A 113,420-nucleotide genomic window follows, 5' to 3' on the forward strand; every position below is an offset into this window, starting at 1 on the left:
GGTACCAGCCCTTGCCGGCAGATGCGATCAGTGCCGTGGCGCTGACATTGCGCTGGCGGGTCGGCACGCCGGCAGACGTGCCCAGAAACAACAAATCCACGGTGGTTCTCCCTGGCGGTTCGGATTTGACTATGCAGACTGCCAGACGCGGTAACCGCGTGCAGTGCTCGGTGTGCTTTCGACACTCAGCGACGCGATTCGGATCCATCGATATTGTGCGGCAACTCATCGGACACCCGTGCTGTCGGCGCCCGGCCTTGGCACTCTTCTCGCTGGTAATGGTCACAGCGAAACGCAATGAGCTTAGCGGAGGTTAGCTTGCCTAAAAAATCCAGACCGATCGTCGACCGCGCCGACGCAGCGGTCCTTTCGCAGGAACGCAAAGATGTGTTCTTCGCGGCGGTGCAGGTCAGCCGCATGGCCATGATCGTTACCGACCCTGCGCAGCCCGACGATCCCATCATTTTCGCCAATAACGCGTTTCTTGAACTCAGCGGCTACGAGCTGGAAGAAGTGCTCGGGCGCAACTGCCGATTTCTGCAAGGCGAGCAGACTGATCGCGCCGTGTTGCAACAGGTCAAGCAAGCGCTGAAACATCACCACGAAACCTGCGTGGAGGTACTCAACTATCGCAAGGACGGCTCGTCGTTCTGGAACGAGCTGTTTATCGCACCGCTATTCAACGATCGCGGGCAACTGGTGTATTTCTTCGCCTCGCAAATGGACGTCAGCCGCCGCCGTGACGCCGAGGACGGTTTGCGTTACAGCGAAAACATGGAAGCACTGGGGCAGTTGACCGGTGGCATTGCCCACGATTTCAACAATCTGTTGCAAGTGATGATCGGCTACATCGAACTGATCCAGCACACCGCCAAGCGGCCGAGCATCGATCCGCAGCGTATCGTGGTAGGCGCCGGCCACGCCCGTGCAGCGGCGGAAAAAGCCCGTCTGCTGACCCAACATTTGCTGGCCTTTTCCCGGCGGCAACGGCTCGAAGGCCGGGTAATCAATCTCAATTCCATGCTTGAGCGGTCAACGTTGCCGTCGCTGGAATCTGCTGCTCTGGAGCCGCAGTTCGACCTCGCCGAGGACCTGTGGAATTGCCGGCTCGACCCGGCGCAGGCCGAGATGGCGCTGAACCATCTGCTGTCCAATGCGCGCGACGCGCTGAGTCAGCAGCGCCAGCCGATGATCACTGTGCAGACCCGCAATGTCATGGTGCCGGACGCAACGGATCCGCACCAGGCCGGATTGGCCGAGGGACGTTACGTGTGCATCGCAATCGCCGACAACGGTGTGGGCATTGCTGCCGACGATCTTGATAAGGTCATGGAACCGTTCTACACCACCAAAGAGGAGGGCAGCGGCGCCGGCCTCGGGCTGTCGATGGTCTATGGCTTCGTCAAGCAGTCCGGCGGCGTGGTCAAAATCGAATCGACGCCGGAACTCGGCACCACGGTGCGCCTGTTCTTTGCGGCCGACGACAGTCTGCCGACGGCGTTGGAATCGTCGCCCGATGCCGAAAAGCTCAAAGGCACCGAGCGCATTCTGATCGTCGAGGACCGTCCGGAGGTTGCTGAGCTGGCCCGTCTGGTCCTGTCCGAACACGGTTACCGCACCGACATCGCTGCAGATGCGCGCGAGGCGTTGGCAGTACTGCAGGGCGGTGATTATGACTTGGCGTTTACCGATCTGGTCATGCCCGGCGAGATGAACGGGCTGGCCTTGGCACGGGAAATCAGCCAGCGCTATCCGGCCATGAAAATTTTGCTCACAACCGGCTATTGCGCGGACGAGTCGACGCCCAATGAGCTGGCGGACAATGAATTCGAATTGATCGCCAAGCCTTACGCGCCCTTGGATCTGTTGCGCAAGCTGCGCTCGATGCTTGGCTGAAAAAACGAACTGACAGCGCGCGTTCGGCGTCCATCCTAAAGACCGCATTGAGCAACCAGTGAGGGGATCGATCCCCGAGGAGATGTTGGCCATGAGCGATTATCCGATGGACGAAACCGATTCCGATCACCGCAACCGCCAGTTCGGCCAGGCGCTGGGGCTGGATGCTGACGAAGTGGAGCTTTGGGTCAGCGCGATTGAGGAAGACGGCAGCGGCATGGGCTACGTCGTGCACTTTTCCAGCGAGACGCCGGTGGATGTGCTGGCCAAGGTGCAAGGGCTGGGCGAAGACCTGATGATCAATATCGGGCCGATTGACTGAGCGTCAGGGAGGGCGATCCATGCAGGACCAACCAGTCGTGGTGATTTGCGGCGCCAGTGCCGGCGTCGGGCGTGCGGTGGCTCACCGGTTTGCCGCCGGCGGCTACCGCATCGGCTTGCTGGCGCGGGATCCGGCGGGACTGGCCGCTACGCAGGAAGAGCTGCAATCGTATGGCGTCCAGGTGGAAACGGTCAGCGTTGATGTCGCCGATGCGCTGGCTGTGCAGGAGGCCGCGCAGCAACTGGAAGCCAACCTCGGGCCGCTGGCAGTGTGGGTCAACGCAGCGATGGTTACGGTGCTTTCGCCGATAGAACAGTTGTCCGCCGCCGAGATCGAGCGCGTCACTCAAGTGACCTATCTGGGCACCGTTCACGGTACCTTGGCAGCATTGTCGTTGATGCGTCCACGCAACAAAGGATTGATCATCCAGGTCGGCTCGGCGCTGGCCTATCGCGCCATTCCATTGCAGGCCGCCTATTGCGGGGCAAAGTTCGCTGTACGCGGTTTTACTGATTCATTGCGCTGTGAGTTACTGCATGAGCGTAGCCGTATCCGCGTATGCATGGTGCAATTGCCGGCGATCAATACGCCGCAGTTCGACTGGGCGCGTAACAAACTGCCCAAGCGCCCGCAACCGGTGCCACCGATCCACGACCCCGACGTGGCAGCGCGGGCGATTTTCAGTGTGGTCAGGCATCCACCTCGCGAGCTGTGGCTCGGAGGATCGACGATCAAAGCGATTATTGGCCAATCGGTCATGCCGGGTTTGCTCGACCGTCTGATGGCGCGCGCCGCCTGGTCCGGCCAGCAAACTGACGAGCCTGAGGACAACGAGCACCCCGACAACCTGTTCGAGGCGCAGCCGGGATTGCATCAGACCCGTGGCCGCTTCGTCGGCCGATCAAAGGACGCGGCGCTGGCCTTGACCTCGACACAAGTGCTGGCAGTGTCTGCGCTGATCGCCGGCCTCGTGGGCGTGGTGCTTCTACAGCTCTGAGGGTCGCCAGCGAAACCAGCGATAGCCGAAGCCGGCCAGGGCCAGATTGCCTCGGTCCGGCGCGGCATATTTCCGGTCTGCGAGGATCGGTTCATAGTCTTGCAAAACGATATCGAGCGTGTCGTCGAGACTCACCGGTTTATCGCTGAGATTGCACAACATCACTGTGCACGACTGCGCCCGGTGCACGATGGCGAATACTGCAGGATGACCGCTCTCGAGTATTTGCCATTGGCCTTCACCGACTTCAGCAAGGTTCGCGCGCGCTCGCAGGATGCGTCGGCAACGACTCAGCAACGAGCGGTCATCCGCTTGCTGCGCGGCGACGTTCAGCTGCGCAAAAGCAAACGGCCCATGGTTGACCACCGGTGCGGCCAGCCTGGCTGACGCGGCGGTTGAAAACCCGGCGTTGCGCTCGGCTGACCACTGCATCGGTGTACGCACCGAGAGTCTTTCCGGACGACGCAAATCATCGCCCATGCCGATTTCTTCGCCGTAACGCAGAATCGGCGTACCGGGCAGCGACGCCAGCAGTGCCTGGGCCAGGGCCTGATGACCGACATCCCCGCGCAGCATCGGCGCCAGGCGACGTCGGATCCCGCGTCCATATACGCGCATGTGCGGATCCGGCGCGAACACTTCCATGACTTCCTTGCGCTCGCGCTCGGTCAAACGTTCCAGATCCAGCTCATCATGGTTGCGCAGCCACACGGCGTAACTGGCGCCATCGGGCGGTGTCGGGCGCCGGTGCAGCGCACGGATCAGCGGCTCGGCCTGACCGCGAGCCAAGGCCAGGAACAGGTGATTATTGACCCAGAAATCCAGTGCCAGGGTCAGGCGATTGCCGTCACCGAAGTAATGAACGAAGCGCTCCGGCTCGACATCGACTTCGCCCATCAGCACGCACTCGGGATTGATCCGCCGCGCCAGCGTCGACAAGCGCTCCAGCAGCCAGACTCCTTGTTCCTCGTAGCCGCCACCGGCCTGTTCCACCGCGTGGGACGCTGCGTCCAGGCGAAAACCGGCCACACCCAGGTCAAGCCAATAACCCATGATCTGCTCGATTTCCTCGACCACCGCCGGATTGGCCAGATTCAGGTCAGGTTCATGGCGATAGAACAAATGGCGGTAAAACTGCCCGGCCTGTTCGTCCCACTGCCAGATGCTGTCCTCCACCGACGGGAAAATAGGCTGGTTGCCATCGTCCACTGGCTGATCCGACCAGATGTAGTAATCACGATAGCGACTATGACGATCACGCCGTGCTTGAACAAACCACGGGTGCTGATTGCTGGTGTGTTGCAATACCAGTTCCAGCACTACGCGTATGCCGCGCTTGCCCGCCTCCCTGAGCAACAGGCGCCAATCGTCTTCGGTGCCGAAGCGCGGCTCGAGCTGTCGATGGTCGCTGATGTCATACCCGGCATCGCGAAATGCCGAAGCGAAAATCGGTAACAGCCACAGTGTGCCGACACCCAGTGCCTGCAGGTAGTCGAGTCGGTCGATGACTCCGCGCAAGTCACCGCAGCCGTCGCCGTTGCTGTCGAGGAACAGCGATGGATCAATCTGATAGATCAGGGTTTTGCGATACCAGTCGGCGCTCATGATCAGCCCTCGGCCGGGCGCAGGATCAGCGCTTGTTCCGCTGCCAGCGTTCCGTTGAAAGGCTGGTTTGCGGGAACGGTGTCACTGGCGACGTCGACCTGCCAATGGCCGGTCATTGGAAAGCTGTGTTCGCGCTGGTCGAAATTGATGCAGACAATCCGTTCGTCTCCCGCGCAGTGACGCCGATACGCCAGCACTTGCGGGTGTGACGGCAATCCCTGCCAGTCGCCAAGACGCAACGCTTCACTCTTGCGGCGGCAATCGAGCAATTGGCGATACAACGTGAGCGTTGATTCGGCTGAGGCTTGTTGCACCTGCACCGCCAGTTCAGCAGCGTCGGGCGGAAAGGGCAGCCACGGCGCAGACCCGCTCCAGCCGTGTGGCGGATCGGCAGCCCAGGGAATCGGCCCGCGACTGCCATCGCGGCCACCGGGGTCCACGCGGGTCTGCGCATCGACCACGGTATCTTCCAGAGCCAGCTCATCACCTTGAAAAATGAACGGCGTGCCGCGCAGAGTCAGCAGCATCACAGCGGCCGCCCGCGCCCTGCGCAGAGAACCACCGTAACGACTGCGGATGCGTCGGTTGTCGTGGTTGGATAAAGCCCAGGTCGGCCACGCTGACTGAGCGCCGAGGAGGCTTTCCACGTCGCGAATGCACAGGCGAAATACCACCGGATCCCAGGGCGCATCCAGTGGCGGAAAATTGAAGGACATATGCAGTTCATCGCAGGCGCCGTAGTAGGCGGCTACCTGAGCGGTGGAACGGATGTTCACCTCGCCGATCAGTACGCGGTCGCCAGGGTAGCCATCGACCAGACGGCGCAACCCACGCAGCACTTCATGGCTGTAGGGCTGGTCATTGATCTGCACCATGGTTTCGCCGGCCAGGCAGCGCGGATCATCGGCGAATGTCGGATCCTTGCCGACGCAATGCACCACATCGATCCGGAAGCCATCGACGCCGCGATCGAGCCAGAACCGCAGCACCTCGTGCATGGCCTGCACGACTTCGGGGTTATGCCAGTTCAGGTCCGGCTGTTGCGGCAAGAAGAAGTGCAAATAGTATTGCTGGCTGCCCTCGTCCCAGCTCCAGGCACTGCCGCCATCGATGGAGGCGCGCCAGTTATTCGGTTGATCTCGCCAGATGTACCAGTCGCGCTTGCGACTGTCGCGGCTGGCTCGGGATTCGATGAACCAAGGGTGCTGATCGGAAGTGTGATTGGGCACGAAATCCATGAGCACCTTGATGCCACGGTTGTGCGCTTGTGAGATCAGATTGTCGAGATCGGCGAGATGGCCGAACAGCGGATCGATGTCGGTGTAATCGCAAATGTCATAGCCGGCATCGACCATCGGCGAGCGGTACACCGGCGACAGCCACAGCGCATCGATGCCCAGAGCCTTGAGGTAATCGAGCCGAGCGATGAGGCCGGGCAGATCACCAATGCCGTCACCATTGGTGTCGGCGAAGGAGCGCGGGTAGACCTGATAGATGACTGCGTGTTTCCACCAGGGCGATGTCGACATGGTTTCTCCTTGTACCGTGCTTGCGGAATCGATCTAGGGCTTGGGCGGCGTCAGTGCGCCGGCGGAGGGCTTGAGTTTTTCCTGCAGATCCCGAGCGGTTCTGGCCTGTTTTTCAATGCCCGGCAAGGCGGACTGGGCGAAAGCCTTGAGCTGCGGACTTTGCGATGACATCGCTTCTTTCTTGAACAGCATCAGTTTTTGCTCGAGGGTTTCGGCCTGGCTGTCGATGTAGATGCGGTCGAAGGCGTCGTCCCTTGATTCAAGGCGTAGCTGCTTGGCTTTGGATGCCATCGAAGGTTCGGTGGGAACTGCCATATGCTGGCTTTGCCCCAGTTGTCGGATTTGCTTATCGAAACGCTCATGCTCGGCGATCATTTGCCGGGCAAACGCTTTGACCTCGGGCAGGGTGGCCTTTTCCAGTGCTATGCGCGAACTGTTGTGCTGGAACAGGCTTTGCTGTGCCGCCTCTTCGATGAAGGCATCAATAGTGTCCGCATGGCTGGGCTGGACGATTACAGCCAGCAGTGCAAGGCAGATCGCGGCGAGTGATTTCATGGCGCGTAAACTCCGCAGCATCAATGGAGGGTGGCGGCCCGGGCCCGACTCATGGTTGCTGATAGTGGCCGGGGATATTGTCGCCTTCGTCGGGCTTGGTGCGTTTCTGCACCTGGACGTCGCTCAGTGAAGCAGCCTTCAATTCGGGGAAAGCGGTCTTGACCAGGGTTTCAGCGAGACCGGGGTCGAGAGTGTCGCCATCGTGGATCAGCGTGCGGCTTTGCGGCTGGTTGTCGACGATGAAACTGATGAGGTAGCGGTGCTCATGGGACATGGCTGGAATCCTTGAGTGCATGGCAGCAAACATTGCAGTACATGCACCTTTGATGAACACCGCTGACGAGCATTCAAATAAACGCTTTGAACGGCGACAGACGGTGCCGCTTCGCCGATGAAAAGGGTCTCGCTCAAATTTCCTTGATTGGCGTCTCGCCCTGTACGGCTTTGATCAGGTTGATCACGTGCAGGCAATCGGCCTTGTTCACATACGACTCGCCGCTGGCCACCGTCTCGTGGTTGCGCGCGCGCAGACGCCAGCGCCATTGCCCTTTGCCAGTGCTCGGGGTGCCGCGGGTTTGTCGTAGATTTCGAAATACATGGGTTCGCTCCCTGCGATTGATAGGCGCGCCAACCTCTGTGGCGCATCGACGCAAGCCTAGCGCAGCGGTTTTTTTTGGCTATCGCGGATTTGTTTCCAATCGTTCGCGGATGTTTCTGCGAAAGCCGCCGCATAAACGTTTATGGACGGCATCCCCAAGGCCTTTCTACACTGCCGCTATTCCGGGAGCAGGGGCAATGGATGAATCGCAATGAACTACGCAAGGCCGACATCAACCTGATGGTGGTGTTCGAGACCCTGATGCTCGAACGCAACGTGACCCGCGCGGCGGAGAAGCTGTTCCTCGGCCAGCCGACCATCAGCTCGGCGCTCAACCGTTTGCGCACGATGCTTAACGACCCGCTGTTCATCCGCGTCGGCCATCGCATGGAACCGACGGCCCGCGCCGAAGATATCTACCGCCATCTGAAACCGGCACTGGATTCACTGTCGGCGGCTTTGAGCCTGACCCGCGATTTCGACCCCGCCACCAGCACCATGACCTTTCGCATCGGCCTTTCCGATGACGTCGAATTCGGCCTGCTGCCGCCGCTGTTGCGCGCGCTGCGCCAAGAGGCACCGAACGTTGTGTTCGTCGTACAGCATGTCGATTACTGGCGCATTCCCGACCTTCTTGCGGCTGGCGACATCACCGTCGGCATCAGCCAGACCCGTGGCCTGCCCGCCAACGCCAAACGCAAACTGCTGCGCCATATTCAGCCGAGCATCCTGCGCGCCGATGCCTCTGATACACCGCTGACCCTCGACGAATATTGCGCTCGCCCGCATGTGCTGGTGTCGCACACGGCCAATGTCAGTGGCTATGCTGATGAGTGGCTGGCGGAGTTGGGGCGCACGCGGCAGGTGGTGTTGTCGGTGCCCCAGTACAGCGCACTGCCGGCGTTACTGGCCGGCACTGATCTGATTGCCAGTCTGCCGGATTACACCGCCGCGGCGATGGCGGCGTCCGGGTCGCTGTTCAAGGAGCCGTTCCCATTCAAAACGCCGACGCTGGACCTGTCGATGGTCTGGCTCAGCCACGTCGACAGCGACCCGGCCGAACGCTGGCTGCGCTCGCGGCTGGAAGCGTTCATGAGTGAACGACCAACTGAGCACCACGATCCCTTGTAGGCGCTGCCGAAGGCTCGGGCCCGATCGGACGATCTTTTGATCTTGATTGTGAAAAACACAAAATCAAAAGCGCAGCCTCGTTTCACTCGACAGCTCCTGCAGGTAATGCATTGAGCCGACTGTGGTATACGTACGCCCCCGCATCCGCCGACTGGAGATCCGCAATGCCACACCTGCACGTGGAATACACCGCCAACCTGACGCAGTTGAATGCTGACATCGCCCTGATCCGGCTCAACAACACGCTGGTCGGTTCCGGACAGTTTGGTGCCGAGTTCGATATCAAGAGCCGCGCGATCAAGGTGGAGAACTTCAAGGTCGGCACGGCCCTCGGCGAGCGCGCCTTCGTCCATGTGAAACTGGCATTGCTCAGCGGGCGCTCGGCGGAGATCAAAAAGCAGCTCTCGCAAAGCCTGCTGGCGGTGTTGCAGGAACTGTGTGAATGGCCGGCCGGGCTCCAAGTTCAACTGTGCGTCGAACTGCTCGACATCGATCGCGAGTCCTACAGCAAGGCCGCGATCGGCATCTGAGGCTCAGACGCTTTCCAGCTCGCTGCACACCTGAATCACCTGCTCGCGCAGCCAGAGGTTGGCGCTGTCCTGATCGGCGTTCTGGCTCCACTGCATGTCGAGAGTGAAACCCGGCAAGCCATTCGGCGCCTCGCAGTGATTGAACACTGCATCGTTGGTCAGCAAACGCTGGATACGCCGGGGCAGGGTGAGGATGAAATCGGTGCCGGTAATCATTTTCAACGCGGCGCTGTAGCTGTTCGAGCGCGCGACGATCTGGCGTTTCTGCGCCTGCCGCGCCAGCCAGCCGTCGACCATGTTGGTGCTCGAAGTCCACGGCGTCGGGAATACATGCCGACGCTCGGTGAATGCTTGCAGGCTCAAGCGCGGTTCCAGTGGCGTTGCACGCTTGTCGAAGACGCAGACCAAGTCATCTTCGAGCAGCATCCGGGATTTCAGATCCGCATGCTGGCGATGAAAGTGCGGGCCGAAACTGATCACCAGATCGAGGCTGCCGTCGCGCAGCTCATCGGCCGGTACGTCGGTTTCGAACTTGTGCATGTTGACCATCACCGGCAAGTCGTCGAAATCGAAGCGCTTCAACAGACGCGGCAGGATCAATTGCTCGAAATATTCCGGCGCGCAGATGTTGAAGGTCACCGCTTGCCGGCTCGGGTCGAAGGCCGGGGCCCCGGCGTGGCAGAGGTTGATGCTTTCGAGGATCTTCTGCACATGGCCATACATGCTGCAGGCCTTGTAGGTCGGGCGCATGCCGGTGCGGGTATTGATGAACAACTCGTCTTCGAAACTGGTGCGCAGTTTCTTCAGGCAATAACTGACGGTGGACTGACTGACAAACAGCGTTTCCGAGACATCGGTGACGCTGCTCTGCTCGTACACGGCGACAAATACCATCAAATCCTGCATGTCGAGCTTGCGAAGCAAATTACTGTTCAGCATGAGTTCCGTCTCGCTGTGCCCTTGCGCAGAATTCGCGCAAACGTGTGCGTATGATCCTAACGGAACGATGGTGCCAGTAGAAACCCTTGTAGGGCATTTCACGGATACATGTGGGACAGAAACTTTTAGCAACACGACGTTGCCAATCCCGTGCGGGAAAGATGGCCAGAGGCCTCTAGTCCGGGCCAGGCAAGTGGCGCGCGTAGTGGCGTGGGTCGAAGCGCATCGCCATCAGCAGCATGATCACCATCACCGCCGTCAGCGCCCACCACGCGCCTTCGAAATTGCCCAGCCGATCGCGGATCAGCCCTGCCAACAGCGGCGAAAGTCCGGCGATCAGATAGCCGATCCCCTGCACGAACGCGGTCAGGCCTCCGGCGCGCTGCGGCTCGTCGCAGTGATCCAGCGCGACGATCAGGCTCATTGGAAACAGGCCGCCAATCCCCAGCCCCAACAAACACGGCCACAGCAGTACCAGATGCGCCGGGGCGAGTATCATCCCGCAGAAACCGCCGATGATCAGCATCAGCAAAAACGCCAGTATCCCGCGTCGATCATGGCTGCGATTGGCGATCGCCGGCACTGCCAAGCCGGAAATGACCTCCATCGCCGTAAGAAAACCCAACAGCAACCCGGCGGTTTGTTCGCTCCAGCCTTTTTCCACGTAGTACGGGGCGAGCCAGGCGAGGACGCAGGTGTAGGACGCCGTACCGAGGCCAAAGAAAATCGCCAGCAACCAGGCGCGGCGGCGCGTGATGAAAGACTCCCGCTGGGTCACCCTTGATACGGTTTGCGCCGGCTGCAAGCACCAGACCAGCAACGCGATCAATGCCAGCGCGGCCCAGATGGCCAGCCCCACACGCCAACTGCCGGCCTGCGCCAGCACCAGTGGCGCGAACGAGGCGGCAATCGCGGCGCCGCCCATGATCGACGTGACGTAGACGCCCATGCATAACGCCACGTTGTCAGGGAAGCGCGACTTGATCAGCACCGGCATCAACGCCTGGATCAACGCGATGCCAATACCGACCACTATTGCGCTGACGATCAGTTCAAAGGCCGAATCGATAAACAGCCGCGACAGCGTCGCCAGCCCGATGATCAGTAATGACAGCAAAATAGTGCGCTGTTCGCCCAGGCGCTCGCTGATGCTCAGGCCGAAGAACATCGCCAGTCCCATGGCCATGACCGGCAGCATCGTTAACAGAGAGGCAAGAGTAAAGCTCAACGGGATATCGCCACGGATGGCCGAAAGCAGCGGCCCGATGGCTGCCATTGAGGGGCGCAGGTTGAGTGCGACGAGGACGATTGCCAGCATCAGCCAGACAGCAGGGCGGGTTTGATTCATCAGCGGATCTTCGATTGCAGAGGCTGGTGATTAAGCGTGGCGACGCGCGCATCGGCAAATCAGAAAATCCCGGGCCAGACCTAAAAACTCGATAACACCGCACTCCTGCAAGGAAATTGTGAACGGCGAGAAACTGAATAAAACCTGAACCATTCTCAAATACGCGCAAACTTTCATCTCGGTACTCGAAAGCAACTAATCATTAGCATCTTTTTCACGAAAAATTGATCCATGCCTGCCTAAAGTTTGTCATGCCTCGGTGAATGAATTTTTCACAATTGACGAGGCTCTTCTTTCAGGAACTGTCACTCATCATGTTGAAGTTAAAAGCCGTGCGCCCGGAATGGGTGACGTTGTTCGCCAGCGCCTTTTTGTTGCTCGGTTTCAATCTGGTGCTTTGGCAACATCTGTTCGAGATCACCGCCGCCGATGGCAAGGGCATCGCCATGCGCGTGGCGTTCGGCGTGATGATCTTTGCCGCGTTCAATATCGTGCTGACGTTATTCGCTTTCCGGCCACTGCTTAAACCACTGTTGACCCTGTTGTTTTTAGTCAGCGCCGGCGTGGCTTATTTCATGAGCCAATATGGCGTGATGATCGATGCCGGCATGTTGCGTAACTTTGCCGAAACCAATGCGACGGAAGTGCGTGATCTGCTCTCGTTGAAGTTATTCGCTTATATTCTCTTGCTGGGTGTTTTGCCGTGTTTGTTGTTGTGGAAAGTACCGGTCAATTATCGGCGCTGGCATCGTGAATTGTTCAGCAAAGTTATCGTCAGTGTCGCCTCTGCGGCAGTGATCGGTGTTGTCGCATTGGCCAACTACCAAGGCTTGTCGTCGCTGTTTCGCAATCATCACGAAATTCGCCTGATGCTGGTGCCGAGCAATTACATCGGCGCATCCATTGGTTACCTGCAGGAGCAAGTGGTTTCGGCGCAGCAGCCGTTTATCAAGATTGGCGAAGATGCCCAGCGCAATCCCGACTTGCAGTTCCAGCCACGCAAATCGCTGACGGTGCTGGTGGTGGGGGAAAGTGCGCGGGCGCAGAACTTCGGCATTCTCGGTTACGACCGAGACACCACGCCGCAGCTGAACAAGGAGGCCGGGCTGATCGCCTTTACCGATGTGCATTCCTGCGGCACGGAAACTGCGGTTTCGGTGCCATGCATGTTCTCCAACATGGGCCGCAAGGATTACAACGCCAGCAAAGCCAAGAACGAAGAAGGTTTGCTCGATGTGCTCAAGCGGGCCGGCATTGATGTGATCTGGCGCGATAACCAGTCCGGCTGCAAGGGCACTTGCGACCGCGTCACGGTGCAGGATGTCAGCAAGTTGCAGGATCCGGCGCTCTGCGCCAACAGCGAATGCCGTGATGAAATACTTCTGCAGGGCCTGCAAGGTTTCATCGATCATCTGGACAAGGACACCGTGCTGGTTCTGCACCAGATGGGCAGTCACGGCCCGGATTACTTCAAGCGTTATCCCAAGGAGTACGAACACTTCACTCCGGTCTGTGAAAGTAACGCACTGAACAATTGCAGCCGCGAAAGTATCGTCAACGGTTACGACAACACACTGGTGTACACCGACCATGTGCTGGCGAGCCTGATCGATGTGTTGCGCATTAATCAGGACAAAGTCGACACCGCCATGCTTTATCTGTCCGATCACGGCGAATCGCTGGGCGAGTACAACCTGTTTCTGCACGGCACGCCGTACATGTTGGCGCCTGAGCAACAAAAGCATGTAGCGATGCTGGCGTGGTTCTCCGACAGTTATCAGAAGGCTTACTCGGTCGACACACACTGTTTGCAAATGAGCCGGGACAAACCACTGAGTCAGGACAACCTGTTCCACTCGATGCTCGGTCTGCTGGAGGTGCGCAGCAGCGTTTATCAACCTGCCTTGGACATGTTTGCCGGCTGTCGTGGTGCGGTGATCGACGGCGTGTTGGCCAAGGAGTGAAGCGTTTGCGGCCCGTCGCGTCGATGCGACAGGCCTTTCTGTTTCTGCTGTCAGACTATTCTTGCTGACAGGCAAGACATTTCCTTACAGCTCTTGCCCTGCAAAGGCGCGTAAATCGTCGGTGGCGATATATACTGCGCGCCATTCTTCAAGGGAGAGCCGTGTGGCTATCGATATTCACTGGATTCGCGACAACGAAAGCCTCGCGCAGTTTTGCGCCGAGTGGCAGCAGCTGCCGTTCGTTGCCCTCGACACCGAATTCATGCGGGTCGACACCTTCTACCCGATTGCCGGCCTGTTACAGATCGGCGACGGCAAGCGCGCCTACCTGATCGATCCGCTGACCATCAACGCCTGGCAACCGCTGGCCGCGCTGCTGGAGAACCCGGCGGTGCTGAAAGTCCTGCACGCCTGCAGCGAAGACCTCGAAGTGCTGCTGCGCCTGACCGGCAGCCTGCCGGCGCCATTGTTTGACACGCAACTGGCCGCCGCTTATCTGAATCTCGGTTTCTCGATGGGCTACTCGCGTCTGGTGCAGGAGGTGCTCGGCATCGACCTGCCCAAGGGCGAAACCCGCTCCGACTGGTTGCAGCGTCCGCTGTCCGAAACCCAGATCAGCTATGCCGCCGAAGATGCCGTGCATCTGGCCGAGGTGTTCGTCGAGTTACGCCCCAAGCTGTCCGACGACAAGTTCGCCTGGGTGCTGGAAGATGGCGCCGAACTCGTCGCCAACCTGCGCCGCGAGACCGATCCGTACGAGGTCTATCGCGAGGCGAAACTGGCGTGGAAGCTGTCCCGCGCGCAACTCGCTGTGCTGCGTGAACTGTGCGCCTGGCGCGAAAAAGAAGCCCGTGCCCGCGACTTGCCGCGCAACCGCATTGTTCGTGAACACTCGCTGTGGCCCTTGGCCCGCACGCAGCCGGATAACCTCGCGGCGCTAGGCAAGATCGAAGACATGCACCCGCGTACCGTACGTCAGGACGGGCAGTTTCTGCTTGATCTGATCAAGCGCTCTGGCAGTGTGAGCCCTGATCAATGGCCGCCGGCAGTGCCGGAGCCGTTGCCGATCGAAGCCGCTGCGCTGATCAAACAACTGCGCGCACTGGGCCAGGCTGAGGCCGAACGCCTGGGTATTGCGCCGGAACTGATGCTGCGCAAGAAAACCCTCGAAGCCCTGGTCAAAAGCGGCTTTCCCGAGGGGCCTTACCAATTGCCCGATTCGTTGCGTGGCTGGCGCCGCGAATTGCTCGGCCAGAAGCTGCTCGACAGCCTGGCCACCGCCGGAGAACAGCCTTGAAACGTATTTGCTCCATCTACCAAAGCTCCAAGCGCAGCGGCATGTATCTTTACGTGCTCAAGAGCGATGCGCTCGAGCGCGTGCCGGATGCGCTGATGACGGCTTTCGGCAAAGCGAAGCATTCGTTCGATCTGGTGCTGTCGCCCGAGCGCAAACTGGCCAGCGAAGATATTACCGTGGTCCTGGAAAACCTCGACAAGCAGGGCTATCACCTGCAGATGCCACCGGCCGAGGACGAATACATCGAGCACCTGCCCGAAGAGTTGCTGCGACGCAACGACCCGGTCTGACCCGCGAGGCCCTGTCCTGGGCCTCGGTTAACCCTGGAACTGTTTTTACCGCGATGGCCGGCCCCAACCCGGCGGCCGTCTGCACGGTTTGCGAAAGGTTTGAAGATGCGCGTTCTGATTGCCGAACACGACCACGCGATATACGCCCGCCTGCTGCGTCAGGCACTGCCCGAGCTTGAAGTCCTGACCAGCGGCGACTCCGCCGAACTGGCGCGTCAGGCCGCCGATTGCCCGGTGTGGCTGGGCCAGCCGGATCTGCTGGCGACCCTGCTGCGCCAAGGGCATCAACCGCAATGGCTGCAATCGACCTGGGCCGGCATCACGCCGCTGCTCGCCGACGGCCTGCGCCGCGATTATCGCCTGACCCGCGCCGTGGGGATTTTCGGTCAGGTCATGGCCGAATACGTGCTGACCTACATCCTTGGCCACGAACGCGAAGTGCTCGCGCGGCTGGTCAGTCAGGTCGAGCGCAAGTGGGACAACCGCAGCGGCCAGAGTCTGGTCGGGCGCAAGGTGCTGATCGTCGGCACCGGTGACATTGGCCAAAGTGTCGCGCAATTTCTGCTGCCGTTCGGCGTCGAGCTGCACGGCATCGCCAGCACCGCGCGGGAACAGGCGCCATTCGTCGAAGTCGGCGCGCTGGCCGATCTGCCACGGTTGGTGGGCGAGGTGGACTACGTGGTCAATCTGCTACCGAACACCGAACACACCCACGATATCTACGACGCGGCGCTGTTCAAGCAATTCAAACCGACCGGGTTGTTCATCAACGCTGGACGCGGTGTCGCGGTGGTTGATGCCGATCTGGTTGAGGCTTTGAAAGAAGGGCATCTGGCCGGCGCGGTGATCGACGTCTGCCGCCAGGAACCACTGCCGCAACGCCACCCCTTCTGGACCGCGTGGGGCTTGCTGCTCACCGGACACAGCTCGGCACCGACATCGCCGGCGTTGATGGTGGATTTGTTTGTGCAGAACCTGAAAGCGTATGAGGCGGGTGAAGCGTTGCGTGGCGAGGTGGATTTCACCCGCGGTTACTGACTCTCCACCGACTTCACTGTGGGAGCGAGCCCGCTCGCGAAGAGGGCGTGTCAGTCGACAACAGCGTGTCTGACACAGCGCTTTCGCGAGCAGGCTCGCTCCCACATTGGTTTCAAAGTGCAGCCACCAGTTTGCTCAGCGGGCGGCGCTGGCGCTGACAAGCGGATTTACCGGCAGTCGCCAGCGCTTGGCCCTTGCGTCCGCTGGCACTAGACTGGCGGCCTTTTCACCACCTTGATGTTGATGCTTGAGCCATGGCCGCCATAGTCGAACCGTTCTGGAAACGCAAAACCCTCGATCAACTCGATCACGAGGAATGGGAATCGCTGTGTGACGGCTGCGGTCTGTGCTGCCTGCAAAAGCTTGAGGACGAAGAAGACAACAGCGTCTATTACACGCGCATCGCCTGCAAACTGCTGGATCTGAAAACCTGCCAGTGCAGCGATTATCCGAACCGGATCAAGTTTGTCCCGGACTGCATTCAGCTAACGCCGGGTCAGGCGGAAGAATTCAAATGGCTGCCGCCGACCTGTGGTTATCGTCTGGTCAGCGAGGGCAAGGATCTGCCGTTATGGCATCACCTGGTGTGTGGCGACCGCGATGCGGTGCACCATGAGCGGATTTCCCAATCCGGGCGCATGCTCGCTGAAGGCAGCGTGCCGGAGGATGACTGGGAAGATCATCTGATCTTTCGCGCGGGCTGAAATTTTCTCGCTTCAGGTATATCGCAATCGCTGGCAAGCCAGCTCCCACAGTTTTTTCTGTGGGAGCTGGCTTGCCAGCGAAGAGGCCATCAGCGGCGCTGAAAATCCCGGATCAGACGCCGGCCTTCGGCGAGGTCAGCGAATCGTTGCCGGTCACAGTGGCTGTTTCAGTAGCCACTTCGGCATTGGTCTTCAGCTTGCTCAGTTCTTCCCCGGCGCGTTCGATTTTCGCCCGCACGTTGCTCATGTCCTGACGGCCTTTTTCCAGCAGGCTTTTCGCCGAGCAGTGCCCGGTAATGCCACGGGCCACGGCCATGCCGCCGAGCGCCACTTGAATCAGGCCGAACACGCCGCCCCGGCGCAGGCCCTTGCCGACCATCAACACGCCGCCGGTCAACGAGCCGACGCGCTCCCATCCATGCACATTTTTGTGCGCAGGCGACTGGAACGGGGTGGATTCGATGCGTTCTACGCGTTTGAGCTCGCTCATGATCTATCTCCAGGCAGGGTGCGATTGATAGATAAGCTGACTGCCACGGCGGTCAGCTTGTTCCATCGAATGTGCGACGGTTCAGCGGAATTTCGGCCCGGAGCGGGTATTCAGCCCTTTGGCCATGCGGTCGTAGAGCACGACATTGACGGTGGCGGCGAGGTTCATGCAGCCGGTGGTCGGGATGTACACGACGTCTTCGCACCAGTCGCGAATCTCTTTATCCAGCGAGCCGTCTTCCGGGCCGAAGATGTACAGCGCGCGGTCGGGGTGGGTGTATTCCGGCAGCGGCCGGGCGCCTTCGACCAGCTCCACCGCCACGGGCACGCAGTTGAGCGGGAGAATTTTTTTCAGGTCGTCGATGCCGATCAGCGGGATGTCGTAGTGCACGCGCTTGGTGTCGGTGACGAAATCGGCGGCGCGTTCATAACGCTTGCCGGTGTAGAACACCGACGCCACGCCGTAACACCCTGCGGCGCGCATCACCGAGCCGACGTTCTCCGGTGATTTGGGGTTATACAAACCAATGCAGCTGTACCGTTTGTCTGCCACGAGCGGGGTGCCTTCGGGAAAAAGAGCGGGATTATACGGGGATTGGGCGGTTGTGGTCAGATCATGGATTGGCGGTGCCCGAACGGCCGCCTTCGCGAGCAAGCTCGCTCCCACAGTGGTTTTGTGCATGACACCGATCCAGTGTGGGAGCGAGCTTGCTCGGGAAGGGGCCAGTCAGGCCAATGAAGAACTTTAATCTTCTTTTTTCATGAGACCGGCCAGAGCGGCAAACGGGTTATGCGTGGCCTTGGCGATTTTCGGTGTGCTCAGCGAGCCGTCGCCGAAATACTGCTGATCGGTGTAACGCGAGTGTTCGTTGTCATGGCAGTACAGGCACAACAGCTCCCAGTTCGACCCGTCCTGCGGGTTGTTGTCGTGGTTGTGGTCGCGGTGGTGCACGGTCAGTTCGCTCAGGCGCTTGCCGGAAAACTCACGAGCGCAGCGGCCGCAGACGTGCGGGTACTTCTTCAGGGCCTTGTCGCGGTAGCCCATTTCCTTGTCGCGCTGGTTGTCGGCGAGGATGCGGTCCAGCTTCGACGTGTTGGTGGGGGTGGACGAACTCATGGGTTCACCTTTGCAGAAAGACTGATGACGGTTATGCGCAGAGTTTAGCTCAGCCCTTGAGCTTCTCGGCAATCCAGATCGTGTGGCGGGTGCCCTTGTTGCCGTGGGCGAAGACCTGGACTTCTTCGGCCTTGAAACCGGCCTTCTTCAATTTCTCGGAAAACTGCCGATCGGCGCTGGCCGACCACACGGCGAGCACGCCTTTGGGACGCAGCGCCTTGGCGCAGGCATTCAGGCCAGCGGCGGAATACAGCCAGCTGTTGGCCTTCTGAGTCAGGCCTTCAGGGCCGTTGTCGACGTCGAGCATGATTGCGTCGAAACCGTTCGGCTCGCTTTGCAGCACGTTGGCCACGTCTTCCTGGCGGATCACTGTGCGCGGGTCGAGCAATGGCCGGCCGGATTTCTCCCCGAGCGGGCCGCGATTCCACTCGACCACGCCGGGCACCAGTTCGGCAACCACCACTTCGGCGGATTTACCCAGATGCTTGAGTGCCGAGGCGAGGGTGAAGCCCATGCCCAGGCCCCCGATCAACACCCGCGAATGCGGCCGGCCGGCGACCTTGCGGCAGGGAATCTCGGCCAGTGCATCTTCGGAACCGTGCATGCGCGTATTCATCAACTGCCCGCCATCGCCGCCCTGAATCTTGATGACGAAGTCCTCGCCATACTCGAACAGGCACAGGGCACCGCCGTTTTCAGGGATCGGGGTGGTGTCGAGCAGAACGAAACGTTTCATGGAAATCTCTACAAGGGGGAAGGCAAGCAGGCGCGTTGGGAGTAGCCTGAGCACAGACTAAGGCCAAACGGAGCCCTTGATGAAGCGCACCATTCTAACGGTCATTACCCTGGCCGCGCTCGCGATTACTGCAGTGCAGGCCCAGCAGAGCGTTCCGGTCAGCCCGATGCCGCAACCCGGCACGCCCGGTACTGCAACGCCGACGCCGTACCCGCAGATCACTCCGATCACTCTGCCCAAGTCGGGCGCCGGCAGCGGCAGCCCGCCGCTGGTACCGATCGAAATGCCCAGCCCGCCGAGCAAGGATCAACCGGTGCCGGGCATCGAGCCGAACGGCAACAAGGTCAAATCTCCCGGCGGTTAAACCTGTTGCGCAGCGAGTTGGCCGTCGGCCATGCGCAGGCGTTTGGACAGCGAGACAGCGAGGGCGCGGATGATCTTCGCGGCGATTTTCGGCGCGTCGTTGAGCATTTTTTCCAGCGAGTCCTTGCCCAGATTGAGCAACTGACAATTGCTCGCCGCGATACACGTGGCCGAACGGCGCTCGCCATCGAGCACGGCCATTTCACCGAAGGCGCGGCCGCTGCGCAGGGTGGCCATGGTGATCACGTGGCCGTCGGCGCCGGTTTTCTGCACGGCGACCTGGCCGGTGTGGATGATGCACATGAAACTGCCGGCATCGCCCTCGCGAAAAATCGCCTCGCCCTCAGCCACGGTGCTGATGCTGAAGTAACCGGAAGCGGCCGCAAAGTCGGCCAGCTGCAATTGATCGAACAGGCCACAGTCCATCAGCCAGTCGCGGATTTCGTTGTTCAGAAAGGTCGGTTCGGACATGTCGATGCGGTCTTTTTGTTTTCACATTTCAAGGCGATACACGGATCCCGTAGGAATGGGCTTTTGTGGCGAGGGGATTTATCCCCGCTCGGCTGCGCAGCAGTCGCAAGTCCTGCCAACTCGGTGCTTCAGAAATACTGAGTTTGCAGGTTTTGGGGCCGCTTCGCAGCCCAACGGGGATAAATCCCCTCGCCACAAGGGTCTGCTGTTAAGACCCAAGCCACCCACAGAGTTCCTCAGGCAATCTGCAAAACCTTGAACACAAATGCATATTCGAGCGCTACGTCACGTAATCCCTGATAGCGCCCGCTCATGCCGCCATGCCCGGCGCCCAGTTCGGTCTTGAGCAGCAGCAAGTTGTCGTCGGTCTTGGTCGCGCGTAATTTCGCTACCCACTTGGCTGCTTCCCAATACTGCACGCGGCTGTCGTTGTAGCCGGCGATCACCAGCAGCGGCGGATAAGCCTGCGCCGCGACATTTTCGTACGGCGCGTAAGCCTTGATCCGATCATAGACGTCCGGTTCTTCCGGATTGCCCCATTCGTCGTATTCAGTGACGGTCAACGGCAGCTCAGGGTCGAGCATGGTGTTGAGCACGTCGACGAACGGCACTTCGGCAATCGCCACGCCGAACAGATCCGGGCGTTGATTGAGCACCGCGCCGATCAGCAAACCACCGGCGCTGCCGCCGCTGATCGCCAGTTTCTCCGCCGTGGTGATGCCGTTGAGGATCAGAAACTCGGCGCAGGCGATAAAGTCGCTGAAGGTGTTGTGTTTGTGTTCCTGCCTGCCGGCGCGATACCAGGCTTCGCCCAGTTCACCGCCACCGCGAACGTGAGCGATGGCAAAGGCCATGCCGCGCTCGAGCAGGCTCAGGCGCGCGTGGGAGAACCACGGATCGAGACTCGACCCGTAGGCGCCGTAACCGTACAGATACAGCGGCACCGGTTTGCCGACCATCTCGCGCTTCATCACCAGACTGATCGGCACCTGCGTGCCATCCGGGGCGGTGGCCCACAGGCGCTGACTGACATAGGCGTCGGCATCGAACGGGCCGAGCACCGGGGTTTGCTTGAGCACCGTTTGCTCGCCGCTGGCGAGAATCAACTGGCGCACCTGGGCCGGACGATTCAACGCTTCGTAACGCAGACGAATGCGATCGCTCTCGAATTCCAGGCTGTTTTGCACATGGAGGCTATAGGCCGCATCGGGCAACTGCACGCGATACGGCGCCAAGCTCTGCGGGTGGACCTCAATGATCGGCAGGCCACCTTCGCGCAGGCTCAAGGTCATTGCCTCTGCGTTGAGGCTGACGCCGTCGAGCATCACTTCGTCGTTGTGCGGGATCAGGCTCTGCCACTCGGCTTCGCTCGGCGGTACGCCGGTGTCCGCAGCCTGATACAGGGCGAAATTGATGCCGTCGCGGTTGGTGCGAATAAACCAGGTCCAGACGCCATCAAGCAGGCCGTGGTCGACGTCGTATTCGTGATCCTCCACCCGTGGCGCCAGGCAGTTGAACGGCAGGTGCGGTTGGTTGGCGTCCAGCGCCCACACTTCGCTGGTGGTCTTGCTGCCCAGTGACAGCAGCAATTGCTGTTCGGAGCTGGCGCGGTAGCAATGCAGGAAGAACCGCCCGTCCGGCTCGTGGAAGACTTCTTCAGCGGCAGTGCCATCGAGGCGATAGCGGAACAGTTTATGCGGGCGATGGGTGTCGTCGAGCACGCCGAAGAATAGGGTCAGGCTGTCGTTGGCCCAGGTCATGCTGCCGTCGCAGTCCTCGAATTCCAGTTCGCTGACCTTGTCGTTGGACAGCTCTTTGACGAACAGCGTGTAGACCTCGTCGCCCGAGGTATCGACGCTGTAGGCCAGGCGCTGGTGATCAGGACTGATGCTGAAAGCACCGAGCGAGAAGAAGCCGCCATTGGCCAGCGCATTCGGGTCGAGCAACAGTTGCTCGCGGCTTTCATCGAGGGTCAGGCTGTCGTCCGCCGGGCGCGGGCAGCGGTAGTGCCGGGCATATTCGTCACCGGCGGTGGTGCGCGTGTAATACAGATACGGGCCCCAAGGCGAGGGCAGGGACAGGTCGGTTTCGAGGATCCGGCCCTTGATCTCGTTGAACAGGCTTTCGCGCAGCTCGGTCTGATCGGCGGTTTGCGCTTCCTGATAAGCGTTTTCAGCCTTGAGGTAGTCGAGCACCGCGTCGGTGTCGCGCTCCTGCAGCCAGGCATACGGGTCGGCGCCGGGCGCCCGCTGGGCAATTGGGGCAGTCATGACATTGGCGGATTCGGGCATGGAAGGCTCTCGGACAATATTCGGATAAAGGTTTCGCGTATTTTGAAACCGCCGCAGAGCCCTGTGGGAGCGAGCTTGCTCGCGAAGGCGTCCTGGCAGATGACTTTTGCTGCAATGACACACCGCATTCGCGAGCAAGCTCGCTCCCACAGGGATAACAGTGGTCGTCTGGTATTGGGACAAGCCGCATGGGCGAAAAGTCGTTACTATAAGCGCCAATTTGCCTGCCTTGCCATGGACACCATGACCGAGAACGACTATCTGATCGCCTGGGGCCTTTACGCCTTTGCCGCCGTGGGCTGCCTGCTGGTATGGATGCGCCTGACCACCTGGATGTGGCGCTGGCTGCGCGAGCCGCTGCGTGTGCTGATGGCGGTGTTGCTGTTCAGCCCGACCATCGTCGATCCGGTGAAAGCCAAAGTTGCACCGGCCATCGCCATCACCGCCCTGGACATGCTGTTCAAGGTCGGCAACAACGCCTGGCGCGCGGTTTCCGATCTTTTCATGTACGGCATGATCGCCTTCGGGGTGTATCTGGTTTTCGTCTTGATCCGCCTGCCAATCGAGCGCGCCTCGACAGCGCGGCGTGAACGCGCCGAGGCCGCCAAGGCCGCCGCCCGTGCCGAAGAGCGCGACGATGATCAACCGTTCGGCGGCGCCGGTGATGACCGCTACGGTCGCCCGCCAGTGCCGAACAATCCGCAGCGCATGCGGGTCGAGCCGCGTCTGTAACCCGAGAGTCCGCACATGTGTGAATTACTGGGCATGAGTGCCAACGTGCCGACTGACATCGTGTTCAGCTTCACCGGCCTGATGCAGCGCGGCGGCCGCACCGGACCGCACCGCGACGGCTGGGGCATTGCCTTCTACGAAGGGCGCGGCTTGCGTCTGTTTCAGGATCCGGCGGCGAGCAGCGAGTCGGAAGTGGCCAACCTGGTGCAGCGCTATCCCATCAAGAGCGAAGTGGTCATCGGCCACATCCGCCAGGCCAACGTCGGCAAGGTCTGCCTGTCCAACACCCACCCGTTCGTCCGCGAACTGTGGGGGCGCAATTGGTGTTTCGCGCACAACGGCCAGCTCGCTGACTTCACCCCGATCAAGAGTTTCTACCGCCCGGTCGGCGATACCGACAGCGAAGCGGCATTCTGCGACCTGCTCAACCGGGTACGCGCAGCCTTCCCAGAGCCGGTCGATATCGAAGTGCTGCTGCCGGATCTGGTCGAGGCTTGCGCTGAATATCGCAGTAAGGGCGTGTTCAATTGCCTGCTCAGCGACGGCGACTGGCTGTTCTGTTACTGCTCGACCAAACTCGCCCAGATCACCCGCCGCGCACCATTCGGCCCGGCGCGGCTCAAGGATGTCGATGTGATTGTCGACTTCCAGGCCGAAACCACGCCCAACGACGTGGTCACCGTAATCGCTACCGAGCCTTTGACCGAAAATGAAACCTGGACCCGCTACGAACCGGGCCAATGGAGCCTGTGGCGACGCGGCGAATGCGTCAGCCAGGGCAAGACCGAATAAGGATTTGCACCCATGTTGCTCAGTTATCTACGGCTGGTGTTGTTTGCGGCGGGCCTGTTGATCGGTGTCCAGGTGCCGGGATTCATCAACGATTACGCCCAGCGTGTCGAAGCGCATCTGATCGAAGCGCAGACCAGTCTACGTGGCTTTCAGGGCACGGCCGATCAGTTTTTCAAAGGCGACATGCAGGCGCTGGTCGCGCATTACCGTGCCAGCGAAGACCCGATTTTCCGCAGCGATGCCGACAGCCTGAACACCTTGCTTACCCGCCAGGTCGCGCTGGATAAACAATTCCAGGCGATGCAAGGGCCGTGGTACGTGCGTTTCCTGCAAGTGGTGCTGGCGGCTGATCCGGATATTCGCAAGGAAACCTGGAACGGCTACAGCTACCAGATTCTGCTGACGCCCGAGGCGATGATCTGGGGCATGAGCGGCGCGTTGCTGCTGTCGTTCGGCATCGAATGCCTGTTCCGCCTGATCGACTGGGTAGTGCTCGGCGGCCGGCGTCTACGTCAGAGCCGGCCGATCGAAGATCGCGACGTGCGCGGTTTGTAAAACCTGCTCAATCCCCTCTGGCAACAGAGGCTTTATGGCATGGGGGATTCTGTGGCGAGTGGGCTCTGTGGTGAATGGGCTCTGTGGTGAATGAGTTCTGTGGTGAGTGGGTTCTGTGGTGAGTGGGTTCTGTGGCGAGGGGATTTATCCCCGTTGGGCTGCGCAGCAGCCCCAAAACCTGCAAATGCGGTACCTCTGAAAGACCGCGTTGGCCGCAATCACGACTACTGCGCAGCCGAGCGGGGATAAATCCCCTCGCCACTAATCATCCAGTGAGGGTGATGCAGTCCTTGCCGACCTTGTGCGCATATCCTGCCAGGACCTGCTGACACAACGTCACAATCTCCTCGACCCACTCAACCCCGACCCGCCACGACACCACCACCGGCAGATTCGCTGGTCGCTGCTCGATGTCGAGCAAGATCAATTCGCCGCGCGCCAGCTCTTCGGCCACCAGCACCGGCGGCAGCGCGCCGATACCAAAGCCGTCACGCAATAACCGGGTGATCGCCGACACCGAATTTACACAATTCAAGCGGGGCGCCAGCACGCCGTTGGCCTGCATCAGCGCGACGATATCCTGATGCGGCCATGAGTTTTTCGAGTAGGTGATGATCCGCTCCTGCGCCAGTTCGGCGAGGTCGGCGTAGTCGCGGTTGTAGATCGAATTGCTGGCGACGATCCAGCCCAGCGGATGGCTGGCCAGTTCCAGGCTGCGCACGCTTTCATGCCGGACCAGATCGGTTTGCAGTACCAGATCGACAAAGCCTTTTTGCAGCTGATCGCAGAGGTTCAGCGCAGTATCGGCGACCAATTCGATTTCCACGTGCGGATACAGATCGGTCATCTGCGCCACCAGAGGGCTCAGCCAGGTATGGATCACCGTGTCCATCACGCCAATACGCACCCGCCCGACCTTGCTCGAACGGGTCTCGATCGATTGTTTCAGCGCCGCCATGGTGTCGAGCATCTGCTCGGCATACTCAAGCACTTTCAGGCCTTCCGGGGTCAGGCTGACGCCGCGTGAATCGCGCAGAAACAGCTTCACGCCCAGTTCGCCTTCGAGCACCGCAATGCGGCTGGAAATCGACGCTTGGGTGGTGAACAGCTTGTCGGCGGTCAGGCGAAAACTCTTCAGGCGCGCGACCCAGACAAAGGTCTCGAGAAACTTCAGATTCATGGGCAAGGCTCGAGTGACAAATTTTTCTTATGCCTAAGGCGGGTTTTTATTCGTTGGACGGCGCAGGGCAGGGCGACGAAAAATCGGCGCATCCGGTTCCCACGATAGGCGTCGTCGGAGCTTCGAACAAGACCAATAAAAGCCCTGCGGAGATTTGCCATGAGTGCTCCCGACACCCTTCCTTTATCCAAGTCTGCGGCGCGCCCCGGGCCGTTCGACTGGTATCGCAACATCAACCAGCAGGAGCGCCGCACGTTCTGGAGCTGCAAGATCGGCTACGGTCTGGACGGCATGGACACGCAGATGCTCAGCTTCGTTGTGCCGACGCTGATCGCGATGTGGGGCATCACCACGGGCGAAGCGGGGCTGATTCACACCAGCACCCTGATCGCTTCGGCGATTGGTGGTTGGGTCGCCGGAATTCTCTCCGACCGCATCGGCCGCGTGCGCACCCTGCAACTGACGGTGCTGTGGTTCGCCTTCTTCACCTTCCTCTGCGGCTTCGCGCAAAACTACGAACAGCTGCTGATCGCCCGCACCCTGATGGGCTTCGGTTTCGGCGGCGAATGGACCGCCGGCGCGGTGTTGATCGGTGAAGTGATCCGCGCCAGGGATCGCGGCAAAGCGGTGGGCATGGTGCAATCCGGCTGGGCGCTGGGCTGGGGCCTGACGGCGATTCTGTATGCGCTGCTGTTTTCGCTGTTGCCGCCGGAAGACGCTTGGCGGGCGCTATTCATCCTCGGCATCGTGCCAGCGATATTCGTGATCTTTGTTCGCCGTCTGGTGAAAGATCCGGAAATCTATCGCCAAGCCAAAGCTGCGCAAACCCCGGAAAACCCGGCGAAGTTCTACGAGATCTTCGCCCCTGGCATGCTCTTCACCACGTTTCGTGCTTCCTTGCTGACCACCGGTGCGCTGGGCGGTTACTACGCAATCACTTCCTGGCTGCCAACCTTTCTCAAGAATGAACGCGGACTCAGCGTGCTCGGCACCGGTGGTTATCTGGCGATGGTGATCGTCGGTTCCTACGTCGGTTACGTGATCAGCGCTTATCTGACCGACCTGCTCGGGCGGAAAAAGAATTTCATTTTGTTCGCAGTCGGCTCGTTCACCATCGTTCTGCTCTACACGCAGATGCCGGTCAGCAATGGCGTGATGCTGTGGCTGGGCTTTCCGCTGGGCTTCTTCGCCTCGGGGATTTTCAGCGGCATGGGTGCGTTTCTCACCGAACTGTTCCCTACGCGGATTCGCGGCTCGGGCCAGGGTTTCTGCTACAACATCGGCCGCGCGCTGGCGGCGTTGTTCCCGCTGTTGATCGGCCTGCTCAGCCAGAAAGTCCCGCTGAGCATGGGCATCGGCGCCTTCGCAGCGGTGTCCTACGGTGTGGTGATTCTGGCGGCGCTGAGCCTGCCGGAAACCCGTGGCAAACAACTCGACGCGCAGTAACTGATACCCTGCGCAGAAGTCTCCTACAGATAAAAAGACCAGCAGCTACAGGAGTGTTCACCGTGAGCCGCCTGCTATTGAATTGCGACATTGGCGAGAGCTTCGGCAGCTGGACCATGGGTCTGGACGCCGAGGTCATGCCCTTCATCGATTGCGCCAACGTTGCCTGTGGTTTCCATGCCGGCGACCCGAGCATCATGCGCAAAACCGTGGCGCTGGCCCTCGAGCACGGCGTGCAGATCGGCGCGCATCCGGCCTATCAGGATCTGGTCGGATTCGGCCGGCGCTCTATGGCCTGTTCCGCGCAGGAGCTGCAAGACATCCTGCATTACCAGATCGGTGCCCTCGATGGCATCTGCAAGGCGCAGGGCGGGCGGGTCAGCTACGTCAAACCCCACGGCGCGATGTACAACGACATGATGGCCAACCCGGCGCAGTTGCGCGCGGTGGTACAGGCCGTGGCCGCGTATGACCGCAACCTGCCACTGATGTTGATGGCCACTCGTGACAACGCTGCCGCGCAGCAAATCGGTGATGAATACGGGGTAACGTTGTGGTTCGAAGCTTTTGCCGATCGCGCCTACGACAGCGCGGGTCGATTGGTCTCGCGGCAATTGCCGGGCGCGGTGCATCACGAGGCCGAAAAGATCATCGGGCAAGCACTGACCATCGCCGCTGGCGGTGAGCTCACCGCCAGCGATGGCAGCGCCTTTGTCCTGCATGCCAATACCTTGTGCGTACACGGCGACAACGCCAGTTCGGTGGCCGCCGTGCAGCGCATTCGTCAGGCCTTGCAGCCGTCGAGTGCGTCATGAATCCACGGATTGAAGTGGTGGCGCTCGATTGCCTGATGCTGCGTCTGTTCGATGACATCGCTGAAGCCAACATGCCGTGGATGCTTGCCGCCAGCGAGCGTTTGCGCACGGCGTTTGGTGCACAGTTGATCGATCTGGTGCCGTCCTATACCACGTTGATGGTGCATTACGATCTGACCCTGTTGAATCCGGCGCAGGCGCGTGAATTGATCGCCGAAGCGCTGGTCGATCTGTCGCCGAATACGCGAAGCGGTGGGCAGTGTCACGTCTTGCCAGTCTGGTACGACTTGAGTGTCGGCCCGGAACTGAGTCTGTTGGCCGAACGTAGCGGCCTCGCGGTGGAGGAGGTGATACGTCGCCACAGCGCACGGGAATATCAGGTGTTTGCCCTTGGCTTTGCGCCGGGTTTTGCCTTCATGGGGCTGGTCGAGGAAATGCTCGCCGCGCCACGGCTCAACACACCGCGCAAGAAAGTCGCCGCCGGCAGCGTCGGTATCGCCGAGCGGCAGACGGCGGCATATCCGGTGGTCTCGCCCGGTGGCTGGAACCTGATCGGCCGCACTCCGGCAAAACTCTTCGATCGCCATCGCGACGGCTACAGCCTGATGCAACCGGGCGACACGGTGCGCTTCGAAGCCGTCGACCACGCCGAATTCATACGCTTGGGCGGCGACGACACCCCACTGGAGGCGCTGGTATGAGTCGATTGACGATCGAAGCCAGCACACCGCTGTGCCTGTTGCAGGATGCCGGGCGGTTTGGCGTGCGACATCTGGGCGTGACCCAGGGTGGCGCGGCGGACTGGTGTTCGATGAGCTGGGCCAATTGGCTGCTCAGCAATAAGGTGGATGCAGCAGTGGTTGAAATCACCCTCGGCGGCTTTGCCGTGGTGGCTGAGGAGGATTGCTTGCTCGCATTGGCTGGCGCCGATCTCGGCGCGCAGATCGATGGACAGCCACTGGCGCCGTGGCGCAGTTTCCGTTTGACCAAAGGGCAGACATTGCGGTTTACCCAGCCCTTGCTCGGCGCCCGGGCTTATCTGGCCGCTCCCGGTGGGTTCACTGCGCCTAAGGTGCTGGGCAGCAGTGCCACGGTGGTGCGTGAAGAACTTGGCGGGCTTGATGGCATGGGTCTACCGCTCGCCAAAGGGGAGGTGCTCGGTTACAGCGGCGAAGCGTTGGCAGTACGGGAAATGCCTTCGGCGCTGCGGCCGGATTTCAAAATGCACGCGCCTTTGGATTTGGTGCTCGGCGCACAGATCGGCCAGTTCAGCGGGCAGAGCCTGTTCGATGTGTTCAACAGCACCTGGACCATCGACAGTCGCGCCGACCGCATGGGCATCCGCCTGCTCGGCGCGGCGTTGCAATATCAGGGCGCGCCGATGATTTCCGAGGGCATTCCCTTGGGCGCTGTGCAGGTACCGCCGGACGGGCAGCCGATTGTGTTGCTCAACGATCGGCAGACCATTGGCGGCTATCCGCGCCTGGGTGCGTTGACGCCGCTGGCACTGGCGCAATTGGCGCAGTGCCTGCCGGGAGCGAAGGTGAGATTGAGACCAGTGGTGCAGGACGTTGCGCACCGCGAGCATGTCGAGTATTTGCAGCGCTTTAAAGATCGCTAAAAGCTTCGCGAGCAGGCTCGCTCACATAGGTAAAAGCATTCCAAGGTGGGAGCGAGCCTGCTCGCGAAGGCGTTCGTCGGGTTAACGATTATTTGGAAAGAAACCGCATCCCTTCTTCAAGCCCGCGCAGCGTCAGCGGATACATCTGATCCTCGATCAGATCGCGCACGATGTTGGTCGACGAGGTATAGCCCCACGTGTCCTTCGGATACGGATTGATCCAGATGAGCTTCTTGTATTTTTCCATGAAGCGCTGCATCCAGACGTAACCCGGCTCTTCGTTCCAGTGCTCGACGCTGCCGCCAGCCTGGGTGATTTCGTAGGGCGCCATCGCGGCGTCACCGATAAAGATCACTTTGTAGTCGGCGCCGTACTTGTGCAGCAGATCCTGAGTCGAAGTGCGTTCGGAAGTGCGGCGCATGTTGTTCTTCCACACTGATTCATAAATGAAGTTGTGAAAGTAGAAGTACTCCAGGTGCTTGAACTCGGTCTTGCAGGCCGAGAACAATTCCTCGCAGATCTTCACGTGCGCATCCATGGATCCGCCGATGTCGAACAACAGCAACAGCTTCACCGTGTTGCGCCGTTCCGGGCGCATCTGGATATTCAGCAGGCCGGCATCCTTGGCGGTGTGGTCGATAGTGCCATCGATATCGAGTTCTTCCGCCGCACCCTGGCGGGCGAACTTGCGCAATCGACGCAGCGCGACCTTGATGTTGCGCGTGCCCAGCTCCACCGAGTCGTCGAGGTTCTTGTACTCGCGCTGATCCCAGACTTTCACAGCTTTGCCCTGACGCTTGCCGGCATCGCCAACGCGGATGCCTTCCGGGTTGAAACCGCCAGAGCCGAACGGGCTGGTGCCGCCGGTGCCGATCCATTTGTTGCCGCCGGCGTGGCGTTCTTTCTGCTCTTCCAGACGCTTCTTGAATTCCTCGATGAGCTTGTCCAGCCCACCGAGGGACTGGATCTGTGCGCGCTCTTCGTCGCTCAGCGAACGCTCGAATTCCTTGCGCAGCCAGTCCTCGGGAATCAGCGCCTGCAAGTGGTCGTCGAGCTTTTCCAAGCCATTGAAGTAGGCGCCGAACGCGCGGTCGAACTTGTCGAAATGGCGTTCGTCCTTCACCAGAATCGCCCGCGACAAGTAATAGAACTCGTCCATGTCGGCGAAGGTCACGCGCTGTTTCAACGCGTTGATCAGGTCCAGCAGCTCGCGCACCGACACTGGCACCTTGGCAGCACGCATTTCGTTGAACAGGTTGAGCAACATGGCAGCAGCCTCTTAGCGGGTGCCGCGCCGGCTCATGAACGCCAGGCGCTCAAGCAGTTGCACGTCCTGTTCGTTTTTCACCAGTGCGCCAGCCAGTGGCGGAATGGCTTTGGTCGGATCGCGCTCGCGCAGCACCGCTTCGCCGATATTGTCGGCCATCAGCAGTTTCAGCCAGTCGACCAGCTCGGACGTCGAAGGCTTTTTCTTCAGGCCCGGTACCTTGCGCACGTCGAAAAACACGTCGAGCGCTTCGCTGACCAGATCTTTCTTGATATCCGGGTAGTGCACGTCGACGATTTTCTGCAGGGTAGTGCGATCAGGGAAGGCGATGTAGTGAAAGAAGCAACGGCGCAGAAAGGCGTCCGGCAGCTCCTTTTCGTTGTTGGAGGTAATGATGATGATCGGGCGTTTCTTGGCCTTGACGGTCTCGTCGATTTCGTAAACGTAGAACTCCATCTTGTCGAGTTCTTGCAACAGGTCGTTGGGGAACTCGATGTCGGCCTTGTCGATTTCGTCGATCAGCAGAATCACCCGCTCCTCGGCCTCGAAGGCTTCCCAGAGCTTGCCTTTCTTCAGGTAGTTGCGCACGTCGTGGACTTTTTCATTGCCCAGCTGCGAGTCGCGCAAACGGCTGACCGCGTCGTATTCGTACAGACCCTGATGGGCCTTGGTAGTGGATTTGATGTGCCAGGTGATCAGCTTGGCACCGAACGACTCGGCCAGTTGCTCGGCGAGCATGGTCTTGCCGGTGCCCGGCTCACCCTTGACCAGCAGCGGCCGCTCCAGGGTGATGGCGGCGTTGACCGCCAGCTTCAGGTCATCGGTGGCGACGTAAGCCTGGGTGCCTTCGAACTTCATCTGCAAATCCTCGAACAGTAACGCCGACCTGACGGGCAGGGCGGGGGCGAAAAAATCGGATGCCCGACTATAACGCGCACGCCGGTCGACTGTGAACGCAGACGGCTTATTCAGTCTCTGAATGGGGCGTCACATGTTGACTCAGTCTCGGCGGATGGCCGAATATTTTGTCAACCGCAAAACTTAACCCTCATCCGGCTTCGGCCGTTCGTACCGCGCATTGAATGCCTGGATGAAGCCATTGCGCAAAATCTGCAAAAACGCTTCGAAGGCGTTGACGTTCTGCTGGTGAACATTGCCGCTGAGTTCGACGCGGGTGGCGAACTGGTTTTTGTTCTGGTTCTTCAGCACGGTCTCGGTGCCGCCGACCAGTGCTTCCCAGATTGAGCGGAACAGGCCTTTGTTCTTGTTTTCGACGTCTTGCTGCCAGTTGAATACATCGACGTCGCGCAGCAGGGGTTTGATGTAGCCGGTGAGTCGGGCTTTCTCTGCCTTGGCTTCGATGACCACATCGCCGTGGCCAGCATTGAAGTCGAATTTGCCGTAGGCCGAGGCAAAGTCGTTCATGCGTTTGAGCTCGATGTCGCGGGCGCGCAGGCGGAATTCGAAGTCTTCGAAGTTGCTCAGCGGATCGAAGGTTGCGGTGGTTTCCAGCGGAGCGTGGCCGAGTAGCAGCGCCTTGCCCTCGAAACGGGCGTCGCGCTTGCCTTCCTTGTCCACCACGTTGGTCAGGTTATAAATGCTGGCGTTGACGTTGCTGGCATTCATGTTCACCGGCGGCTTGGAATTGAAGTTGCGGAAAGTGATGCGACCGTCGTTGATCTGCACCTCATCGAGGGTGATCGGCAGCAGCTTGCCCAATTGCTCACGCCAGTCGGTGCCCTGACCGGTCTGCGAGTTCTGTTTGTTTGGGCCGCCGTCGACAAAGTTGATTTCCGGATGGAGGAATTGCACCTGCGCGACCACGGCATGGTCGTACCACAGTGAATGCCAGCTCACCGACAGGTCGATCAATGGCGCATCGACAAACGGCACCGGGACCTTGCCGTCGACTTTGACGATTTTCAGGCCGTTGATTTTGTACGCGCCGCGCCACAGCGCGAGATCAACATCGGTGATCTGGCCACGGTAATCGCCCATGTCCGCGAGCTTGTCATTGAGGTAGTCGCGTACCAGATAGGGCAGGGCGAAATGCAGGGCGACCAGCAGCACCACGACACCCGCCAGGGTCCAGAGCGGCCAGCTGTAACGACGCTTCATGAGAGTGTTCCTTGAACAGTGTTCCTTGATGAGGTTGCTTGACGGTGCAAAGCGATTGACTGCGCGCGTTCGCAGACGTTCGCCCCGACTGGACTGTGACCGGCAACAGGCTTACCTTGAAAGGCTGAATTCAACGCTGCATAAGGACCCAGCCATGAGCCGTATCTACGCTGACAACGCCCATTCCATCGGTAATACACCGCTGGTCCAGATCAACCGCATCGCGCCGCGCGGGGTCACCATCCTGGCCAAGATCGAGGGGCGCAACCCCGGTTATTCGGTCAAATGCCGGATTGGCGCCAACATGATCTGGGACGCCGAAAGCAGCGGCAAACTCAAGCCAGGCATGACCATTGTCGAGCCGACTTCGGGTAATACCGGTATTGGCCTGGCTTTCGTCGCTGCCGCGCGCGGCTACAAACTGATGCTGACCATGCCAGCGTCGATGAGCATCGAGCGCCGCAAGGTCCTCAAAGCCCTGGGTGCGGAGCTGGTATTGACCGAGCCGGCCAAGGGCATGAAGGGCGCCATCGAGAAAGCCGCGGAAATCGTCTCCAGTGATGCCGAGAAATATTTCATGCCGGCGCAATTCGATAACCCGGCCAACCCGGCGATTCACGAAAAGACCACCGGTCCTGAGATCTGGAACGACACCGACGGCGCCGTGGATGTGCTGGTGGCTGGGGTCGGCACCGGCGGAACCATTACCGGCGTGTCGCGGTATATCAAGAACACCGCCGGCAAACCGATTCTGTCGGTTGCCGTCGAGCCGGCGTCTTCGCCCGTCATCACGCAAGCGTTGGCCGGTGACGAGATCAAGCCCAGCCCGCACAAGATTCAGGGTATCGGTGCCGGTTTTGTGCCGAAAAACCTTGATCTGTCGATGGTCGATCGCGTCGAGCAGGTGACGGACGAAGAGTCCAAGGCCATGGCTTTGCGCCTGATGCAAGAAGAAGGAATTTTGTGCGGCATCTCCTGCGGTGCCGCCATGGCGGTGGCGGTGCGTCTGGCGGAGAAACCAGAGATGCAAGGCAAAACCATCGTCGTGGTGCTGCCGGATTCGGGTGAGCGTTATCTGTCGAGCATGTTGTTCAGTGACTTGTTCACCGAGCAGGAGAACCAGCAGTAATCCGGTTGATTCAGGTCAGCCGAGGTTCAGGCGCTGCATGTTAATAAAGGCTTTGTTGCGCAATGCTTAACATTGAATCTTGCGTCAGGCGGGTTTTTCCCGGAGCCGGTAGTGTTTATCATGGCCGGCTGCCATGCCGGGAAAAGGGCATTGCGCAGCGTTGTCTTTATCCAAGGAGTCGTTGATGACCGTTTCTTTTGCCGCCAAGGCGTTTGTGCTGTTGCTTTTCCTGGGCAGCACGCTCTATGTGCATTTGCGCGGCAAGGCGCGTTTGCCGGTATTGCGCCAGTTCGTCAACCACTCGGCGCTGTTCGCCCCGTACAACGCTTTGATGTACCTGTTCTCCGCAGTGCCGTCCAGACCGTATCTGGATCGCAGCAAGTTTCCGGAACTGGATGTGCTGCGCGATAACTGGGAAACCATCCGCGACGAAGCCATGCATCTGTTTGACGAGGGCTATATTCGCGCCGCCGAAAAGAACAACGACGCCGGTTTTGGCTCGTTCTTCAAGAAGGGCTGGAAGCGCTTCTATCTGAAGTGGTACGACAAACCGCTGCCATCAGCCGAAGCCCTGTGCCCGAAAACCGTGGCACTGGTCAGCGCCATACCGAACGTCAAGGGCGCGATGTTCGCGCTGCTGCCGGGCGGCAGCCACCTCAACCCGCACCGCGACCCGTTCGCCGGCTCCCTGCGTTATCACCTCGGTCTGTCGACACCCAACTCTGACGATTGCCGGATCTTCGTCGACGGTCAGGTTTACGCCTGGCGCGACGGCGATGACGTGATGTTCGACGAGACTTACGTGCACTGGGTCAAGAATGAAACCGATCAGACTCGCGTCATTCTGTTCTGTGACATCGAACGCCCGCTGAGCAACCGCTTGATGACCCGGATCAACCGCTTCATCAGCGGCTGGCTGGGGCGCGCCACCGCGCCGCAGAACCTTGATGATGAGCGCGTCGGCGGGATCAACCAGGCCTATGCCTGGAGCAAGAACTTCAGCGACCGTTTCAGCGGCGTGGTCAAACAGTGGAAACGCCGCCATCCGAAGGCCTACAGGGTAATGCGCCCGGTGCTGGCGGTGCTGGTGCTGACATTGCTGGGGTATTGGTTGTTCGGTTAACGTTTGGCCAGAATTAAAAAAACCGCTCCGTAGGAGCGGTTTTCACAATCGGCCAGCGGCAAGCACTGAGGGCTCATCTTCGATGCCGGTGATCAGCAGTTGTAAGAGACGCCGTTGATTAGCGGTCAATTCATGATCAGCCAATCTTCTGGTTTTCAGCGATCTGACCAGTGCTTCGGGAGGTCTCTGTTTCGCTTTTTTCATGTCGCCTCCCGGTTTGATCAGTAATTGATTGGCTTTCACAGTACTGGATTCTCCAAGGTTTTGACAAGGCGGCCTTCGATGTCGAAGCTGAACCCCAGCTTCTGATAAACGGGTATCGCCCCGTCCAGAGGCTCTTGTATTTCGATAACATCGCAGCCAACGAAATGCGCGTATTGCTCAATTACCATCATCGCTAGTAGTCCTATCCGATTTTTCAAAGGATGTGTTCCGCCAGGGCGTCCTTCCAATCTCACAACTCGTAATCTTCGTCGACTATTGTTCGGGTTCGCAAAACACAGGCCGCAGAGCTGCCCGTCGAACCAGATAGAGATGTCCAATGCGCGTGGTTCACGTGATTTCCACGCGATGACTTCTTGCCAGAAAAAGCAGGGTTCTTCCCATGTTTCAAAAGCATTCAGCGCATGCCTGTTTATCGGTTCGAACCGAATCAGAGATAAATCCATAATCGAAGCGTCGGCCGCCTTGAGTTGGCCCTGTAAGCCGCCAATCTGCGAAGCGGCCCGCTTCCTCGCCTCCGACCGATAAACCTGATACCGCAAATACGTCCGTTCCCTTGGCATATGATCTCTTGCATTCCGTGTCTCCTGACAATCCATTGCCACCGCCATTTACCCTAATCACCCGACGCCAGACTGTCGCTACCGGCCCTTTGCCCAAGTCATTGCAATCTGTGTCGCGAGCTGGTTATAGTCAGCTCGCCCGAGCCGCCCGGCTCGCGCTTTCATTTTTTCAATGTGGATCTGTATCCATGCCTGCATCCCTCATCAGCGCGGTAGTCGATTCAGCGGTCAACGCTGCCGTCGTGCCGTGCGGGAATCAGCAGCCTGTGCAGATCAGTCATTACCCTCCACCTGTCAGTAGCACGCCGGTGTGCGCAGTCGTTTCGCCGCCGGGCGTTGGTGTGCGGGGTTGATCGGCAGTTTCTGCTGACCCCTGCGCCCGCCAGAACAACCTACTGAATTTCAGCTTCGGCTGAGTTGGCTTCTTGCCTGACTACAGGTGGTATTCATGTGTGTCCTTTCGAAACAATCCGCGCTCGCGGCGACGTCCACGAGCCTGTTCGTTCTGCTGTGGAGCAGCGGGGCGATTTTCTCCAAATGGGGCCTCGTCCATGCTTCGCCCTTTGCCTTTCTGCTGATTCGCTTCGCCATCGCCCTGTGCGGGCTGGTCTTGCTGGCGCCGCTGCTGAGATTGAGGCTCCCCAAGGGTGGCAAGCCGATGCTGTTCGCGATCGCCACGGGACTGGTGTTGCTCGGGGCCTATCAGATCTTTTATCTGCTGGCGCTCGATTGCAAAGTCACGCCGGGGGTGATGGCCACGCTGATGGGCGTTCAGCCGATCCTCACCGTGGTCTTGATGGAACGGCAGCGTTCGGCGAGCCGCCTGTTCGGCCTGGCGCTGGGTCTGGCCGGGCTGATCATGGTGGTTTACCAGGGCATCGGTCTGGCCGGAATGTCCTGGGCCGGCATGCTGTTCGGTTTGCTGGCGCTGGCGAGCATGACGCTCGGTTCGATCATGCAAAAACGCATCACCGACAACCCGCTCGGTACGCTGCCAGTGCAGTACTTGGCCGGCCTGTTGCTGTGCGCGATCTTCGTACCGTTCCAGCCGTTTCACTTCGAGCACAGCGCAGGCTTCATCGTCCCGGTGTCATGGATGGGCCTGGTGGTGTCGGTGCTGGCGACGCTGTTGCTGTATCGACTGATCGCGCGGGGCAATCTGGTGAACGTCACCAGCCTGTTCTATCTGGTGCCGGCGGTGACGGCGGTGATGGATTACCTGATTTTCGGCAATCGGCTGGCGGCGTTGAGCGTTTTGGGAATGCTGCTGATTATTGTTGGATTGGTATTTGTGTTCCGTAAAACCGGATAGCCGATAGGCAGGTGGCGCTTGTTGCGCCGCCTTTCGCGAGCAGGCTCGCTCCCACATTGGAATGTATTTTTCTGTGGGAGCGAGCCTGCTCGCGAATATCTGCGGCAGAAAATCTAACGGACTGACATCTTTGCAGGCTTCACCACCGCCGGCTTCAACACCAGCCACAACGCCGCCGCAATCAGCACCCCGCCGTAAATGTGCGCCATCGACAACGGCTCATCCAGCAACAACGCCCCCCACAACACGCCGAACGGCGGGATCATGAAGGTCACGGTCATCGATTTCACCGGGCCGATCGAGCTGAGCAGGCGGAAATAGATGATGTAGGCAAACGCCGTGCAACCCAGACCCAGGCCGAGCAGCGACAGCCAGACCTGCCAGCCCCCCCAGCTGACCGGCGGCGCAGTGATGGTGCTGTAGGCGAACAACGGCAGCAAAAACAACGTCGCCCCGAGCATGCTGCCCAGTGCCGACAAACGGCTGTCCAGCCCGCCGGCCTGATCCAGCCAGCGCCGCGCGAGGAATCCGGCAAAGCCGTAGCAAGTGGTCGCCAGCAGGCAGGCGACCGCGCCCATCAGCAGTTGCAGATCGAAGGCTACGGGACCGGCGCGCGTCAGCACACCGACGCCGAACAGACCGAGGAACACACCGCTGAGCTTGGCCGCCGTGAGCTTTTCGCTGAAGAACAAACCGCCAATCAACACGCCCATCAGCGGCGTCGTGGCGTTGAAGATCGCCGAATAGCCCGCCGGCAATACCTGGGCGGCAACCGAATACAGCGTCGCCGGAATCCCCGAGTTGATCACGCCAAGCAGCATCACGGTTTTCAGCTTGCCCTTGAAGTCCCAGTTGATGCGCATCAGCCCGAGTATCACCAGCAGCCCGGCAGCCGCGATCGACACCCGAAAGAACCCGGTCGGGATCGTGCCGATCACCGGGGCAATGATGCGCATGAACAGAAAACTCGCGCCCCAGATAGCGGCCAGCGACAACATACGGAAAATATCGACAGGGCTCACGGCGGGCTCCTTCCTTGATCGGGACGAGAGTGTTGCCGAGCGTCCGGATCATGGCAACCGCTATTCGGGCTTTTAATTCTGCCTTGGGATTTACCTGCGCGAGAAACCCCGTCAACGGTCAACCCCGTATCGGTTTTGGCAGAAATTGCGCTTTTCCTGCGAGCGCTTCCGTGACTAAGCTCAGACCAACCGAACTCCCGCCGAGGTTTCATTTATGTCGCAGCAATGGCCAGCCACCGAGATCGCCCGGATGATCCTCGCCGGCTTCGACGATTACCGCGAGCATTTCCGCCGGATCACCGATGGCGCGCGCGAGCGCTTCGAACAGGCGCGCTGGCAGGAGGCGCAGGCCGCGTCGGCGACGCGGATCAGTCTGTATGAGGAAAAGGTTGGCGAAACCGTCGCTCGCCTGCGCGAGTATTTCGACGAAGAAACCCTGATGAACGTCAGCTGCTGGCCGCTGGTGAAAAGCGCCTACATCAGTGTGATCGACCTGCGCTTTGACGATGAGCTGTCCGAAACCTGGTACAACTCGATTTTCTGCGGGCTGTTCAGCCACGACTTGATCAGCGACGGCTGCATGTTCATCCACACCACGCGCCCGAGCCTGCGCCGTGCCCGCGCCGCGCAAACCCGCACGTACAAGCCGCAGGGCCAGTTGTCCGCCATGCTCGCCAGTATCTTCGCCGACTACCGCTTCAGCGAGGATTACGCCGATTTGCCCGGCGACCTGCTGCGACTCGAAGCGCAACTGCGTGAGAACCTGCCGGACTGGGTGTGCAAGGACCCGGAGCTAAGCGTCGAACTGTTTTCCTCGGTGCTCTATCGCAACAAGGGCGCGTATCTGGTCGGGCGCATCTACACCCGCGACGAGCAATGGCCACTGGTGATTCCGCTGCTGCACCGCGAAGGGCGGGGCATTCAGATCGACGCGTTGATTACCGACGAAGCCGATGTGTCGATCATCTTCTCTTTCACCCGTTCGTATTTCATGGTCGACGTGCCGGTGCCGGCGGAGTTCATCGGTTTTCTGCGGCGCATTCTGCCGGGCAAGCACATCGCCGAGCTGTACACCTCGATCGGCTTTTACAAACATGGCAAATCCGAGTTCTACCGTGCGCTGATCAATCATCTGGCCAACACTGACGACCAGTTCATCATGGCCCCGGGCGTGCGCGGCATGGTCATGAGCGTGTTTACCCTGCCGGGTTTCAATACTGTGTTCAAAATCATCAAGGACCGCTTTTCGCCGTCGAAAAACGTCGACCGCGCCACGGTGATCGAGAAGTATCGCCTGGTGAAAGGCGTTGATCGGGTCGGGCGCATGGCCGATACCCAGGAGTTTGCCGATTTTCGTTTTCCGCTGAGCAAATTCGATCCGGCGTGTCTGGAGGAATTGCTTGAGGTGGCGCCGTCTACGGTTTCGGTTGAAGGCGAAACCGTGCTGATCCGCCACTGCTGGACCGAACGCCGGATGACCCCGCTCAACCTTTATCTGGAAAATGCCAACGACGCCCAGGTACGTGAAGCGCTGGAAGATTACGGTCTGGCGATCAAGCAATTGGCGGCGGCAAATATCTTTCCCGGCGACATGCTGCTGAAAAACTTCGGCGTCACCCGTCACGGGCGAGTGGTCTTCTACGACTACGACGAAATCTGCTTCCTGACCGAAGCCAACTTCCGCCACATCCCGGCACCACGCACACCGGAGGACGAGATGGCCTCTGAGCCGTGGTACTCGATCGGCCCGCTTGACGTGTTTCCCGAAGAATTTCCGCCGTTCCTGTTTGCCGATTCGGGCCAGCGGAAATTGTTCGATCAATTGCATGGCGAGTTGTACAACGCCGATTACTGGAAGGGCTTGCAGGAGGCGATTCGGGCGGGGAAGGTGATTGACGTCTTCCCATATCGGCGCAAAGGGCCGCGATAACGAATGACAGCAGCTGCAAGCGGCAAGCTACAAGCTGCAAGTTCCCCGATCGTTCCCATGCTCCGCGTGGGAATGCCTCACCGGACGCTCCGCGTCCACTTCTGGGACGCGGAGCGTCCCCGGCTGCGTTCCCACGCTGAGCGTGGGAACGATCACAACAAGGAGCAGCTGCAAGCGGCAAGCTACAAGCTGCAAGTTAAAAGCCTCAGTGACTTGCGGCTTGTAGCTTGGCGCTTGCAGCTGCTTTTCTGCGACAATCCGCCCCCTGCATAAACAGACGACCGAATTGCCTACCCGATGACCGACGAATCGCCCTCCATCGACAAACTGCTGAAAAACCTCGATCACGCCATGCTCGCTGACCGTCACCGGCTGCGGCGGCAGTTGCTTGAGCTGCGCAAGAAACCCGACGAGGCCAAACTGGCGCAGTGGATAGCGCGGATGCAGGCGTCCTGTGATCAGGTGGCGGCGCGCCGTGCGAGCCTGCCGGTGATTCGTTACGACGACAATTTGCCGATTGCGGCCAAGCGCGACGAGATCAAAAAGGCCCTGGAGCAACATCAGGTGCTGATCATCGCCGGGGAAACTGGCTCGGGTAAAACCACTCAGCTGCCGAAGATCTGTCTGGAAATCGGTCGCGGTCAGCACGGTCTGATCGGCCACACCCAGCCGCGTCGGATCGCCGCGCGCAGCGTCGCCAGCCGCGTTGCCGAAGAACTCGGCACGCCCCTCGGTGCGCTGGTCGGCTATCAGGTGCGGTTTGAAGATCAAAGCGATTCCAACACCCTGATCAAACTGATGACCGACGGCATTCTGCTGGCGGAAACTCAGAACGATCGTTATCTGGAACGCTACGACACGATCATCGTCGACGAAGCCCACGAACGCAGCCTCAATATCGACTTCCTCCTCGGCTACCTGAAAACACTGCTGCCGCGTCGCCCGGATCTGAAAGTCATCATCACCTCGGCGACCATCGATCTGGAGCGCTTCTCCAAGCATTTCGATGATGCGCCGATTGTCGAAGTGTCCGGTCGCACGTTCCCGGTGGAAACCTGGTATCGGCCGTTGACGCTGGAGCAGGACGAAGAGGGCAACCGGGTCGAGGACGACCTCACGGTCGATCAGGCGATCCTCGCCACCCTCGACGAAATCGCCGCCTACGAGCGCAGCGAACGCCGCAGTCCGGGTGATGTGCTGGTGTTCCTGCCCGGTGAGCGCGAGATTCGCGACGCCGCCGATATGCTGCGCAAGGCCCAGCTCAAGCACACCGAAATCCTGCCGCTGTACGCGCGCCTGTCGCCGGCTGAACAGCAGCGGATTTTCCAGTCGCACCCGGGCCGCCGCGTCGTGCTGGCGACCAACGTCGCCGAAACCTCGCTGACCGTGCCGGGCATTCGCTACGTGATCGACAGCGGCACTGCGCGCATCAGCCGTTACAGCTATCGGGCCAAGGTCCAACGCTTGCCGATCGAAGCGATTTCCCAGGCCAGCGCCAATCAACGTAAAGGTCGTTGCGGGCGGGTTGAGCCGGGCATCTGCGTGCGGTTGTACAGCGAAGAGGATTTCCTCGGTCGTCCAGAATTTACCGACCCGGAAATTCTGCGTACCAACCTCGCCGCCGTTATTTTGCAGATGCTCCATCTGCGTCTCGGCGAAATTACTGCGTTTCCGTTTATCGAGCCGCCGGACGGCAAGGCGATCAGTGACGGTTTCAACCTGCTGCAAGAGCTTTCCGCAGTCGATCGCAACAGTCAGCTGACGCCACTCGGTCGCCAGTTGGCGCGCTTGCCGGTCGACCCGCGCATGGGCCGCATGCTCCTCGAAGCGGCCAAGCTCGGTAGTCTGCAGGAAGTGCTGATCGTCGCCAGCGCCATGTCGATTCAGGACCCGCGCGAGCGTCCGCCGGAGCGTCAGCAAGCGGCGGATCAGGCCCACGCGCAATGGAAGGATCCGGATTCCGACTTCGCCGGGCTGGTCAATCTGTGGCGTGGTTTTGAAGAGCAACGCCAGGCGCTGACCGCCAGTCCGCTGCGCAATTGGTGCCGGAAGAATTTCCTCAACTATTTGCGTCTGCGCGAGTGGCGTGATTCGCATCGTCAGTTGAGCCTGATCTGCCGCGACATGCAGCTGAGCCTGAACAAGGAGCCGGCGGATTATCCGAAGCTGCACAAAGCGGTGCTGGTTGGCTTGCTCAGCCAGATCGGTCAGAAAACCGAAGACGGCGATTACCTCGGCGCGCGGCAGCGGCGCTTCTGGATTCACCCATCGTCGGGCATCGGCAAGAAGCGCCCGCAGTGGCTGATGACCGCAGAGCTGGTGGAAACCACCAAGCTTTACGCGCGCATGGTCGCCAAGATCGACGCCGACTGGATCGAACCGCTGGCCGGGCACCTGATCAAGAAGAATCACTTCGAGCCGCATTGGGAGAAGAAGCGCGGCCAGGTCGTCGCCTACGAGCAGATCACCCTGTTCGGCCTGATCGTCGTCGGTCGTCGTCCGGTGCATTATGGCCCGGTCGATCCGGTGGTATCCCGTGAGCTGTTTATCCGCGAAGGCCTGGTGCGCGGTGAGATTCAGTCGCGAGCCAAATGCCTGAGCGCCAATCAGAAACTGCTCGAGCAGCTCGACGAACTGGAGGCCAAGGCGCGCCGGCGCGACATTCTCGCCGACGAAGAAACCTTGTACGCCTTCTACGATGCGCGTCTGCCGGCGGAGATCCACCAGACCGCGACCTTCGACAGTTGGTACAAGGTCAACAGCCAGAAAGACCCGCAACTACTGATCATGCGCGAAGAAGACGTGTTGGCCCGCGAGGCCAGTGAAGTCACCGCCCGTGATTACCCGGACACGTTGCACATTGGCGATCTGGAACTGGCGCTGACCTACCATTTCGAACCCAATCACCCGCGCGACGGCGTGACCTTGCGCGTGCCGGCGCCGCTGCTGCCGATGCTGCCGCCGGAGCGTCTGGAATGGCTGGTGCCGGGCTTGATTGAGGCCAAATGCATAGCCCTGGTGCGCAACCTGCCGAAAGCCCTGCGCAAGAACTTCGTGCCAGTGCCGGACTTCATCAAGGCCGCGTTGCAGCGCATGACTTTCGCCGAAGGTTCGCTGCCGCAAGCGCTCGGTCGCGAGCTGCTGCGCATGACCGGCGCGCGGGTCAGCGATGAAGCGTGGGCGGAAGCGGCGCAGCAGGTAGAGAGCCATCTGCGCATGAACCTGGAAATCGTCGATGGCCAGGGCAAGTTCCTCGGCGAAGGCCGCGATTTGGCTGAGTTGACCGCACGCTTCGCCGAAGCCAGCCAGGCCGCGCTGGCGGTGCCGCAGAGTGCGAAAAGTCAGCAGCCGGTCGAGGCAAAAGTCTTCGCGCCGGTAGCAGAAAAGACCCAGCAGAAGATCGCCGGGCTGTCGATGACGGTGTACCCGGCGCTGGTGGAAGAGGGCGGCACGGTCAAGGAGGGGCGTTTCTCCACCCCGGCCGAAGCCGAATTCCAGCACCGTCGCGCCTTGCAGCGCTTGCTGATGCAGCAACTGGCCGAGCCGGCGAAATTCCTGCGGGGCAAGTTGCCCGGGCAGACTGAACTGGGCCTGCTGTACCGCGAACTGGGCCGCGTCGATGCGCTGGTCGAAGACATTCTGTTGGCCAGCCTCGACAGCTGCATTCTCGAAGGCGAAGACCCGTTGCCCCGGGATGGCGCCGGATTGGCGGCATTGGCCGAGCGCAAACGCGGCGACTGGACCGAGCACGCGGAGCGCGTCGCGCGGCTGACGCTGGAAATCCTCAAGATCTGGCACGGTTTGCAAAAGCGCTTCAAGGGCAAGATCGATCTTGCCCAAGCAGTGGCGTTGAACGACATCAAGCAGCAGATCGGCAATCTGGTCTATCCGGGTTTCGTTCGCGAAACGCCGATGCAGTGGCTCAAGGAGTTGCCGCGATATCTGAAAGCGGTCGAGCAGCGTTTCGAGAAACTTGGCGCACAGGTGCAGAAAGATCGGGTCTGGAGCGGCGAACTTGCTGGCCTGTGGGCGCAATATCAGGCCCGCGCGGCCAAGCATGCGCAGGAAGGCAAGCGTGATCCACAGCTGGAGTTGTACCGCTGGTGGCTGGAGGAATACCGCGTGTCGCTGTTCGCCCAGCAGTTGGGCACCAAAGTGCCGATTTCGGACAAGCGCCTGAGCAAACAGTGGAGCCAGGTCGAGCCTTGACCTGCAGCCATACACAATCCCCCTGTGGAAGTGGTCTTTGTGGCGAGGGGATTTATCCCCGTTGGGTGGCGAAGCCGCCCCAAAATCTACGCCTCGGTTCATCAGATACCGAGCGTGGTGGGTTAGCGACTGCTTCGCAGTCGAACGGGGATAAATCCCCTCGCCACAGAGTTGAGTTCATGGAGTGAATGGCAGTTGTGCTTGAGAACGGCGCCAAAACCTCGGGTTTATGGCAAACTTCGCCACCATAACCCGCCGTTTCGCGACCCAGAGCCTTCGCCGTGTCGCGCTGCGGAATAAAACGATGCCAGGTTTGCGTCCCCCGGATGGGAATAGACCCTTTGCGTGTTGGTACGACGGTTCCAGCACTTTCTGCCTGAACAGATTAGAGAAACGACCATGCATAACGTCGTCATCAGCGGCACCGGCCTGTACACACCGGCCAACAGCATCTCCAACGAAGAGCTGGTGCAGTCTTTCAATACCTATGTCGCCCAGTTCAACGCCGATAACGCCGAGGCCATTGCCAGCGGCGAAGTCCAGGCCCTGACCGAATCCAGCGCTGCGTTCATCGAAAAAGCCTCGGGCATCAAGAGTCGCTTTGTCATGGACAAGGACGGCATTCTCGATCCGCTGCGCATGGCCCCGCGCCTGCCCGAGCGTTCCAATGATGAATGGTCGGTGCTCTGCCAAATGGCTGTCGGCGCTGCCGAACAAGCCCTGCAACGTGCCGGCAAAACCGCCGCCGATATCGACGGTGTGATCGTTGCTTGCTCCAACCTGCAACGTGCCTACCCGGCCATCGCCATCGAAGTCCAGGAAGCACTGGGCATTCAGGGTTTCGGCTTCGACATGAACGTGGCGTGTTCTTCGGCCACTTTCGGCATCCAGGCCGCCGCCAACAGCGTGCAACTGGGCCAGGCGCGGGCGATTTTGATGGTCAATCCGGAAGTCTGCACCGGGCACCTGAACTTCCGTGATCGCGACAGCCATTTCATCTTCGGCGATGCCGCGACTGCGGTGATCATCGAGCGCGCGGATCTGGCGACCTCCGAGTTTCAGTTCGACGTGGTCAGCACCAAACTGCTGACCAAGTTCTCCAACAACATCCGCAACAACTTCGGCTTCCTCAACCGCGCGGCAGAAGAGGGCATCGGTGCCCGCGACAAGCTGTTCGTACAGGAAGGCCGCAAGGTGTTCAAGGATGTCTGCCCGATGGTCGCCGAGCTGATTGGCGAGCACCTGGAAGAGAACCAGCTCAACGTTGGCGACGTGAAGCGTTTCTGGCTGCACCAAGCCAACCTGAGCATGAACCACCTGATCGTGCGCAAGCTGCTCGGCCGCGAAGCCACTGAAGAAGAAGCGCCGGTGATTCTCGACAGCTACGCCAACACCAGCTCGGCCGGTTCGGTCATCGCCTTTCACAAATATCAGGATGATCTGGCCTCAGGATCGCTGGCGGTACTCAGTTCGTTCGGCGCCGGTTACTCGATTGGTAGCGTGTTGCTGCGCAAACGCTGAAACAGGTTAATTTCCCCTTAATCGCGTCGATCTTTCCTACATTCGAAGCGGCTGAAACGCTGTAATTTTTCGGACATCGCGGCAGGTGAGTACCTGCCGCGTTCATTTTCGAAGTCCGGACAAGGGGATTGATGGATGGCGGCTGACGACAACCAACTGCTCACGCGCCTTCTGGCGGGGGAGCAAAAGGCTTTCAAGGAACTGGTCACCACGTATCAGAGCGCGATGCGCGCCGTGGCTTACGCGATTGTCGGCCAGCGTCATGTCGAAGAAGTGGTGCAGGATGCCTGGCTGTCGGTGGTGCGCCATCTGGCCAGTTTCGAAGGCCGCTCCAGCCTCAAGACCTGGTTGCTGACCATCACCGCCAATTCGGCCAAGAGCCGCTACAAGCTCAATCGCCGGGAAGTCCTGCTCGACGACCTGCCATCGCCCCACGGCACCATCGGTGACGATCGCTTCGCTTCCAGCGATGGTCACTGGCTGGTCGCGCCGTTCGCCTGGCACCAGGACACCCCCGAAGCGCTGCTCACCGAAAACGAACTGCGCGAATGCCTCGAACACACCTTGCTGAGTTTGTCCGAGTTGCAGAGCAGTGTCCTGCTGTTGCGCGAACGCCAGGGCCTGGAGCTGGAAGATATCTGTAATCTTCTGGAGATCTCGCTCTCCAATGTCCGCGTGCTGCTGCACCGGGCACGCTTGAAGGTTTTTGCGACCGTGGAACATTTTGAGGAGACAGGAGAATGCTGACCTGCAAGGAGCAAGTGGCACGATCCAGCGATTATCTCGATGGCCGACTGAGCTTTCGCGAGACGCTGATGGTGCGTCATCACCTGTTGTTCTGCCCCAACTGCCGGCTCTTCATGCGGCAGATGCGCGTGATGCAGGCAACCCTGAAGGCGATGCCGGAAAAACCGGAAGAGGGAGTGGATGCTTTGGCTGAACGCCTGGCGGCGCAGAGGCGCGACGACAGTCCTTGAAAGAGTCAGCCCGGGACAGCGTCAGCGAACGGATGATGGGGATCGCTGGCATTGCACCGGGCTGCAGGACATCAGCTTCGAACGACAAGTCGCAAGGGGAGCGGTGACTTGCAGCTTGTCGCTCGAAGCTTGTAGCTGTTTTCTTAGAACTTCGCTTCAGCGTCCAGCTGCAGGGTGTTGGCGTCGGCATCGCGCTGGCCACGGCTGGCGAAGTCGGCCTTGGTCAGGAAGTACGTGGCGCCGACGGCGAAGTTCTTGTCGATGTCGTAACCGACCTTGAACTTGTGCCCGCGCGAACCGGTGGTGCCGTTGGCGAAGTCGGAGTCGGTGAAGGCGCCGACCACGGCGTTGCGCTGCACGTCGCGATAGTTGTAGTCGAGGTTGAAACCGAACACTTTCGACTTGGCACCGAGCAACCATGCAGTGTCCTGATCGGTCACGGCATCGTTGTTCTTCACGTACTGGCCGTAGAACGACAGTGGCATTGGCAGGCCGCCGATGTCGATCTGGCTGAACCCTTCATACAGACGGAATTCGTTGTTCGCCGAGTTGCCGTTGACCGCCAGGGCGCACGGCGTTGAGGTGCCGGTGCAGCGGCTGTCTTCGTCGTTCTGGTAGGCGTAGACGCTGCCGCCCAAGGTCATTTTCAGGTTGTCGGTGATGTTGAAGCGGCTGCCCAACTGGCCAGCGGTCAGGCGCAGGTCGTGGCGGAATTGCACGCCGTCGCCGTCAACGTTGTCCTTGAGGTTGTAGTTACCCAGGCTGCCGAACAGTTCGGCGCTACCGCCCAGTGGATACTTGTAGGTAACGGCCAGACCTTCCGGGTTGATGTCGCTGTCCCAGATCACGTCGCCCATGCTGACCCACGGTTGCAGCATCTTGCCGCCGATCACGTGCAGGTTCTTGATCTGATCCGGGTGGTAGTCGATGTAGCCGAGGTCGAGCCAGATCTGCTTCTTGTCGAAGTAGTTGTCCTGATCCTGGTTGGTCGAGCGCGCGTCGTCGCCACCGCCAGTGGCGATACGGATGCCGGTGTCGACTTGCGGGTTGATCTCGGTGTAGGCGCCCAGACGCGCACGGATGCGCTGGCGATCCTTGTCGCGGCCGCCGTTGTTCGGCTCGCCGTCGATCTTGATGGTTTCCTGACGGATACGTACGTCGCCCTTGAACTGGGTCTTGGCCGCCCAGGCCAGTTTCTGGTCGAACAGGCTCTGTTCGTTGGTCTTCTTCGCGACCGCCGCCACTTGTTCGTTGGTTTCCTGCTGCGCCTGTTGGGCGATTTGCTGAGCCTTCTGATCCTTGGCCAGTTCTGTTTGCAGCTCGATGTACTGCGCCTGGGAAATCGACCCGTTGGCCTTGAGCATGTCGAGCAGTTTGGCGTCGACTGCAGCACTGGCCGGAACGCTCATGGCCAGCAACAAGCCGCCGCACAGGGCCGCTGCAGTTTTCGTGGAAGCAAGACGCATAGCAATCTCCGAAGATGAAGGGGATGGCTGAACCATCCTGGGCACAACCGGCTGAAGGCCGGAAAACTGTGTCCGGGTTAGAACCCGGCGCTCTAAAAACAGGCGCCAGTATCGCGATGGTTTATGACAGAGCGGTGGCACAGTGATGGCAGGTTGATGACGATGCGTATCGAGCGTGAACTATCGACCTAGAGCGCTGTCGGCCGATTGAGCGTGTGCAACCGGGCCGCGATCAGCGATACTCGCCGGGCTTTGTCGCCAAGCTGTGGAGTGCCAGTGAATGCCGTTGCAACGCCTGCAAGACCTGTCAGAAATCGCCCCGGCCACTTGGGATGCGCTGGTCCCGGACAACCAGCCGTTCCTGCGTCACGCCTTCCTCAGTGCGCTGGAGGACAGCGGCAGTGTCGGCCCGCATTCAGGCTGGCAGCCCGAGCATTTACTGCACATCGAAGATGATCGACTGATCGCCGCGCTGCCCAGTTACCGCAAATGGCACTCCTACGGCGAGTACGTCTTCGATCATGGGTGGGCCGACGCCTGCGCCCGTGCCGGCATCGATTACTACCCCAAACTGTTGACCGCCGTGCCGTTCAGTCCGGTCAGCGGGCCGCGCTTGCTGGCGGCAAAAGTGGAGGACGGTTTCGAGTTGCTGAAAAGCCTGCCGGGCTATTTACAGATCGAAGAGCTCTCCAGCGCGCACATCAACTTCACCGATCCGTTTACCGACGCGGCGATGGCGGAACAGCCGGGCTGGCTGCAGCGCATCGGCTGTCAGTATCACTGGCAGAACCGTGGTTACCGCGACTTTCAGGATTTCCTCGACGCCCTCAGCTCACGCAAGCGCAAACAGATGCGCAAGGAACGCGAGCAAGTGGCGGGGCAGGGCTTTGAGTTCGAGTGGTTGCAGGGGCGTGAGCTGGACGAGGCACAGTGGGACTTTGTTTACGCCTGCTATGCCAATACTTACGCGGTGCGGCGGCAGGCGCCGTATCTGACGCGGGAGTTCTTCAGTCTGCTGGCTGAACGCATGCCCGAAGCGATTCGCGTGGTCCTGGCCAAACAGGGTTCACGGCCGGTGGCGATGGCGTTCAGTCTGGTCGGTGGTGACAGTTTCTACGGACGGTATTGGGGCTGCCTGGCCGAGTTTGATCGGCTGCATTTCGAAACGTGTTTTTATCAGGGCATGGATTACGCGATTGCCCATGGCATCCAGCGTTTCGATGCCGGGGCGCAGGGCGAGCACAAGTTGATTCGCGGCTTTGAACCGGTGATCACCCATTCCTGGCACTACCTGCGCCATCCGGGGTTGAAAGCGGCGGTAAAGGATTTTCTCCAGCAAGAGCGTGCCGGGGTTCTGGCCTATGCCGAAGAGGCCCGGACAGCGTTGCCTTATCGCCAAACCTAGTTCCAGATCCCCTGTGGGAGCGAGCCTGCTCGCGAAGGCGGTGTGTCAGTTAACGCTGATCGTTCCCACGCTCTGCGTGGGAATGCCTCAAGGGACGCTCCGCGTCCAGTGACGCGGAGCGTCACGGGCTGCATTCCCACGCAGAGCGTGGGAACGATCGTGGAAAGCGGGTAACTCAATCGATGCCGACAAAGCCTCCGGTCTGGTGCGCCCACAACCGCGCATACAAGCCGCGATGGGCGAGCAGTTCGGCGTGGGTGCCGCTTTCGGCGATCTTGCCGTTCTCCAGCACCACCAGGCGGTCCATGCGCGCGATGGTCGAGAGGCGGTGGGCGATGGCGATCACGGTTTTGCCCTGCATCAAGGTCTCGAGGCTTTCCTGAATCGCCGCTTCGACTTCCGAATCCAGCGCCGAGGTGGCTTCGTCCATGATCAGGATCGGCGCGTCCTTGAGCAGCACCCGCGCAATCGCGATGCGCTGGCGCTGACCGCCGGACAGTTTCACCCCGCGCTCGCCGACATGCGCATCGAAACCGGTACGGCCTTCAGCGTCGGACAGCAGCGGGATGAACTCATCGGCGCGAGCCTTGTGCACCGCCTCCCACAGTTCGGCGTCGGTGGCGTCGGGTTTGCCGTAGAGCAAGTTGTCGCGGATCGAGCGATGCAGCAGCGAGGTGTCCTGAGTGATCATGCCGATCCGTGCGCGCAGGCTTTCCTGGCCGACTTCGGCGATGTTCTGCCCATCGATCAGGATGCGTCCGCCCTCGACGTCGTACAGGCGCAGGAGAAGGTTGACCAGAGTCGATTTGCCGGCGCCGGACGGGCCGATCAAACCGATTTTTTCCCCCGGTTTGATGTTCAGGTTGAGGTCGCCGATGATCCCGCGCTTCTTCCCGTAGTGAAAATCCACGTGCTCGAAACGCACTTCGCCCGAGGCCACGGCCAGCGGTTTGGCCTGCTCGCGGTCGGTGACGCTGACCGGTTGCGAAATCGTCCGCAGACCGTCCTGCACCATGCCGATGTTTTCGAAGATCCCAGTGACCACCCACATGATCCAGCCGGACATGTTGACGATGCGAATCACCAGGCCGGTGGCCAGGGCAATCGCGCCGACGGTGATCAGCGACTGCGTCCACAGCCACAAGGCAAGCGCCGTGGTGCCGACGATCAGCAGGCCGTTCATGGTGGTGATCGCCACGTCCATGCTGGTCACCACGCGACCGGCCATTTGCGCTTTGACGGTCTGTTCTTCGATCGCTTCCTTGGCGTAGTGCTGTTCGAAGTTGGTGTGGGCGAACAGTTTCAGCGTGGCGATATTGGTGTAGCCGTCGACGATGCGCCCCATCAGTTTCGAGCGTGCGTCAGAAGCCTCTACCGAGCGCTCTTTCACACGCGGCACGAAGTAATACAGCGCGCCGATGTAAGCGACGATCCAGGTCAGCAACGGGATCATCAGGCGCCAGTCGGCTTCGGCGAACAGCACCAGCGAGCTGATCGCGTAGATCACCACGTGCCACAGCGCATCGACCGCTTGCACGGCGGAGTCGCGCAGCGAGTTGCCGGTCTGCATGATGCGCTGGGCGATGCGCCCCGCGAAGTCGTTCTGGAAGAAGTTCAGGCTCTGCTTGAGCACGTAACTGTGGTTCTGCCAGCGGATCATGCTGGTCATGCCGGGGCTCAGGGTCTGATGCACCAGCAGGTCGTGCAGGGCAAAGAAGATCGGTCGCAGCACCAGAGCGACCACCAGCATCCAGGTCAATTCGAGGGCGTGGTCGCTGAAGAAATTCGGGTTGGGCGTGCCTTGCGCCAGATCGATGATGCGGCTCAGGTAGCTGAACAGCGCTACTTCGATCAACGAGGCAAACAGGCCGATGACGAGCAGGGCAGCGAAACTCGGCCAGACCTGCTTCAGGTAATAGACATAGAAGGGCCAGACGCGGTCCGGCGGGGACGCCGTCGGGGCGTCGCGGAAGATATCGATCAGTTGTTCGAAACGGCGATAGAGCATCAGATAACCGCCCGGAATCCGGGCTCTCCTTTTATCAGTGCGAGCGGCGCAGGCTCAGCCCCACGCCGCTCGATATGCCCGGCGAAACTCAGTCGATGCGCTTGGCCGACTTGATGATCACAGGGTCGACAGGCACGTTCTGCATGCCTTGTTTGGTGGTGGTCGGCGAGTTGACGATGATGTCCACGACATCCATGCCCTTGACCACTTTGGCGAACACCGCGTAACCGGCGTCACGACCCGGATCGAGGAAGGCGTTGTCGGCAACGTTGATGAAGAACTGGCTGGTCGCCGAATCAGGGTTGGAAGTACGCGCCATCGACAGGGTACCGCGAACGTTGTGCAGGCCATTGCTGGCTTCGTTCTTGATCGGCGCCTTGGTCTCTTTCTGTTGCATTTGCTGGGTGAAGCCGCCGCCCTGAGCCATGAAGCCCGGGATCACGCGGTGGAAAATGGTGTTGTTGTAGAAGCCGCTGTCGACGTATTCAAGGAAGTTCTTCGTGCTGATCGGTGCCTTGACCGGGTCCAGTTCGATTTCGATCTGGCCGTTGGTGGTGTCCAGCAGCACGTGGGGCGCCTTGGCCGGGGTAGCAGCCATCAGGTTGGCGGCAAACAGTACGGAGCCGGCGGCGAGGGCGAGTTTTTTCAGCATGGGTCAGTGATCCTGAGAGTAAAGGTCGGCTGTGGCGAGAAAATCCAGCAGCGTGTGATTGAAGCGTTCGGGTTGATCGAGCGGGGTGGCATGGCGCGAGTCGTCAATGACCACCAGCCGCGCATCCGGCAGCAGTTTTACATAGGTTTCTTTTAACGCCACCGGTGTGTAGTCACGGTCGGCGCTGATGACGAGCGTTGGACAGGACACCCGGGAAAGTCGTTCCTGAACGCCCCAGCCCACGATTGCATCGAAGCTGGCGAGATAAGCACGTTTGTCGTTTTTTGCCCAGCGTTCGGCCATTTTCCGTCGCAGATCCGCCTGTTCTGGCTTGGGGAAGAGTTTGCTGCCGAGGGCTTTGCCGATGGTTTCCAGGCTGAGCAGACGCATCAGGCTCCAGCGTTTGAACCACTGCCAATAATCATCGCGGCTGCGCAATTTGACCTGTGGCGCGCTGTTGACGATGGTCAGGCTCTTGAGCGCTTGTGGCTGATCGACAGCCAGTTGAAAACCGATCATCCCGCCCATCGACAGCCCGACGTAGTGCACCGGGCCAAGGCGCAGGTGTTCGATCAAGGCCAGCAGGTCAGCGCTGAATGCGGCGATGCTGTAGCGCTCGCGGGGTTTGTCCGAGCGCCCGTGGCCGCGAATGTCCGGGACGATCACCCGGTAGTGCGCAGCTAGCGCCGGGATCTGCATTTCCCAGTCCAGGGTGCTCGAGCCGAGCCCGTGAACCAGCAGCAACGGCGCACCGTGGCCATATTCCTCGTAGTGCAGGTTGCAACCTTCGTGCTCGAAATACGCCATCGGTGAACTCCGTGTCAGGCTTGTTCTGGTGCGGCAAACGGTGCGTCCAGCGGCAAGGTGTCGAAGGTGCGCAACAATTCGATTAGGATTTGTGTGGCCGGGCCCAGGGGCTTGTCCTTGTTCGAATACAGATAGAAGCTCGAATTGCGGCTGCCGCCCCGATCCAACGGTAGCAGCTTGAGCGAGCCATCCTTGAGTTCGCGGTCGATCATGTGTCGCGGCAGCCAGGCAAAGCCCAGGCCGCAGCTGACGAAGGTCGCGGCGGTGGCGAGGCTGCCGACGGTCCAGCGCTGCTCGGCGCCGAGCCAGCCGACATCGCGCGGCTGCTGGCGGCCGGAGTCGCGGATCACCACTTGCATCTGGGTTTCCAGATCCTGAAAGCTCAGCTCGCGGTTGAGCCGGTGCAGCGGGTGGTCAGGATGGGCAACGGCGACGAACTCGACATCGCTCAACTCCGCACCCAGGTAGCCGGGAATGCTCAGGCCGGTGATGGCCAGATCCGCCACGCCTTCGAGCAGCACCTCCTCGACCCCCGACAACACTTCCTCGCGCAGACGCACGCGGCAGCCGCGACTCTGCGGCATGAAGGCGGTCAGGGCGCGGACGATCCGCGCGCTCGGGTAGGCCGCATCGACCACCAGCCGCACTTCCGCTTCCCAGCCTTGCTCCATGTGATGCGCGAGGTCTTCGAGTTGGCTGGCCTGTTTGACCAGTTGCCGGGAACGGCGCAGCAATACGCCGCCGGCCTCGGTGAGCACGGCTTTGCGCCCGTCGATGCGCAGCAACGGCACGCCGAGCTGATCCTGCATGCGGGCGACGGTGTAGCTCACCGATGATTGCGAACGGTGCAGGGCCTCGGCGGCCTGGGCGAATCCGCCGTGGTCGACCACGGCCTGCAACGTTCGCCATTGATCAAGGGTCACGCGGGGCGCTTTCATCAATAGCTCCTCTTGTCCTAAGCTGGCCGTCCCTCATGGAGACTGCCGAATGAAAAAATTCTGTTGTGTGGTGCTGGCGCTGCTGCCGCTGACCGCGTTTGCCTATCCGATTGATGTGCAGAAAGATCTCAACGGCATGAAGATCGACTTCGAGACGTTCGATACCGACAACGACATCGGCTCGATCCGCGTGGCCAACTACGGTGATGTCGACGCGACCTGCCGTGCGGTGTTCAGCAACGGCCCGGAAGCACCACGCACGCGCAGCATCGATGTGCCGGCCGGCAAGCATAAAAACGCCACGGCCAAGTTCACCCGCGAGATCATCAAGCTGCGCATCAAACTGACCTGCACCCCGAAATAAGCTCGGTCTTCTGAACACCGTGGATCCATTGTGGGAGCGAGCCTGCTCGCGAAGACGGAGTGTCATCCAGAGATGATGTGACTGACATTCCGCTTTCGCGAGCAGGCTCGCTCCCGCATGGGTATGTGGGTTTAGCTTATAAACGAATTTATCGATGGGTTACAGCGGATATTTGCGCTTTTTCATCGATTCGACTCTGTTTAACCTTCACTCCATCGACTTACAACATATTCGGATGGAGGCTACACACCATGTCCCGCGTTCTGATCATCGAAAGCAGTGCCCGCCAGCAAGACTCGGTTTCCCGTCAATTGACCCAGACCTTCATCGCTCAGTGGAAAGCCGCGCACCCTGCCGATCAGATCACCGTGCGTGACCTCGCCGCGAACCCGGTGCCGCATCTGGACGCCAACTTGCTGGGTGGCTGGATGAAGCCTGCCGAACAGCGCAATGCCAGCGAACAGGCGTCCCTGGACCGCTCCAACCAATTGACTGATGAGCTGCTTGCCGCCGACGTGCTGGTGCTGGCGGCACCGATGTACAACTTTGCGATCCCGAGCACGCTCAAGGCCTGGCTTGACCATGTGCTGCGCGCCGGGGTGACCTTCAAATACACCGAGACTGGCCCGCAAGGTCTGCTCAGCGGCAAGCGTGCCTTTGTCCTGACCGCTCGCGGCGGTGTGTATGCCGGTGGTCCTGCGGATCATCAGGAACCGTACCTGCGTCAGGTCATGGGTTTCATCGGCATCAACGACGTGACCTTTATCCATGCCGAGGGCATGAACCTGGGCGGTGACTTCCAGGAAAAGGGCCTGAATCAGGCCAACGCCAAATTGTCTCAGGTTGCTTGATCGGTTAATCGCCAGATAATCGCTGGATGGTCTAGTGACCTGGCGCAACCCCTTCAAGGTTCCACGCGCATCGAACCTCCCTTTGCACTTTTGCTCCTGAGTGCTGTAGCCCGATTGAACGCTTTAGCGAGATCGGGCTTTTTTTTGTCTGCGATTTTTCTGAACACTGCACATCCGAATTTCACATAAGTCCCTGTGGGAGCGGGCTTGCCCGCGATGGCGGAGTGTCAGTCGACAAATACTTGCCTGACACTCCCTCATCGCGGGCAAGCCCGCTCCCACAGGGATTTGTGTTGTTCGAGGGTTCGCGGTCTGGCGCAAAACCCGCTATCGTCGCCGCCATTCGATTTTCGAGGCGAACATGGGCTATCTACTTTTTGTCACGCTGATCCAGGCGTTTTCCTTCAGTCTGATCGGCGAATACCTGGCCGGGCATGTCGACAGTTACTTCGCGGTGCTGGTGCGTGTGGTGCTGGCGGGGCTGGTGTTCATTCCGTTGACGCGCTGGCGCTCGGTGGAGCCGGCGTTCATGCGTGGCATGTTGCTGATCGGCGCGTTGCAGTTCGGTGTGACTTACGTCTGCCTGTACTTGAGCTTCCGCGTGCTGACGGTGCCGGAGGTGTTGCTGTTCACCATTCTTACGCCGCTGCATGTGACGTTGATCGAAGACGCGCTGAACCGCCGCTTCAATCCGTGGGCATTGGTTGCCGCGCTGGTCGCTGTGGGCGGTGCGGCGGTGATTCGTTTCGACAGCATCAGTCCGGACTTCTTCATGGGCTTCCTGCTGCTGCAACTGGCCAACTTCACCTACGCCGCCGGGCAAGTGTTGTACAAGCATCTGGTGGCGAAGCATCCGAGCGATCTGCCGCATTACCGGCGCTTCGGTTATTTCTACCTGGGCGCACTGGCGGTGGTGCTGCCGGCGTTCCTGTTGTTCGGCAAGTCGAACTTCCTGCCGGAAGCGCCGCTGCAATGGGCGGTGTTGCTGTTCCTCGGTTTGGTGTCGACGGCGTTGGGCCTGTATTGGTGGAACAAAGGCGCGTGCATGGTCAACGGCGGCACGCTGGCGGTGATGAACAACCTGCATGTGCCGGTGGGGCTGCTGTTGAATCTGCTGATCTGGAATCAGCATGAGGAACTGGGGCGGTTGTTCCTCGGCGGGGGTGTGATTCTGGCAGCGGTGTGGATCAGCAGACTGGGCGTACGAAAAAAACCGGTCACTGCATAACCCCTGTGGGAGCGAGCCTGCTCGCGAAGGCGTTGGGTCAGATAAGTATGGATCGACTGACACATTGCATTCGCGAGCAGGCTCGCTCCCACATTGGATCTTTGGGTTACATCAGGTGTTTTTCCGGCTGCGGAATACTCGCCGAGCCCAACACCGCTGGCAGCAACCCTGCACGCAAATCCCCACCACTCGGCTGCTGATACAAGCTCAAGCCAAACTCCGGCAACACCGCCAGCAGGTAATCAAAAATATCCCCCTGAATCCGCTCGTAATCGGCCCACACGGTGGTTCGGGTGAAGCAGTAGATTTCCAGCGGAATGCCCTGCGCGGTGGTCTGCATCTGCCGGACCATGCAAGTCATGTTCGGCTGAATCTCCGGATGGCTCTTCAGATACGCCAGTGCGTAGGCGCGGAAGGTGCCGATGTTGGTCATGCGGCGGCGGTTGGCCGACATGGCTGCGACATTGCCCTGGGCTTCGTTCCAGGCCTTGAGCTCGGCTTTCTTTCGGCCCATGTAGTCGGTCAGCAGGTGCACCTGCGAGAGCTTTTCTTCCTCGTCGTCGCGGATGAAGCGCACGCCGCTGGCATCGATGAACAGGCTGCGTTTGATCCGCCGACCGCCCGATTGCTGCATGCCACGCCAGTTCTTGAACGACTCGACATCAGCCGCCAGGTCGGGATCGAGACGATCGTCTTGTCGAAGTTCTGCACCTTGACCGTGTGCAGCGTGATGTCGACCACGTCGCCATCGGCGCCGACTTGCGGCATCTCGATCCAGTCGCCGACGCGCAGCATGTCGTTGCTGGTCAGCTGCACGCTGGCGACGAATGACAACAGCGTGTCCTTGTAGACCAACAGAATCACCGCCGACATCGCACCCAGACCGGACAATAGCAACAGCGGCGAGCGGTCGATCAGGGTGGCGACGATAATGATCGCGCCGAACACGTACAAGACCATTTTCGTCAACTGCACATAGCCTTTGATCGAGCGGGTGCGAGCGTGTTCGGTGCGTGCGTAGATGTCGAGCAGGGCGTTGAGCAGGGCGCTGACCGCCAGCAGCAGGAACAGGATGGTGAAGGCCAGGGCGACGTTGCCGAGAAAATTCATCGCGTTTTTGCTCAGCTCCGGCACCAGGTGCAGGCCGAACTGGATCACCAGCGACGGCGTCATCTGCGCCAGCCGTTGAAACACCTTGTTGTGGCGAAAATCGTTGATCCAGTGCAGCGCCGGTTGGCGGCCGAGCATGCGGCTGGCGTGCAGGATCAGATAACGGGCCACTCGTCCGAGCACCAGCGCGATGACCAGCAGCACCAACAGCGCCAGTCCCGATTGCAGAAGTGGGTGCTCTTCGAGCGTGCCCCAGAGGCCTTGGGCTTTGAGCCAGAGCTGTTTGATATCCATGAGCGAAACGTTTCTTCTGTAAGACGCGAGGGCCGATTAGAGCATTTAAAACGCTGTGTATTGCAGCGAGTGACAAATCGGGCAACAAAAAAACCACTGATTGTCGCCGTTTGCACAAAGAAACTCGGCCTGAGCGCTCGAAACCGGTAACCTATGCAGCTGTTTTTTTGCATATCTTCGAGGTAGCACCCGTGTTTTCCCAATTCGCCCTGCACGAACGCCTGCTCAAAGCCGTGGCCGAGCTGAAATTTGTCGAGCCAACGCCAGTGCAAGCCGCGGCCATCCCGCTGGCGCTCCAAGGGCGTGATCTGCGGGTGACGGCGCAAACCGGTAGCGGCAAAACCGCCGCTTTCGTCCTGCCGATTCTCAATCGCCTGATCGGCCCGGCGAAGATCCGCGTCAGCATCAAGACGCTGATCCTGCTGCCAACCCGTGAACTGGCCCAGCAGACTTTGAAGGAAGTCGAACGCTTCTCGCAGTTCACTTTCATCAAGTCCGGCCTGATCACTGGCGGCGAAGACTTCAAAGTCCAGGCCGCCATGTTGCGCAAAGTGCCGGACATCCTCATCGGCACCCCGGGGCGGATGATCGAGCAACTCAATGCCGGCAACCTCGACCTGAAAGAAGTCGAAGTGCTGGTGCTCGACGAAGCCGACCGCATGCTCGACATGGGTTTCGCCGAAGACGTGCAGCGTCTGGTCGATGAGTGCCCGAACCGTCAGCAGACCATGCTGTTCTCCGCCACCACCGGCGGTTCCGGCCTGCGCGAGATGATCGCCAAGGTCCTGAACAACCCGGAGCACCTGCAGCTCAACGCGGTCAGCCAGCTCAACTCGACGACTCGTCAGCAAATCATCACCGCCGACCACAATCAGCACAAAGAGCAGATTGTGAACTGGCTGCTGGCCAACGAGACCTACCAGAAGGCCATCGTCTTCACCAACACCCGCGCCATGGCCGACCGCATTTACGGCCGCCTCGTGGCCCAGGAATACAAGGCGTTCGTGCTGCACGGCGAGAAAGACCAGAAGGATCGCAAACTGGCGATCGATCGTTTGAAGCAGGGCGGCGTGAAGATCCTCGTCGCCACTGACGTTGCGGCCCGTGGTCTGGACGTCGACGGTCTGGATCTGGTGATCAACTTCGACATGCCACGCAGCGGCGACGAATACGTGCACCGCATCGGTCGTACCGGCCGTGCCGGCAACGATGGTCTGGCGATCTCGCTGATCTGCCACGGCGACTGGAACCTGATGTCGAGCATCGAGCGCTACCTGAAGCAAAGCTTCGAGCGCCGCACGATCAAAGAAGTCAAAGGCACCTACGGCGGGCCGAAAAAGGTCAAGGCCTCGGGCAAAGCCGTCGGCGTGAAAAAGAAAAAGACCGATGCCAAGGGCGACAAAAAGAAAACCGCCGCCAAGACGCCGACCAAGCGCAAGAGCGTCAACCGGCCGAAGCCGGATTCCCTGGTCAGCAGCGACGGCATGGCCCCGCTCAAGCGCCGCAAGCCAGCCGAGCCTGCGGCTGAGTAGGTTTTAGCAGCACACATAAAAAACCGGACATTGTCCGGTTTTTTTTCGTCCTCAACTGTCGGCCTTCTTCTCCGCCGACCCTAGTTCCTTCAAACGCTGATCGATCAGCTGGCACTTGTCCGGCAGATCGGCGCTGGCCGTGCCCAGATCCATTTTCTGCAACTCGGCGTTGATCTCCTTGGCCTTTTCCGGATTCTGCTCGGTGAGCTTGGAGACTTCCTTGGCCAGTTGTTCGCGTTTGATCGTCGCCTCTTCCGGCGTGCAAGCCCAGACGGGCAGGGCGCAGGCAAGGGTGGCGGCGAGGGACAGCTTGATCAGGGTTTTCATGGGCAGGCCTCAGTTCCGGTTAAGGCGGGTTAACCGGTTGAGGGCTGAAGCCTGTTAAAAGTTCAGAAACTGTGGATGCAGCGTTGCGCTCAATCGGCATGACAGCAGCCCGACTTCGTCGCACCGTTATACCGATCATGATGCCGCACCCATTCCATGATCTCGTCTTCATTCCTGCCTTTGGGCGTCAGATCGAGGTAGTGGTAAGCGCCAACCAGCATGTCCAGACCGCGCGCGTATGTTGAGTAAGTGTGGAAAATCTCGCCTTTGTCGTTGCGATAAAACACGCTCAGCCCCGGCATTTCTTCCTCGGCGCTCTGGGTTTTTTCGTAGTTGTAGGTAGCCTTGCCCTCGGCGACGTCTTCAGCCCGGGCGCAGACGCCGAAGTCGTAATTGAAATCGCAGCCTTCTGACGAGACCCAGTCAAATTTCCAGCCCATCCGTTGTTTGAATGCCTGAAACTCGTCGAACGGCGCGTGGGAAACGGCGACTACGGCGACGTCGTGATGGGCCAGGTGCTGGTTGGCGCCGTCAATGTGGTCACTGAGGAACGAGCAGCCCTGGCAGCCTTGCTCCCAGCCTTTGGCGAACATGAAATGGTAGATGATCAACTGGCTGTTGTTGCCAAACAGGTCGTTGAGCTTGAGCTCGCCGTTCGGCCCTTGAAAATGATAGACCTTGTCGACCTTCACCCACGGCAAGGCGCGGCGCTCGGCGCTGAGGCGATCGCGTTCCCGGGTGAAGGCTTTTTCGTGGGCCAGATGCTGCTCGCGGGCGGCGAGCCATTCTTCGCGTGATACCACCGGATGGTTTGCAACGTTCATGACGATGTCTCCTGCGGATTGAACCGGCTGTTTCAGCCTAGTCGTTCAACGTGCGAGGTAATCGACAGCCGCCGGTCGGTCGAGGCCTGAAATACTGCTGAACGGCTGCGCAGCGCTTCGGTCACAACCTTGAACGCGGCACAAAATCACCCGCACCGGAGGTTGGATCAGGATGACGACTTATAACTGGGATTTGATTGAACGTTTGCTGCATGAAGTGCAGAACAGCGCTGGCCACAGCTTCGCACCCCGCGCTTATGCCGAAGATTATGCGGCTGAGAAAGCCAGCGCCGGCGAGCCGATCGACAATCTCGATCACTTGAAAACCCTGGCCTGTGATTATGAAAAGCTCTTGCTGGAGCGCGGATTCATCGAGCCGCGGCCGGATCATGAGGGCAGCACCGGCAATAACTTCATTCTGACGCCGCGTGGCTCCAGCCTGTTGAGCCTGATCGACAGCAGCATCCCCGGCAACGATCATCCGCGTCAGGTGCTGGATGAGCAGGAGGATGCGCTGGATGAAACGACCTTTGATGAAGTCGCCTCAAAGGCTCAAATCGCCTGAACCAGCGAAGTCCGCCGTGTGGGAGCGAGCCTGCTCGCGAATACGGTCTGTCAGTGACATTTGATCTGTCTGATATTCCGCCTTCGCGAGCAGGCTCGCTCCCACAATGGGCCATTGGTTTATTCAAGGTTTCTGCGCGGCCTTCAGGCACTTGAGGTCATTGAAGTCCTTACGCACTCCCTCGATTTTCTTCAACAAACGCTCACGCTGTTGCGGCGTGCTCTCGGCCATCAAGTCGACAAACAGCGATCGCGCTTGAGCTTCGGTGTTGGCGTAGGCCTTGCGGTAATCCGCTGTCCATAACCGCTCGCGGTTGACCAGAAGCGTCTCGATGCGTTGTGGGAATTCCGCGCTTTTGCGTTGCGCAACCGCGGCGCTGAACTGTTGCTGCCAATGCGCGCGGTTGGCGATCCATTGGGTGTTCTGGTCGCCCAAGGCGTTGGTCCAGGCCACAACGCGTTGTTTCTGCGTGTCGCTGAGCGGGCCCAGCCAATCGTTCAGGCGTTTTTCCATGCGCTCGCCGCGTTCCTTGATCTGCTGCGCTAACGGCGGTTTCACGTATTCCTGCTGACGTTTGCGCAAATCCTTGGCAAACGCGTCGTTCATTTCCGCCACCTGTTTATCGTCCAGACCTTGCAGCAGCTCAATGGCCGAAGGGGTGATTTCCCGGGCGGTTTCGGCAATGGCCTGCTTGGCTTCGGCGGTGCGCTCCTGCAGGGCGGCGTCGGTGACCTGATTGCTTTCGACCATGGCCTGCAATCGGTCCAGCCAGTCCAGGTAACCGGGTAACTGCGTAGTGCAGTGCCAGCTCAGGTGTTCCTTGAGCCGTTCGTTGAACCAGTCTTTCTGCTCGCCGTTCATGTCCACGTAATCGCTCAGCGACCACGGGATAATCACGTCGAGGTTGCGGTAGGCCAGGCCCACGCGGCTGCAAGCGCCAAGGGCGAGGGTGAAGATCAGCAGGGCGGCAATCTGTTTGAACCAGCGAGACATGGGCAAATCCTTGCGAGAGCCTGGCGTCGGAAATCTTATTCTTATGTGATGCAGGATGCGCGCGGCAGTTCAGCCGATCAATAGAACGTGCGTACAGCCTTGAGGGTGACGAGGCCGTCGCACTCGCTGTTGTGCCCGGAATAGGCCGAGCAATCGCTGCCGCTGAGGCTGGAATTGCTGTAGATCAAATCAAGATCGACGCCCATGAATGGCCTCGACAGCTTCACTGACCAATCGGTGAAACTGCTGATATACCCGCCGTCCACCGCCACCGGCGTATTCAATTGGTGCGTGGTGTATTTCATGCTCACGCCGATGCCGAACGGCTGATTGCCAGTGAGGTCGGCAAACAAGGTGTTGTTCTGTTTATCCGGATCGTTGCTCAGGGCAATGCCAAAGCGACTGCCGAGCAGGGTCAGGCCACCAAACAGCTCCTGGCTGTCGAGGGTGTCCACGCGGGGATAGCTGTAATGGATCATCCCGACTTCATAGCCGAGCACCTGATCGAACGGCTGCTTGAAGCCGACATAGGAATCGATCTCGAGGTTCTTGCCCGGGCTGATGCCCATGCTCGGCGCGTACTGGCCGAAATACACGCCGCTGTCGTGACTCAGGTCGAGGCCACCGTGGAACGAGCCGACCGCCGCCGGTTTCACCAGGCCCTGGGCCATGCTGCGGCTGGGCGTAGTGCCGAGCTTGAGATCGAAGTCACCCAGTTCACCCTGAAAAACCTGCGCGTGCGCGGTCGCGCCTGACAGCAGGCTGACGAACAATAAACAGGGAAATGGGCGCATGCGTCACTCCATGAACCGCGAGCGCAGGGCAAAGGCCTGCTGAAACGCTTGATCTAGACGCGTGCAAGGATACCGACGAATGCCCGGCATTGATGGCCGTTCGTCGATTTTCGGGAATTTTTGTTTAAAGCGAAGGGGTGTTGCACGGTGCCAGTCCAGGCGCTTCGAAGCTCAAAGCGCCTCTGGACGGGGTGAAACCGGTATTACTTCTTGCCCAGGCTGATCTGCTTGGACGGGCCGAATGTCTGACCGCTGACGCCTTTGGCAATTTGCTGGATCTCGCCGCCGGACTTGAGGAATGCTGCGATCTGATCGTTGATCGATTCGCTGGTTTCAACGGCTGGAGCTGGCTTTGCTTTGCTGGTGGATGCTTTTACACGCATGGCGGCCATTAACCTTTAGAAAAGTAACTCGGCCAGGCATCGTACAGGAATAACTTGACAATAGCTTGGTAAATATCCCCCGGATTAACCAACCGTAACGCTGCATTATTACCGGCCGCTCACTCGTAATAAGCAGCTAACCTGCTGTTTTAAATAAGAACATTTAATTGAAGTGAGGCCAATCAGCGCAGCAGTGATGCGTCGGACCGGACTGACGAGCGGCACCCCGTAGGGCAGTGATCAAGCAAAATCAACAGGTTGACGCAGATTTTCCGCTGCGAGGATCTGTCGCCCGACGTTGGCGGCAAAAACGGGTAGAATGCCGCCCACGTATTGAGGGTTTCGGAAATGGCTTTAGTCGGGCGTTACAACAGTTTGCAAGTGGTTAAACACACTAACTTCGGTTTATATCTGGACGGCGGCGCCGACGGCGAAATTCTTTTGCCCAACCGTTATATCCCCAAAGATATTCCCAGCGAAGATGAAGACTGGCTCAACGTATTCATCTATCTGGACAGCGAAGACAAACTTCTCGCCACCACGGAAAAACCCAAAGTTCAGGTCGGCGAATTTGCCAGCCTGAAAGTGGTTGAAGTCAACAGCATCGGCGTGTTCCTCGACTGGGGCTTGCCGAAGGATCTGTTGCTGCCGTACTCGGAAGAAAAGCGCCAGATGACCGCTGGCGAATACTGCGTGGTGCACGTCTATCTCGACAAACACACGCGCCGCATCACCGCCACCGCGCGCCTCGATCGTTATCTGGACAAAACCCCGGCTACTTACAGCCCGGGCCAGGAAGTTGATCTGCTGGTAGCCGAAGCCACCGACATGGGCTTCAAGGCGATCATCAACAACAAGCACTGGGGCCTGATTCACAAGAATGAAATCTTCAAGTTCATGCGTTCGGGCATGCGCGAGAAAGGCTTCATCAAGGAAGTGCGCGCCGACGGCAAGATCAGCCTGAGCCTGCAACCGGTTGGCCAGGAAGCGGCCAGCAGCCTGAGTTCGAAGATTCTCGGCAAGTTGCGCGAAAACGACGGCACCCTGGCGGTCAGTGACAAGAGCGATCCGGCATTGATCAGCAGCCTGTTCGGCGTCAGCAAGGGCAACTTCAAGAAAGCCATCGGCTCGCTGTACAAGGAAGGCAAGATCGTCATCCACGCCGATCGCATTGAACTAACCTGAGCCTTGAGTGGCCCATGTTGCAGGCCACACAAGAGGTTGGATCGATGAAAAAGGCGCTGATCGCTTACGTCGCATCGCTGCTGACGTTTCTCCTGCTCGATGGCATCTGGCTCGGGCTGCTGATGGCGCCGACCTATCGCGAACTGCTCGGTTCGCTGATGCTGGAAAAACCGCTGCTGTTGCCCGCAGCGGTTTTTTATTGCCTGTACGTGATTGGCTGCGTGGTGTTTGTCGTGTTGCCGGCGCTGAGCTGGCAGCGAGCGGCGAAGCTGGGCGGGCTGTTGGGGCTGGTGGCGTACGGCACTTATGACCTGACCAATTGGGCGACCTTGCGCGACTGGTCGGTGCAGGTGAGTTTGATGGATTGGGCGTGGGGGATAGTGGCGACTGCAGTTGCTTGCACGGTAGGTTATTTGGTGGCGAAGCGGTTTGCGTGAGCTGATCTTTCAGTTGCGTTGCCAATGCTGGCCTCTTCGCGAGCAGGCTCGCTCCCACAATGAATTCCCGTCGTTCACAAATTCCACTTCCACCACAAATCCCCTGTGGGAGCGGGCTTGCCCGCGAATGACGGCGCAGCCGTCAACCATTCAGCGCTGACGCCACTGACCAAATAAAGGTCTTTTCCAGACGGCTTTTTCCGCGCATCTGATTGATAATCCCCGACACTGTTTTCTGACCATTGGATGGCCTGCCATGTTGTGTGTGTTCGAGGTGTTGCGGTGAGTGCCGAGCGGCGCAATGCCGACGGTTTTGCCCTGCAAGTGATGATCGGCCTGTGCCTGATCTGGGGTGTGCAGCAAGTCCTGATCAAGTGGGCGGCAACGGACATCGCGCCAGTGATGCAAGCGGCGGGGCGCTCGGGGATTTCTGCGTTACTGGTCGGTTTGCTGATCTGCTGGAAGGGCGGTTGGGATCAGGTCGGCAGCACCTGGCGCGGCGGCTTGCTGGCCGGTGCGCTGTTTGGTCTGGAATTCCTGTTCATCGCCGAAGGCCTGCAACTGACCACCGCCGCGCACATGTCGGTGTTCCTCTATACCGCACCGATCTTCACTGCACTCGGCGTGCATTTCCTGCTGGCCAGCGAGCGTTTGCGCCCGTTGCAATGGCTGGGGATTCTGCTGGCGTTCATCGGCATCGCGATTGCCTTCGCCGGCGGTGTGTCGTGGGACAACCTTGATCGGCGCATGCTGCTGGGCGATGCCTTCGGCGTATTGGCCGGCGCCTGTTGGGGCGCGACCACCGTGGTGGTACGGGCCTCGCGACTGTCGGAAGCGCCGGTGACATTGACCCTGTTTTATCAGCTTATGGTCGGTTTCATCGGTCTGCTGTTGATCGCGTTGTTCAGCGGCCAGATCACCCACGTCAGCCTGACTACCGTGGCGGTGGCCAGTGTGCTGTTCCAAGGGCTGGTGGTGTCGTTCTTCAGCTACCTGGTGTGGTTCTGGCTGCTGCGCCGTTATCTGGCGGCGAACCTTGCGGTGTTCTCGTTCATGACGCCGTTGTTCGGCGTGACCTTCGGCGTACTCCTGCTGGGTGAAGCGTTGAGCGTGAACTTCGTCATCGGCGCCGTGCTGGTGCTGCTCGGCATCACTTTCGTCAGCGCCGAACAGTGGCTGCGTCGGCGTTTGCGCAAGGCGCTGGGCCAGTAGCCTTGGCCTGCATCGCCAGCGCGCCGGCCAACAACAGGCCGGCGCCGGCGATCAGCAGCGCTGGCTGCAAACCGCCGCTGAAATGGCTGCTCAGCGCCGCCAGCAACGGGCCGCTCAGCTGGCCGACGGCGAAGCACGCCGTGAGCATCCCGGCGTTGCGCTGAGTGGCGTGGGGCGCCAGCTCTCGCGAACGCTGCATGACCAGTTGCATGCAGGCCAGAAACGGCGTGCCGCAGAGGATTACTCCCAACGCCAGGCCGAGGCCGCTGCCCAGCAGACAGGCAAATACTCCGGCCGCTTGCAGCCACAGCGTCGCCATCAGCCAATGTCGAGTGGTTTCGGGATCATGCCGACGCAGACTCACCAGACACACGCCGATCGCCGCGCCCAGGCCAAAGCACGGCCAGAACAGATCCGCCTGCCACTGGCCGTGAAACTGCGCGTTGGCCATCTGCGACAGGAACGTTGCCGGAATGATGTAGCCGATGCCGTACAGCGCATACACCAGCGCCAGCTGGCCGATGCCTCGGTTCGCTGAAGTCGCCGGGGCGATCGTCGTCTTCATTACCGTTGCGGGCTGCGGCAACAACCGCCATACGCCGAGCATCATCAGCAACGCGGCGGCCGCATAAATCAGCCACAGGGTTGCCGATGTCTGCTGCAAACGGTGTGAGATCAGCGCCAGCAGCCCTGTGAGAAAAATCCCCAGACCCGGTCCGGCAAAAACCAGAGCACCCCAGCGCGGACGACCCGCGGCCGCCGCCAGCGGCTGACTGAGTGAAGTGATCATCACCAGCACCCAGGCACTTGCCACGCCGGTGCCAAAACGCAACAGCAAGTGCGACCAGAAACCGTTGGCCCAGAACGAAGCCAGGGTCAGCAGCACGCACAGCCACAGCCCGCCATGCAATCGTCGCTGCACCTGCTGCGACCGCTGGGCGAACATCGCATCCACCGCACCCAGCAGATAGCCGAGGTAGTTGGCCGCCGCGATCAGACCGGCAGCGGTCAGGTCGATCTGCCCTTCGCTGAGCAGATGCGGCATTTGCGGCGTCAGGGCGAAGCGGCCGATGCCCATGGCCAGCATCAGGGCAACAAAGCAAGCAGACAAGCGAATCAGCGGCGACATGGTCGGGCTTCCTTCAAGGATCAATGACCGGCAGGCTAGGATCGATTGACTTTCTTTAAAATTGAATAATAGTGAGTAACTTGTTCTGTTCAGGAGAAAGCAGGTGGAATTCAGCCAACTGCGGATATTTCAGGCGGTCGCCGAGGAAGGTTCGATCACCCGCGCCGCCGAGCGTCTGCATCGCGTGCCATCGAATCTGTCGACGCGCCTGAAACAGCTCGAGGAGCAACTGGGTGTCGAACTGTTCGTCCGCGAACGGCAGCGCTTGCAGTTGTCGCCGGCCGGCAAGGTCCTGCTCGACTACACCGGCAAGCTCTTCGCTCTGCGCGATCAGGCCAGTGCGGCGGTGATGGGCGGGCAACCGGCCGGTGACTTCGTGCTGGGCACCATGTACAGCACGGCGGCGATCCATCTGCCGGCGTTGCTGGCGCGCTATCACAAGCAGTACCCGATGGTGAATTTGCAGGTGCAATCGGCGCCGACCGGGGAATTGCTCGAAGGGTTGCTCACCGGCCGCCTCGACGCGGCGTTGGTCGACGGACCGCTGGAACTGGCCGGGCTCGATGGCGTGCCGCTGTGCGAGGAGCGGCTGGTGCTGATCACTGAAATCGATCATCCACCGGTACGCAGCGCGCGGGACGTGGAAGGGCGTGCGGTGTTCACCTTTCGCCAGGGCTGTTCCTATCGCATGCGCCTGGAAGCGTGGTTCTCTCATTACCATGCGGCGATGGGCCGGCCGATGGAGATCGAGTCATATCAGGGCATGCTCGCCTGTGTGATCGCCGGCAGTGGTGTGGCGTTGATGGCCGAGTCGATGCTCGCCAGTTTGCCGGGTCGAGAGAGCGTTGCGGTGCATCCGTTGGCCGAGCCGTTCGCGGGTGCGACAACATGGCTCATGTGGCGCAAGGGTATGGCCGGGGCCAACCTGAATGCCTGGATCGACGTGCAGCAAGCGGTCTATCCCGTGGCTTTGCATGAAGTGCGTGAAACAGCGTGAACCAATCGCAACAGTTTCTGTTCAATTCAGTAACAGATCATTGCGGATTTGGCCGAGCATTGCGTAGGACTTCGGACTATTATCAGTGCGAAGCGGCCTCAGAATTCCGGCCGCTCAGCACCACCCTGAAGGGGGCATGACGATGAAAGAGAAAATCCAGAACTGGCTGCACGATTTGGGAGTTGCCCTCGGTTTGATCGAACCGCCTCTGCAACCGGTACCGATTCGCACGGACGACGAACAGCGTCGGCGCCAGCCACGTCGGCGTTAATAGCTCCGATCAGAGAATTCAAGATCGCAGCCGTCGACAGTTTCTACAGTTTGTAGAAGCTGCCGGAGGCTGCGATCTTTTGCTTTTCGCCAAGCGAAAAAAACGGGTGTGGCCTCCGACGCCACACCCGCTGAAGAAAACATCAAGTCGTTACAGCCGATTCACACCGCCGTTGCCACGGTCGCCGGGCTTGGCGAGAACAGGCTGACCAGTACAAAGCTCACCAGACTGACACCCAGGCTGTAATAGATCGGCGTGTTCGCGTCCATGCCGTCCTTGACCATGAACACCAGCGCCGTGATAAAGCCCAGCGTCATCGCGCTGATCGCCCCGGCGGTAGTCGCACGCTTCCAGAAAATCGCGCCCATCAGCGGAATCAGCATGCCGCCGACCAAGAGGTTGTAAGCCAGGGTCAGGGCGCTGATCACGTCGTTGACGACCAGAGCAATCCCCAACACCGCGATCCCTGTCAGCAGCGTAAACAGACGGCTGACCGCGACGTTGGACTGTTTGCCGCCGCGCAGTTTCGGCAGCAGGTCTTCGGTCAGGGTGGTGGACGCGGCGAGCAGGCCGGCGCTGGCGGTGGACATCATCGCCGCCAGTGCGGCAGCGATCACCAGGCCACGGATGCCGTCAGGCAGCGAGACTTTGACGATGGCGGCAAAGGCGTTGTTGACGTTGTCCAGATCCGGAATCAGCACATGCGCAGCCATGCCGATCGAGGCGCAGACCAGACCGTAGATAATGCAGTAGATCCCCGCTGAAGTGCCGGCGTACTTGGCGACTTTCTCGCTTTTGGCAGTGAACACCCGCTGCCAGATGTCCTGGCCGATCAGGATGCCGAAGAAGTAGATCATGAAGTAGGTGATGATCGTGTCCCAGCCGATGCTGGTGAAGTTGAAGCTGGCCGCCGGCAGCTGCGCGACCAGTTGATCCCAGCCACCGACGCGGTACAGGCAGATCGGCAACAGCAGGAACATCAGGCCGACGGTCTGGATACCGAACTGGACGATGTCAGTCAGGGTCAGCGACCACATGCCGCCGATCGTTGAATAAATCACCACGATACCGCCGCCCAGCAGTACGGAGATCCAGAAGGGCAGACCGAACAACACTTGCAGCACAGTGCCGATCGCCAGAATCGAGGTCACGCCGATCATCAGCGCGTAAGCGAGCATGATCGTCGCACTGGCGGTGCGTGCCATCGGGTTGTAGCGCTTCTCCAGGACCTGGGTAACGGTGAATACCTTGAGCTTCAGCAAGGGCTTGGCGAGGAACAGGTTCAGCGCGACGATGCCGCAGCCCAGTGCCGCGCAGAGCCAGAAGCCGGAGATGCCATGCACGTAACCCAGACGGACCGTACCGACGGTGGACGCGCCACCGAGGACGGTTGCTGCCATGGTGCCCATGTACAGCGACGGCCCCAGGTTACGCCCGGCCACCAGATAGTCTTCGTGGGTCTTGGCCTTGCGCATGCCGTAGTAGCCGAGAATCAGCATCGCAGCGGCATAAATGAGTACGACGAATAAATCCAAAGCCATGATGGCGTGTCTCCGATTGTCTTTTTTATGGTGAGGCAAATGGGTTCTGCAGGGCTTTCCTGTGGGAGCGAGCCTGCTCGCGAAGGCGGTCTGTCAGTCACACCAATGTTGGATGTGCTGAAGTCTTCGCGAGCAGGCTCGCTCCCACAGGGTCTTGTGTTTAATCAGGCGGCCTGACGCAGTTGAGGTTTTATGGCGGCTTCACTGCGCACATCGCTCGGCCCAAACACTTCCCGAGGCTCGGGAAACAAGCGCAGCAGCGTCAGATACACCACCGACGCCAGGCCCAATGTCACCGGCAAGCTGATGTCGATGCCACCGGCCAGTTCGCCCAGCGGGCCGACGAACTGCCCCGGCAGGTTGACGAAGCACAGGCCGACCAGCGCACTCGGAATCCACGCCCCCAGACCGCGCCAGTTCCAGCCGTGGTTGAACCAGTAGCGTCCGCCCTGTTCGCCGCGGGTGAACACTTGCAGGTCGTCCGGGCAGTAGAAGCCGCGCCGCACCAGCAGGCCAATGATCATGATCACCATCCACGGGGTGGTGCAGGTGATGATCAGCACGGCGAAGGTCGACACGCTTTGCACCAGGTTCGCCGCAAACCGGCCGATGAAGATGAAGGCGATCGACAGCACGCCGATCAGCAAGGTCGCCTTGACCCGGGACAGCACGCGCGGGAACACGCTCGACATGTCCAGGCCGGTGCCATACAGCGACGTGGTGCCGGTGGACATGCCACCGATCACCGCAATCAGGCACACCGGCAGGAAGAACCAGCTCGGCGACACGGCCAGCAAGCCGCCGACATAGTTGTTCGCGGCGATGTAGTCCGGCGCCTTGATCGCGACGATGGTGGCGGTGGCGAGGCCGAACAGGAATGGAATCAACGTTGCCAGTTGCGCGGCGATCACCGCCAGCATGATTCGGCCTTTCGGCGTTTCACGCGGGATGTAGCGCGACCAGTCGCCGAGGAACGCACCGAAGGAAATCGGGTTGCTCATCGCCACCAGTGCCGCGCCGATGAATGCCGCCCAGAACCCGGCCTGACCCAGCGCCACGCTGCCGGCGTACTGGCTGTCGAAAGCAGGGGCGAAGGCGAAGATGCCGAGCAGGAACAACAGGCTTGCGGCCCACACGGCGATGCGGTTGACCCACAGCATGATGCGGAAACCGTAGATGCACACGGTCAGCACCAGCAGCGCGAACAGACCGTAGGCCAGGCCCAGGGTCAGGTCGGTTTCCGGCAGATCGACCAGGCGTTTGGCGCCGCCGACCAGCGCATCACCCGAGCTCCACACTGACAGTGAGAAGAACGCGATCGCGGTCAACAACGACAGGAACGAACCGACGATCCGCCCGTGCACGCCGAAGTGCGCACCGGAAGACACGGCGTTGTTGGTGCCGTTGAGCGGACCGAACAGGCCCATCGGCGCGAGGATCAGCGCACCGACCACCACGCCCAGAACGATTGCCCAGACACCGGCCTGAAACGACAGGCCGAACAGCACCGGGAAACTACCGAGCACAGCGGTGGCAAACGTATTGGCGCCGCCGAAGATCAAGCGAAACAAGTCGCTGGGTCGGGCGTCGCGCTCATGATCCGGGATCTGTTCGACCCCGTTTGTTTCGATGCTGCTAGGGCTTTTTTCGTTGTTGTTATTCATGATCTGCTCCGATCATCAGGCGCGCTCATCGTGCGTGAGCGTCACCATTGGCTAAGGGGGTGGCAGCCCTTCCGGCATTGCGGACAAATGTTCGTGACAGGCCAGCCATAGGCCTTGTTGTTCTAGGCTCGACGCTTGTTTTCTGAAAACAATCGTCTCGCGCTCCTGGCTGAAGTGTTGCTCCCCTTGCATGCGCAGCTCGGTGGCCACGTCATGGATGAAAACCGCCACGTCACCCTGCAGGCTGACAAAGGCGTTGCTCGAGGTGCACGACAGCACCTCGAAACCCTCCTCGGCACGCCAGCGGTCCCACAATGCCTGATAGGCATCGCGCGACAGCAGCGGCTGGTCGAGGGTGTAGAAAACGAAGCTGGCATCGGTGCTGAATGCGCCGAAGTAGGCTTCGCGATCGTTACGGGCAAACGCGGCGACCAACTCGGCGGCCGCGTGCAGAACCTGATCACGTGCGTGCATGACCCGATCCTCAGCGATGAACCACGCCAGGCAGTACGCAGAGCATTTCGTACAGCAGGTTGGCGGCCAGCAGCGAGGTGTTGCCGGTGGTGTCGTAAGCGGGCGAGACTTCTACCAGATCGCAGCCGATCAGGTCGAGGCCCTGACAGCCACGGACGATTTCGATCGCCTGAATGGTGGTCAGGCCGCCGATTTCCGGGGTGCCGGTGCCGGGCGCCCAGGCCGGGTCGATGCCGTCGATGTCGAAACTCAGATACACCGGACCGCCGCCGACTTTCTCGCGTACTTCAGCCATCAGCGGCGCCAGCGATTTATGCCAGCACTCTTCGGCCTGGACCACGCGGAAGCCCTGATCGCGGCTCCAGTTGAAATCGTCGGCGGTGTAACCCTGGGCACGCAAACCGATCTGCACCACGCGATCGCAATCGAGCAGACCTTCTTCGACGGCACGACGGAACGTGGTGCCGTGGGCGATCTTCTCGCCGAACATGTGATCGTTGACGTCAGCGTGGGCATCGATGTGCACCAGGCCTACCTTGCCGTGCTTCTTATGAATCGCGCGCAGGATCGGCAGGGTGATGGTGTGGTCGCCACCCAGGGTCATCGGGATGACGTTGTGCTCGAGAATATTGTCGTAGGCCTCTTCGATGATGCGCACGGCGTCGAGCAGGTTGAAGGTGTTGATCGCCACGTCACCAATGTCGGCAACCGACAGCGAGTCGAACGGCGCGGCGCCGGTGGCCATGTTGTACGGGCGGATCATCACCGATTCGGTGCGGATGTCGCGCGGCCCGAAGCGTGTGCCGGGGCGCAGCGAAGTGCCGATGTCCAGCGGCACGCCCACAAAGGCAGCGTCGAGGCCGGCAGCGGTCGGTACATGGGGAAGTCGGAGCATGGTGGCGATGCCGCCGAAGCGCGGCATTTCGTTGCCGCCCAGTGGTTGGTGAAGAATCTTGTCCACGGGTAGGGCCTCATCGTCTTTGTTTTATTTATGCCGGCGCGCCGTTGAGCACAGGTTCGGACGCCGCTGTGGGGCCGATGATGCGAAATGTAGTGGCGGGGAAGAATCGCTACGGGCAAAAACTTAGTTCAGATTTTTCTAAACTAATGCCAAGGCCCGGGATAGACTCCGCCTCAGGTGTTGACCCCCTGTGGCGAGGGGATTTATCCCCGAAGGGTGGCGAAGCCGCCCCAATTCCTGCGGCTCGGTTCATCAGGCACCCCGCGTGCATCGAATTACGACTGCTTCGCAGCCGGTCGGGGATGAATCCCCTCACCACAAAGTCATCAGTGTTCGACAGATGTTTGGAGAGCCGCATGGCCAACGCTTTACCCGACCTGAAACTCCTGCGCATCTTCGTCAGCGTCGTGCGTCATCAGGGTTTTGCCAATGCGCAGCAGGAACTCAACCTGTCGACCTCGGCGATCAGCACCTACATGAGCCAGCTCGAAGCCGCGCTCGGTCTGGTGCTGTGCCATCGCGGGCGCGGTGGCTTCAGCTTGACCAGCAAGGGCGAGCTGTTCCATCAGGAAACCCTGCGCCTGCTCGCCGAGCTTGAAGGCTTCGAGCAATACGCCGCCGCGCTCAAGGGCGAACTGCGCGGCACGCTCAACCTCGGGGTGATCGATTCCACGGTCAGCGACAAGGCTCTGCCGTTTGCCGAAGCCATCGGCGCCTACAGTCAGGAACACCCGGCGGTGCATTTGCACCTGTCGGTGATGAGCCCTTATGAGTTGCAACTCGGCGTGCAGGACAATCGCCTCGATCTGGCGATCGGTGCGTTTTCTACGCGCATGAGCGGTCTGGTCTACATGCCGCTGTACCGCGAGCAGCACTGGCTGTATTGCAGCAGTCGCCATCCATTGTTCAACGAGCGGCGCATCCCCGAGCAGGTCATCACTCAGCAACGGATGGTCGGGCGCGGTTACTGGAGTCAGGCGGAACTGGCCCGGCATGGTTTCAAACACAGCGCCGCCACCGTGGAAAGCATGGAGGCGCAGCTGATTCTGGTGCTCTCCGGCGCCTACATCGGTTATCTGCCGGAACACTACGCTCAGGCCTGGGCCGACAACGGCGATTTGCGTGTTCTGCTGCCGGCGACCTTCGGTTATCAGGCACCGTTTTCGATGATCATGCGCAGGGGCCGCAGTCGCGAACCATTGATCCAGACCTTCCGCGATTTGCTCAAAGCGCAACTCAATCAGGCTTGAGAAAAAATGTCCCGACCACAATGCCCGCGCTGCCTGCGCCCCCAATCCCATTGCCTGTGCCCGCTGATCCCTCGCCTCGACAGCCGCACGCGGGTATTGCTGCTGCAGCATCCGAGCGAGGTCAGTCACGCGCTCAATACCGCGCGTCTGGCGGCGCTGGGGCTGAGCAATGCCGAGCTGATTGTCGGCGAGGTATTCGAGGATTTGCCGAAACTGTTGAACCAGCCGGGCTATCAGGCGCGGCTGTTGTTTCCGGCTGAGGATGCGCAGCCGTTGCCGGCTTACGCGGCGAATGATCAGCCAATGTTGCTGGTCGTCCCGGACGGCACCTGGCGCAAGGCGCGCAAGATGCTGCACCTCAATCCGCTGCTGGCAGCACTGCCACGGGTGACCCTGGCCGAGGGTGGCGTGTCGCGTTATCGCTTGCGCAAGGCACCGGGGCCGGGGGCGCTATCGACGATCGAGGCGATCGTCCAGGCGCTGGAAACCCTCGAAGCGCCGACGACGTTTGCGCCGTTGCTCAAGCCGTTTGAAGCGCTGATCGAAGGGCAGATTGCGGCGATGGGGGAGGAGGTTTTTCAGCGTAACCATGGCGACAGATGACCATTGTCTGTGCGGGCCTCTTCGCGAGCGGGCTCGCTCCCACAGGGGAACGCATTCCAATTGTGGGAGCGAGCCTGCTCGCGAAAGCGCCAGATCAATCACCGCAATTCAAAGATCACTAGCGCTCGCGCATCGCCTCGGTCCGCGCTTTCAACACCGGTTTAAGCAAGTAATCCAAGACGCTTTTCTCACCGGTGATAATGTCTACTGTCGCCACCATCCCTGGGATGATCAGCAGCGGTTTCACATCGCCGCCCAGGTGATTCTTGTCGGTGCGCACCTGAATCAGATAGAAGCTGTTGCCCTTGTCATCGGTGATCGTATCGGCGCCGATCAGCTCGAGCTTGGCGCTCAGCCCGCCGTAAATTGTGTAATCGTAGGCACTGAACTTGACCATGGCTTTCTGGCCCGGATGCAGGAACGCGACGTCTTGCGGGCGGACCTTGGCTTCGATCAGCAGGTTGTCTTCCAGCGGCACGATTTCGACCATGTCGCTGCCCGGCTGGACCACGCCGCCGATGGTGTTGACCTTCATCTGCTTGATCACGCCACGCACCGGCGACGTCACCGTAGTGCGACTGACGCGGTCGTCGATGGCGATGCTCGAAGCGGTGATTTTTGACAGGTCGGTGCGTTTCTCATTCAGCTCTTTGGCCGCTTCCGAACGGAAGGTCTGCTCGGATTCGTCGATCTTGCTGCGGATCTCGGCAATGGCCGATTCGGCGCGGGGAATCGCCAGCGTGGTGGCGTTGAGCGAACCACGAATTTCCACGGCACTGCGTCTGAGGCGGAGGATTTCCACCGGTGACACAGCGCCGGTTTTCACCAGCGGTTCGGACATGTTCATCTCTTGTTGCAGCAACGCGAGGCTGGAGCTGAACTGGCCTTGCTTGGAGCGAAACTCCGCCAGTTCCTGGGTTTTCTGCCGCAATTGTTCGCTGAGGGTGCGTTGCTCGCTGGCCAGGCGCCGTTGACGTTGCTCGTACAACGAGCGCTCGTCCTCGGCGACTTGCGGGGCCTTGGCAATCACTTCAGCGGAGAGCTTGAAGGGACGTCCCTCGGCCTCCGCTGACAGCCGTTCGACCTGCGCGGTCAGCGCGTAACGGTCGGCCTCGCTTTCGCCCTTGTTCGAGCGAAAACGTGTGTCATCCAGACGCAGCAGGGTGTCACCCTTGCCGACCATCTGGCCTTCGCGAACGAAAATCTCGGTGACGATGCCGCCCTCAAGGTTCTGGATCACCTGAACCTTGCTTGACGGAATCGCCTTGCCTTCGCCCATGGTGACTTCTTCGAGCACGGCAAATTTGGCCCAGACCAGGGCGGCGATCAGCAGCGCTGCCGCCAGCCACACGGTGATACGCGATTTGCGCGGCGAATCCTGCAATGCTGCGCCAGCGGTTTCCGGCATGAACTCGGCTTCGGCACTTTTGCCGAAGCTGTCGAAGTAACCGCGCTTGTTGCTATCGGAGGAAGCAGGCATGGCGTAACTCCTAGACCGCCGCCGAGCCGACACGGCCCTTGCGCAGTGCATCGATGACCGCTTCTTTCGGGCCGTCAGCGACGACCCGGCCGTTGTCCAGCACCAGCAACCGGTCTACCAGGCTCAGCATCGAGGTGCGGTGGGTGACCAGCAGCAGGGTTTTGCCTTGCACCCAGCCATGCAGTTTCTGCCGCAGCGCATCTTCACTGCTGTTGTCCATGGCGCTGGTGGGTTCGTCGAGCAGCATGATCGGCGGATCAAGCAGTAGCGCGCGCGCCAGCAACACCGCCTGGCGTTGGCCGCCGGAAAGCAGTTGCCCGCGTTCGCCCACCGGTCGGTCGAAGCCTTGCGGGTGTTGTCGGGCCAGTTCGGTGACGCCAGTCAGTTCGGCGACTTCCAGCATGCGTGAATCGCTGATGTAACGCGCGCCCAGGGTCAGGTTGTCGCGCAGGCTGCCGGCCAGCAGCGGCAGGTCGTGGGCGACATATCCGATCTGCTGGCGCAGGTCAGCCACGTCCAGTTGGCGCAGGTCGAGGCCGTCTAGCAGCAGCTGGCCTTGCTCCGCTTCGTAGAAGCCCATGACCAGCCGCGCCAACGTGCTTTTGCCCGAGCCGCTGCGGCCGATGATGCCGACCCGCTCGCCGGCTTTCAGGCTGAAGCTGACCTCGCTCAGCGCTGGCGCATTCTGGCCGTTGTAGTGGAACGTCACGCCGTTGACGTCGAGTGCGCCTTGCAGTTGCGTGCGTTCCAGCGGCCGTTGTTTGCCGTCGCGTTCCTGCGGCAGTGCCATCAGCGCATCTGTGCTTTTCATGGTCAGTTGCGCTTGCTGGTAGCGGGTGATCAGCCCGGCGATCTGGCCGAGCGGGGCGAGCACGCGGCTGCCGAGCATGTAGGTGGCGACCAGCGCGCCGACACTGAGGTTGCCGGCGATGATGCTGTAGACCCCGGCAACAATCGTCGCCATCCCGGAAAACTGCTGGATGAACAGGGTGCCGTTGGTGGCCAGGGCCGACAGGTTGCGCGCGTGGCTGTCGAGGCGGGTGAGGGCGCCGTGGGTGCTTTCCCATTTGTGCTGGCGCTCGCTTTCGGCGCCGCACGCCTTGAGGGTTTCCAGACCGCCGAGGGTTTCGATCAGCACCGCCTGACGCTCGGCGCCGAGGCTCAGGCTTTTCTGCACGGTGTCACGCAGGCGCACCTGAATCGCCATGGCGAAGATGATGGTGATCGGAAACGCCAGCAGTGGAATCACCACCAGCCAACCGCCAAGCAGGCCGATCACTACCAGCATCAACACCACGAAGGGCAAGTCGATCAGGCTGGTCAGGGTCACGGCGGTGAGAAATTCACGCAGGCCCTGGAAGTCGTGAATGCTCTGGGCAAAGCCGCCGATGGTCGCCGGCCGCGCCTTCATCGACATGCCGGTGATGCGCTCGAACAACGTTGCCGAGAGGATCACATCGGTTTTCTTGCCGGCGGTGTCGAGCAGATGCGCACGCACCACGCGCAGCACCAGTTCAAAACCGGTGCCGATCAGCAAACCGATCGACAGCACCCACAGCGTCGAGGTCGCCTGATTGGGCACCACGCGATCGTAGGTCTGCATGACGAACAGCGGCACCATCAGGCCGAGCAGGTTGATCAGAAAACTGGCGAGAATCGCATCGCTGTACAGCCATTTCGACAGTTTGAGAGTGTCGCGAAACCACGCGTTTACCCGTGGCACCAGCGGCGCGCGCAGGTCTTCGAGTTCGTGGCGCGGACGGGCGAACAAGGCCTGGCCGCTGTAGTGTTCGCTGAGTTCTTCGCGGCTGACCCATTGCTCGCCGCCGTCGGCTTCGCTGGGCAGCAGCAGGGCTTTGCCATCCTCGCCGAAGCGCCGCAGCACGGCAGTGCGGCCGTCGTTGAGCAGCAGCAGGATCGGCAGGTTCAGCGGTGAAATGTCTTTCAGGTCACGGCGCAACAACCGCGCCTGTAATCCGGCCCGCGCTGCTGCACGGGGCAGCAGATCGAGGCTCAGGCGTTGTTTGTTCAGGGGCAGCCCGGCACTCAGGCTGGCACGACTGACCGTGGCGCCATGCAGTTTGCAGAGGATCAGCAGACCGTCGAGTAACGGATCGTCGAAGCTCAGGCGCGGATCGACCCCGGTGGCGCCGGGTTCCATGCTGGTCATAGTGATTGCCTCTGTTGAACGGGCTCGGTTATCGGATCGTTCCCACGCTCACGCTTGGGAAAGCCTCTAGGGACGCTCTGCGTCCAGTGACGCGGAGCGTCACGGGCTGCATTCCCACGCAGAGCGTGGGAACGATCAGAGATCGCAGCCTTCGGCAGGTCCCGGAGGGGCTATTTCAACTCGGGCAGGCGCGCCTGGTTTTTCACTTCGGTCGTGGCAATCGCATCAGCCGGCAGCACCACGCGTTGCTTGCTCAGCAACTGGCCCATGTTCGCCAGCACGCGGTACATCGAGTATTCCTCGGTGTAGCGGATTTCGGTGTAGCGACGGTTGGCGTTGTACAGCTCGTTTTCGCTGTCGAGCAGGTCGAGCAGGGTGCGTTGGCCGAGGCCGAACTGGTCCTGATAAGCGGCGCGTACGCGTTTGGTGGTTTCGGCATATTCGCGAGCGGTAGGCGTCTGCTTCTTGGCGTTTTCCATGGCGTTCCAGGCCAGACGAATGTTCTCGTTGAGCTGACGCAGCGCGTTGTTGCGAATGTCCATCGCCTGGTTGATGTCGTGGGCATTGGCCGCCAGGCGTGCCTTGTCGCTGCCGCCACGGAACAGGTTGTAGTTCATCACTACACCGACACGCCATTCGTTGTCGTGGCCTTCATCGCCCTGCACGTTGTTGTTGGCGCCGACTGCCGCTTCCGCATCAAAGCGTGGATAGAACGGCGACTTGGCCACTTCGTACTGGCTCTCGGCGGACTGCACGTCAGCCTGGGCCGATTTCAGGTACGGGTTGTTGTCGACCATGCTCTGCTGCGCTTCACGCAGATCCGGCGGCAGTTCGCCACGGGTGGAGGCCGGGGTTTCCAGCTCATCGGGCATGCGTCCGACCACGCTATAGAAATTCGATTCGGCGTCGGCCAGATCGACTTCGGCGGTGTCGAGGTTGTTCTGCGCCAGCGCACGACGGGCGACCGATTGATCGGAGTCGGCGGTGCTGCCGATGCCGCGCTCGGTGCGCAGGCCGATCTGGTCGTTGACGCGCAAGTGCGCCTGCAGGTTGTTTTTGGCCAGCGTCACCAGTTCACGCCGCTTGAGCACTTCGAGGTAGACCTCGATGGTGCGCAGGGCCAGATCCTGTGCGGTGCCTTGCGCGTAGTAGGCGCGCGAATTGGACACGCCCTTGGTGCGCTCGACCTCGTTGGCGGTGTTGAAGCCGTCGAAGATCATCTGCCGCAAACGCAGCTCCGACTGGGTGTAATTGAGGATTTCGGTGTTGTGATTACCGAAGGCGCGGGTGTTGGTGTTGTCGCTGTAGCCGCGCCCGTAGGCAGCGTTCAAATCGACCGACGGATAGAACCCGCCCTTGGCCACTTTCACCTGCTCATCCGCAGACAGGCGGGCGTCCACGCGCGAAGCGAGTTCCGGGTGAGTGGCGATGGTGCTTTGAATCGCCTCGGTGAGGTTCATCGCCTGGGCTTGGGAAGTACAAGCCATGGCCAGCAAAACCGCGCTGCAGAGGGGGGTTAAAACGCGCATGGGTGCATCTCCCTGGATCTCAATGTTGTGTTACCGTCGCCAATTATTTGACGTAATTTTAGGGTGTAAGCGTTTCACTCTTGTAACAACAGAGCTAAGAACATCCTAGAGCGTAGCTAAGAAAAAATTTTCATAAGGCTTATGCCAAAAAAAACTTATGCGGTTTTTCAAAAGCAGCACATTGTTCAGCTCGAAAGCCTTTGTTTTATGCGCTTTAGGGAGCTCGAAAAGGCTTGAGGAAAGTTCCATCCACTTTGCGAGACACTGCGAAGTACTGCTGAAGGGGAGGGACGCGTAACGGCGAATGAGCGACAGATTTTTGTCACTCGGGTGATTCACCACTGTTACGTAGCGCTAGTGGGTCGATGGATTGAACAGGGTTGGCAAGTGCTTGATAGCGCTGACAATTCGTTTCAAACCAAGCCTGCGAAACGAACTGTCGAGGGTGCGAGCGTCGCCCCCGGCAACCCGATTGAGCCATGGGCTGCTTCGCGAACCTGTGCCGACGGTGGTCGGCAGCGGAGGATTTCACATGGCAACGCTCATCGGTACGGTCACAAAAGTCATTGGTCAGGTGTTCGCCCAGACGGGCGACGGCATCAAACGCCCGCTGTTCGAAGGCGATCGTTTGTACGCCGGCGATCAACTGATCACTGGCGCGGAGGGCGCGGTGGCGGTGAAACTGCAAAACGGCGAGGAATTGACCCTCGGCCGCGGCAGCAGCATCACCATGACCGGCCAACTGCTGGCCGACCAGGCGGTGCCGGTGAACGTCGACGAAGCGCAGACCCCGAGCCAGGCACAACTGACCGATGTCGAGCAGATCCAGCAAGCCATCGCCGCCGGTGAAGACCCGAGCAAGACCGCCGAAGCCACCGCTGCCGGCCCCAACGCACCCACCGGCAATACCGGTGAACTGGGCGGCGGACACAGCTTCGTTCTGTTGACCGAAGTCGGCGGCCGAGTTGATCCGATCATCGGTTTCCCCACCGCCGGCTTCAACGGCATTCCCGAATTTCCCGAGTATCGTCGCGACGCGGACATCGACAATGGCGACGACACCCCGGCGCCAATCGTGGTGCCACCGCCACCGGTGAACAATCCGGTTATCCTCAACGGCCTGGACGCGGCGGGCGGCGAGCTGAACCTCAATGAAGCCAATCTGCCTGACGGTACAGCGGCCAATCCAGGCGCGCTGACGCAAAGTGGCAGCTTCACGGTCTCGGCAGCGGATGGTTTGAACAGCCTGAGCATCGGCGGCATCAACGTGATTGTTGGCGGCGTGCCGATCGGCTTTCCCCAGTCGATCACCACGCAACTGGGCAACACCCTGACCATCACCGGTTACAACGCGGCGACCGGCACGGTCAGCTACAGCTACACCCTCAACGGCAACGAAACCCACGCGGCCGGCGACGGCGTGAACAATCTCAGCGAACAGTTCACCGTGATCGCCACCGACAGTAATGGCGACAGCGCCACTGGCACGCTGGACGTGAACATCACCGACGACGTGCCAAAAGCGTTTGACGACGCCAACGGCATTGCCTCGGAAACCTTGCTGACCCTGTCTGGCAACGTCCTCACCAATGACATCCAGGGTGCCGACCGCGTGCCCACCGGACCGGTCACGCCCGGCACATTCACTGGCACTTTCGGTACGTTGGTCCTCAATGCCGACGGCACCTACACCTACACGCTGAACACCAGCGATGCCGATTTCAAAAACCTGCACGGCGGTGGCAACGGCACCGAAACCTTCGCCTACACAATCACCGATGCCGACGGCGATACCAGCACTGCCAATCTGGTTCTGCAGATTCACAACAACGACGATCCAGTAATCATCGACGGCCTGAACGTCGCCGGTGGCGAGCTGACGGTTTATGAGAAAAATCTCAGCGACGGCAGCGCACCGGATGCTGGCGCGCTGACGCAAAACGGCACCTTCACCATCACCGCTCTCGACGGCGTGACCACGCTGACCGTCGGTGGAATTGCCGTGGTGACCAATGGCGTGGCCGCAGGCTTCCCGCAATCGATCACCACGCCGCTCGGCAGCACGCTGACCATCACCGGTTTCAACGCTGCAACCGGCGTGGTCAGTTACAGCTACACCCTGGCCGACAACGAGGCGCATGCGAACGCCAACGGCGCGAACAGTCTGCCTGAGCAGTTCGCGGTCACGGTTGTGGATGACAACGGCACCACCGCCACTGGCACGCTGGACGTCAACATCGTCGATGACCTGCCGAAAGCCAACGATGACAGCAACGGCACCGCGTCCGAATCCCAACTGACTCTGACCGGCAATGTCCTGACCAACGACGTGCAAGGCGCCGACCGTGTGCCAACAGGTCCAGTCACGCCGGGCACTTTCACTGGCACTTTCGGTACGTTGGTCCTCAATGCCGACGGCACCTACACCTACACGCTGAACACCAGCGATGCCGATTTCAAAAACCTGCACGGCGGTGGCAACGGCACCGAAACCTTCGCCTACACGATCACCGATGCCGACGGCGATACCAGCACTGCCAATCTGGTTCTGCAGATTCACAACAACGACGATCCAGTAATCATCGACGGCCTGAACGTCGCCGGTGGCGAGCTGACGGTTTATGAGAAAAATCTCAGCGACGGCAGCGCACCGGATGCTGGCGCGCTGACGCAAAACGGCACCTTCACCATCACCGCTCTCGACGGCGTGACCACGCTGACCGTCGGTGGAATTGCCGTGGTGACCAATGGCGTGGCCGCAGGCTTCCCGCAATCGATCACCACATCACTGGGCAGCACGCTGACGATTACTGGCTTCAACGCGGCAACCGGCGTGCTCAGTTACAGCTACACCCTGGCCGACAACGAGGCGCATGCGAACGCCAACGGCGCGAACAGTCTGCCTGAGCAGTTCGCGGTCACGGTTGTGGATGACAACGGCACCACCGCCACTGGCACGCTGGACGTCAACATCGTCGATGACCTGCCGAAAGCCAACGATGACAGCAACGGCACCGCGTCCGAATCCCAACTGACTCTGACCGGCAATGTCCTGACCAACGACGTGCAAGGCGCCGACCGTGTGCCAACAGGTCCAGTCACGCCGGGCACTTTCACTGGTACTTTCGGTACGTTGGTCCTCAATGCCGACGGCACCTACACCTACACGCTGAACACCAGCGATGCCGATTTCAAAAACCTGCACGGCGGTGGCAACGGCACCGAAACCTTCGCCTACACGATCACCGATGCCGACGGCGATACCAGCACTGCCAATCTGGTTTTGCAGATTCACAACAACGATGATCCGGTGCTGCTCAATGGTCTCGACGTCAACGGTGGCGAACTCACGGTCTACGAAAAAAATCTCAGCGACGGCACCAGCCCCAACACGCCCGCGCTGACCCAGAACGGCACTTTCACCGTCAGCGCTCTCGATGGTCTGCAGACCCTCACAGTCGGCGGCATCGCCGTGATCACCAATGGCGTGGCCGCAGGTTTCCCGCAATCAATCGTCACCCCGCTGGGCAGCACCTTGACCATCAGCGGTTATGACCCTGCAACCGGCGTGGTCAGCTACAGCTACACCCTGGCCGACAACGAAGCCCACCCGACTGCCAACGGCGCCAACAGCCTCACCGAGAACTTCGATGTGGTCGCGACCGACACAGATGGCAGCACCGCCAGCGGCCAGATCAACGTCAATATCGTCGATGATTTGCCGACTGCGCATGCGGACGCGGCTTCGGTGGCGGAGGGCGGCACCGTCAGTGGCAATGTGCTGGATAACGATATCGGCGGTGCGGATGGCCCGGCGGTCACCGGTGCCGTGGTCGGCGTGCGCGCTGGTGCCGACACTTCGACCTCGGCCATCGGCGGGCTCAATTCGCAGATCAACGGCGCCTACGGTTACCTCACGCTTGACGCTAACGGCAACGCCGTTTATCACAGCAACCCCAACGTGGTGAACGGCCCGGGCGCGGTGGATGTGTTCACCTACACCGTGCGCGATGCCGACGGTGACGAAAGCACCACGACCATCACCATCGATGTCTACAACAGCTGCCTGAAAGCCGTCAGCGACAGCGATGTCACCGTTTACGAAAAAGCCCTCGACCTGAACAAGGACGGCCAGGATCTGGCAGCGGGCAGTGTGGTCGGCAGCGATCCGAATAGCACTGGCGAAACCGCGTCCGGCACGCTGGTCGGTTCGGTCACCGGCGCGGTTGGTGCGATCAGTTATGCGCTGGTCAGCAGCGCCACCGGCAATTACGGGCAGATCGTCCTCAACGCCAATGGCACTTACACCTACACGCTCACTTCGCCAGCGACCACCACGCCGCACGCTGACGACGGCGCCAACAGCCTGAGCGAAACCTTCACCTATCAGGCGACCGACTCTCTCGGCAACGTCGTCACCAGCACAATCGTTGTGAACATCGTCGATGACGTGCCGAAAGCGCTGAATGACAGCAACGCGACCAACGCAACGGAAGAGCAGTTGACCCTGACCGGCAACGTTCTCGATAACGATGTGCAAGGCGCCGACCGCGTCGCCGTTGGGCCGGTCACCGCCGGTACGTTCACCGGCACTTACGGCACGCTGGTGCTCAATGCCAACGGCACTTACACCTACACGCTGGACGCCAATGACGCCGACTTCAAAAACCTTCACGGTGGCGGCAACGGCACTGAAACCTTTGCCTACACCATCACCGATGCCGACGGCGACACCAGCACCGCCAACCTGGTGCTGAACGTCCATAACAACGACGATCCGGTGTGCCTCGACGGCCTCGATGTGAAGGGCGGCGAACTGACGGTTTACGAGAAAAACCTCAGCGACGGCAGCAACCCCAATACTGCAGCCCTGACCCAGAGCGGCAGCTTCACCGTGACCGCCCTCGATGGCCTGCAAACCCTGACCGTCGGCGGCATTGCCGTGATCAGCAATGGCGCCGCCGCCGGTTTGCCGCAATCGGTGGTCTCGCCGCTGGGCAGCACCTTTACCATCACCGGTTACGACCCGGCCACCGGCATGGTCAGTTACAGCTACACCTTGGTCGACAACGAAGCCCATCCGAACGCCAACGGTGCCAACAGCCTCAGCGAGAGCTTCGACGTGGTTGCCACTGATACCGATGGCAGTACCGCCAGCGGTCAGATCAACGTCACCATCGTCGACGATCTGCCGACTGCCAACGCCGATACCGGCTCGGTAGCGGAGGGCGGTACGGTCAATGTCAGTGTGCTCGGCAATGACAGCAGCGGCGCCGATGGTGCCGCAACGGTGGTCGGCGTGCGCGCGGGCAGTAACACCGCGACGTCGGCCAGCGGCGGGCTCAACAGCAACATCAACGGCAACTACGGCTATCTGACCCTCGACGCGGCGGGCAACGCGGTTTACCACAGCAACCCGAACTCGGTGAGCCCGCCGGGCGCGACCGACACGTTCACCTACACCATCCGTGACAGCGATGGCGACGAAAGCACCACAACGCTGACCATCAATGTCGCCGACAGCAAGTTGGTCGCCTCGGTCGATCGGGACGTCACCGTCTACGAAAAAGCCCTGGATTTGAGCAAGGATGGCGCCGATCTGGCTCCCGGCACAGTCACCGGCAGCGAGCCGGGCAATACCGGCGAAACCGCCAGCGGCACGCTGGTCGGTTCGGTCAGTGGTGGCAGCGGCGCGATCACGTACACCCTGGTCGGCAACGCCACCGGCAGCTACGGGCAACTGCAGCTCAACGCTGACGGCACCTACACCTACACGCTGACTTCAGCGCCGAAAACCGCACCGAATGCCAACGACGGGCCGAACACCCTCAGCGAAACGTTCACCTACCAAGCCACCGATGCGCTGGGCAACAGCACCACCAGCACCCTCGTGGTCAACATCGTCGACGACGTGCCGAAAGCCGTTGCCTCGGATCGTTCGGTCACTGCGGTGGAGATCGATTCCAACGTGCTCATCGTCCTCGACATCTCCGGCAGCATGGCCGATGCCTCTGGCGTGCCCGGCCTGTCGCGGCTGGCACTGGCCAAACAAGCCATCGGTGCGTTGCTCGACAAGTACGATGATCTGGGCGATGTGAAAGTGCAGTTGGTGACGTTCAGCAGCAATGCCGCCGATCGCACCACCGTGTGGGTCGATGTCGCCACCGCCAAGACCCTGCTCGCCGGCCTCAACGCCGGCGGCGGCACCAACTACGACGCCGCCGTGGCGGTGATGCAGACCGCGTTCAACACCTCGGGCAAACTCACCGGGGCGCAAAACGTCGGCTACTTCTTCTCTGACGGCAAGCCCAACGAGGGCGACATCGGCACGGCTGACGAAGCCGCGCTGAAAAACTTCCTCGACGCCAACAACATCAAGAACTACGCCATTGGTCTGGGCAGTGGCGTGAGCAACGCCAACCTCGATCCCCTGGCCTACGACGGCATCAACCACACTAATACCAATGCGGTGGTAGTCACCGATCTCAATCAGCTCAACTCGGTGCTGTCCGGCACCGTGCAGGGCGCGCCGGTTACCGGCTCGTTGCTGGGCGAGGGCGGTTCGTTCGGCGCCGATGGCGGTTTCATCAAGTCGATCGTGGTCGACGGCACCACCTACACCTACGACCCGAAAGCCCTCAGCGGCCAGGGCTCGTTGACCGCGAGCGGCGGCGCCAACCACGGCACCTTCAACACGGCCAACAACAGTGTCAGCATCGCCACCAACAACAGCGGCACGCTGGTGGTCAACCTCGATACCGGCGAATACAGCTACACCTCGCAGAAAACCACCGCCGTGGTCATCACCGAAAACATCGGCTTCACCGTCAGCGACAACGACGGCGATCTGGCCAGCTCAACGTTGACCGTGAAAGTGATTCCCAACGCGCCACCGGTGGCGATGGACGATCACGTCATCACCAACGTGCTCTCGGGCAACATCGTGGTGCCGGGTGAGCTGCTGCTGGCCAATGACAGCGATCCGAACGGCGATGCGCTCAACGCCACACCCACCAGTTTCAACACCGGTTGGGCGTCGAAAGCGGCAGACTTCACCGGCACCGGTCTGATCGGCTTCACCGGGCAGAGCAACAGCGCCGCCAACCAGAACCTCGCCAACGTGCGCAGCGCCTTCAGCGCCAATGCCGCGACCATGACCGCCGTGCTGGTAGTCAGCGGTTACCTCGGCGCTGTCAGCAACAGCAATGCCAATGACGAGGACCGCATCACCGTCAATCTGCGCCAGGGCGAAACTCTCAATCTGGATCACAACCTCGCTGCCGGGCAGATCGGCATGGAGTACTCGCTCAACGGAGGGAGCTGGATCGCGCTGGCGGACGGGCAAACGCTTACCGCATCGGCCGATGGCGTCTATCAGATCCACATCACCAACATCGCCAACGCCACGGGTAACGGCAACCCGAACGCGGCGGAAAACTACCAACTGACCATGACCCTCAACTACGCCGGGGCGCACGACATCACGCCGGATTACCACGGCACTTACACCGCCAACGACAACCACGGCGGCAGTGACACGGCCAACGTCAGCATCAGCTATCAGGACGGCCACACCCTGACCGGCACCGCTGGCGACGATGTGCTGGTGGCGGGTAGCGGCAACAACGTGATCAACGCCGGCGACGGCAATGACGTGCTCACTGCAGGCTCCGGCAACAACGAAATGCACGGCGGCGCCGGCAACGATTTGCTCTACAGCGGCGCGGGCAATGACTTGCTCGACGGCGGCACTGGCAGCGATACCGCCAGCTATGCCCACGCCACAGCCGCCGTCACCGTCAACCTCGGCCTGCTCGGTGCGCAGAACACCTTGGGCGCCGGTACTGACACGCTGACTGGCATCGAAAATCTGCTCGGCTCGAACTTCAACGACAGCCTCACCGGCGACGGCAACAACAACGTGATCAACGGTGGCCTCGGCAACGACTTCCTCAATGGCGGCGCTGGCGATGACTTGCTGATCGGTGGCATGGGCAACAACACGCTGACGGGCGGGGCAGGGGCTGACACCTTCCAGTGGCTCAAGGGCAACAGCGGCCACGACCTGATCACCGACTTCACCCCCGGCACCGACAAGCTCGACCTGTCGCAACTGCTGCAAGGCGAAAACGCCAGCACCGCGTCTCTGGACGACTATCTGCACTTCACCGTCAGCGGCAGCGGCGCCTCGGTGATGACCAGCATCGACGTCAGCGCCATGGCCGGCGGCACGCCGAACCAGACCATCGACCTGGCCGGCGTCAACCTCGCCAGCCATTACGGCGTGACACCAGGGGCGGGCGGCATGATTGCCAGCGGCCACGACACGGCGACGATCATCAGCGGCATGCTCAATGATCATTCGTTGAAGGTGGATACGGTTTGACCTGAGGTCTGAAAAGACAAAACCCGCCGCCCCGGTTGATTCGGGACGGCGGGTTTTGTCTGTCTGTACAGATGTGTTGGCTGTGAGTCCGCCTTCGCGGGCAAGCCCGCTCCCACAGGGTTCTTCAGTGGATGCAGAATATGTGTCCGACCAGGATCAATTTTGGGAGCGAGCTTGCTCGCGAAGAGGCCGGGTTGATCACCAAGTAACTCAGCAGACCAACATCACCCCGGCAACTCCAGATTATCCAGCACCCGACTCACTGCCAGTTCGCCAAGCATGATCAACTGGGAGGTATCAAGTTTTACGCAACGTCTTCTGCCGCAAAATATAGACCGTCACCAGCACCGCACTGGTCAGCATGAACCCACGCGCCCAAACCAGCGGCACCAGATAGCAGGAGAACAGAATGCTCACCCACATCAGGCCGATCGCGTAGACCTTGGCCTTGAGCGGAATGCCGTTGCCGTCGAGATAATCGCGGATCCATGGCCCGAGTCGTGGGTGCTCGACCAGCCAGCGATAGAAGCGCGGAGAGCTGCGCGCGAAGCAGGCCGCGGCGAGCAGGAGGAAGGGGGTGGTGGGCAGAACCGGCAGGAAGATGCCGATCACCCCCAATGCGACGCTGAGCCAGCCGATGGCCAGCAGCACGTAGCGCAACATCAGGGGGCGGTTGCCTATGGGGTTGTCCATAGGCCGGGTCTTAGTGGTGGCGTGGCTTGAGGATCGCCGGTTTTTCGTCGGGCGCCTGGCATAGCAGGTACAGCGCGGTCAGGGCTTCCGGGATCTGCACGATCATGTCGTCCATCAGATTGGCGTCCTTGGCGATGTCTTCGAACTCCGGTTGTTCGTCGAACAGGCCGGAACCGACCATGATCGGCAGGAGCATTTCGCTGACTTCTTCTTCGGCGGTTTCGAACCATGCCGCTTCGCGCAGGAACACACCTTCCATGAAGCCGATGCACCAGCCGCGCAGTTCGGAATCGTCCGGCTCTTCGCCCAGATCCAGTTCGCACGGCAGTTCGAATTCTTCATCCGAGGCCAGTTGGCGAGCGATGTGCGCTTTGAGGCCGATCAGCGTGGCTTCGATTTCGGCACGCTGGGCTTCGTCGCTGTAGTGCGGCTCTTCGGCAAACAGCGCGTCGATCCACTCGCGCTCCGGAACGTCTTCCGAGCAGATCGACAGCGCGGTCAGGTAACCGTGGGCGGCGACGTAATCCAGCGCCTCGTCGTGCAGCTCGTCGGCGTCGAGGAAGACTTGCAGGCGGGTCAGTTGCTCAGCGAAGGACATTACGGGGCTACCTTGGGGAATAAACAATGCGGGAATTCTAGGCCTTCTTGCGCGCTCTAGCCAGCCGCTTGGCAGATTCGCCGCAATTGCAGGGCGGCATAGCGAACCCTGTGGGAGCGAGCCTGCTCGCGAAGACGGTGTGTCAGGCACTGTTGCATTGACTGACCAATTGCTTTCGCGAGCAGGCTCGCTCCCACAGGCTTTTGTGTGCGGCAGGTTTATCAGGTGTCTTCTCAGCGGCACCCTCTGCGGCGAAGGCCTCGGGTATACTGCCGCGTTTTGCGATCCCTGCCGGCGCTGCGCTGGTCATGCAATGTGTTCTTACGTTTTGTTTAAGCAGCCGAGGCTGCTCTGAACCAGCCTGAGCAGGGATGTATCGGTAGATTTTTGGAGTTTTTATGCTCGAACAGGCTCAACGCGTCCTCAAGGACATCTTCGGCTACGACAGTTTCCGTGGCCGTCAGGGTTCGATCATTGAGCGCGTGGCCAGCGGCGGTGATGCGCTGGTGCTGATGCCTACCGGTGGCGGCAAGTCGTTGTGCTTTCAGGTGCCGGCGCTATTGCGCGAAGGCCTGGCCGTGGTGGTGTCGCCGTTGATCGCGCTAATGGACGATCAGGTCGCCACCCTTGAAGAACTCGGCGTGGCCGCGGCTGCGCTGAACTCCACGCTGAGCGCCGAGCAACAACGCGACCTCGCCGTGCGGATCAAGCGCGGCGAAGTGAAGATGCTCTATCTGGCGCCCGAGCGCTTGGTGCAGCCGCGCATGCTGGCGTTTCTGCAAAGCCTGGAAATCGCTTTGTTCGCCATCGACGAAGCGCATTGCGTGTCGCAATGGGGCCACGACTTCCGCCGCGAATACCTGCAACTCGGCCAACTGGCAGAGCTGTTCCCGAACGTTCCGCGCATTGCCCTCACCGCGACCGCCGACAAGCGCACCCGTGAAGAAATCGTCGATCGCCTGCACCTGCAGAATGCCGAGCGCTTTCTGTCGAGCTTCGACCGTCCGAATATTTTCTACCGCATCGTCCCGAAGGAGCAGCCGCGCAAGCAGTTACTGGCCTTCCTCGCCGAACGGCGCAGCGACGCCGGCATCGTTTATTGCCTGTCGCGCAAGAAAGTTGAAGAAGTCGCGGCGTTCCTCAGTGAGCAAGGCTTCCCGGCGCTGCCGTATCACGCCGGTCTGCCCAACGATCTGCGCGCCTATCACCAGAAGCGCTTCCTCAACGAGGAAGGCCTGATCATGGTTGCCACGGTGGCGTTCGGCATGGGCATCGACAAGCCTAACGTGCGCTTTGTCGCGCATTTGGATCTGCCGAAATCCCTTGAGGCGTATTACCAGGAAACCGGGCGCGGCGGTCGTGACGGTCTGCCGGCGGATGCGTGGATGGCCTACGGTCTGCAAGACGTGGTGATGCTCAAGCAGATGCTGCAGAACTCCGAAGGCGACGAACGGCACAAACGTCTGGAGCAGCACAAGCTCGACGCCATGCTCTCGCTTTGCGAAGAAACCCGCTGCCGCCGGCAGGCGTTGCTGGCCTATTTCGATGAAGACATGCCAGAGCCGTGCGGGCACTGCGACAACTGTGTCGACGGCGTGCAGACCTGGGACGCCACCGAGCCTGCGCGTCAGGCCTTGTCGGCGATTTTCCGCACCGGTCAGCGTTACGGCGTTGGTCATCTGGTCGACGTATTGCTGGGCAAGGACAACGAAAAGGTGCGCAGCTTCGGCCATCAGCATTTGTCGGTGTTTGGCGTTGGCAAGGCGCTGAGCGAGAGCGAGTGGCGCTCGCTGTTCCGTCAGTTGGTGGCGCGTGGGTTGGCCGACGTCGATCACGAGGGGTATGGCGGTCTGCGCTTGAATGACAGTTGCCGGCCTTTGCTCAAGGGCGAAGTGAAGCTGGAGCTGCGCCGCGACCTGAAACCGCAAGTCACCGCCAAAACCGGCAGCAAGAGCCAGGCCAGCCAACTGGTGCGCGGCGAAGAACGCGAACAGTGGGAAGCCTTGCGCGCATTACGACGCAAGCTCGCCGAAGAACACGGCGTGCCGCCGTACGTCATCTTCCCCGACTCGACGCTGTTGGAAATGCTCCGCAGCCAACCGACCTCGCTGGCGGAAATGGCCCGGGTCAGCGGCGTCGGTGCGCGCAAGCTGGAGCGCTATGGTGAAGCCTTCCTGGAAGTGCTCGGCGGCGAGGCGGAGGCGCCGAAGGTGGTCGCCGATGTCCGTCACGAGCTGATCACCCTGGCCCGCGCCGGGATGACCCCGCTGCAGATCGCCGGGCAGTTGCAATGCTCGGAGAAGAACGTCTACGCCATGCTCGCCGAAGCCATCGGCAAGCAGCAATTGTCGCTGGAGCAGGCGCTGGACTTGCCAGAAGAGCTGATGGGTGAAGTACAGGATGCTTTTCTCGATGGTGAGGGCGAGCTGCCGTCGGTCGCTGAAGTGGCTGAGCTGTTTGCCGGGCGTGTGCCGGAAGGCGTGCTGTATTGCGTGCGGGCGGCTTTGCAGTCTGAATTCGAGATGTGAAACGACGTATGCGCCAAGCCCCGTGCAGTTGTAACGATTCAGTACAGAGCGACTCTTGCCTATAACTGCCGCCCATGCTTAGCTGACTAATAATTAGATTTTCCGTATTTTCAGTCTAACCGTGAGTGTTTTATGCCGTTAACCGATCAACATCGCTTTGGTATGCAACTGGCCCAGATGTCTCGTGGCTGGCGTGCCGAACTGGATCGTCGTCTCGCCGGGCTGGGCCTGTCGCAGGCGCGCTGGCTGGTGCTGCTGCATCTGGCGCGTTTTGAAGAGGCGCCGACCCAACGCGAACTGGCGCAGAGTGTCGGCGTCGAAGGCCCGACCCTGGCGCGCTTGCTTGATAGTCTGGAGAACCAGGGACTGGTGCAACGCCAGTCCGTAATGGAAGACCGCCGGGCGAAAAAAATCGTGCTCTGCGCACCTGCCTTGCCCTTGATCGAACAAATCGAAACCATTGCCACGCAGCTGCGCCACGAATTGTTCGAAGGCGTCGACGAGGCGGATTTGAAGGTGTGCATGCGCGTACACGGGCACATTCTGGCCAACCTGGAAAAATCTTGAGGCACATCCCGGCGGTGATTTTTTGAGAGATCGCGCTAAGCCGACTATAAGAACTACTGGGCAATATCGTGTTCGTACCGGATGTGCGAACGCATAGAAACCGGTTTTGCTTATTTAAGGGATGCTCATGCTCGCAAGTCGGCACGTGCTGCGCGGGGGCGCCAAATGGCTGCTGCTCGCTGGCGTATTCAGCTATTCGACCTGGTCGATGGCGTTGGGGTTGGGCGAAATCACTGTTCACTCAGCCCTCAATCAGCCGTTCAAGGCCGACATCGCGTTGGTCGATGTCGGCACGTTGACGCAAAACGATCTCTCGGCCAGCCTGGCTTCGGCGGATGAATTCGGCCGGGCGGGCGTCGAGCGGGTGTTCTTTCTCAATGACCTCAAGTTCACCCCGATCCTGCGCGGCAGCCGCCAGATGATCCGGGTGACGTCCGGCAAACCGGTCAACGAACCTTTCCTGAATTTCCTCGTGCAGCTCGATCAGCCCAATGGCCGTCTGCTGCGCGAGTACACGGTGCTGATTGATCCGCCGGGTTCGCCGGGCATCGTGCCCGCCACCGACGAGCCGGATCCGCGTCCGCAATCCTCTGAATTTCCAACCGTCGAACCGGTTTCCGCACCGCCCCAGGCTGCCCAAGGCAAACGCACTGCGGCGCCTGTGCCGCCAACACCGGCGGTACCTGCCAACGATGCGCAGGCCGAGCAATTGGCGGCCAGTGTGCTGCTCACCCAGCAACTGCAAAAGACCCTCGACGAACAGAACCTCAGGCTGCAAGAGCAGCAAGTGCAGATAGCTGACGGCAAGAAGCAGGTCGAAGAGTTGCAAACCCGTCTGGCCGAAGTGCAGAAAGCGCCGCCACCACCCGTGGTCGCGCCGGCTCCGTCCGCTGTTTCGGCTCCGGTCGAGGCGACAGACGACGGCTTGAACTGGCCTCTGCTCGGCGGACTGATAGTGCTGCTGGGCGTGTTGGCAGCGTTGCTCATACGCCGCCGGCAGCACCGTTCGACAGCTGATGGCACGCCGCTGCCGCTCTTGCCGGTAGGCGCCGAAGAAGACGACGACGAGCCCGAGCTTCAACAATCTGTCGGTGCGCACGCGGCCGCTGATCATCGCGACGAACCCGGTGCCGGCGACTTGCTTGAGGCTGTGGGCATCTATCTGGCCTACGGTCGACTCAGCGAAGCCGCCGGGCTGCTGCGCGATGCTTTGCACAAGGAGCCCGAGCGCACCGATCTCGGTTTGCAGCTTTTGGAAGTCCTGGGGCGCCAGGGTGACAGCGGCGCTTTTGACCAGCAGGAAACCCGCCTGCGTGCGCTTGGCGTTGATGAGCGCGAACTGATTGAAACCCGCGCTCGCCATCCAAAACTGGCAGGCGCCGCACCGGCGGCATTTGCAGCAACGCCAATCGCCCCCGAACTGCCAGTGGCCACGGCAGCCGCAGTGGCCGCGCCGCTCGCATCGTCGCCCAGCGCTCTCGAAGATGATTTCGAATTGAATCTGGGCGAGCTGTCGATGGATTCAAATTGGGATCTGAACGACAGCCGCAGCGATCGCGCCGCAGCGCCGATCGATGATCCGGCACTGGGAACCAGTTTGTCAGTGGACGCCGATTTCGAATTGCCACAGGCTGAATCTGCCGAAGAAGCCGAACTTGAATGGATCCCCGAACCCGACGCCCAGCCCCTCGACGATGACTTTCTCAATGAGTTCGGCGATCCTGAGCCGTCGCTGGTGCTCGAACCTCTGGATCTGCCATTACCCGAGTCCACTGAGGTCGACACCGAGGCCGCCGGCAAGCTCGAGCAGGCACAAACCTGCATCGACGACGGTGACATCGACAGTGCGATCGCACTGCTCAACGAATTGCTCAGGGAAGGGGATGAGCCGTTGAAGCAGACGGCAAGGACGTTGTTGGCGGGGATTCGCTGAGCGCCAAAGGATTTCGGGTTCACCCGAGACCGCCTTCGCGAGCAGGCTCGCTCCCACAATGGAATGCGCTCTACCCTGTGGGAGCGAGCCTGCTCGCGAAGGCGTCAGAACGTCTGCCCCAGATTCAGATAAACCGCCTGTTCGTCCGCATCATTCAAGCCATACGTGAAATTCAACGGCCCCAGCGGCGTGTCGAAGCCGATAAACACGCTCGCGGCGTTGATGTAGCCGCTGTCGAATTCGTTGTCGTTGTTCCACGCTCGACCACGTTCCAGTGAGGCGCCGGCGTACAGCGGAAAGTCCAGCGGTAAATATGAGCGCGGCGTCAGGCGCCGGTAATACACAGCGCGCATCAGGCTGACGTTCTGTCCGGACAGCGCATCCTCACGGAACCCCGACAACTGCCGCGCGCCGCCGAGCAGGAAGCTCGAAGTCACCACATTGGCATCGTCCAGCGTGCGGCCGTAGCGTCCGCCCAGAATCAGGGTGTCGGGCCCGTGGCTCATCGCCTTGTCGAATTTCGCTTCCCATTGGCGATAGCGATTGTCTGAACCCAGGCCCGGCTCGAACTGGGCGAACGTCAGGCTGACGTCTTTGCCCTCGTGCGGAAAATAGACGTTGTCCAGTGAGTCGTAGGAATACTTCACGGTATAGAAGCCTTCGTTGAAACTCTCGCTCGGCAGATCCTGATCGCCAATGCGCACGTCCGCCTTGCCCCAGGCCTGGCCGACGCCGAGCCGGACTTCACCGTTGTTGCCGATCTGCCGGCCAAGGTTGAGGCCGAAGCCGTACCGCTCGACGCGATACTGGGCGATCGGATCGTTATCCAGCACCGAGTCAACGTTCTGCGCCTCGAACGACGCATAGGGCGCGACGAAGTAACGCGAGCCGACGTCCAGCGGCTGATAAAACTCGCTGTACAGTTCCTGCTTGTCGCCGATCTGCGCGCGGGTCAGCCATTCCGCGCCGAGGCGGTTGATGCCGTTGACGCGATAACTGGCGCCGAGGTTGAAAGCACTGTCGCCGCGCATGTCGTCCGACAGATTCAAGCCGACGCGCAAATAATCGGTGCCGCTGCGCTTGCCGCTGGCACTGATGACCAAGGTGTGATCGTGGCCTTTGTGCACCACGCGGTAGCGCACTTGATCGAAGTAATCGAGGCCGTACAGCGTGCCCATGTCCGAATGCAGGCGGCCCAGGTCGAGCGGCGCGCCGATCGGCTGGCGGATGTAATAGCGAATCACGTCATCGTCGACTTTCGAATCGTTTTCGACGCGGATGGCGGTAATGATCGGCGTTCGCTGTCCCGGTTGGCGGGCGGCGTTGAGCTCGGCGTCCTGGGTTTCGGTCGGCTTGAGTTGCGCCAGACGCGCATCGAGGATCCGCGTGGCGCGATAACCGGCATCGATCATCTCCTGCGCTTTGCCGAAATCAGTCACGCCGAACGCAGCCAGCGCAGGCTGAATCAGCACGTCATCGGCGTGCAGACTCGCCAGTTGTTCTTCGGAGTTGCGCCGGGTCATCAGGGTGATCGACTGATTGAGCACATCCACCACGGTGGTCAACTGCTTGCGATTGCGCAGCGGCGTGCCGATGTCGACGACGATGGCGATGTCGACGCCCATTTCCCGCGCGACATCCAGTGGAATGTTGTCGGTCATGCCGCCGTCCACCAGCAGGCGCCCATCGAGTTCGACCGGGGCGAACACTGCGGGGATCGACATGCTCGCGCGGATCACTTGCGGCAGGTGGCCCTTGCGAAACACCACTTTTTCGCCATTGGCGATGTCGGTGGTCACCGCGCGAAACGGGATCGGCAGTTTCTCGAAGTCGCGGGTGTCGCTGGTGTGGGCCAACAGGCTTTCCAGCAACAGCGCGAGATTCTGGCCCTGGATCACCCCTAACGGCAGGCCGAGACTGCCGTCGTCGCGAAAGCTCAGTTTCTGTTTGACCAGAAAATCGCGGTCGTCCTGCTTGCGTCGAAATGGCACGTCCTCACGCGGCGGTGCGTCGGACAGTGCAGCCTGCCAGTCGATGCTCAGGGCGAGCTTTTCCAATTCGTCAATCTTGTAGCCCGAAGCGTACAACCCACCGACCACCGCGCCCATGCTGGTGCCGGCAATCGCATCGATCTTGATGCCTTGTTCTTCCAGCGCCTTGAGCACGCCGATGTGTGCCAGCCCGCGCGCGGCACCACCGGACAGCACCAGGCCGACTTTCGGTCGTGGCGCTTCGCTGGCGTGAACCAGCAGGGGAAGGAAACCAAGTAACAGGCAAAACAGCAAACGGCGCATGGTGAGTCTCGGGGCAAGCGGTAAAGCCGGCTATTATAGCGGCGCCCTCTGTCTCAGGAGTTTCAGCGATCATGACCGTCGCCAAAGCCGAAGTTGTCATCACTTACTGCACCCAATGCCAGTGGCTGCTGCGCGCCGCATGGCTGGCCCAGGAGCTGCTCAGCACCTTCGCTGATGACCTGGGCAAAGTGTCATTGGTGCCGGGCACCGGCGGGGTGTTTCACATCACCTGTGCAGGCGTGCAGATCTGGGAGCGCAAGGCTGACGGTGGTTTCCCCGAGGCCAAGGTATTGAAGCAGCGAGTGCGCGATCAGATCGATCCGGACCGCGACCTCGGTCACAACGACCGCACTCAGTGAGAGGCGGCCTCGGCGGCGACGGTTTTCTTGTCGCCGCCGCCTGACATCCGCGCCGACACCACGATCGCGATGATGATCAGCGCGCCACCGATGAGCATGCGCAGGGTCGGGGTTTCGCTGAACAGCAGCCAGGCGAGGGTGATGCCGTAAACCGGCTCCATGGCGAACACCACCGCCGCCGTGCGCGCCTTGATCACCGCCAGACTGGCGACGAACAGGCTGTGCGCCACGCCCGTGCAGAACACCCCGAGCAGGGCGATCCACAACCAGTCCAGCGCTCGCACCTGACTCAACTGCGGCGCCGCCACCGGCAACAGACACAACGCCACGACGACGTTCTGGCACAAAGCCGCCTGCACCGCCGGGATGCGTCCGGAACTGGCGCGGTTGGTCAGCGACAGCAAGGAAAACAGCAGGCCGGACAACACTGCCCAAAGCAAGCCGACGGTCGCGCCGCTGGCCAGATCGAACGCCGGGGTCACCAGCACCAGACCGATGCTGACCAATACCACCAGGACGATTTCATTGGCGCGGATGCGTTCGCGGAAGATCAGTCCTTCGAGAATCACCGTGAACGCCGGGAAACTGGCAAAGCCCAACGTGGCGATGGCCACCCCGGCGATCTTCACCGATACGAAAAAACTCACCCAGTGGCCGGCCAGCAACACGCCGCTCAGCGCCAGACGCCGCCAGTCCACTGCCTGCAGCTTTTGCCAGCCGCTCTGACTGGCGAATCGCGCAAAGAAGGCCAGGGCAAGCACGGCGAAGGCCGCGCGGCCGAAAACGATGACCGCCGGTGATGCGGCAGCAAGTTTGCCGAACACACCGGTCAGGCCGAACATCAAAGCGCCGATATGCAGGGCGCCGAGGGCGGTACGCGGAGTCATTGCAATCCTTATCCAGACACGATTCGATTGTTGATCGTTCCCACGCAGGAGTGTGGGAACGATCATCGGGGCAGAACCAATTGCGCGCCAGTCTAAAGCGCTGTCGCCGCCGCGTCTGTCATCCGGCTCCTCAATTGGTGAACGATTTGCGCTGTCACACGACTGACTCACGCTTGTCACGGTCGATTAACCGGGTGGGCGCAAGCTGGCGAAAACATCGCAGAGGGTTGCCCATGACCAGCGCCGAGCTCGCCAGACCCAGTCGCAAACAACGGGTGCGAACCCTGTGGATTTCCGATGTGCATCTGGGCACGCGGGATTGCCAGGCCGAGCACTTGTCGCAATTTCTCAAGGGCTATCACGCCGACAAGGTCTATCTGGTCGGTGACATCATCGATGGCTGGAAACTGCGCAGCGGCATGTACTGGCCGCAAGCGCACACCAACGTCATCCGCCGCCTGCTGACCATGAGCAAGCGCGGCACCGAGGTGATTTACGTCACCGGCAATCATGATGAATTCCTGCGGCGCTATTCGAAGCTGATTCTGGGCAATATCCAGTTGGTCGACGAGGCGGTACACGTCACGGCGGACGGCCGGCATTTGCTGGTGATCCACGGCGATCAGTTCGATGTGATCACCCGCTATCACCGCTGGCTGGCGTTTCTTGGCGACTCGGCCTATGAATTCACCCTGACCCTCAACCGCTGGCTCAATCACTGGCGCGCCCGTTATGGCTACGGTTACTGGTCGCTGTCGGCGTACCTGAAACACAAGGTCAAGACCGCCGTCAGTTTCATCAGCGACTTTGAAGAAGCCATCGCCCACGAATGTGTGAAGCGCGAATTGCATGGTGTGGTCTGCGGGCACATTCACCATGCCGAGATTCGCAAGGTCGGCGAGGTGGATTACCTCAATTGCGGCGACTGGGTCGAATCGTGCACCGCGTTGATCGAGCATTGGGACGGCACGATCGAGTTGTATCGATTGGCGGATGCCCAGGCGCGGGAGGCGGAGCTCAGGGCTGCCAAAATTGCCGAAATCGCCTGAGCGAAAGAGAACCCTGTGGGAGCGAGCCTGCTCGCGAAGGCGTAGTGTCAGACAAAACTTATGTGCCTGATACAGCGCTTTCGCGAGCAGGCTCGCTCCCACATGTGTTTTCAGGCCGGGCTGTGTTCTTGCATCGCAGCCTTGTAAATCGAGTTCTTCGGCTGCGCAAACAGCCTTTCCATCATTGGCTCGAAGAAACTCAGCGGCAGCGTGTCGTACGCCGGATCAAACGCTGCCGCGTCGTATTTGGCGCAGAACTCGGCAGTCGCCTGGAACTGCGGATGATCCTTGAATTGCTCGCGCAAATGCCGGTCCATGCCCAGGTGATGAAAGAAGTAATAGCCCTGAAAGATGCCGTGCTTCTCCACCATCCACAGATTTTCCGCACTCACGAACGGCTTGAGAATCGCCGCGGCGATGTCCGGATGGTTGTAGGAGCCGAGGGTGTCACCAATGTCATGCAACAGCGCGCAGACCACGTATTCCTCGTCACGCCCGTCGCGAAAGGCGCGGGTCGCGGTTTGCAACGAGTGGGTCAGGCGATCCACCGGGAAACCCCCGAAGTCGCCTTCAAGCAGCTTCAAATGCGCGAGGAGCCGCGATGGCAGCTGTCTGGCATAGGCATTGAAATCGGCGGCGATAATCGCCCAGTCTTCCTCGGTGCCGTCCTTCATATGGGTGAAGCGAGCATGGGCATTCATTGGCAGATCCTCATTCAGAACGCCACGCGACCGAGAATCATGTCGCGGTACATGACGAAATCGCCGAACAGGCTGTACAGCGGATGCTGAAACGTCGCCGGGCGGTTTTTCTCGAAAAAGAAATGGCCGATCCAGGCAAAGCTGTAACCGGCCAGCGGCAAGGCCAGCAACAGCAGCCAGGCGCCCTTGGCGATGCTCAGGGCGAGAATGAAGATGACCAGAGAAGTGCCGATGAAATGCAGACGACGGCAGGTACTGTTGCTGTGCTCGGCGAGGTAATAAGGGTAGAACTCGGCGAAGCTGTTGAACTGCTTGATGTTTTCCACGACCGCGTTCTCTGTGGTGATTGTTCTGGCGACAAGTTGTGCGTCGGGTAGCTTATTTGAGTCTAGAGTGATCATTGGCGTGGGCCAGTGACAATCGGCGCCACTTTAGTATCCTTCGCAAATAGGGCGGTTATCTGCAGCCCGTCATGTAAAAGAATAACAACCATGAGCGAACGAACGACTTCTGCAAGCTGGGCGATGGGGATTGTCAAAGCACTGGAGATGGACGGCCTGGATTGCCGGGTTCTGTTCAAGCAACTGGGGCTGGATTTCAGCGCGCTCGAAGATCCGGATGCGCGTTTCCCGCAGGACTCCATGACCCGGCTCTGGCAGCGCGCGGTGGAGGTTTCCGGCAACCCGGCGATCGGCCTGAACATGGGCAAAGTGGTGCGCCCGGCCTCGTTTCACGTCGCCGGTTACGCGCTGATGTCGAGCAATACCCTGGCTGAAGGCTTCCAGCGCCTGGTGCGCTATCAGCGCATCATCGCCGAAAGCGCTGACCTGAGTTTTCGCCGGCTCGATGAAGGTTACGCGTTGATCCTGACTGTGCACGGCGATCATCTGCCGCCGACCCGGCAAAGTGCCGAAGCGTCGCTGGCCTGCGCACTGGCGCTGTGCGGCTGGCTGACCGGGCGTCCATTGCACCCGGTCAAAGTGTTGGTTCAGGGCGATCAACCAGCCAACCTGCAACCTTATAAAGAAGCCTTCCATGCACCGCTGGTGTTCAACGCGCCTTACGACGCGTTGATCTTCGAACGTGCCGATATGGAGGCGCCGCTGCCCACCGCCAACGAAGCCATGGCGCTGTTGCATGACCGTTTTGCCGGGGAATATCTGGCGCGGTTTTCCGAAAGTCGCGTGACGCACCGGGCACGCCAAGTGTTGTGTCGTTTGCTGCCCCAGGGCGAGCCCAAGCGCGACACCGTGGCTCAAACGTTGCATCTCTCCCAGCGCACTCTACAGCGGCGCTTACAGGAGGAAGGCACCAGTTTTCAGCAGTTGCTCGACGACACCCGGCGCGAACTCGCCGAACAATATCTGGCGCAACCGAGCATGACCTTGCTGGAAATCGCTTACTTGCTGGGCTTTGCCGACCCGAGCAACTTCTTCCGCGCCTTCCGCCGCTGGTTTGACACCACGCCCGGTGAATACCGCTTGCGCCTGACGCAAGTGCCAGACGCGGTCAATGACGCCAGAACGCCGGAATACACAGCACAAACACCGTAATGATCTCCAATCGGCCGAGCAGCATGCCGAACGACAGAATCCACTTCGCCGCATCCGGCAGCGTCGCGAAGTTGCCGGCCGGGCCGATGGTTTCGCCCAGACCCGGGCCGACGCCGGACACGGTACTGGCGGCGCCGGTCAGCGCGGTCATCCAGTCGACCCCGAGCAGCGACAGCAGCAGGGCGATCACGCAGATGGTGATGGCGAAGAAAAACGAGAAGGTCAGGATCGAACGGACAATTTCTTCGTCGAGGCGGTGACCGTTGTACTTCTGCTTGATCACCGCGCGCGGGTGGATCAGCTGATTGAGGTTGGCCTTGAGCAGGATGTAGGCGACCTGGAAACGGAAAATCTTGATCCCGCCCGCCGTCGAACCTGAGCAGCCGCCGACAAAGCCCAGATAGAAAAACAGCATCAGCGAGAAGTTGCCCCACAGGCTGTAGTCACCGAGGGCGAAGCCGGTGGTGGTGACCACCGAGGTCACGTTCAGCGCCACATGCCGCAGCGCTTCCAGCCAATGCAGCTTGGTGGTCCACCAGTACCAGGTGCCGAGCACCAGCCAGGTCACCAGCAGCATTGCCAGCAAACCCTGCACCTGTTGATCCCTGATCAACGCACGGCGGTTGCCGCGCAGCGTCGCCACGTACAGGGTGAACGGCAGGCTGCCGAGGATCATGATGACGATCGCCACCCAGTGCACCGCCGGTTGCGTCCACTTGGCCAGCGACTGGTCGGAGGTCGAGAAACCACCGGTGGAAATCGCCGACATCGCGTGGTTGATCGCATCGAACGGGCTCATTCCGGCCCACCAGAACGCCAGACTGCCGAGAATGGTGATGCCGACGTAGGCCGCCACAATCAACCGCGCCACCATGTGCGAACGCGGCATGACCTTCTCCGAGCGGTCCGAGGATTCGGTCTGGAACAGGCGCATGCCACCGATGCGCAGCAGCGGCAGAATCGCCACCGCCATGCCGATGAAGCCGATGCCGCCGATCCAGTGCAGCAGCGACCGCCACATCAGAATCCCCGGCGACATGTTGTCCAGGCCGTTGAGCACGGTGGAGCCGGTGGCGGTGATGCCGGACATGCTTTCGAAGAACGAGTCGGTGTAGCTGATGTGCTGGGTCAGCAGAAACGGCAGCGCGGCGAAAATGCACACCACCAGCCAGCTGCTGACTGTCAGCAGATACATGTCGCGCGGGCGCAGGTGAATGTGTTCCGGTCTGCCGGGTATCACCAGAGCGAGGCCGGCGACGAAGGTGATCATGCTCGCCCAGAGGAACGACGGCAGGTCGCTGGTGCGCTCGAAAATCACCAGCGTGGCCATCGGCACGACCATGGCCACAGCCAGGGTTATCAGGAAGATGCCGATGATAAAACCAATGATCCGTAAGGTCGGCAACGCCATGAAATCCGCTCGGGCTGGTGGGAGAAGGGCGCCATTCTACCTGTGGGGCAAGGCATGTAAACCGGCAGGCGCTGCGCAGATGAAGCTAGAATAGCCGCACATTTTTCAAAGGAGGTGGCCGATGCAGGCTCTCGACGCGTTGCTCAACCGTGTTTCCGTTCCCCGCCTGGTCGAACCGGCCCCCACTGCCGAGCAGCGCGAAGCCCTGTTCGGCGCGGCCTTGCGTGCCCCGGATCACGGACACTTGCAGCCGTACCGCTTTTTGACCGTCGAAGGCGCAGCGCGTGAGCAAATGGGCGAGTTGCTGGCCGAGGCGGCCCGCCAGCAGAGCGGCGAAGTCACCGAAGCGATGATCGACAAGGCCCGCAACGGCCCACTGCGCGCGCCGCTGGTGGTTGTGGTCATCGCGAAATTGCAGGAACACGTGAAATACCCGAAGGCCGAGCAGTTGCTCACGGCGGGGTGCGCGGCTCACGGGATTCTGCTGGCGGCGTATGCGCAGGGGATTGGCGCGGTGTGGCGCACCGGGGATCTGGCGTACTCGAAGCATGTGGCCGAAGGCCTGGGGCTGGTGGAAGGCGAGGAGGTGATCGCGTTCCTCTATCTCGGCACGCCGCAGAAAGAGCCGCGCGTGGCGGAGAAGGTTGATCTGGCTGAGTTCGTCAGCGCCTGGCCCGGTAAAGCCTGACCCCGATTTCAAACTGTGGGAGCGGGTCTGCTCGCGAAGACGCAGTGTCAGTGGTCATATTGGTTGACTGACACACCGCTTTCGCGAGCAGGCTCGCTCCCACAGTTTTTGCTTCAGGGCTGGACCACGACTCCCGGTATCAGCGGCAATTCCAGACTCGCCACAAAGCCGCCCTGCGGATGATTGGCCAGCGTTAGCGTGCCGCCATGCCGTTCCGCCGCGCGTTTGGCAATCGCCAGCCCCAGGCCATGCCCGGCAGCGGTCTGCCCCGGCGCCCGGTAGAACGGCTCGCCCAACTGACTCAGATGTTCGGTCTGCACTCCCGGCCCATGGTCGCGCACGCTGATGACAATTCGCTCACCCTGCCGCGCAGCCTGCAATTCGATCGGCTGATCGCTCGGGTTGAAGCGTTGGGCGTTGCGCAGCAGATTATCTACCGCGCGTTCGATCATCGTCGGCCAGCCTTTGAGATTCAGCTGCGGCTCGGCTTGCAGACGTACGGTCTGCTCGGGGGAGCTGAGCTGCGCATCCTTTTGCAGCGCGGCGAGCAACGCATTCAGGTCCACTTCTTCAGCGCTGGCGTTGTCGGCATCGACTCGCGCCAGCACCAGAATCTCACTGATCAAGGCCTCCAGCCGGTCGCATTCGCGGGTCAGCCGTGGCCACAGTTTTTCGCGCTCTTGCGGGTTGGCGCGCTCAGCCAAGGCCAACGCGATGCGCAGGCGCGCCAGGGGCGAACGCAATTCATGGGAGACATCCCGCAGCAACTGCCGCTGACTGCCGATCAGGCTTTGCAGGCGCGCGCCCATGCGGTTGAAATCGGTGGCGAGCACGCCGAATTCGTCACGGCGGTTGGCCAGTTTCGCCAGGCTGTTCTGCTGATAAGTGGTCTGCCCCAGATCATGCACCGCGCCGCGCAAGCGACTCAGTGGGCGAGTGATGGAAAAGGTCACGAGCAAACTGAACAGGGTCAGCACCACCAGCGCAATACCCAGCGCACTCAGCGGCCAGAGCAGGCTTTCGCGGTGCCAGGCGTCGAGTTCCGGGTGTGGGATGCGGTAGATGAACAGGTAGGTGTCACCGGTTTTTTCACTGGTGATCTCGTCGGTCAGACGCCGCCATGGTAGCCGGCGGTCATCGTTGTTCTGCCGCGCTTCGAATGCTGCGGCGCGGCGCGGGAAGGTGCCACGCACCACCGGATCGCCGGTTTCGTTAAGCACCTGAACGTCGATGTGATACTGGCGTTTGCGTTGTTCGAGGATGTCCTGGGCGGCTTCCTCGCCTTGGGTTTCGTAAGTCTGCGTCCATTCTGCGGCCAGTGTGTTGAGGCCGGGATGGCGGCTGAGAATCCATGCGTCCTGATTGAGCATGTGCCCGAGCAGGATCGACAGCCCTGCTACCAGAGCGATGGCCAGCCAGAAGCTCGCAAGAATCCGCCAGAACAGTGAACGCACAGAAATTCCTCGAAGATCACACCGTTCAAATGTGGGAGCGAGCCTGCTCGCGAAGGCGTAGTGTCAGTCAATCCATCCCTGGCTGATACACCGCCTTCGCGAGCAGGCTTGCTCCCACATTCGATTTGAATGGAACAGGCCCGACGATGTGAGTCGTCGGGCCCAGGGTCAAGCCATTATTGCGCCTTTTGCGCCTGCTGCGCTTTCCAGGCCTTGAACTCGGCCCATTCGGCGCGGCGTTCGGCGCGTTTCTTCTGGATCTCGTCGAACTGCTTCTGTTGCTCGGGCTTAAGCAGTGCACGGACATCGGACTCGGCTTTCTTGTGGTTGGCCGCGATCTCGTCCTTCATGGCTTTCTGGTCGGCCGGCGAGAGTTTTTCCAGGTACTTGTCGACCACCTGCTTACGCTCGTGCATCTGCTCGCCCATGATCTTGCGAATCTGCTCGCGCTGTTCGCGGGTCAGGTCGAGCTGGCTGTACGGGCCTTTGCCGTGCATGCCGCCGTGCATCTGACCACCGTGGCGCGGGCCATCCAGTGGACCACCCAGCGGACCGCCATCCTGCGGCATGGCCATGGCCACGGTTGGCAGAGCGGCAGCGAACATCAGAGCGATAAGAGTCTTGCGCATGGTGTATCTCCTTGTCTCGTTCCCGGTACGTTCCGGATGAGTTCAGATTACGCAGATCAAGGTCAGCGGCGGTCAGCGCAGCGTAAAGCTTCGGTAAAGACGCTTCGTGCCCGGCCTTACACATATTCAGTGCAGGTGATGCTGAAGGCTGCGATCTTTTGGATAATGCACGGGCCGAGGCTGTGATCACTCCTTTAAACGACATTGTCGCTCAGCGAAAGAACAACGGCTGCGTGCCTTAACAAAGCGAATACCGAGCTTCCCTATGACTAATAAAACGTTTACCAGGCAACTCGGCCCATGGCTGATGGCAGCTTTATCGGTCAATGCGATTTTTTTGGCTTTCCTGATTTTTGATCATGGTTCGCAGGGGCACGATATGAAGATGATCAAAACTAAAGAACCGTTGCTGATCGAGGGCCCAATCGGCGACGAAAATTACTACGTGCTGCCGCAGGGTACTACGCTATATCACGATAAAAGCTTTCCTGAAGGGCATGATCGTTATGTGGTGTATCTCAATCATAAGGGTACGATTGCCCACGAAGAAGTACCGATGAAGCCTGAGTACGGCGGTTCTTTCATTGATCCGCTCTGGCTGGCAAATGTTGATGCGAATACTTTGCAAGAAATATTCAAGCGTTTCCCACTTTCCAAAAAAGACATTGCCGCTGCCATTAAGGCCAACGAGATAACCAAGGACGATTTGGCCGACATTATTCGTTCGATGCCCGATTAACCACTGCAAAGCCACCGATGGCTGCATTCCCATACAGAGCGTGGAAAAGATCAGATCCCCTCTGGAGTGAGGCTGCTCGCGATGGCACAAGAGTGTGTTGACTGACACACCGCCATCGCGAGTAGGCTCACTCCTACACGGCGCAGGTCTTATAAGCTGTAGTAGTAACCACGGCTACGCAGCGCGACGATGCGTGGGCGGCCGTCGGGGTGGGGGCCGATTTTTTTGCGCAGGTTGCTGACGTGCATGTCGAGGCTGCGGTCGTACAGGGTCAGCTTGCGGCCGAGGGCCAGTTGCGCCAGTTCTTGTTTGTCCAGCGGCTCGCCGGGTTGCTTGAGCAGGGCTTCGAGCAGGCGGCTTTCAGAGACGGTCAGGGTCAGTTCTTTTTCGTCGATGCTGACCACGCCGCGCACCGGGCTGAAACTTAGATCACCCAGCTCAAGTTGCGTCGATACGGCGGCGGGATGGCTGCGCCGCAACACGGCGCGCAGGCGCGCGGTCAGTTCGCGGGGGTCGCAGGGTTTGGCCAGGTAATCGTCGGCGCCCAGTTCGAGGCCGAGGATGCGGTCCAGCGGTTCGCCACGCGCTGACAGCATCAGCACCGGCAGGTCGGCGTGGTCGTTGCGCAGTTGCTTGAGCAGTTCCAGACCGCTGCCGTCGGGCAGCATCACGTCCAGCACTACCGCCGCCGGGGCGGTTTCGGCCAACGCCTTGCGCGCGCTCTGGCCGTCGTGGCAGGCGCGTACCTGGAAGCCTTCCTGGCTCAACCAGCTACTCAGGAGTTCGCACAACTCCTGGTCATCATCAATCAGTAACAGCTCGCTCATGACTCACTCAATTTAGCCATTGCCGACGTTTTCGGCTTGCACCACTGGCAAAGATACCGCAGAGCAGCGCCAATAGCGCTACCCCGGCGCCAGTGACGAACCACTGCTGTTGATCGGTCAGCAAACGCGGCAACGGGCTGGCCTGGGCTTCCTTGAGTTGCAGCTTCAGACGCTGGTTCTCCTGGCGCAGCCGGGCGAGCTGGGCGCTTTCGCGGGTGTTGTCGGCATTCTGCAGTTGTTTGTTCAGTTCTTCGCGCTGCTGTTCACTGGCCTTGAGCCGCTGTTGCAGCTCGGTGATCTGGCTGCCGGCGCTCAATGACAATGGCGTGGAGCTGCCGCCTTCGGTGGTTTCCTCACCATGGGCGGGCGCCATGATCGACAACGTGAGCAACATCAGACACAACGGACCCTTGCGCATCGCGACACCTGTTTCCAAATGGATATTGGGCAGGTTGTCGGCAGGCAAACGAGAATAATGAGCGATTGAGATGGGTGAGAAGCGAGAAGGTTCAGTGCGCAGGACGTGATGTTAGTGGCTGACAAATAATTCGTGGCTGATGAATATTCTGTGGCGAGGGGATTTAGCGAAACGTCGCACCGCCCCGTTGGGCTGCGTAGCAGTCCTGAAATGGGAGCATGCGGTGTGTCAGACACACCGCGTTGGATGGGTATTGGGGCGGCTTCGCCACCCAGCGGGGATGAATCCCCTCGCCACATAAAACCCGTCGGCATTTCAATAGCGGGATTACGGCAGGACTTGCTTGAACGGCTTGACGATCACATTGGCGTAAACGCCAGCGGCGATGTACGGATCGGCATCGGCCCAGGCCTGTGCGGCGCTGAGGGAGTCGAACTCGGCGACGATCAGGCTGCCGGTGAAACCCGCTGCGCCCGGATCATTGCTGTCGACGGCCGGGTGCGGGCCGGCCAGCACGATGCGGCCTTCGCCCTTGAGCGCTTGCAGGCGTTCCAGATGTGCCGGACGCACGGACAGGCGGGCTTCGAGCGAGTTGGCAACGTCGGTGGCAATGATGGCGTAGAGCATGTCAGTCCTCGGTTTTTGGCGTTGTGGTATCGGTGTCATGCAGGTGGCGCGACAGGTAGATGCCCTGTACAACCAGGAACAGCACGGTCATGCCCAGGCTGCCGAATACCTTGAAATCAACCCAGATGCTCTGGAAGGTGAAGGCAACGAACAGGTTGGCGGCGCCGCAGAACAGGAAGAACGCGATCCAGGCGATGTTCAGGCGCGTCCAGACCGGGTCCGGCAGGGTCAGCGCGTGGCCCATGATGCGTTTGATCAGCAGGCGGTCACCGATGAAGTGGCTGCCGATGAAGGCCGCAGCGAACAGCCAGTTGACCACCGGCGCCTTCCATTTCAGGAAGGTTTCGCTGTGGAAGGCCAGCGTCAGGCTGCCGAATACCAGGCAGGCAATCAGCGTCAGCCACTGGCTCTTTTCCAGCTTGCGCTGCTTGATGAACAGCGCGCCGTACACCACCAGGGAGCTGATGATCAGCATCGCCGTGGCGCTGTAGATACCGCCTACGGTCACTTGCTGGCCAGCAATGTCGACGACCCGTGGATCAAGTTTGTAAACGATGAAGAACAGCAGAAGCGGGATGAAATCGATGAATTGTTTCACAGTGAGAGCCAGAAGCTGGATGTGGCGGCATAATAACAAACATATGGGCGCGCGATAGCGCCAGCTGATTTGAGGTTACAACTCCCCGTGAATGTTGATTTGCACTGCCACAGCACGGCCTCCGACGGCGCACTGGCGCCCGCGGTTCTGGTTGCGCGTGCGTTCGAAAATGGCGTGCGAGTCCTGGCGTTGACCGACCACGACACCCTTGAGGGGCTCGCCGAGGCGCGTACTGCCGCCACCGAGTTGGGCATGCAACTGGTCAACGGCGTCGAATTGTCCTGCACCTGGGGCGGGGCGACCATTCATGTGCTGGGCTACGGTTTCGACGTCAACGCCGCGCCGTTGGTCGAAGCAATCGCCAAATTGCACGATGGCCGCTGGCTGCGGTCGGAAGAAATAAGCCGCAAGCTCGCCCTCAAGGGCATGCCCGGTGCCCTCGACGGCGCCCGGCAGATCCAGCAGGAGCTGGGTGACAGCGGCAACGCGCCGGCCCGGCCGCATTTCGCCGACTGGATGGTGCGTGAAGGTTATGTAAAGGATCGCGCCGAGGCGTTTCGCAAATGGCTCGGCGCCGGCAAGCTCGGCGACGTCAAGCTGCACTGGCCGACCCTGGAAGACACCGTCGGCACCCTGCGCGCCGCCGGTGCCTGGGTCAGCCTGGCGCATCCCTGGCACTACGATTTCACCCGTAGCAAGCGCCGAAAGCTGATTGCCGACTATATTCAAGCAGGCGGGCATGCTATCGAGGTGGTCAATGGCCATCAGCCCGCAGAGCAGGTGGGCAGCCTGGCGATCCTTGCCCGTGAGTTCGGTCTGCTGGTCAGCGCCGGCAGTGACTTCCATGGCCCTGGCGGCTGGTCCGAGATCGGCCAGTACCGGCCGGTTCCCGAGGACCTTCCACCCCTGTGGTGTCGGTTCAAACATGACACAGATATTGCCGCCGTCTGAACAGGTAGAGAACGTGAGTCAATTTTTCCAGATACATCCGGAAAACCCGCAAGCGCGCCTGATCAAACAGGCGGTCGAGATCATCCGCAAGGGCGGGGTGGTGATTTATCCCACGGACTCGTCCTACGCCATCGGTTGCCAGATCGGCGACAAGACCGCCATCGAGCGCGTGCGACGTCTGCGTCAGCTCGATGAAAAACACAACTTCGCGCTGATCTGCAGCGACCTGTCGCAGCTGGGCAATTACGCCAAGATCGACACCGGCACCTTCCGCATTCTCAAGGCGCACCTGCCAGGGCCGTACACCTTTATTCTCAATGCCACCCGCGAAGTGCCGCGCCTGTTGCTGCATCCGAAGAAGCGCACCATCGGCCTGCGCGTGCCCAGCCATCCGATCGCTTTGGCCCTGCTGGCCGAACTCGGCGAGCCGCTGATGAGCGTGACGCTGATCATGCCCGGCGACGAAGACCCACTCAGCGATCCCTACGAAATGCGCCAGTTGCTTGAGCATCAGGTCGATCTGATCATCGACGGCGGCTTTGGCGGTATCAAGGCCTCGACGGTGATTGACCTGACCGGCGACGACCCGGAAGTGGTCCGCGTCGGTTGCGGCGATCCGACGCCGTTCATGGTCGAGGCCTGAATGTCCGCAGTGGAAACCGTGGTCGATCCCCAGGCCGGCGCCCAGCAGGAACTGCCGTTCGCGATGGTCTATGGCCAAGCGGTCATGGAAATGCCGCTGGACTTGTACATCCCGCCGGATGCGCTGGAAGTCTTTCTTGAAGCCTTCGAAGGTCCGCTCGACCTGCTGCTGTACCTGATCCGCAAACAGAACATCAATATTCTCGACATCCCGGTGGCGGAAATCACCCGCCAGTACATGGGCTACGTCGAGTTGATGCAATCGGTGCGTCTGGAGCTGGCCGCCGAGTATCTGGTGATGGCGGCGATGCTCGCCGAGATCAAATCGCGCATGCTTCTGCCGCGCGCCGAAACCGTCGAAGACGAAGAAGACGACCCGCGCGCTGAACTGATCCGCCGCTTGCAGGAATACGAGCGCTTCAAGGCCGCTGCCGAAGGCATCGACGGTCTGAGTCGGGTCGGTCGCGATGTGATCGTGCCCAAGCTCGACGCACCGGAAGCGCGGGCGCGCAAGCTGTTGCCCGACGTCGCGCTGGAAGAGATTCTGATGTGCATGGCCGAAGTCCTGCGCCGTGGCGACATGTTCGAAAGCCACCAGGTCAGCCGTGAAGCGCTGTCCACCCGCGAGCGCATGAGTGATGTGCTGGAACGGCTCAAGGGCGGCGGCTTCGTGCCGTTTGTCGAGCTGTTCACCGCCGAAGAAGGCCGCCTCGGTGTGGTGGTGACCTTTATGGCGATCCTTGAACTGGTCAAGGAATCCTTGGTCGAGCTGGTGCAGAATGAGCCGTTCGCTGCGATCCACGTGCGAGCCCGAGCCGAATAACGAGTCCCTGTATGAACCTGACTGAACCCCGCGAGCTGGCGCCCCTGCTTGAAGCCTTTCTGTTGGCCTCGGGAAAGCCGCAATCCCTTGAGCGCCTGTTTGAACTGTTCGAAGAAGGCGAGCGGCCGGAGCCGGCGGTCTTCAAGAAAGCCCTGACCCTGCTCGGCAAGTCCTGCGAGGGCCGCGCCTTTGAGCTCAAGGAAGTCTCGTCGGGCTATCGCTTGCAGATCCGCGAGAAGTTCTCGCCGTGGGTCGGCCGTCTCTGGGAAGAGCGCCCGCAGCGCTATTCCCGCGCCTTGCTGGAAACCATCGCGTTGATCGCCTATCGCCAGCCGATCACCCGCGGCGAAATCGAAGATGTGCGGGGCGTGGCGGTCAACAGCAACATCGTCAAGACCTTGCTCGAGCGTGAGTGGATTCGCGTCGTCGGCTATCGCGACGTGCCGGGCAAACCGGCGATGTTCGCCACGACCAAGGCGTTTCTCGACCACTTCAACCTGAAGAACCTCGAAGACCTGCCGCCGCTGGCCGAACTGCGCGAGATGGAAGCCGAACCGGTGCTCGACTTCGACGACGTGCCGGTGCCGCAGAGTCTGCAGGAACTGGCCGACGCCAGCGCCGAGCCGGAGGAGGAGAAGGAGGAAACCAGTTTCCATTCCCTGCTGCTGGAGCTGGACAGCATGGAGGAGGGGATCAAGACCGACTTCGACGACTTGCTGCGTGATGCGGTGGATGGCGAAGCGCCGGTCTCTGAGCCTGAGATCACTGAGCCGGTTGTTGAAGGCGAAGTTGAACTTGAAGGCGCGCTCGACGCGGAACCGGAAGAAGATATTCTCGGTGTCGCCGAGGCTCGCGAGAAACTGTTGGCCGCCGTTGCCGCGCTTGAACAGCCAGAACCGGAACTCAGCGAAGAAGAAGCCGAAGCCCGCGCACTGGCTGAGGCAATCGAAGCCGAACGGCGCGAGTTCGAAGAATGACGCCTATCGAGAAACCAATGTAGACCCTTGTGGGAGCGAGCCTGCTCGCGAAGGCGGTGTGTCAGATACATCAATGCTGGATGACACTGCGCCTTCGCGAGCAGGCTCGCTCCCACAGGGTGAAACGTCGTTCTGGAGATTGCGATGAGCTCAACCAAAGACCCCTGCATCAGCCTCTGCAAATTTTCCGACGACATCTGCCTCGGTTGCGGTCGCAGCAAGCGCGAGATCAAAGCCTGGAAAAAACTCGACAAGGACGATAAACGCACGGTGCTGGCCGAAGCCGCGCTGCGCCTGATCAAACTCGGTGGTGCCGGTCGGCGGAAAAAGAAATAACCGGCCATCGATCAGCTAGTCTCTGATGCGCGATGGCGCACATCCGCGTATGATTCGCGACCCTTCGCCGATCCCTTCGGCCGAACACCAGTTTCCAATGCTTCAGGCGCCGCCTGAACAGACCACACCGGGAGGTGCCCAGATGAGTGACATCAATCAGAAAGACGACCAGGAAATCGGCCCAGCAGGCGAAAAGTTGCAGAAGGTCCTCGCCCGTATCGGCGTCGGCTCGCGCCGTGACGTCGAAGCCTGGATCAGCCAGGGCCGGATCAAGGTCAATGGCAAAGACGCCACCCTCGGCCTGCGCGTCGACATGCACGACGCCATTACCATCGATGGCAAGGTGATCAAACGCGAAGAGGCCGCCGAATCGGTGCGCCGCGTGATCATGTACAACAAGCCCGACGGCGAGATCTGCACCCGTGACGACCCGGAAGGCCGTCCAACCGTGTTCGACAAGCTGCCGCGTCCGAAAGAAGGCCGCTGGATCAACATCGGCCGTCTCGACATCAACACCACCGGTCTGCTGATGTTCACCACTGACGGTGAACTGGCCAACCGTTT

General features: G+C 60.5%; 105 protein-coding genes and 2 pseudogenes (2 of these 107 running past the window's edge). 54 read left to right on the top strand and 53 right to left on the bottom strand.

Annotated features, from left to right (window positions below; all coding sequences use genetic code 11):
• On the bottom strand, positions 1-100 hold the 5' portion of the coding sequence (locus ACZ0AZ_RS16000; protein ID WP_129998946.1) for a ribonuclease Z. 890 nt of this gene lie to the left of the window's left edge; only the first 100 of its 990 coding nucleotides appear in the window; the start codon lies at positions 98-100; the stop codon falls past the left edge of the window.
• A 218-nt stretch (positions 101-318) separates the two neighbouring features.
• Between ACZ0AZ_RS16000 and ACZ0AZ_RS16005 the strand changes: the two genes are divergently transcribed.
• The 3 genes from ACZ0AZ_RS16005 to ACZ0AZ_RS16015 all read left to right on the top strand — a co-directional run bounded on the left by ACZ0AZ_RS16005 (position 319) and on the right by ACZ0AZ_RS16015 (position 3,215).
• Positions 319-1,896 carry a histidine kinase famiy protein gene (locus ACZ0AZ_RS16005; RefSeq protein WP_463537716.1) on the top strand — a complete coding sequence of 526 codons (1,578 nt, stop codon included), beginning with the start codon at positions 319-321 and terminating at the stop codon, positions 1,894-1,896.
• 91 nt (positions 1,897-1,987) lie between these two features.
• A complete protein-coding gene (locus ACZ0AZ_RS16010) occupies positions 1,988-2,218 on the top strand; it encodes a hypothetical protein (protein WP_039760929.1) in 231 nt (76 codons plus the stop codon).
• Between the two features lie 19 nt (positions 2,219-2,237).
• Positions 2,238-3,215: an SDR family oxidoreductase gene (locus tag ACZ0AZ_RS16015; RefSeq protein ID WP_463537717.1), complete on the top strand. Its 978-nt coding sequence runs from the start codon at positions 2,238-2,240 to the stop codon at positions 3,213-3,215.
• Here the strand turns inward: ACZ0AZ_RS16015 and ACZ0AZ_RS16020 are convergent.
• The 5 genes and pseudogenes from ACZ0AZ_RS16020 to ACZ0AZ_RS16040 all read right to left on the bottom strand — a co-directional run bounded on the left by ACZ0AZ_RS16020 (position 3,204) and on the right by ACZ0AZ_RS16040 (position 7,502).
• Positions 3,204-4,820, bottom strand: coding sequence for an alpha-amylase family protein (locus tag ACZ0AZ_RS16020; protein WP_463537718.1), 1,617 nt, complete (start codon positions 4,818-4,820; stop codon positions 3,204-3,206). The genes ACZ0AZ_RS16015 and ACZ0AZ_RS16020 overlap by 12 nt on opposite strands.
• Before the next feature lie 2 nt (positions 4,821-4,822).
• Complete coding sequence (locus ACZ0AZ_RS16025) at positions 4,823-6,349, bottom strand: alpha-amylase family glycosyl hydrolase (protein WP_463537719.1); 1,527 nt, start codon at positions 6,347-6,349, stop codon at positions 4,823-4,825.
• Between the two features lie 33 nt (positions 6,350-6,382).
• Positions 6,383-6,904, bottom strand: a complete 522-nt coding sequence (locus ACZ0AZ_RS16030; protein WP_463537720.1) for a DUF4142 domain-containing protein — start codon at positions 6,902-6,904, stop codon at positions 6,383-6,385.
• 49 nt (positions 6,905-6,953) lie between these two features.
• On the bottom strand, positions 6,954-7,178 hold the full coding sequence (locus tag ACZ0AZ_RS16035; protein ID WP_039760932.1) for a hypothetical protein: 225 nt from the start codon (positions 7,176-7,178) through the stop codon (positions 6,954-6,956).
• Between the two features lie 133 nt (positions 7,179-7,311).
• Positions 7,312-7,502: pseudogene (locus ACZ0AZ_RS16040) on the bottom strand (YegP family protein).
• A gap of 201 nt (positions 7,503-7,703) precedes the next feature.
• Here ACZ0AZ_RS16040 and ACZ0AZ_RS16045 point away from each other — a divergent pair.
• On the top strand, positions 7,704-8,633 hold the full coding sequence (locus ACZ0AZ_RS16045) for a LysR substrate-binding domain-containing protein (RefSeq protein WP_039760934.1): 930 nt from the start codon (positions 7,704-7,706) through the stop codon (positions 8,631-8,633).
• A 164-nt stretch (positions 8,634-8,797) separates the two neighbouring features.
• Complete coding sequence (locus ACZ0AZ_RS16050; RefSeq protein WP_039760936.1) at positions 8,798-9,163, top strand: 5-carboxymethyl-2-hydroxymuconate Delta-isomerase; 366 nt, start codon at positions 8,798-8,800, stop codon at positions 9,161-9,163.
• 3 nt (positions 9,164-9,166) lie between these two features.
• On the opposite strand, the gene ACZ0AZ_RS16055 is transcribed toward ACZ0AZ_RS16050, so the two are convergent.
• Positions 9,167-10,102, bottom strand: coding sequence for a LysR family transcriptional regulator (locus tag ACZ0AZ_RS16055; RefSeq protein ID WP_039760938.1), 936 nt, complete (start codon positions 10,100-10,102; stop codon positions 9,167-9,169).
• A gap of 175 nt (positions 10,103-10,277) precedes the next feature.
• Entirely contained in the window at positions 10,278-11,450 is a 1,173-nt protein-coding gene (locus ACZ0AZ_RS16060; RefSeq protein WP_463537721.1) for a cyanate transporter, read from the bottom strand.
• A gap of 314 nt (positions 11,451-11,764) precedes the next feature.
• Here ACZ0AZ_RS16060 and ACZ0AZ_RS16065 point away from each other — a divergent pair, with 314 nt between their 5' ends.
• From ACZ0AZ_RS16065 to ACZ0AZ_RS16085, 5 genes are all read left to right on the top strand, one after another.
• The gene (locus ACZ0AZ_RS16065) at positions 11,765-13,414 is read left to right on the top strand and encodes a phosphoethanolamine transferase (protein WP_463537722.1); all 1,650 of its coding nucleotides are present in this window, start codon (positions 11,765-11,767) and stop codon (positions 13,412-13,414) included.
• 163 nt (positions 13,415-13,577) lie between these two features.
• Entirely contained in the window at positions 13,578-14,711 is a 1,134-nt protein-coding gene (gene rnd / locus ACZ0AZ_RS16070; protein WP_039760942.1) for a ribonuclease D, read from the top strand.
• Positions 14,708-15,001, top strand: coding sequence for a YcgL domain-containing protein (locus tag ACZ0AZ_RS16075; protein ID WP_016771234.1), 294 nt, complete (start codon positions 14,708-14,710; stop codon positions 14,999-15,001). The genes rnd and ACZ0AZ_RS16075 overlap by 4 nt, the downstream gene beginning before the upstream one ends.
• Before the next feature lie 105 nt (positions 15,002-15,106).
• Entirely contained in the window at positions 15,107-16,039 is a 933-nt protein-coding gene (locus tag ACZ0AZ_RS16080; RefSeq protein WP_463537723.1) for a D-2-hydroxyacid dehydrogenase, read from the top strand.
• 254 nt (positions 16,040-16,293) lie between these two features.
• Entirely contained in the window at positions 16,294-16,743 is a 450-nt protein-coding gene (locus ACZ0AZ_RS16085) for a YcgN family cysteine cluster protein (RefSeq protein ID WP_016771232.1), read from the top strand.
• Between the two features lie 112 nt (positions 16,744-16,855).
• Here the strand turns inward: ACZ0AZ_RS16085 and ACZ0AZ_RS16090 are convergent, their stop codons facing one another.
• The 4 genes from ACZ0AZ_RS16090 to ACZ0AZ_RS16105 form a co-directional block, all read right to left on the bottom strand.
• Positions 16,856-17,233 carry a YgaP family membrane protein gene (locus ACZ0AZ_RS16090; RefSeq protein ID WP_039760946.1) on the bottom strand — a complete coding sequence of 126 codons (378 nt, stop codon included), beginning with the start codon at positions 17,231-17,233 and terminating at the stop codon, positions 16,856-16,858.
• A gap of 81 nt (positions 17,234-17,314) precedes the next feature.
• On the bottom strand, positions 17,315-17,785 hold the full coding sequence (locus ACZ0AZ_RS16095) for an RNA methyltransferase (protein WP_007911337.1): 471 nt from the start codon (positions 17,783-17,785) through the stop codon (positions 17,315-17,317).
• A 192-nt stretch (positions 17,786-17,977) separates the two neighbouring features.
• Complete coding sequence (locus ACZ0AZ_RS16100) at positions 17,978-18,349, bottom strand: YajD family HNH nuclease (RefSeq protein WP_463537724.1); 372 nt, start codon at positions 18,347-18,349, stop codon at positions 17,978-17,980.
• Between the two features lie 49 nt (positions 18,350-18,398).
• A complete protein-coding gene (locus tag ACZ0AZ_RS16105) occupies positions 18,399-19,085 on the bottom strand; it encodes a spermidine synthase (protein WP_039760950.1) in 687 nt (228 codons plus the stop codon).
• A gap of 79 nt (positions 19,086-19,164) precedes the next feature.
• Here ACZ0AZ_RS16105 and ACZ0AZ_RS16110 point away from each other — a divergent pair, with 79 nt between their 5' ends.
• A complete protein-coding gene (locus ACZ0AZ_RS16110) occupies positions 19,165-19,449 on the top strand; it encodes a hypothetical protein (RefSeq protein WP_463537725.1) in 285 nt (94 codons plus the stop codon).
• On the opposite strand, the gene ACZ0AZ_RS16115 is transcribed toward ACZ0AZ_RS16110, so the two are convergent.
• Positions 19,446-19,919, bottom strand: a complete 474-nt coding sequence (locus ACZ0AZ_RS16115; protein WP_463537726.1) for a Crp/Fnr family transcriptional regulator — start codon at positions 19,917-19,919, stop codon at positions 19,446-19,448. The two genes, ACZ0AZ_RS16110 and ACZ0AZ_RS16115, sit on opposite strands and share 4 nt — an antisense overlap.
• A 236-nt stretch (positions 19,920-20,155) precedes the next feature.
• Entirely contained in the window at positions 20,156-22,210 is a 2,055-nt protein-coding gene (locus tag ACZ0AZ_RS16120) for a S9 family peptidase (protein ID WP_129998958.1), read from the bottom strand.
• A 234-nt stretch (positions 22,211-22,444) separates the two neighbouring features.
• On the opposite strand from ACZ0AZ_RS16120, the gene ACZ0AZ_RS16125 reads away from it, so the two are divergent.
• Genes ACZ0AZ_RS16125 through ACZ0AZ_RS16135 form a run of 3 tightly spaced genes read left to right on the top strand, consistent with a single transcriptional unit; the run spans position 22,445 to position 24,289 of the window.
• Positions 22,445-22,942 (top strand): hypothetical protein, encoded by a 498-nt coding sequence (locus tag ACZ0AZ_RS16125; protein WP_016771225.1) that lies wholly within the window; start codon positions 22,445-22,447, stop codon positions 22,940-22,942.
• Positions 22,943-22,957: 15 nt separating this feature from the next.
• Positions 22,958-23,734 carry a class II glutamine amidotransferase gene (locus ACZ0AZ_RS16130; RefSeq protein WP_129998960.1) on the top strand — a complete coding sequence of 259 codons (777 nt, stop codon included), beginning with the start codon at positions 22,958-22,960 and terminating at the stop codon, positions 23,732-23,734.
• Positions 23,735-23,746: 12 nt separating this feature from the next.
• Positions 23,747-24,289, top strand: a complete 543-nt coding sequence (locus ACZ0AZ_RS16135; protein WP_310407549.1) for a DUF2937 family protein — start codon at positions 23,747-23,749, stop codon at positions 24,287-24,289.
• Positions 24,290-24,554: 265 nt separating this feature from the next.
• On the opposite strand, the gene ACZ0AZ_RS16140 is transcribed toward ACZ0AZ_RS16135, so the two are convergent.
• Positions 24,555-25,469, bottom strand: a complete 915-nt coding sequence (locus ACZ0AZ_RS16140; RefSeq protein ID WP_463537727.1) for a LysR family transcriptional regulator — start codon at positions 25,467-25,469, stop codon at positions 24,555-24,557.
• Positions 25,470-25,628: 159 nt separating this feature from the next.
• On the opposite strand from ACZ0AZ_RS16140, the gene ACZ0AZ_RS16145 reads away from it, so the two are divergent.
• The 4 genes from ACZ0AZ_RS16145 to ACZ0AZ_RS16160 all read left to right on the top strand — a co-directional run bounded on the left by ACZ0AZ_RS16145 (position 25,629) and on the right by ACZ0AZ_RS16160 (position 29,351).
• Positions 25,629-26,915 (top strand): MFS transporter, encoded by a 1,287-nt coding sequence (locus ACZ0AZ_RS16145; RefSeq protein WP_463537728.1) that lies wholly within the window; start codon positions 25,629-25,631, stop codon positions 26,913-26,915.
• A gap of 62 nt (positions 26,916-26,977) precedes the next feature.
• Positions 26,978-27,730: a 5-oxoprolinase subunit PxpA gene (locus ACZ0AZ_RS16150; RefSeq protein WP_463537729.1), complete on the top strand. Its 753-nt coding sequence runs from the start codon at positions 26,978-26,980 to the stop codon at positions 27,728-27,730.
• On the top strand, positions 27,727-28,431 hold the full coding sequence (gene pxpB / locus ACZ0AZ_RS16155; RefSeq protein WP_463537730.1) for a 5-oxoprolinase subunit PxpB: 705 nt from the start codon (positions 27,727-27,729) through the stop codon (positions 28,429-28,431). The genes ACZ0AZ_RS16150 and pxpB overlap by 4 nt, the downstream gene beginning before the upstream one ends.
• Positions 28,428-29,351 carry a 5-oxoprolinase subunit C family protein gene (locus tag ACZ0AZ_RS16160; protein WP_463537731.1) on the top strand — a complete coding sequence of 308 codons (924 nt, stop codon included), beginning with the start codon at positions 28,428-28,430 and terminating at the stop codon, positions 29,349-29,351. Before pxpB ends, ACZ0AZ_RS16160 begins: the two co-directional genes overlap by 4 nt.
• Before the next feature lie 88 nt (positions 29,352-29,439).
• Here the strand turns inward: ACZ0AZ_RS16160 and ACZ0AZ_RS16165 are convergent, their stop codons facing one another.
• The 3 genes from ACZ0AZ_RS16165 to ACZ0AZ_RS16175 all read right to left on the bottom strand — a co-directional run bounded on the left by ACZ0AZ_RS16165 (position 29,440) and on the right by ACZ0AZ_RS16175 (position 32,736).
• Positions 29,440-30,618 carry a vWA domain-containing protein gene (locus ACZ0AZ_RS16165; RefSeq protein ID WP_016771218.1) on the bottom strand — a complete coding sequence of 393 codons (1,179 nt, stop codon included), beginning with the start codon at positions 30,616-30,618 and terminating at the stop codon, positions 29,440-29,442.
• A gap of 12 nt (positions 30,619-30,630) precedes the next feature.
• Positions 30,631-31,476 (bottom strand): AAA family ATPase, encoded by an 846-nt coding sequence (locus ACZ0AZ_RS16170; RefSeq protein WP_129998965.1) that lies wholly within the window; start codon positions 31,474-31,476, stop codon positions 30,631-30,633.
• Between the two features lie 183 nt (positions 31,477-31,659).
• Entirely contained in the window at positions 31,660-32,736 is a 1,077-nt protein-coding gene (locus ACZ0AZ_RS16175; protein WP_129998966.1) for a DUF748 domain-containing protein, read from the bottom strand.
• 154 nt (positions 32,737-32,890) lie between these two features.
• Between ACZ0AZ_RS16175 and cysK the strand changes: the two genes are divergently transcribed.
• Positions 32,891-33,865, top strand: a complete 975-nt coding sequence (cysK, locus tag ACZ0AZ_RS16180) for a cysteine synthase A (protein ID WP_039760973.1) — start codon at positions 32,891-32,893, stop codon at positions 33,863-33,865.
• 184 nt (positions 33,866-34,049) lie between these two features.
• A complete protein-coding gene (locus ACZ0AZ_RS16185; protein WP_039760974.1) occupies positions 34,050-34,988 on the top strand; it encodes an aspartyl/asparaginyl beta-hydroxylase domain-containing protein in 939 nt (312 codons plus the stop codon).
• Positions 34,989-35,030: 42 nt separating this feature from the next.
• Here ACZ0AZ_RS16185 and ACZ0AZ_RS16190 read toward each other — a convergent pair whose 3' ends face one another.
• Both ACZ0AZ_RS16190 and ACZ0AZ_RS16195 read right to left on the bottom strand, forming a co-directional pair.
• On the bottom strand, positions 35,031-35,231 hold the full coding sequence (locus tag ACZ0AZ_RS16190; protein ID WP_129998968.1) for a hypothetical protein: 201 nt from the start codon (positions 35,229-35,231) through the stop codon (positions 35,031-35,033).
• Complete coding sequence (locus ACZ0AZ_RS16195; RefSeq protein ID WP_039760976.1) at positions 35,228-35,773, bottom strand: hypothetical protein; 546 nt, start codon at positions 35,771-35,773, stop codon at positions 35,228-35,230. Before ACZ0AZ_RS16195 ends, ACZ0AZ_RS16190 begins: the two co-directional genes overlap by 4 nt.
• 448 nt (positions 35,774-36,221) lie before the next feature.
• Here ACZ0AZ_RS16195 and ACZ0AZ_RS16200 point away from each other — a divergent pair, with 448 nt between their 5' ends.
• Positions 36,222-37,085: a DMT family transporter gene (locus ACZ0AZ_RS16200; RefSeq protein ID WP_463537732.1), complete on the top strand. Its 864-nt coding sequence runs from the start codon at positions 36,222-36,224 to the stop codon at positions 37,083-37,085.
• Between the two features lie 113 nt (positions 37,086-37,198).
• On the opposite strand, the gene ACZ0AZ_RS16205 is transcribed toward ACZ0AZ_RS16200, so the two are convergent.
• Positions 37,199-38,107 (bottom strand): DMT family transporter, encoded by a 909-nt coding sequence (locus ACZ0AZ_RS16205; RefSeq protein WP_463572220.1) that lies wholly within the window; start codon positions 38,105-38,107, stop codon positions 37,199-37,201.
• A 214-nt stretch (positions 38,108-38,321) separates the two neighbouring features.
• Between ACZ0AZ_RS16205 and aceK the strand changes: the two genes are divergently transcribed.
• The 5 genes from aceK to ACZ0AZ_RS16230 all read left to right on the top strand — a co-directional run bounded on the left by aceK (position 38,322) and on the right by ACZ0AZ_RS16230 (position 46,744).
• Positions 38,322-40,037, top strand: a complete 1,716-nt coding sequence (aceK, locus tag ACZ0AZ_RS16210) for a bifunctional isocitrate dehydrogenase kinase/phosphatase (RefSeq protein ID WP_463537733.1) — start codon at positions 38,322-38,324, stop codon at positions 40,035-40,037.
• 297 nt (positions 40,038-40,334) lie between these two features.
• Positions 40,335-44,246 carry an ATP-dependent RNA helicase HrpA gene (gene hrpA / locus ACZ0AZ_RS16215; RefSeq protein ID WP_463537734.1) on the top strand — a complete coding sequence of 1,304 codons (3,912 nt, stop codon included), beginning with the start codon at positions 40,335-40,337 and terminating at the stop codon, positions 44,244-44,246.
• Positions 44,247-44,645: 399 nt separating this feature from the next.
• The gene (locus tag ACZ0AZ_RS16220; RefSeq protein WP_039760985.1) at positions 44,646-45,767 is read left to right on the top strand and encodes a beta-ketoacyl-ACP synthase III; all 1,122 of its coding nucleotides are present in this window, start codon (positions 44,646-44,648) and stop codon (positions 45,765-45,767) included.
• Between the two features lie 135 nt (positions 45,768-45,902).
• Positions 45,903-46,514 (top strand): RNA polymerase sigma factor, encoded by a 612-nt coding sequence (locus tag ACZ0AZ_RS16225; protein ID WP_129998975.1) that lies wholly within the window; start codon positions 45,903-45,905, stop codon positions 46,512-46,514.
• Positions 46,508-46,744, top strand: coding sequence for an anti-sigma factor family protein (locus ACZ0AZ_RS16230; protein ID WP_463537735.1), 237 nt, complete (start codon positions 46,508-46,510; stop codon positions 46,742-46,744). Before ACZ0AZ_RS16225 ends, ACZ0AZ_RS16230 begins: the two co-directional genes overlap by 7 nt.
• A gap of 143 nt (positions 46,745-46,887) precedes the next feature.
• On the opposite strand, the gene ACZ0AZ_RS16235 is transcribed toward ACZ0AZ_RS16230, so the two are convergent.
• Entirely contained in the window at positions 46,888-48,210 is a 1,323-nt protein-coding gene (locus ACZ0AZ_RS16235) for a putative porin (RefSeq protein ID WP_039760990.1), read from the bottom strand.
• A gap of 280 nt (positions 48,211-48,490) precedes the next feature.
• Between ACZ0AZ_RS16235 and ACZ0AZ_RS16240 the strand changes: the two genes are divergently transcribed.
• The gene (locus tag ACZ0AZ_RS16240) at positions 48,491-49,615 is read left to right on the top strand and encodes a GNAT family N-acetyltransferase (RefSeq protein WP_463537736.1); all 1,125 of its coding nucleotides are present in this window, start codon (positions 48,491-48,493) and stop codon (positions 49,613-49,615) included.
• Positions 49,616-49,790: 175 nt separating this feature from the next.
• Here ACZ0AZ_RS16240 and ACZ0AZ_RS16245 read toward each other — a convergent pair whose 3' ends face one another.
• The 4 genes from ACZ0AZ_RS16245 to ACZ0AZ_RS16260 form a co-directional block, all read right to left on the bottom strand.
• Positions 49,791-51,623 carry an ABC transporter ATP-binding protein gene (locus ACZ0AZ_RS16245; protein ID WP_197892145.1) on the bottom strand — a complete coding sequence of 611 codons (1,833 nt, stop codon included), beginning with the start codon at positions 51,621-51,623 and terminating at the stop codon, positions 49,791-49,793.
• Positions 51,624-51,711: 88 nt separating this feature from the next.
• The gene (locus ACZ0AZ_RS16250; protein WP_129998979.1) at positions 51,712-52,275 is read right to left on the bottom strand and encodes a peptidylprolyl isomerase; all 564 of its coding nucleotides are present in this window, start codon (positions 52,273-52,275) and stop codon (positions 51,712-51,714) included.
• A 3-nt stretch (positions 52,276-52,278) separates the two neighbouring features.
• Positions 52,279-53,082: an alpha/beta fold hydrolase gene (locus tag ACZ0AZ_RS16255; RefSeq protein ID WP_463537737.1), complete on the bottom strand. Its 804-nt coding sequence runs from the start codon at positions 53,080-53,082 to the stop codon at positions 52,279-52,281.
• A 14-nt stretch (positions 53,083-53,096) separates the two neighbouring features.
• Entirely contained in the window at positions 53,097-54,020 is a 924-nt protein-coding gene (locus ACZ0AZ_RS16260; protein WP_129998981.1) for a LysR family transcriptional regulator, read from the bottom strand.
• A gap of 49 nt (positions 54,021-54,069) precedes the next feature.
• On the opposite strand from ACZ0AZ_RS16260, the gene ACZ0AZ_RS16265 reads away from it, so the two are divergent.
• The 3 genes from ACZ0AZ_RS16265 (at position 54,070) to ACZ0AZ_RS16275 (ending at position 56,463) form a co-directional block, all read left to right on the top strand.
• Positions 54,070-54,384 (top strand): 3-phosphoglycerate kinase, encoded by a 315-nt coding sequence (locus ACZ0AZ_RS16265; protein WP_129998982.1) that lies wholly within the window; start codon positions 54,070-54,072, stop codon positions 54,382-54,384.
• A gap of 251 nt (positions 54,385-54,635) precedes the next feature.
• Positions 54,636-55,235: an FMN-dependent NADH-azoreductase gene (locus ACZ0AZ_RS16270; protein WP_129998983.1), complete on the top strand. Its 600-nt coding sequence runs from the start codon at positions 54,636-54,638 to the stop codon at positions 55,233-55,235.
• A gap of 361 nt (positions 55,236-55,596) precedes the next feature.
• Positions 55,597-56,463, top strand: a complete 867-nt coding sequence (locus ACZ0AZ_RS16275) for a carboxylate/amino acid/amine transporter (RefSeq protein ID WP_039761003.1) — start codon at positions 55,597-55,599, stop codon at positions 56,461-56,463.
• A gap of 106 nt (positions 56,464-56,569) precedes the next feature.
• On the opposite strand, the pseudogene ACZ0AZ_RS16280 reads toward ACZ0AZ_RS16275, so the two are convergent.
• Positions 56,570-57,867, bottom strand: a pseudogene (locus ACZ0AZ_RS16280) (mechanosensitive ion channel family protein).
• A 191-nt stretch (positions 57,868-58,058) separates the two neighbouring features.
• On the opposite strand from ACZ0AZ_RS16280, the gene ACZ0AZ_RS16285 reads away from it, so the two are divergent.
• Positions 58,059-59,399, top strand: coding sequence for a DEAD/DEAH box helicase (locus ACZ0AZ_RS16285; protein WP_024012040.1), 1,341 nt, complete (start codon positions 58,059-58,061; stop codon positions 59,397-59,399).
• 51 nt (positions 59,400-59,450) lie between these two features.
• Here the strand turns inward: ACZ0AZ_RS16285 and ACZ0AZ_RS16290 are convergent, their stop codons facing one another.
• Complete coding sequence (locus ACZ0AZ_RS16290) at positions 59,451-59,726, bottom strand: hypothetical protein (RefSeq protein WP_039761007.1); 276 nt, start codon at positions 59,724-59,726, stop codon at positions 59,451-59,453.
• An 89-nt stretch (positions 59,727-59,815) separates the two neighbouring features.
• Positions 59,816-60,550, bottom strand: a complete 735-nt coding sequence (locus ACZ0AZ_RS16295; protein ID WP_463537738.1) for a DUF899 domain-containing protein — start codon at positions 60,548-60,550, stop codon at positions 59,816-59,818.
• A 172-nt stretch (positions 60,551-60,722) separates the two neighbouring features.
• Between ACZ0AZ_RS16295 and ACZ0AZ_RS16300 the strand changes: the two genes are divergently transcribed.
• Positions 60,723-61,115, top strand: coding sequence for a transcriptional regulator (locus ACZ0AZ_RS16300; RefSeq protein ID WP_129998986.1), 393 nt, complete (start codon positions 60,723-60,725; stop codon positions 61,113-61,115).
• A gap of 123 nt (positions 61,116-61,238) precedes the next feature.
• On the opposite strand, the gene ACZ0AZ_RS16305 is transcribed toward ACZ0AZ_RS16300, so the two are convergent.
• The 3 genes from ACZ0AZ_RS16305 to ACZ0AZ_RS16315 form a co-directional block, all read right to left on the bottom strand.
• A complete protein-coding gene (locus ACZ0AZ_RS16305; RefSeq protein WP_039761013.1) occupies positions 61,239-62,108 on the bottom strand; it encodes a DUF6279 family lipoprotein in 870 nt (289 codons plus the stop codon).
• Positions 62,109-62,185: 77 nt separating this feature from the next.
• A complete protein-coding gene (locus ACZ0AZ_RS16310) occupies positions 62,186-62,902 on the bottom strand; it encodes a TorF family putative porin (RefSeq protein WP_252877671.1) in 717 nt (238 codons plus the stop codon).
• A 203-nt stretch (positions 62,903-63,105) separates the two neighbouring features.
• Complete coding sequence (locus ACZ0AZ_RS16315) at positions 63,106-63,294, bottom strand: hypothetical protein (protein WP_016985943.1); 189 nt, start codon at positions 63,292-63,294, stop codon at positions 63,106-63,108.
• Positions 63,295-63,633: 339 nt separating this feature from the next.
• On the opposite strand from ACZ0AZ_RS16315, the gene ACZ0AZ_RS16320 reads away from it, so the two are divergent.
• The 3 genes from ACZ0AZ_RS16320 to ACZ0AZ_RS16330 all read left to right on the top strand — a co-directional run bounded on the left by ACZ0AZ_RS16320 (position 63,634) and on the right by ACZ0AZ_RS16330 (position 66,119).
• Complete coding sequence (locus ACZ0AZ_RS16320) at positions 63,634-64,470, top strand: CvfB family protein (protein ID WP_016771157.1); 837 nt, start codon at positions 63,634-63,636, stop codon at positions 64,468-64,470.
• A gap of 44 nt (positions 64,471-64,514) precedes the next feature.
• Complete coding sequence (locus ACZ0AZ_RS16325; protein ID WP_463537739.1) at positions 64,515-64,907, top strand: DUF2177 family protein; 393 nt, start codon at positions 64,515-64,517, stop codon at positions 64,905-64,907.
• Positions 64,908-65,189: 282 nt separating this feature from the next.
• Entirely contained in the window at positions 65,190-66,119 is a 930-nt protein-coding gene (locus tag ACZ0AZ_RS16330; protein WP_129998989.1) for a DMT family transporter, read from the top strand.
• Here ACZ0AZ_RS16330 and ACZ0AZ_RS16335 read toward each other — a convergent pair.
• A complete protein-coding gene (locus tag ACZ0AZ_RS16335; protein ID WP_463537740.1) occupies positions 66,067-67,248 on the bottom strand; it encodes an MFS transporter in 1,182 nt (393 codons plus the stop codon). The two genes, ACZ0AZ_RS16330 and ACZ0AZ_RS16335, sit on opposite strands and share 53 nt — an antisense overlap.
• 103 nt (positions 67,249-67,351) lie before the next feature.
• Here ACZ0AZ_RS16335 and ptrR point away from each other — a divergent pair, with 103 nt between their 5' ends.
• Positions 67,352-68,245, top strand: a complete 894-nt coding sequence (gene ptrR, locus ACZ0AZ_RS16340) for a putrescine utilization regulator PtrR (protein ID WP_129998991.1) — start codon at positions 67,352-67,354, stop codon at positions 68,243-68,245.
• A gap of 142 nt (positions 68,246-68,387) precedes the next feature.
• Complete coding sequence (locus ACZ0AZ_RS16345; protein ID WP_003184145.1) at positions 68,388-68,516, top strand: PA1414 family protein; 129 nt, start codon at positions 68,388-68,390, stop codon at positions 68,514-68,516.
• Positions 68,517-68,677: 161 nt separating this feature from the next.
• Here ACZ0AZ_RS16345 and ACZ0AZ_RS16350 read toward each other — a convergent pair whose 3' ends face one another.
• The 4 genes from ACZ0AZ_RS16350 to speB all read right to left on the bottom strand — a co-directional run bounded on the left by ACZ0AZ_RS16350 (position 68,678) and on the right by speB (position 73,156).
• On the bottom strand, positions 68,678-70,057 hold the full coding sequence (locus tag ACZ0AZ_RS16350; RefSeq protein WP_463537741.1) for a sodium:solute symporter family protein: 1,380 nt from the start codon (positions 70,055-70,057) through the stop codon (positions 68,678-68,680).
• Between the two features lie 164 nt (positions 70,058-70,221).
• On the bottom strand, positions 70,222-71,724 hold the full coding sequence (locus ACZ0AZ_RS16355; protein WP_463538784.1) for a purine-cytosine permease family protein: 1,503 nt from the start codon (positions 71,722-71,724) through the stop codon (positions 70,222-70,224).
• Between the two features lie 48 nt (positions 71,725-71,772).
• Positions 71,773-72,195: a YybH family protein gene (locus ACZ0AZ_RS16360; protein WP_150742425.1), complete on the bottom strand. Its 423-nt coding sequence runs from the start codon at positions 72,193-72,195 to the stop codon at positions 71,773-71,775.
• Positions 72,196-72,205: 10 nt separating this feature from the next.
• Entirely contained in the window at positions 72,206-73,156 is a 951-nt protein-coding gene (gene speB, locus ACZ0AZ_RS16365; RefSeq protein WP_003222717.1) for an agmatinase, read from the bottom strand.
• Between the two features lie 356 nt (positions 73,157-73,512).
• Between speB and ACZ0AZ_RS16370 the strand changes: the two genes are divergently transcribed.
• Both ACZ0AZ_RS16370 and ACZ0AZ_RS16375 read left to right on the top strand, forming a co-directional pair.
• The gene (locus ACZ0AZ_RS16370; protein WP_463537742.1) at positions 73,513-74,406 is read left to right on the top strand and encodes a LysR family transcriptional regulator; all 894 of its coding nucleotides are present in this window, start codon (positions 73,513-73,515) and stop codon (positions 74,404-74,406) included.
• A 6-nt stretch (positions 74,407-74,412) separates the two neighbouring features.
• Positions 74,413-75,009, top strand: a complete 597-nt coding sequence (locus tag ACZ0AZ_RS16375) for a tRNA-uridine aminocarboxypropyltransferase (protein WP_463537743.1) — start codon at positions 74,413-74,415, stop codon at positions 75,007-75,009.
• A 118-nt stretch (positions 75,010-75,127) separates the two neighbouring features.
• On the opposite strand, the gene ACZ0AZ_RS16380 is transcribed toward ACZ0AZ_RS16375, so the two are convergent.
• From ACZ0AZ_RS16380 to ACZ0AZ_RS16390, 3 genes are all read right to left on the bottom strand, one after another.
• Positions 75,128-76,489 (bottom strand): HlyD family type I secretion periplasmic adaptor subunit, encoded by a 1,362-nt coding sequence (locus ACZ0AZ_RS16380; protein ID WP_039761043.1) that lies wholly within the window; start codon positions 76,487-76,489, stop codon positions 75,128-75,130.
• Positions 76,490-76,499: 10 nt separating this feature from the next.
• Positions 76,500-78,659, bottom strand: a complete 2,160-nt coding sequence (locus ACZ0AZ_RS16385) for a type I secretion system permease/ATPase (RefSeq protein ID WP_463537744.1) — start codon at positions 78,657-78,659, stop codon at positions 76,500-76,502.
• A gap of 170 nt (positions 78,660-78,829) precedes the next feature.
• Entirely contained in the window at positions 78,830-80,188 is a 1,359-nt protein-coding gene (locus ACZ0AZ_RS16390; RefSeq protein ID WP_039761048.1) for a TolC family outer membrane protein, read from the bottom strand.
• A 532-nt stretch (positions 80,189-80,720) separates the two neighbouring features.
• Here ACZ0AZ_RS16390 and ACZ0AZ_RS16395 point away from each other — a divergent pair.
• Positions 80,721-88,574: a retention module-containing protein gene (locus ACZ0AZ_RS16395; protein ID WP_463537746.1), complete on the top strand. Its 7,854-nt coding sequence runs from the start codon at positions 80,721-80,723 to the stop codon at positions 88,572-88,574.
• Between the two features lie 297 nt (positions 88,575-88,871).
• On the opposite strand, the gene ACZ0AZ_RS16400 is transcribed toward ACZ0AZ_RS16395, so the two are convergent.
• Positions 88,872-89,267, bottom strand: a complete 396-nt coding sequence (locus ACZ0AZ_RS16400; protein WP_129998997.1) for a YbaN family protein — start codon at positions 89,265-89,267, stop codon at positions 88,872-88,874.
• Between the two features lie 10 nt (positions 89,268-89,277).
• Positions 89,278-89,865 carry a UPF0149 family protein gene (locus ACZ0AZ_RS16405; RefSeq protein ID WP_039761053.1) on the bottom strand — a complete coding sequence of 196 codons (588 nt, stop codon included), beginning with the start codon at positions 89,863-89,865 and terminating at the stop codon, positions 89,278-89,280.
• Between the two features lie 398 nt (positions 89,866-90,263).
• Here ACZ0AZ_RS16405 and recQ point away from each other — a divergent pair, with 398 nt between their 5' ends.
• The 3 genes from recQ (at position 90,264) to ACZ0AZ_RS16420 (ending at position 94,893) form a co-directional block, all read left to right on the top strand.
• Positions 90,264-92,393 carry a DNA helicase RecQ gene (recQ, locus tag ACZ0AZ_RS16410; RefSeq protein ID WP_039761055.1) on the top strand — a complete coding sequence of 710 codons (2,130 nt, stop codon included), beginning with the start codon at positions 90,264-90,266 and terminating at the stop codon, positions 92,391-92,393.
• A gap of 132 nt (positions 92,394-92,525) precedes the next feature.
• Positions 92,526-92,960, top strand: coding sequence for a MarR family transcriptional regulator (locus ACZ0AZ_RS16415; RefSeq protein WP_016771142.1), 435 nt, complete (start codon positions 92,526-92,528; stop codon positions 92,958-92,960).
• Between the two features lie 127 nt (positions 92,961-93,087).
• Positions 93,088-94,893 (top strand): motility hub landmark protein FimV, encoded by a 1,806-nt coding sequence (locus tag ACZ0AZ_RS16420; RefSeq protein WP_129998998.1) that lies wholly within the window; start codon positions 93,088-93,090, stop codon positions 94,891-94,893.
• A 104-nt stretch (positions 94,894-94,997) separates the two neighbouring features.
• On the opposite strand, the gene ACZ0AZ_RS16425 is transcribed toward ACZ0AZ_RS16420, so the two are convergent.
• Positions 94,998-97,187, bottom strand: coding sequence for a patatin-like phospholipase family protein (locus ACZ0AZ_RS16425; protein WP_310407280.1), 2,190 nt, complete (start codon positions 97,185-97,187; stop codon positions 94,998-95,000).
• A 71-nt stretch (positions 97,188-97,258) separates the two neighbouring features.
• Here ACZ0AZ_RS16425 and ACZ0AZ_RS16430 point away from each other — a divergent pair, with 71 nt between their 5' ends.
• Positions 97,259-97,546: an Rdx family protein gene (locus tag ACZ0AZ_RS16430; protein WP_016771139.1), complete on the top strand. Its 288-nt coding sequence runs from the start codon at positions 97,259-97,261 to the stop codon at positions 97,544-97,546.
• Here ACZ0AZ_RS16430 and ACZ0AZ_RS16435 read toward each other — a convergent pair.
• Positions 97,540-98,433, bottom strand: a complete 894-nt coding sequence (locus ACZ0AZ_RS16435; RefSeq protein ID WP_129999000.1) for a DMT family transporter — start codon at positions 98,431-98,433, stop codon at positions 97,540-97,542. The genes ACZ0AZ_RS16430 and ACZ0AZ_RS16435 overlap by 7 nt on opposite strands.
• Before the next feature lie 233 nt (positions 98,434-98,666).
• On the opposite strand from ACZ0AZ_RS16435, the gene ACZ0AZ_RS16440 reads away from it, so the two are divergent.
• Positions 98,667-99,482, top strand: a complete 816-nt coding sequence (locus tag ACZ0AZ_RS16440; RefSeq protein WP_129999001.1) for a UDP-2,3-diacylglucosamine diphosphatase — start codon at positions 98,667-98,669, stop codon at positions 99,480-99,482.
• A gap of 110 nt (positions 99,483-99,592) precedes the next feature.
• Here ACZ0AZ_RS16440 and ACZ0AZ_RS16445 read toward each other — a convergent pair whose 3' ends face one another.
• Positions 99,593-100,183, bottom strand: coding sequence for an HD domain-containing protein (locus ACZ0AZ_RS16445; protein ID WP_039761064.1), 591 nt, complete (start codon positions 100,181-100,183; stop codon positions 99,593-99,595).
• 14 nt (positions 100,184-100,197) lie between these two features.
• Positions 100,198-100,509, bottom strand: a complete 312-nt coding sequence (locus ACZ0AZ_RS16450) for an Mpo1-like protein (protein WP_039761067.1) — start codon at positions 100,507-100,509, stop codon at positions 100,198-100,200.
• A 165-nt stretch (positions 100,510-100,674) separates the two neighbouring features.
• On the opposite strand from ACZ0AZ_RS16450, the gene ACZ0AZ_RS16455 reads away from it, so the two are divergent.
• Complete coding sequence (locus ACZ0AZ_RS16455; RefSeq protein ID WP_205884335.1) at positions 100,675-101,736, top strand: AraC family transcriptional regulator; 1,062 nt, start codon at positions 100,675-100,677, stop codon at positions 101,734-101,736.
• Here ACZ0AZ_RS16455 and ACZ0AZ_RS16460 read toward each other — a convergent pair.
• Complete coding sequence (locus ACZ0AZ_RS16460; protein ID WP_024012066.1) at positions 101,693-103,147, bottom strand: TrkH family potassium uptake protein; 1,455 nt, start codon at positions 103,145-103,147, stop codon at positions 101,693-101,695. The genes ACZ0AZ_RS16455 and ACZ0AZ_RS16460 overlap by 44 nt on opposite strands.
• Positions 103,148-103,268: 121 nt before the next feature.
• Here ACZ0AZ_RS16460 and ACZ0AZ_RS16465 point away from each other — a divergent pair, with 121 nt between their 5' ends.
• A complete protein-coding gene (locus ACZ0AZ_RS16465; RefSeq protein ID WP_122752062.1) occupies positions 103,269-103,835 on the top strand; it encodes a nitroreductase family protein in 567 nt (188 codons plus the stop codon).
• A 113-nt stretch (positions 103,836-103,948) separates the two neighbouring features.
• Here ACZ0AZ_RS16465 and ACZ0AZ_RS16470 read toward each other — a convergent pair whose 3' ends face one another.
• The gene (locus ACZ0AZ_RS16470; RefSeq protein ID WP_129999004.1) at positions 103,949-105,289 is read right to left on the bottom strand and encodes a sensor histidine kinase; all 1,341 of its coding nucleotides are present in this window, start codon (positions 105,287-105,289) and stop codon (positions 103,949-103,951) included.
• Positions 105,290-105,465: 176 nt separating this feature from the next.
• Entirely contained in the window at positions 105,466-105,918 is a 453-nt protein-coding gene (locus ACZ0AZ_RS16475) for a Spy/CpxP family protein refolding chaperone (RefSeq protein WP_042607494.1), read from the bottom strand.
• A 265-nt stretch (positions 105,919-106,183) separates the two neighbouring features.
• Between ACZ0AZ_RS16475 and ACZ0AZ_RS16480 the strand changes: the two genes are divergently transcribed.
• Positions 106,184-106,657 (top strand): hypothetical protein, encoded by a 474-nt coding sequence (locus tag ACZ0AZ_RS16480; protein ID WP_110645043.1) that lies wholly within the window; start codon positions 106,184-106,186, stop codon positions 106,655-106,657.
• A 149-nt stretch (positions 106,658-106,806) separates the two neighbouring features.
• On the opposite strand, the gene ACZ0AZ_RS16485 is transcribed toward ACZ0AZ_RS16480, so the two are convergent.
• From ACZ0AZ_RS16485 to ACZ0AZ_RS16500, 4 genes are all read right to left on the bottom strand, one after another.
• A complete protein-coding gene (locus ACZ0AZ_RS16485; protein WP_016771129.1) occupies positions 106,807-107,484 on the bottom strand; it encodes a response regulator transcription factor in 678 nt (225 codons plus the stop codon).
• Between the two features lie 7 nt (positions 107,485-107,491).
• Positions 107,492-107,902: an SH3 domain-containing protein gene (locus tag ACZ0AZ_RS16490; RefSeq protein WP_039761083.1), complete on the bottom strand. Its 411-nt coding sequence runs from the start codon at positions 107,900-107,902 to the stop codon at positions 107,492-107,494.
• Positions 107,903-108,229: 327 nt separating this feature from the next.
• Positions 108,230-108,529: a YciI family protein gene (locus tag ACZ0AZ_RS16495; protein WP_415763341.1), complete on the bottom strand. Its 300-nt coding sequence runs from the start codon at positions 108,527-108,529 to the stop codon at positions 108,230-108,232.
• A 1-nt stretch (position 108,530) separates the two neighbouring features.
• Entirely contained in the window at positions 108,531-109,127 is a 597-nt protein-coding gene (locus ACZ0AZ_RS16500) for a septation protein A (RefSeq protein WP_310407267.1), read from the bottom strand.
• 87 nt (positions 109,128-109,214) lie between these two features.
• Between ACZ0AZ_RS16500 and ACZ0AZ_RS16505 the strand changes: the two genes are divergently transcribed.
• From ACZ0AZ_RS16505 to rluB, 6 genes are all read left to right on the top strand, one after another.
• Positions 109,215-110,078, top strand: coding sequence for a PHP domain-containing protein (locus ACZ0AZ_RS16505; protein WP_039761090.1), 864 nt, complete (start codon positions 109,215-109,217; stop codon positions 110,076-110,078).
• Positions 110,079-110,091: 13 nt separating this feature from the next.
• Complete coding sequence (locus ACZ0AZ_RS16510; protein WP_016771124.1) at positions 110,092-110,721, top strand: L-threonylcarbamoyladenylate synthase; 630 nt, start codon at positions 110,092-110,094, stop codon at positions 110,719-110,721.
• A 123-nt stretch (positions 110,722-110,844) separates the two neighbouring features.
• Complete coding sequence (locus ACZ0AZ_RS16515; protein ID WP_172828192.1) at positions 110,845-111,543, top strand: segregation and condensation protein A; 699 nt, start codon at positions 110,845-110,847, stop codon at positions 111,541-111,543.
• Positions 111,544-111,554: 11 nt separating this feature from the next.
• Positions 111,555-112,520, top strand: coding sequence for an SMC-Scp complex subunit ScpB (gene scpB / locus ACZ0AZ_RS16520; protein WP_463537747.1), 966 nt, complete (start codon positions 111,555-111,557; stop codon positions 112,518-112,520).
• Between the two features lie 144 nt (positions 112,521-112,664).
• Positions 112,665-112,856 carry a DUF1289 domain-containing protein gene (locus ACZ0AZ_RS16525; protein ID WP_016771121.1) on the top strand — a complete coding sequence of 64 codons (192 nt, stop codon included), beginning with the start codon at positions 112,665-112,667 and terminating at the stop codon, positions 112,854-112,856.
• A gap of 142 nt (positions 112,857-112,998) precedes the next feature.
• A protein-coding gene (rluB, locus tag ACZ0AZ_RS16530) for a 23S rRNA pseudouridine(2605) synthase RluB (protein WP_129999007.1) crosses the window boundary here: on the top strand, positions 112,999-113,420 show its 5' end (the start). It continues 799 nt past the right edge of the window; only the first 422 of its 1,221 coding nucleotides appear in the window; its start codon is at positions 112,999-113,001; the stop codon falls past the right edge of the window.

Source organism: Pseudomonas sp. AC239, from assembly GCF_979258545.1.

Coding starts and splice junctions, on each gene's coding strand:
- ACZ0AZ_RS16010 (WP_039760929.1), top strand. CDS start 1,988: ATGAGCGATTATCCGATGGACGAAACCGATTCCGATCACCGCAACCGC.
- ACZ0AZ_RS16015 (WP_463537717.1), top strand. CDS start 2,238: ATGCAGGACCAACCAGTCGTGGTGATTTGCGGCGCCAGTGCCGGCGTC.
- ACZ0AZ_RS16020 (WP_463537718.1), bottom strand. CDS start 4,820: ATGAGCGCCGACTGGTATCGCAAAACCCTGATCTATCAGATTGATCCA.
- ACZ0AZ_RS16025 (WP_463537719.1), bottom strand. CDS start 6,349: ATGTCGACATCGCCCTGGTGGAAACACGCAGTCATCTATCAGGTCTAC.
- ACZ0AZ_RS16030 (WP_463537720.1), bottom strand. CDS start 6,904: ATGAAATCACTCGCCGCGATCTGCCTTGCACTGCTGGCTGTAATCGTC.
- ACZ0AZ_RS16035 (WP_039760932.1), bottom strand. CDS start 7,178: ATGTCCCATGAGCACCGCTACCTCATCAGTTTCATCGTCGACAACCAG.
- ACZ0AZ_RS16045 (WP_039760934.1), top strand. CDS start 7,704: ATGAATCGCAATGAACTACGCAAGGCCGACATCAACCTGATGGTGGTG.
- ACZ0AZ_RS16050 (WP_039760936.1), top strand. CDS start 8,798: ATGCCACACCTGCACGTGGAATACACCGCCAACCTGACGCAGTTGAAT.
- ACZ0AZ_RS16055 (WP_039760938.1), bottom strand. CDS start 10,102: ATGCTGAACAGTAATTTGCTTCGCAAGCTCGACATGCAGGATTTGATG.
- ACZ0AZ_RS16060 (WP_463537721.1), bottom strand. CDS start 11,450: ATGAATCAAACCCGCCCTGCTGTCTGGCTGATGCTGGCAATCGTCCTC.
- ACZ0AZ_RS16065 (WP_463537722.1), top strand. CDS start 11,765: ATGTTGAAGTTAAAAGCCGTGCGCCCGGAATGGGTGACGTTGTTCGCC.
- ACZ0AZ_RS16080 (WP_463537723.1), top strand. CDS start 15,107: ATGCGCGTTCTGATTGCCGAACACGACCACGCGATATACGCCCGCCTG.
- ACZ0AZ_RS16085 (WP_016771232.1), top strand. CDS start 16,294: ATGGCCGCCATAGTCGAACCGTTCTGGAAACGCAAAACCCTCGATCAA.
- ACZ0AZ_RS16090 (WP_039760946.1), bottom strand. CDS start 17,233: ATGAGCGAGCTCAAACGCGTAGAACGCATCGAATCCACCCCGTTCCAG.
- ACZ0AZ_RS16100 (WP_463537724.1), bottom strand. CDS start 18,349: ATGAGTTCGTCCACCCCCACCAACACGTCGAAGCTGGACCGCATCCTC.
- ACZ0AZ_RS16105 (WP_039760950.1), bottom strand. CDS start 19,085: ATGAAACGTTTCGTTCTGCTCGACACCACCCCGATCCCTGAAAACGGC.
- ACZ0AZ_RS16110 (WP_463537725.1), top strand. CDS start 19,165: ATGAAGCGCACCATTCTAACGGTCATTACCCTGGCCGCGCTCGCGATT.
- ACZ0AZ_RS16115 (WP_463537726.1), bottom strand. CDS start 19,919: ATGTCCGAACCGACCTTTCTGAACAACGAAATCCGCGACTGGCTGATG.
- ACZ0AZ_RS16120 (WP_129998958.1), bottom strand. CDS start 22,210: ATGCCCGAATCCGCCAATGTCATGACTGCCCCAATTGCCCAGCGGGCG.
- ACZ0AZ_RS16125 (WP_016771225.1), top strand. CDS start 22,445: ATGGACACCATGACCGAGAACGACTATCTGATCGCCTGGGGCCTTTAC.
- ACZ0AZ_RS16130 (WP_129998960.1), top strand. CDS start 22,958: ATGTGTGAATTACTGGGCATGAGTGCCAACGTGCCGACTGACATCGTG.
- ACZ0AZ_RS16135 (WP_310407549.1), top strand. CDS start 23,747: ATGTTGCTCAGTTATCTACGGCTGGTGTTGTTTGCGGCGGGCCTGTTG.
- ACZ0AZ_RS16140 (WP_463537727.1), bottom strand. CDS start 25,469: ATGAATCTGAAGTTTCTCGAGACCTTTGTCTGGGTCGCGCGCCTGAAG.
- ACZ0AZ_RS16145 (WP_463537728.1), top strand. CDS start 25,629: ATGAGTGCTCCCGACACCCTTCCTTTATCCAAGTCTGCGGCGCGCCCC.
- pxpB (WP_463537730.1), top strand. CDS start 27,727: ATGAATCCACGGATTGAAGTGGTGGCGCTCGATTGCCTGATGCTGCGT.
- ACZ0AZ_RS16160 (WP_463537731.1), top strand. CDS start 28,428: ATGAGTCGATTGACGATCGAAGCCAGCACACCGCTGTGCCTGTTGCAG.
- ACZ0AZ_RS16165 (WP_016771218.1), bottom strand. CDS start 30,618: ATGTTGCTCAACCTGTTCAACGAAATGCGTGCTGCCAAGGTGCCAGTG.
- ACZ0AZ_RS16170 (WP_129998965.1), bottom strand. CDS start 31,476: ATGAAGTTCGAAGGCACCCAGGCTTACGTCGCCACCGATGACCTGAAG.
- ACZ0AZ_RS16175 (WP_129998966.1), bottom strand. CDS start 32,736: ATGAAGCGTCGTTACAGCTGGCCGCTCTGGACCCTGGCGGGTGTCGTG.
- cysK (WP_039760973.1), top strand. CDS start 32,891: ATGAGCCGTATCTACGCTGACAACGCCCATTCCATCGGTAATACACCG.
- ACZ0AZ_RS16185 (WP_039760974.1), top strand. CDS start 34,050: ATGACCGTTTCTTTTGCCGCCAAGGCGTTTGTGCTGTTGCTTTTCCTG.
- ACZ0AZ_RS16195 (WP_039760976.1), bottom strand. CDS start 35,773: ATGCCAAGGGAACGGACGTATTTGCGGTATCAGGTTTATCGGTCGGAG.
- ACZ0AZ_RS16200 (WP_463537732.1), top strand. CDS start 36,222: ATGTGTGTCCTTTCGAAACAATCCGCGCTCGCGGCGACGTCCACGAGC.
- aceK (WP_463537733.1), top strand. CDS start 38,322: ATGTCGCAGCAATGGCCAGCCACCGAGATCGCCCGGATGATCCTCGCC.
- hrpA (WP_463537734.1), top strand. CDS start 40,335: ATGACCGACGAATCGCCCTCCATCGACAAACTGCTGAAAAACCTCGAT.
- ACZ0AZ_RS16220 (WP_039760985.1), top strand. CDS start 44,646: ATGCATAACGTCGTCATCAGCGGCACCGGCCTGTACACACCGGCCAAC.
- ACZ0AZ_RS16225 (WP_129998975.1), top strand. CDS start 45,903: ATGGCGGCTGACGACAACCAACTGCTCACGCGCCTTCTGGCGGGGGAG.
- ACZ0AZ_RS16230 (WP_463537735.1), top strand. CDS start 46,508: ATGCTGACCTGCAAGGAGCAAGTGGCACGATCCAGCGATTATCTCGAT.
- ACZ0AZ_RS16235 (WP_039760990.1), bottom strand. CDS start 48,210: ATGCGTCTTGCTTCCACGAAAACTGCAGCGGCCCTGTGCGGCGGCTTG.
- ACZ0AZ_RS16240 (WP_463537736.1), top strand. CDS start 48,491: ATGCCGTTGCAACGCCTGCAAGACCTGTCAGAAATCGCCCCGGCCACT.
- ACZ0AZ_RS16245 (WP_197892145.1), bottom strand. CDS start 51,623: ATGCTCTATCGCCGTTTCGAACAACTGATCGATATCTTCCGCGACGCC.
- ACZ0AZ_RS16250 (WP_129998979.1), bottom strand. CDS start 52,275: ATGCTGAAAAAACTCGCCCTCGCCGCCGGCTCCGTACTGTTTGCCGCC.
- ACZ0AZ_RS16255 (WP_463537737.1), bottom strand. CDS start 53,082: ATGGCGTATTTCGAGCACGAAGGTTGCAACCTGCACTACGAGGAATAT.
- ACZ0AZ_RS16260 (WP_129998981.1), bottom strand. CDS start 54,020: ATGAAAGCGCCCCGCGTGACCCTTGATCAATGGCGAACGTTGCAGGCC.
- ACZ0AZ_RS16265 (WP_129998982.1), top strand. CDS start 54,070: ATGAAAAAATTCTGTTGTGTGGTGCTGGCGCTGCTGCCGCTGACCGCG.
- ACZ0AZ_RS16270 (WP_129998983.1), top strand. CDS start 54,636: ATGTCCCGCGTTCTGATCATCGAAAGCAGTGCCCGCCAGCAAGACTCG.
- ACZ0AZ_RS16275 (WP_039761003.1), top strand. CDS start 55,597: ATGGGCTATCTACTTTTTGTCACGCTGATCCAGGCGTTTTCCTTCAGT.
- ACZ0AZ_RS16290 (WP_039761007.1), bottom strand. CDS start 59,726: ATGAAAACCCTGATCAAGCTGTCCCTCGCCGCCACCCTTGCCTGCGCC.
- ACZ0AZ_RS16295 (WP_463537738.1), bottom strand. CDS start 60,550: ATGAACGTTGCAAACCATCCGGTGGTATCACGCGAAGAATGGCTCGCC.
- ACZ0AZ_RS16300 (WP_129998986.1), top strand. CDS start 60,723: ATGACGACTTATAACTGGGATTTGATTGAACGTTTGCTGCATGAAGTG.
- ACZ0AZ_RS16305 (WP_039761013.1), bottom strand. CDS start 62,108: ATGTCTCGCTGGTTCAAACAGATTGCCGCCCTGCTGATCTTCACCCTC.
- ACZ0AZ_RS16310 (WP_252877671.1), bottom strand. CDS start 62,902: ATGCGCCCATTTCCCTGTTTATTGTTCGTCAGCCTGCTGTCAGGCGCG.
- ACZ0AZ_RS16315 (WP_016985943.1), bottom strand. CDS start 63,294: ATGGCCGCCATGCGTGTAAAAGCATCCACCAGCAAAGCAAAGCCAGCT.
- ACZ0AZ_RS16320 (WP_016771157.1), top strand. CDS start 63,634: ATGGCTTTAGTCGGGCGTTACAACAGTTTGCAAGTGGTTAAACACACT.
- ACZ0AZ_RS16325 (WP_463537739.1), top strand. CDS start 64,515: ATGAAAAAGGCGCTGATCGCTTACGTCGCATCGCTGCTGACGTTTCTC.
- ACZ0AZ_RS16335 (WP_463537740.1), bottom strand. CDS start 67,248: ATGTCGCCGCTGATTCGCTTGTCTGCTTGCTTTGTTGCCCTGATGCTG.
- ACZ0AZ_RS16345 (WP_003184145.1), top strand. CDS start 68,388: ATGAAAGAGAAAATCCAGAACTGGCTGCACGATTTGGGAGTTGCCCTC.
- ACZ0AZ_RS16350 (WP_463537741.1), bottom strand. CDS start 70,057: ATGGCTTTGGATTTATTCGTCGTACTCATTTATGCCGCTGCGATGCTG.
- ACZ0AZ_RS16360 (WP_150742425.1), bottom strand. CDS start 72,195: ATGCACGCACGTGATCAGGTTCTGCACGCGGCCGCCGAGTTGGTCGCC.
- ACZ0AZ_RS16370 (WP_463537742.1), top strand. CDS start 73,513: ATGGCCAACGCTTTACCCGACCTGAAACTCCTGCGCATCTTCGTCAGC.
- ACZ0AZ_RS16375 (WP_463537743.1), top strand. CDS start 74,413: ATGTCCCGACCACAATGCCCGCGCTGCCTGCGCCCCCAATCCCATTGC.
- ACZ0AZ_RS16380 (WP_039761043.1), bottom strand. CDS start 76,489: ATGCCTGCTTCCTCCGATAGCAACAAGCGCGGTTACTTCGACAGCTTC.
- ACZ0AZ_RS16385 (WP_463537744.1), bottom strand. CDS start 78,659: ATGACCAGCATGGAACCCGGCGCCACCGGGGTCGATCCGCGCCTGAGC.
- ACZ0AZ_RS16390 (WP_039761048.1), bottom strand. CDS start 80,188: ATGCGCGTTTTAACCCCCCTCTGCAGCGCGGTTTTGCTGGCCATGGCT.
- ACZ0AZ_RS16395 (WP_463537746.1), top strand. CDS start 80,721: ATGGCAACGCTCATCGGTACGGTCACAAAAGTCATTGGTCAGGTGTTC.
- ACZ0AZ_RS16400 (WP_129998997.1), bottom strand. CDS start 89,267: ATGGACAACCCCATAGGCAACCGCCCCCTGATGTTGCGCTACGTGCTG.
- ACZ0AZ_RS16405 (WP_039761053.1), bottom strand. CDS start 89,865: ATGTCCTTCGCTGAGCAACTGACCCGCCTGCAAGTCTTCCTCGACGCC.
- recQ (WP_039761055.1), top strand. CDS start 90,264: ATGCTCGAACAGGCTCAACGCGTCCTCAAGGACATCTTCGGCTACGAC.
- ACZ0AZ_RS16415 (WP_016771142.1), top strand. CDS start 92,526: ATGCCGTTAACCGATCAACATCGCTTTGGTATGCAACTGGCCCAGATG.
- ACZ0AZ_RS16420 (WP_129998998.1), top strand. CDS start 93,088: ATGCTCGCAAGTCGGCACGTGCTGCGCGGGGGCGCCAAATGGCTGCTG.
- ACZ0AZ_RS16425 (WP_310407280.1), bottom strand. CDS start 97,187: ATGCGCCGTTTGCTGTTTTGCCTGTTACTTGGTTTCCTTCCCCTGCTG.
- ACZ0AZ_RS16430 (WP_016771139.1), top strand. CDS start 97,259: ATGACCGTCGCCAAAGCCGAAGTTGTCATCACTTACTGCACCCAATGC.
- ACZ0AZ_RS16435 (WP_129999000.1), bottom strand. CDS start 98,433: ATGACTCCGCGTACCGCCCTCGGCGCCCTGCATATCGGCGCTTTGATG.
- ACZ0AZ_RS16440 (WP_129999001.1), top strand. CDS start 98,667: ATGACCAGCGCCGAGCTCGCCAGACCCAGTCGCAAACAACGGGTGCGA.
- ACZ0AZ_RS16445 (WP_039761064.1), bottom strand. CDS start 100,183: ATGAATGCCCATGCTCGCTTCACCCATATGAAGGACGGCACCGAGGAA.
- ACZ0AZ_RS16455 (WP_205884335.1), top strand. CDS start 100,675: ATGAGCGAACGAACGACTTCTGCAAGCTGGGCGATGGGGATTGTCAAA.
- ACZ0AZ_RS16460 (WP_024012066.1), bottom strand. CDS start 103,147: ATGGCGTTGCCGACCTTACGGATCATTGGTTTTATCATCGGCATCTTC.
- ACZ0AZ_RS16465 (WP_122752062.1), top strand. CDS start 103,269: ATGCAGGCTCTCGACGCGTTGCTCAACCGTGTTTCCGTTCCCCGCCTG.
- ACZ0AZ_RS16475 (WP_042607494.1), bottom strand. CDS start 105,918: ATGCGCAAGACTCTTATCGCTCTGATGTTCGCTGCCGCTCTGCCAACC.
- ACZ0AZ_RS16480 (WP_110645043.1), top strand. CDS start 106,184: ATGACTAATAAAACGTTTACCAGGCAACTCGGCCCATGGCTGATGGCA.
- ACZ0AZ_RS16485 (WP_016771129.1), bottom strand. CDS start 107,484: ATGAGCGAGCTGTTACTGATTGATGATGACCAGGAGTTGTGCGAACTC.
- ACZ0AZ_RS16490 (WP_039761083.1), bottom strand. CDS start 107,902: ATGCGCAAGGGTCCGTTGTGTCTGATGTTGCTCACGTTGTCGATCATG.
- ACZ0AZ_RS16495 (WP_415763341.1), bottom strand. CDS start 108,529: ATGCTCTACGCCATCATTGCCACCGACGTTGCCAACTCGCTCGAAGCC.
- scpB (WP_463537747.1), top strand. CDS start 111,555: ATGAACCTGACTGAACCCCGCGAGCTGGCGCCCCTGCTTGAAGCCTTT.
- ACZ0AZ_RS16525 (WP_016771121.1), top strand. CDS start 112,665: ATGAGCTCAACCAAAGACCCCTGCATCAGCCTCTGCAAATTTTCCGAC.